102 protein-coding genes (2 of these 102 running past the window's edge) are annotated in these 114,503 nt (G+C 70.2%); 85 read left to right on the plus strand and 17 right to left on the minus strand.

The window, feature by feature from the left end; genetic code table 11:
- The 3 genes from urtB to DEFCA_RS0116880 all read right to left on the minus strand — a co-directional run.
- Positions 1–1,229: the 5' portion of an urea ABC transporter permease subunit UrtB gene (gene urtB / locus DEFCA_RS0116870; RefSeq protein WP_029734288.1), read on the minus strand. It extends 409 nt beyond the left edge of the window; only the first 1,229 of its 1,638 coding nucleotides appear in the window; the start codon lies at positions 1,227–1,229; its stop codon lies beyond the left edge, outside the window.
- A gap of 64 nt (positions 1,230–1,293) precedes the next feature.
- Complete coding sequence (urtA, locus tag DEFCA_RS0116875; protein ID WP_169709633.1) at positions 1,294–2,571, minus strand: urea ABC transporter substrate-binding protein; 1,278 nt, start codon at positions 2,569–2,571, stop codon at positions 1,294–1,296.
- Between the two features lie 519 nt (positions 2,572–3,090).
- On the minus strand, positions 3,091–4,290 hold the full coding sequence (locus tag DEFCA_RS0116880) for an IS4 family transposase (protein WP_025321572.1): 1,200 nt from the start codon (positions 4,288–4,290) through the stop codon (positions 3,091–3,093).
- Between the two features lie 598 nt (positions 4,291–4,888).
- Here DEFCA_RS0116880 and DEFCA_RS0116885 point away from each other — a divergent pair.
- The 4 genes from DEFCA_RS0116885 (at position 4,889) to DEFCA_RS0116900 (ending at position 9,479) form a co-directional block, all read left to right on the plus strand.
- Positions 4,889–5,596, plus strand: coding sequence for a LytTR family transcriptional regulator DNA-binding domain-containing protein (locus tag DEFCA_RS0116885; RefSeq protein WP_025324181.1), 708 nt, complete (start codon positions 4,889–4,891; stop codon positions 5,594–5,596).
- A 144-nt stretch (positions 5,597–5,740) separates the two neighbouring features.
- The gene (gene cooS / locus DEFCA_RS0116890) at positions 5,741–7,654 is read left to right on the plus strand and encodes an anaerobic carbon-monoxide dehydrogenase catalytic subunit (protein WP_025324182.1); all 1,914 of its coding nucleotides are present in this window, start codon (positions 5,741–5,743) and stop codon (positions 7,652–7,654) included.
- 14 nt (positions 7,655–7,668) lie between these two features.
- Complete coding sequence (locus tag DEFCA_RS0116895; protein ID WP_025324183.1) at positions 7,669–8,265, plus strand: 4Fe-4S dicluster domain-containing protein; 597 nt, start codon at positions 7,669–7,671, stop codon at positions 8,263–8,265.
- Positions 8,262–9,479 carry an NAD(P)/FAD-dependent oxidoreductase gene (locus tag DEFCA_RS0116900; protein WP_029734289.1) on the plus strand — a complete coding sequence of 406 codons (1,218 nt, stop codon included), beginning with the start codon at positions 8,262–8,264 and terminating at the stop codon, positions 9,477–9,479. The genes DEFCA_RS0116895 and DEFCA_RS0116900 overlap by 4 nt, the downstream gene beginning before the upstream one ends.
- A gap of 24 nt (positions 9,480–9,503) precedes the next feature.
- Here DEFCA_RS0116900 and DEFCA_RS0116905 read toward each other — a convergent pair whose 3' ends face one another.
- From DEFCA_RS0116905 to DEFCA_RS0116920, 4 genes are all read right to left on the minus strand, one after another.
- Complete coding sequence (locus DEFCA_RS0116905) at positions 9,504–9,842, minus strand: P-II family nitrogen regulator (protein WP_025324184.1); 339 nt, start codon at positions 9,840–9,842, stop codon at positions 9,504–9,506.
- Between the two features lie 12 nt (positions 9,843–9,854).
- On the minus strand, positions 9,855–12,257 hold the full coding sequence (locus DEFCA_RS0116910) for a [protein-PII] uridylyltransferase family protein (RefSeq protein WP_025324185.1): 2,403 nt from the start codon (positions 12,255–12,257) through the stop codon (positions 9,855–9,857).
- Positions 12,254–13,534, minus strand: coding sequence for an ammonium transporter (locus DEFCA_RS0116915; protein ID WP_025324186.1), 1,281 nt, complete (start codon positions 13,532–13,534; stop codon positions 12,254–12,256). Before DEFCA_RS0116915 ends, DEFCA_RS0116910 begins: the two co-directional genes overlap by 4 nt.
- Before the next feature lie 360 nt (positions 13,535–13,894).
- The gene (locus DEFCA_RS0116920) at positions 13,895–15,193 is read right to left on the minus strand and encodes an AAA family ATPase (RefSeq protein WP_025324187.1); all 1,299 of its coding nucleotides are present in this window, start codon (positions 15,191–15,193) and stop codon (positions 13,895–13,897) included.
- Between the two features lie 518 nt (positions 15,194–15,711).
- On the opposite strand from DEFCA_RS0116920, the gene DEFCA_RS21035 reads away from it, so the two are divergent.
- The 18 genes from DEFCA_RS21035 (at position 15,712) to DEFCA_RS0117010 (ending at position 35,433) form a co-directional block, all read left to right on the plus strand.
- Complete coding sequence (locus tag DEFCA_RS21035; RefSeq protein WP_025324188.1) at positions 15,712–16,290, plus strand: helix-turn-helix domain-containing protein; 579 nt, start codon at positions 15,712–15,714, stop codon at positions 16,288–16,290.
- 40 nt (positions 16,291–16,330) lie between these two features.
- The gene (locus DEFCA_RS0116930; RefSeq protein ID WP_025324189.1) at positions 16,331–17,518 is read left to right on the plus strand and encodes an acetyl-CoA C-acetyltransferase; all 1,188 of its coding nucleotides are present in this window, start codon (positions 16,331–16,333) and stop codon (positions 17,516–17,518) included.
- 58 nt (positions 17,519–17,576) lie between these two features.
- A complete protein-coding gene (locus DEFCA_RS0116935) occupies positions 17,577–18,440 on the plus strand; it encodes a 3-hydroxybutyryl-CoA dehydrogenase (protein ID WP_029734293.1) in 864 nt (287 codons plus the stop codon).
- 12 nt (positions 18,441–18,452) lie between these two features.
- Positions 18,453–19,238, plus strand: coding sequence for an enoyl-CoA hydratase-related protein (locus DEFCA_RS0116940; RefSeq protein ID WP_025324191.1), 786 nt, complete (start codon positions 18,453–18,455; stop codon positions 19,236–19,238).
- A 40-nt stretch (positions 19,239–19,278) separates the two neighbouring features.
- On the plus strand, positions 19,279–20,424 hold the full coding sequence (locus DEFCA_RS0116945; protein WP_025324192.1) for an acyl-CoA dehydrogenase: 1,146 nt from the start codon (positions 19,279–19,281) through the stop codon (positions 20,422–20,424).
- 31 nt (positions 20,425–20,455) lie between these two features.
- The gene (locus DEFCA_RS0116950; protein WP_025324193.1) at positions 20,456–21,205 is read left to right on the plus strand and encodes an electron transfer flavoprotein subunit beta/FixA family protein; all 750 of its coding nucleotides are present in this window, start codon (positions 20,456–20,458) and stop codon (positions 21,203–21,205) included.
- Between the two features lie 18 nt (positions 21,206–21,223).
- Positions 21,224–22,201, plus strand: a complete 978-nt coding sequence (locus tag DEFCA_RS0116955; RefSeq protein WP_025324194.1) for an electron transfer flavoprotein subunit alpha/FixB family protein — start codon at positions 21,224–21,226, stop codon at positions 22,199–22,201.
- A 722-nt stretch (positions 22,202–22,923) separates the two neighbouring features.
- Complete coding sequence (locus DEFCA_RS0116960) at positions 22,924–24,885, plus strand: heterodisulfide reductase-related iron-sulfur binding cluster (protein WP_169709634.1); 1,962 nt, start codon at positions 22,924–22,926, stop codon at positions 24,883–24,885.
- A 20-nt stretch (positions 24,886–24,905) separates the two neighbouring features.
- The gene (locus DEFCA_RS0116965) at positions 24,906–25,853 is read left to right on the plus strand and encodes a cytochrome c3 family protein (RefSeq protein WP_025324196.1); all 948 of its coding nucleotides are present in this window, start codon (positions 24,906–24,908) and stop codon (positions 25,851–25,853) included.
- 24 nt (positions 25,854–25,877) lie between these two features.
- On the plus strand, positions 25,878–26,471 hold the full coding sequence (locus tag DEFCA_RS0116970; protein ID WP_025324197.1) for a 4Fe-4S dicluster domain-containing protein: 594 nt from the start codon (positions 25,878–25,880) through the stop codon (positions 26,469–26,471).
- A 3-nt stretch (positions 26,472–26,474) separates the two neighbouring features.
- On the plus strand, positions 26,475–27,383 hold the full coding sequence (gene nrfD / locus DEFCA_RS0116975) for an NrfD/PsrC family molybdoenzyme membrane anchor subunit (RefSeq protein ID WP_025324198.1): 909 nt from the start codon (positions 26,475–26,477) through the stop codon (positions 27,381–27,383).
- A gap of 13 nt (positions 27,384–27,396) precedes the next feature.
- Complete coding sequence (locus tag DEFCA_RS0116980; protein ID WP_025324199.1) at positions 27,397–29,562, plus strand: molybdopterin-containing oxidoreductase family protein; 2,166 nt, start codon at positions 27,397–27,399, stop codon at positions 29,560–29,562.
- Between the two features lie 51 nt (positions 29,563–29,613).
- The gene (locus DEFCA_RS0116985) at positions 29,614–30,228 is read left to right on the plus strand and encodes a NapC/NirT family cytochrome c (protein WP_025324200.1); all 615 of its coding nucleotides are present in this window, start codon (positions 29,614–29,616) and stop codon (positions 30,226–30,228) included.
- Between the two features lie 223 nt (positions 30,229–30,451).
- A complete protein-coding gene (locus DEFCA_RS0116990) occupies positions 30,452–31,591 on the plus strand; it encodes an acyl-CoA dehydrogenase family protein (RefSeq protein WP_025324201.1) in 1,140 nt (379 codons plus the stop codon).
- Positions 31,592–31,637: 46 nt separating this feature from the next.
- A complete protein-coding gene (locus DEFCA_RS0116995) occupies positions 31,638–33,314 on the plus strand; it encodes an acyl-CoA mutase large subunit family protein (RefSeq protein ID WP_025324202.1) in 1,677 nt (558 codons plus the stop codon).
- Between the two features lie 53 nt (positions 33,315–33,367).
- Positions 33,368–33,763, plus strand: a complete 396-nt coding sequence (locus DEFCA_RS0117000) for a cobalamin B12-binding domain-containing protein (RefSeq protein ID WP_025324203.1) — start codon at positions 33,368–33,370, stop codon at positions 33,761–33,763.
- 22 nt (positions 33,764–33,785) lie between these two features.
- Positions 33,786–34,745: a methylmalonyl Co-A mutase-associated GTPase MeaB gene (gene meaB / locus DEFCA_RS0117005; protein ID WP_025324204.1), complete on the plus strand. Its 960-nt coding sequence runs from the start codon at positions 33,786–33,788 to the stop codon at positions 34,743–34,745.
- Between the two features lie 85 nt (positions 34,746–34,830).
- Entirely contained in the window at positions 34,831–35,433 is a 603-nt protein-coding gene (locus DEFCA_RS0117010) for an HNH endonuclease (RefSeq protein ID WP_025324205.1), read from the plus strand.
- Positions 35,434–35,442: 9 nt separating this feature from the next.
- Here the strand turns inward: DEFCA_RS0117010 and DEFCA_RS21040 are convergent, their stop codons facing one another.
- Both DEFCA_RS21040 and DEFCA_RS0117020 read right to left on the minus strand, forming a co-directional pair.
- Positions 35,443–38,928 carry an ATP-binding protein gene (locus DEFCA_RS21040; protein ID WP_025324206.1) on the minus strand — a complete coding sequence of 1,162 codons (3,486 nt, stop codon included), beginning with the start codon at positions 38,926–38,928 and terminating at the stop codon, positions 35,443–35,445.
- Positions 38,921–39,145, minus strand: a complete 225-nt coding sequence (locus DEFCA_RS0117020; RefSeq protein WP_025324207.1) for a hypothetical protein — start codon at positions 39,143–39,145, stop codon at positions 38,921–38,923. Before DEFCA_RS0117020 ends, DEFCA_RS21040 begins: the two co-directional genes overlap by 8 nt.
- A 350-nt stretch (positions 39,146–39,495) precedes the next feature.
- Between DEFCA_RS0117020 and DEFCA_RS0117025 the strand changes: the two genes are divergently transcribed.
- The 7 genes from DEFCA_RS0117025 to DEFCA_RS0117045 all read left to right on the plus strand — a co-directional run bounded on the left by DEFCA_RS0117025 (position 39,496) and on the right by DEFCA_RS0117045 (position 52,644).
- Positions 39,496–40,320, plus strand: coding sequence for a Rossmann-like domain-containing protein (locus DEFCA_RS0117025; protein ID WP_025324208.1), 825 nt, complete (start codon positions 39,496–39,498; stop codon positions 40,318–40,320).
- A 561-nt stretch (positions 40,321–40,881) separates the two neighbouring features.
- Entirely contained in the window at positions 40,882–41,613 is a 732-nt protein-coding gene (locus tag DEFCA_RS22490) for a MopE-related protein (RefSeq protein WP_281173794.1), read from the plus strand.
- A 73-nt stretch (positions 41,614–41,686) separates the two neighbouring features.
- Complete coding sequence (locus DEFCA_RS0117035; protein ID WP_025324210.1) at positions 41,687–47,911, plus strand: RHS repeat-associated core domain-containing protein; 6,225 nt, start codon at positions 41,687–41,689, stop codon at positions 47,909–47,911.
- A gap of 454 nt (positions 47,912–48,365) precedes the next feature.
- Positions 48,366–49,127, plus strand: a complete 762-nt coding sequence (locus tag DEFCA_RS21770) for an RHS repeat domain-containing protein (RefSeq protein ID WP_245693503.1) — start codon at positions 48,366–48,368, stop codon at positions 49,125–49,127.
- 871 nt (positions 49,128–49,998) lie between these two features.
- Positions 49,999–50,373 carry a cytochrome c oxidase assembly factor Coa1 family protein gene (locus tag DEFCA_RS21775; protein ID WP_084319380.1) on the plus strand — a complete coding sequence of 125 codons (375 nt, stop codon included), beginning with the start codon at positions 49,999–50,001 and terminating at the stop codon, positions 50,371–50,373.
- A gap of 27 nt (positions 50,374–50,400) precedes the next feature.
- Complete coding sequence (locus DEFCA_RS0117040; protein ID WP_084319382.1) at positions 50,401–51,720, plus strand: glycosyltransferase family 39 protein; 1,320 nt, start codon at positions 50,401–50,403, stop codon at positions 51,718–51,720.
- A 6-nt stretch (positions 51,721–51,726) separates the two neighbouring features.
- On the plus strand, positions 51,727–52,644 hold the full coding sequence (locus DEFCA_RS0117045) for a glycosyltransferase family 2 protein (RefSeq protein ID WP_025324212.1): 918 nt from the start codon (positions 51,727–51,729) through the stop codon (positions 52,642–52,644).
- Here DEFCA_RS0117045 and DEFCA_RS0117050 read toward each other — a convergent pair.
- Positions 52,625–53,791 carry a TraB/GumN family protein gene (locus DEFCA_RS0117050; protein ID WP_025324213.1) on the minus strand — a complete coding sequence of 389 codons (1,167 nt, stop codon included), beginning with the start codon at positions 53,789–53,791 and terminating at the stop codon, positions 52,625–52,627. The two genes, DEFCA_RS0117045 and DEFCA_RS0117050, sit on opposite strands and share 20 nt — an antisense overlap.
- A gap of 181 nt (positions 53,792–53,972) precedes the next feature.
- Here DEFCA_RS0117050 and DEFCA_RS0117055 point away from each other — a divergent pair, with 181 nt between their 5' ends.
- From DEFCA_RS0117055 to DEFCA_RS21050, 4 genes are read left to right on the plus strand one after another with little or no spacing between them, the layout of a single operon-like run.
- The gene (locus DEFCA_RS0117055) at positions 53,973–56,015 is read left to right on the plus strand and encodes a TonB-dependent receptor plug domain-containing protein (protein ID WP_025324214.1); all 2,043 of its coding nucleotides are present in this window, start codon (positions 53,973–53,975) and stop codon (positions 56,013–56,015) included.
- Between the two features lie 8 nt (positions 56,016–56,023).
- Positions 56,024–56,533: a YfiR family protein gene (locus tag DEFCA_RS0117060; protein ID WP_025324215.1), complete on the plus strand. Its 510-nt coding sequence runs from the start codon at positions 56,024–56,026 to the stop codon at positions 56,531–56,533.
- Positions 56,530–58,761 carry an ATP-binding protein gene (locus DEFCA_RS21045; RefSeq protein WP_025324216.1) on the plus strand — a complete coding sequence of 744 codons (2,232 nt, stop codon included), beginning with the start codon at positions 56,530–56,532 and terminating at the stop codon, positions 58,759–58,761. The genes DEFCA_RS0117060 and DEFCA_RS21045 overlap by 4 nt, the downstream gene beginning before the upstream one ends.
- Positions 58,758–60,596 carry a response regulator gene (locus DEFCA_RS21050; protein WP_025324217.1) on the plus strand — a complete coding sequence of 613 codons (1,839 nt, stop codon included), beginning with the start codon at positions 58,758–58,760 and terminating at the stop codon, positions 60,594–60,596. The genes DEFCA_RS21045 and DEFCA_RS21050 overlap by 4 nt, the downstream gene beginning before the upstream one ends.
- A 126-nt stretch (positions 60,597–60,722) precedes the next feature.
- On the opposite strand, the gene purN is transcribed toward DEFCA_RS21050, so the two are convergent.
- Together purN and purM are read right to left on the minus strand one after the other, a co-directional pair.
- Positions 60,723–61,376: a phosphoribosylglycinamide formyltransferase gene (gene purN / locus DEFCA_RS0117075; RefSeq protein WP_025324218.1), complete on the minus strand. Its 654-nt coding sequence runs from the start codon at positions 61,374–61,376 to the stop codon at positions 60,723–60,725.
- Positions 61,373–62,419, minus strand: coding sequence for a phosphoribosylformylglycinamidine cyclo-ligase (gene purM, locus DEFCA_RS0117080; protein ID WP_025324219.1), 1,047 nt, complete (start codon positions 62,417–62,419; stop codon positions 61,373–61,375). Before purM ends, purN begins: the two co-directional genes overlap by 4 nt.
- Positions 62,420–62,588: 169 nt before the next feature.
- Here purM and DEFCA_RS0117085 point away from each other — a divergent pair, with 169 nt between their 5' ends.
- Positions 62,589–63,074, plus strand: coding sequence for a flavodoxin family protein (locus DEFCA_RS0117085; RefSeq protein WP_029734300.1), 486 nt, complete (start codon positions 62,589–62,591; stop codon positions 63,072–63,074).
- 256 nt (positions 63,075–63,330) lie between these two features.
- Complete coding sequence (locus tag DEFCA_RS0117090) at positions 63,331–64,122, plus strand: MBL fold metallo-hydrolase (RefSeq protein WP_169709635.1); 792 nt, start codon at positions 63,331–63,333, stop codon at positions 64,120–64,122.
- Here DEFCA_RS0117090 and DEFCA_RS24430 read toward each other — a convergent pair.
- The 4 genes from DEFCA_RS24430 to DEFCA_RS0117110 form a co-directional block, all read right to left on the minus strand.
- Positions 64,117–66,339 carry an HD domain-containing phosphohydrolase gene (locus DEFCA_RS24430; protein ID WP_025324222.1) on the minus strand — a complete coding sequence of 741 codons (2,223 nt, stop codon included), beginning with the start codon at positions 66,337–66,339 and terminating at the stop codon, positions 64,117–64,119. The genes DEFCA_RS0117090 and DEFCA_RS24430 overlap by 6 nt on opposite strands.
- Before the next feature lies 1 nt (position 66,340).
- Positions 66,341–67,195 carry a substrate-binding domain-containing protein gene (locus DEFCA_RS0117100; RefSeq protein ID WP_025324223.1) on the minus strand — a complete coding sequence of 285 codons (855 nt, stop codon included), beginning with the start codon at positions 67,193–67,195 and terminating at the stop codon, positions 66,341–66,343.
- A gap of 83 nt (positions 67,196–67,278) precedes the next feature.
- Positions 67,279–68,880, minus strand: coding sequence for a B12-binding domain-containing radical SAM protein (locus DEFCA_RS24435; protein ID WP_025324224.1), 1,602 nt, complete (start codon positions 68,878–68,880; stop codon positions 67,279–67,281).
- A complete protein-coding gene (locus tag DEFCA_RS0117110; protein ID WP_025324225.1) occupies positions 68,877–73,334 on the minus strand; it encodes a glutamate synthase-related protein in 4,458 nt (1,485 codons plus the stop codon). The genes DEFCA_RS24435 and DEFCA_RS0117110 overlap by 4 nt, the downstream gene beginning before the upstream one ends.
- A 162-nt stretch (positions 73,335–73,496) precedes the next feature.
- Between DEFCA_RS0117110 and DEFCA_RS0117115 the strand changes: the two genes are divergently transcribed.
- The 9 genes from DEFCA_RS0117115 to DEFCA_RS21070 all read left to right on the plus strand — a co-directional run bounded on the left by DEFCA_RS0117115 (position 73,497) and on the right by DEFCA_RS21070 (position 84,839).
- Positions 73,497–73,811: a carboxymuconolactone decarboxylase family protein gene (locus tag DEFCA_RS0117115; RefSeq protein ID WP_025324226.1), complete on the plus strand. Its 315-nt coding sequence runs from the start codon at positions 73,497–73,499 to the stop codon at positions 73,809–73,811.
- Positions 73,812–73,816: 5 nt separating this feature from the next.
- A complete protein-coding gene (locus DEFCA_RS19835; RefSeq protein WP_025324227.1) occupies positions 73,817–73,996 on the plus strand; it encodes a hypothetical protein in 180 nt (59 codons plus the stop codon).
- Positions 73,993–74,331: a P-II family nitrogen regulator gene (locus tag DEFCA_RS0117125; protein WP_025324228.1), complete on the plus strand. Its 339-nt coding sequence runs from the start codon at positions 73,993–73,995 to the stop codon at positions 74,329–74,331. The genes DEFCA_RS19835 and DEFCA_RS0117125 overlap by 4 nt, the downstream gene beginning before the upstream one ends.
- 58 nt (positions 74,332–74,389) lie before the next feature.
- The gene (locus tag DEFCA_RS21060) at positions 74,390–74,890 is read left to right on the plus strand and encodes a tetratricopeptide repeat protein (RefSeq protein WP_025324229.1); all 501 of its coding nucleotides are present in this window, start codon (positions 74,390–74,392) and stop codon (positions 74,888–74,890) included.
- A 154-nt stretch (positions 74,891–75,044) separates the two neighbouring features.
- Positions 75,045–76,178, plus strand: a complete 1,134-nt coding sequence (locus tag DEFCA_RS0117135) for an ATP-binding response regulator (RefSeq protein WP_025324230.1) — start codon at positions 75,045–75,047, stop codon at positions 76,176–76,178.
- 294 nt (positions 76,179–76,472) lie between these two features.
- A complete protein-coding gene (locus tag DEFCA_RS21065) occupies positions 76,473–78,509 on the plus strand; it encodes an ATP-binding protein (protein ID WP_025324231.1) in 2,037 nt (678 codons plus the stop codon).
- A complete protein-coding gene (locus DEFCA_RS23795) occupies positions 78,499–79,224 on the plus strand; it encodes a response regulator (protein WP_025324232.1) in 726 nt (241 codons plus the stop codon). The genes DEFCA_RS21065 and DEFCA_RS23795 overlap by 11 nt, the downstream gene beginning before the upstream one ends.
- Positions 79,225–79,227: 3 nt before the next feature.
- The gene (locus DEFCA_RS0117150; protein ID WP_025324233.1) at positions 79,228–80,535 is read left to right on the plus strand and encodes an HD domain-containing phosphohydrolase; all 1,308 of its coding nucleotides are present in this window, start codon (positions 79,228–79,230) and stop codon (positions 80,533–80,535) included.
- A gap of 398 nt (positions 80,536–80,933) precedes the next feature.
- A complete protein-coding gene (locus tag DEFCA_RS21070) occupies positions 80,934–84,839 on the plus strand; it encodes a GAF domain-containing protein (protein ID WP_025324234.1) in 3,906 nt (1,301 codons plus the stop codon).
- Between the two features lie 9 nt (positions 84,840–84,848).
- On the opposite strand, the gene DEFCA_RS0117160 is transcribed toward DEFCA_RS21070, so the two are convergent.
- A complete protein-coding gene (locus tag DEFCA_RS0117160; RefSeq protein WP_025324235.1) occupies positions 84,849–85,571 on the minus strand; it encodes a creatininase family protein in 723 nt (240 codons plus the stop codon).
- 96 nt (positions 85,572–85,667) lie between these two features.
- On the opposite strand from DEFCA_RS0117160, the gene DEFCA_RS0117165 reads away from it, so the two are divergent.
- From DEFCA_RS0117165 to DEFCA_RS0117365, 41 genes are all read left to right on the plus strand, one after another.
- On the plus strand, positions 85,668–86,537 hold the full coding sequence (locus DEFCA_RS0117165; protein ID WP_025324236.1) for a nitrilase-related carbon-nitrogen hydrolase: 870 nt from the start codon (positions 85,668–85,670) through the stop codon (positions 86,535–86,537).
- A complete protein-coding gene (locus tag DEFCA_RS0117170; protein ID WP_025324237.1) occupies positions 86,534–86,725 on the plus strand; it encodes a hypothetical protein in 192 nt (63 codons plus the stop codon). The genes DEFCA_RS0117165 and DEFCA_RS0117170 overlap by 4 nt, the downstream gene beginning before the upstream one ends.
- Positions 86,726–86,812: 87 nt before the next feature.
- Positions 86,813–88,480, plus strand: a complete 1,668-nt coding sequence (gene argS, locus DEFCA_RS0117175; protein WP_025324238.1) for an arginine--tRNA ligase — start codon at positions 86,813–86,815, stop codon at positions 88,478–88,480.
- Positions 88,481–88,484: 4 nt separating this feature from the next.
- The gene (locus DEFCA_RS21075; protein ID WP_025324239.1) at positions 88,485–89,090 is read left to right on the plus strand and encodes an SPOR domain-containing protein; all 606 of its coding nucleotides are present in this window, start codon (positions 88,485–88,487) and stop codon (positions 89,088–89,090) included.
- A gap of 66 nt (positions 89,091–89,156) precedes the next feature.
- Positions 89,157–89,624, plus strand: coding sequence for a GatB/YqeY domain-containing protein (locus DEFCA_RS0117185; RefSeq protein ID WP_029734309.1), 468 nt, complete (start codon positions 89,157–89,159; stop codon positions 89,622–89,624).
- Entirely contained in the window at positions 89,621–92,023 is a 2,403-nt protein-coding gene (locus tag DEFCA_RS0117190; RefSeq protein WP_025324241.1) for an endonuclease MutS2, read from the plus strand. Before DEFCA_RS0117185 ends, DEFCA_RS0117190 begins: the two co-directional genes overlap by 4 nt.
- A 17-nt stretch (positions 92,024–92,040) precedes the next feature.
- On the plus strand, positions 92,041–93,753 hold the full coding sequence (gene dnaG / locus DEFCA_RS21080; RefSeq protein WP_025324242.1) for a DNA primase: 1,713 nt from the start codon (positions 92,041–92,043) through the stop codon (positions 93,751–93,753).
- A gap of 40 nt (positions 93,754–93,793) precedes the next feature.
- On the plus strand, positions 93,794–95,608 hold the full coding sequence (rpoD, locus tag DEFCA_RS0117200) for an RNA polymerase sigma factor RpoD (protein ID WP_025324243.1): 1,815 nt from the start codon (positions 93,794–93,796) through the stop codon (positions 95,606–95,608).
- Positions 95,609–95,901: 293 nt separating this feature from the next.
- Positions 95,902–96,273 carry a 30S ribosomal protein S12 gene (rpsL, locus tag DEFCA_RS0117205; protein WP_025324244.1) on the plus strand — a complete coding sequence of 124 codons (372 nt, stop codon included), beginning with the start codon at positions 95,902–95,904 and terminating at the stop codon, positions 96,271–96,273.
- Positions 96,274–96,282: 9 nt separating this feature from the next.
- Complete coding sequence (gene rpsG, locus DEFCA_RS0117210; RefSeq protein ID WP_025324245.1) at positions 96,283–96,780, plus strand: 30S ribosomal protein S7; 498 nt, start codon at positions 96,283–96,285, stop codon at positions 96,778–96,780.
- A gap of 32 nt (positions 96,781–96,812) precedes the next feature.
- A complete protein-coding gene (fusA, locus tag DEFCA_RS0117215) occupies positions 96,813–98,888 on the plus strand; it encodes an elongation factor G (RefSeq protein ID WP_025324246.1) in 2,076 nt (691 codons plus the stop codon).
- A 41-nt stretch (positions 98,889–98,929) separates the two neighbouring features.
- Positions 98,930–100,129 carry an elongation factor Tu gene (tuf, locus tag DEFCA_RS0117220; RefSeq protein WP_025322806.1) on the plus strand — a complete coding sequence of 400 codons (1,200 nt, stop codon included), beginning with the start codon at positions 98,930–98,932 and terminating at the stop codon, positions 100,127–100,129.
- A 21-nt stretch (positions 100,130–100,150) separates the two neighbouring features.
- Positions 100,151–100,459, plus strand: coding sequence for a 30S ribosomal protein S10 (gene rpsJ, locus DEFCA_RS0117225; RefSeq protein ID WP_025324247.1), 309 nt, complete (start codon positions 100,151–100,153; stop codon positions 100,457–100,459).
- Positions 100,460–100,498: 39 nt separating this feature from the next.
- On the plus strand, positions 100,499–101,137 hold the full coding sequence (gene rplC, locus DEFCA_RS0117230) for a 50S ribosomal protein L3 (protein ID WP_025324248.1): 639 nt from the start codon (positions 100,499–100,501) through the stop codon (positions 101,135–101,137).
- 26 nt (positions 101,138–101,163) lie between these two features.
- Positions 101,164–101,778 carry a 50S ribosomal protein L4 gene (rplD, locus tag DEFCA_RS0117235; protein ID WP_025324249.1) on the plus strand — a complete coding sequence of 205 codons (615 nt, stop codon included), beginning with the start codon at positions 101,164–101,166 and terminating at the stop codon, positions 101,776–101,778.
- A 2-nt stretch (positions 101,779–101,780) separates the two neighbouring features.
- Positions 101,781–102,074 (plus strand): 50S ribosomal protein L23, encoded by a 294-nt coding sequence (locus DEFCA_RS0117240; RefSeq protein ID WP_025324250.1) that lies wholly within the window; start codon positions 101,781–101,783, stop codon positions 102,072–102,074.
- A gap of 35 nt (positions 102,075–102,109) precedes the next feature.
- Entirely contained in the window at positions 102,110–102,931 is an 822-nt protein-coding gene (rplB, locus tag DEFCA_RS0117245) for a 50S ribosomal protein L2 (RefSeq protein ID WP_025324251.1), read from the plus strand.
- Positions 102,932–102,942: 11 nt separating this feature from the next.
- Positions 102,943–103,224, plus strand: coding sequence for a 30S ribosomal protein S19 (gene rpsS / locus DEFCA_RS0117250; protein WP_025324252.1), 282 nt, complete (start codon positions 102,943–102,945; stop codon positions 103,222–103,224).
- 18 nt (positions 103,225–103,242) lie between these two features.
- Entirely contained in the window at positions 103,243–103,575 is a 333-nt protein-coding gene (rplV, locus tag DEFCA_RS0117255; protein ID WP_025324253.1) for a 50S ribosomal protein L22, read from the plus strand.
- Positions 103,576–103,587: 12 nt separating this feature from the next.
- Positions 103,588–104,247, plus strand: coding sequence for a 30S ribosomal protein S3 (gene rpsC, locus DEFCA_RS0117260; protein WP_025324254.1), 660 nt, complete (start codon positions 103,588–103,590; stop codon positions 104,245–104,247).
- A 2-nt stretch (positions 104,248–104,249) separates the two neighbouring features.
- On the plus strand, positions 104,250–104,672 hold the full coding sequence (gene rplP / locus DEFCA_RS0117265; RefSeq protein ID WP_025324255.1) for a 50S ribosomal protein L16: 423 nt from the start codon (positions 104,250–104,252) through the stop codon (positions 104,670–104,672).
- The gene (gene rpmC / locus DEFCA_RS0117270) at positions 104,662–104,865 is read left to right on the plus strand and encodes a 50S ribosomal protein L29 (RefSeq protein WP_025324256.1); all 204 of its coding nucleotides are present in this window, start codon (positions 104,662–104,664) and stop codon (positions 104,863–104,865) included. The genes rplP and rpmC overlap by 11 nt, the downstream gene beginning before the upstream one ends.
- Positions 104,866–104,876: 11 nt before the next feature.
- Complete coding sequence (rpsQ, locus tag DEFCA_RS0117275) at positions 104,877–105,140, plus strand: 30S ribosomal protein S17 (protein ID WP_025324257.1); 264 nt, start codon at positions 104,877–104,879, stop codon at positions 105,138–105,140.
- A gap of 33 nt (positions 105,141–105,173) precedes the next feature.
- Positions 105,174–105,542 (plus strand): 50S ribosomal protein L14, encoded by a 369-nt coding sequence (rplN, locus tag DEFCA_RS0117280; protein ID WP_025324258.1) that lies wholly within the window; start codon positions 105,174–105,176, stop codon positions 105,540–105,542.
- 29 nt (positions 105,543–105,571) lie between these two features.
- Complete coding sequence (gene rplX, locus DEFCA_RS0117285; protein WP_025324259.1) at positions 105,572–105,889, plus strand: 50S ribosomal protein L24; 318 nt, start codon at positions 105,572–105,574, stop codon at positions 105,887–105,889.
- Positions 105,890–105,924: 35 nt separating this feature from the next.
- Positions 105,925–106,464, plus strand: a complete 540-nt coding sequence (gene rplE, locus DEFCA_RS0117290) for a 50S ribosomal protein L5 (protein ID WP_025324260.1) — start codon at positions 105,925–105,927, stop codon at positions 106,462–106,464.
- Between the two features lie 21 nt (positions 106,465–106,485).
- Entirely contained in the window at positions 106,486–106,671 is a 186-nt protein-coding gene (locus DEFCA_RS0117295; protein WP_025324261.1) for a type Z 30S ribosomal protein S14, read from the plus strand.
- A 22-nt stretch (positions 106,672–106,693) separates the two neighbouring features.
- Positions 106,694–107,092, plus strand: coding sequence for a 30S ribosomal protein S8 (gene rpsH / locus DEFCA_RS0117300; protein WP_025324262.1), 399 nt, complete (start codon positions 106,694–106,696; stop codon positions 107,090–107,092).
- A 19-nt stretch (positions 107,093–107,111) separates the two neighbouring features.
- A complete protein-coding gene (rplF, locus tag DEFCA_RS0117305) occupies positions 107,112–107,651 on the plus strand; it encodes a 50S ribosomal protein L6 (protein WP_025324263.1) in 540 nt (179 codons plus the stop codon).
- Between the two features lie 33 nt (positions 107,652–107,684).
- Positions 107,685–108,053: a 50S ribosomal protein L18 gene (rplR, locus tag DEFCA_RS0117310; RefSeq protein WP_029734312.1), complete on the plus strand. Its 369-nt coding sequence runs from the start codon at positions 107,685–107,687 to the stop codon at positions 108,051–108,053.
- 31 nt (positions 108,054–108,084) lie between these two features.
- Complete coding sequence (gene rpsE / locus DEFCA_RS0117315; RefSeq protein ID WP_025324265.1) at positions 108,085–108,597, plus strand: 30S ribosomal protein S5; 513 nt, start codon at positions 108,085–108,087, stop codon at positions 108,595–108,597.
- A 27-nt stretch (positions 108,598–108,624) separates the two neighbouring features.
- Positions 108,625–109,059 carry a 50S ribosomal protein L15 gene (rplO, locus tag DEFCA_RS0117320; RefSeq protein WP_025324266.1) on the plus strand — a complete coding sequence of 145 codons (435 nt, stop codon included), beginning with the start codon at positions 108,625–108,627 and terminating at the stop codon, positions 109,057–109,059.
- A gap of 1 nt (position 109,060) precedes the next feature.
- Positions 109,061–110,368 (plus strand): preprotein translocase subunit SecY, encoded by a 1,308-nt coding sequence (gene secY, locus DEFCA_RS0117325; RefSeq protein WP_025324267.1) that lies wholly within the window; start codon positions 109,061–109,063, stop codon positions 110,366–110,368.
- A gap of 51 nt (positions 110,369–110,419) precedes the next feature.
- Positions 110,420–111,064, plus strand: a complete 645-nt coding sequence (locus DEFCA_RS0117330) for an adenylate kinase (protein WP_025324268.1) — start codon at positions 110,420–110,422, stop codon at positions 111,062–111,064.
- Complete coding sequence (gene map / locus DEFCA_RS0117335) at positions 111,061–111,828, plus strand: type I methionyl aminopeptidase (RefSeq protein WP_025324269.1); 768 nt, start codon at positions 111,061–111,063, stop codon at positions 111,826–111,828. The genes DEFCA_RS0117330 and map overlap by 4 nt, the downstream gene beginning before the upstream one ends.
- Positions 111,829–111,843: 15 nt before the next feature.
- A complete protein-coding gene (gene infA / locus DEFCA_RS0117340; protein WP_025324270.1) occupies positions 111,844–112,062 on the plus strand; it encodes a translation initiation factor IF-1 in 219 nt (72 codons plus the stop codon).
- A gap of 20 nt (positions 112,063–112,082) precedes the next feature.
- Entirely contained in the window at positions 112,083–112,196 is a 114-nt protein-coding gene (gene rpmJ, locus DEFCA_RS0117345; protein ID WP_025324271.1) for a 50S ribosomal protein L36, read from the plus strand.
- Positions 112,197–112,209: 13 nt separating this feature from the next.
- Positions 112,210–112,560: a 30S ribosomal protein S13 gene (rpsM, locus tag DEFCA_RS0117350; RefSeq protein WP_025324272.1), complete on the plus strand. Its 351-nt coding sequence runs from the start codon at positions 112,210–112,212 to the stop codon at positions 112,558–112,560.
- A 38-nt stretch (positions 112,561–112,598) separates the two neighbouring features.
- Complete coding sequence (gene rpsK / locus DEFCA_RS0117355) at positions 112,599–112,988, plus strand: 30S ribosomal protein S11 (protein WP_025324273.1); 390 nt, start codon at positions 112,599–112,601, stop codon at positions 112,986–112,988.
- Positions 112,989–113,017: 29 nt separating this feature from the next.
- Positions 113,018–113,644 carry a 30S ribosomal protein S4 gene (gene rpsD, locus DEFCA_RS0117360; protein ID WP_025324274.1) on the plus strand — a complete coding sequence of 209 codons (627 nt, stop codon included), beginning with the start codon at positions 113,018–113,020 and terminating at the stop codon, positions 113,642–113,644.
- A gap of 46 nt (positions 113,645–113,690) precedes the next feature.
- Positions 113,691–114,503, plus strand: partial view of a DNA-directed RNA polymerase subunit alpha gene (locus DEFCA_RS0117365; RefSeq protein ID WP_035802955.1) — the 5' portion only. It continues 207 nt past the right edge of the window; only the first 813 of its 1,020 coding nucleotides appear in the window; its start codon is at positions 113,691–113,693; the stop codon falls past the right edge of the window.

Genomic DNA, 114,503 nt, shown 5'->3' on the forward strand with positions numbered 1-114,503 from the left:
ACCCACACGAGGGCCACTGCAAAGAGGACGAACAGGACGATGGCGACGCGGTTGTGGGTCAGCACGAGCCCTTGCATCACCTCGGTCCCCCCTGACATCCACGTCGGGCTGGCGACCTCCACGTTCTGGGCCCCGAACACCAGCCGTACCGTCTGGATCAGCAGAAGGCTGATCCCCCATGTCGCCAACAGGGTCTCCAGGGGGCGCCCGTAAAGGTGGCGAAGAACGCACCGCTCCAGAACCATTCCCGTCACGGCCGCCACGCCGAAGGCCATCGGCACGGCGGCCACGAGGTACCAGTCGAACCACCCCGGGAGATAGGTGCGGAACAGGTTCTGGGTCACGAAGGTGGCGTAGGCGCCCAGCATGAGCATCTCGCCGTGGGCCATGTTGATCACGCCCATCAGGCCGAAGGTGATGGCCAGCCCCAATGCCGCCAGAAGCAGCACGCTGCCGAGGCTCACCCCATAGAACAGGTTGCGGGAGAGGGAGACGAGGGCCAGCCTCCGTTCGATGGTGCGGATCGCATCGGCGGCCGCGGCGCGCACCTCTGGGTTTGGCTCCATGGTGAACTCGCCGGCCTCGTTCGTCTGGAGCATCCGCCGAAGCCTCTCCCTGACGTTCGCATCGGCAGAAGCCCCGAGCGTCCGGACGGCAGAGAGCCGACGGCGAGGGTCCCGGCTGTCGATCTCGATCTGTGCCAAGGCCAGCAGCAAGGCCTGTCGCACGTCGGCATCCCGCTCGGCCTCCAGCGCGGCCCGGATGGCCCCTGCAGCGTCCGGACGCGGGCGTTTGGCCAGCTCCCTCGCAGCAGCCAACCGGACCCCGAGGCTGGAGGAGGAGAGCTGGAGCCTCGCGATGACCGGCAGCAGTACCCGGCGGACCCGGTTGTTGATCACGGGGGAACGTAGGCGTCCGGTCCCAACCGCCACCCGCTCGCCGGTCACAACGTCTCGGGCGAAGGCCCCGCCCCCGTCGAGTATCAACACGCGCCCCTGCTCGTCGACACGAAGCTTCCTGTCGCGGAGGGCCTCGAGGGCCGGGAGGGCGGCGGGGTCCCCCAGGGCCCCGAGCACCTTGATCGAACGCAGAATGGTCCTCCGGCTCTTTGCCCCCAACCCTTGCAGAGCTTCCTTGAGGCCCGCAGCGGTTGCCGTGCTGCTGCCGAGGCATGCGAGAGAGATGAACAGGGCGAGGAGGCCCAGGGATGCGATTCTGTTGAGGGACATGGTCCTCTCTACCGGGTCTGTTTCCGGCGCCCCCGCCAGGAAAGCCGGGGGCGCCGGGGTCGGTTTATTTGTATCTCGGTTCGGTGCAGTTGCCGCACACCCATGGATAGGTCCAGTCGGCTACCTTTTTGGCGCTGTCGGGTAGGTACGGGCTCCAGGGTTCCGCACGGACGGGGCCGTCGGTCTGCCACACGATGTCGAACTGGCCGTCCTCTCGGATCTCGCCGATGAAGACCGGCTTGTGGAGATGGTGGTTCTTCGGGTCCATCCGAATCTCATACCCCGAAGGTGCCTTGAACGTCTGATAGCCCATGGCCTGCCTGACCGCGTCCACATCCGTGGTGCCTGCTTGGAGCACGGCCTGTGCCCACATCTTGATCCCGATGTAGGTGGCCTCCATCGGATCGTTCGTCACCCGTTTGTCGCCGCCGGGGAGGTTGTGCTTCTTGACGTATGCCTTCCACTTCTTTACGAACGCCCGGTTCTCGGGGGAGTCTATGGACATGAAGTAGTTCCAGGCCGCCAGGTGGCCGACGAGGGGCGCCGTGTCGATGCCCCGCAGCTCTTCTTCACCCACGGAGAAGGCGATGACGGGGATGTCCTCGGCCCGGACCCCCTGGTTGGCCAGCTCCCTGTAAAAGGGCACATTCGAGTCACCGTTGATGGTGGAGATGACGGCTGTCGGTTTTGCTGCTGCGAACCTTTTGATGTTTGCGACAATGGTTTGATAGTCGCTGTGCCCGAAAGGGGTGTAGATCTCCATGATGTCGTCGTCACTGACGCCTTTTTGGTGCAGGAAAGCGCGAAGGATCTTGTTGGTGGTGCGCGGATACACATAGTCGGTGCCCAGCAGCACGAACCGTTTTGCGCCGCCGCCTTCCTCGCTCATGAGGTACTCGACAGCCGGGATCGCTTGCTGGTTGGGGGCAGCCCCGGTGTAGAAGACGTTGTAGGAGCACTCTTCCCCTTCATACTGCACGGGGTAGAACAGGAGGGCGTTGAGCTCTTCAAATACGGGGAGTACAGACTTTCTGGACACCGAGGTCCAGCAGCCGAACACGACCGCAACCTTGTGCTTTTCGATCAGTTCGCGGGCCTTCTCTGCGAACAGGGGCCAGTTGGAGGCTGGGTCCACCACAATGGGCTCGATCTTCTTTCCCAGCAGCCCCCCCGACTCATTGATCTCCTCTATGGCCATCAGCGCAACGTCCTTCAGGGAGGTTTCGCTGATGGCCATGGTCCCAGACAGGGAATGCAGGATGCCGACCTTGATGACCCCGTCCTCTGCGGCGCCATAAGAGGGCGTAGTCAGAAGTGCGCCGAGCGCCGCTGCGGCGACCATGGTCCTTACCCGTCTTCTCCCTTGCCGCATCTGTTTCCTCCTTCTCCTCTATCGCTGTTGGCCCAGAAGGCACACGCCTCGAGGCCGGCAGCGGGTGGCCGGGCCCCACACCGGGGCATCTATTGACCGCTGTTCCCCTCCGGGTCCCCGGGCACGAACTCCTGCCGCAGGCTCATCCCCGGCGTCGTACGGAGCGGGTTCCAGGGGGGCGCGGGGTCTGGCGAACTCGGGCGGGGCATACTCAAGAGGTGTGCCAGGGGGGTGGGAGAGAGGGGTTCTTTCGTGTAACGGTTTGAAATGTATCTTGAATTTCGTCCTAGTGGCAATACTGTTCACTTTAAGATACGAACGTGTTCGCAAATGGGCTGCAGTCGCATGGGCGAGACCGTTTGGCGATGCCGAGTCGGATACGGGGTCATCTTCCGCTTCACCGCTCGCGGGTTGCGTCGACCACGACTGGACACCACTCGCTCTTCCAAAATCTCCTCCAGCACCTGCGCATGGAACGCCGCCCTGTGCTCAGGGGGGAGTGGCGACGAAAGCGGGCAGTCTCCGACGCACCACCCGCACCGTGTGAACGAAGGAAAGTTCGTCAGGATCCACATCGCCCTTGCGGGCGGCTTCATGCATGAGTCCTCGTATCGCAAAATGCGCCATCAGGAACCCAAAGAACTCCTGTCGGACGAGCTCCGGGGTCTTGCTCCGGAGCACAATCCGAGCCCCTCGGAGGTGCGTTTTCAACTCGTCGAGTGCAGTCTCGATCTCCCAGCGTTCCTGGTACAGGGCGGCCAACTCCTCTGCCGGGGCATCTTCAGGGTCGAGGATCGTGGTCACCAACCGGTACACGTCCTCTGCGCCTGGGACTCCGTCCAGTGTGTACTCGATCACCCGGACCATGACACCGCCCCGATCCTTTTGGCGAGCATAGGCGTTGGGATAGATCTTGCTCAGATAGGAACCATCGGACAGACGGCGGATGCACGGCAGGCGTGCGCTTGCCTTCACTCGCCACAGCAGATCGGCTCCGGTTGCGCAGGCCTGGGTCCACAAGGGCCAGGAGAAGAAACACCGATCGGCCAGACACAGCATCCCGGGCCGCAAGGACTCCACCACGTGCCGAGCCAACGCGACCTCGCTCGTGTGGTATCCACCCATGCGGGAGCCGAACAGCACGTGGGTTCCGTTCTCCACCAAGGAGACGAACCGGATCTGCGGATAGGCGCTCCGTCCCCGGGCGGCCTTGGGGCGTCCGAAGGCTTGTTCGTTCTCCTGAGTATCGGCCACATCCAAGGTGCTGCCGTCCAGGCTGACCAGCCGCCAGCGCCGGTACCACGCCCCTCGGGTGGCCGTTTCGGCGATCGGCCGGACGAGTTCGTTGTGCAGCCGTTCGATCGGTTCCGCCCCCAGACGGGACCGCGCTTGGGAGATGGCCGATTTTCCGGCAACGCGAACGCGTTCACGGGGCCCCATGAGCCACTGGAGACCTTCGAGCAAACAGCGGAGCACCTCTCGTGTGGACACGCTCATGTACAACGCCAGTGCGATCACATAGTAGACCACGACATGGGCAGGTAAGGCGCGCTGTCGCTGGCTCGCCTTGCCTGTGGCTTGCAGCACCTCGTGCACCTTGGGCAGGGGGAACGTTTTTGCGATGACCCCCAGCGTGATGTAATCCGTGATCCGCGTGCCTTCGGGAAGCCCTGCTGGAGTTCGAGCCATCCTTCACCTCGCTTTCCATGAGTAAGGAAGACGAGAGAAGAATAGCACGAAGGCACACTAAGTGAACAGTATTGGTCCTAGTGGTGGGACGGTGGGGGAAGGGTGGGATAGGTCTGTTGCGACAAAAATGAATCATATACTGCAATAGTATACATTAATGTTAATATGTGGCATCTCGGCAACGTTTTGGTTTCGGGGGCTGCTTTCTCCCGACAAGGTGTGACGGACGGGGCCATGCTGGTTGACCTCCCCCCCGGCCGGGCGCGGCCCCGCCGGGTCTCTCCGATCGTCCCTTGCCCTACGGTGATCTCGGCGCGGGGGGCTGTTTCTCTCCCCTCTCTGAGGGTATGCTGCCTGCTTGCGCTCCCTCCCTTGCCCCGGCCCGCCCCCATGACGCGACCGAGCCGGCTCCCGCGCACCGTGATCGCCCTGGCCGCCGTCCTGCTCCTGGGGGTGCCTCCCCCCCGGCGGCCTGAGGGTGGGAGCCCTTTTCCCGCTTTGTGGCATGCCCCTGCCGCGGTATGATTCCCGCTCGGCTTCCCTCCGCGAGGCTCCCTGCTCGCGGGGCCCGGCCCCTTCCCGCGCCCCGGGTGGACCCATGGAGCGACATAGCCTTCTGACCCTGATCGAGAACACGGACCCCGGGATCGTGCTGTTCGACGACCGGTTCACGGTGCGCTACATCAACCGGGCGTTCCTGATGATCTTCGCCGGGATCACGAGCGACGACGTGTTCTCGGGCGACATCATGCGGTTCCACGACGAAGCGGGCCGGGAGCGGATCCGGCAGATGTTCCGGCTGATGAAGGACTCGAGCCGCCAGGTGCCGTTCTCGTTCAAGCGCATCGGCGACGGCCGCGACGACCGCTACCTGTTCCTGAAGCTGATCCCCCTGCTGGACCGGGACATGGCCGACGCCCTCAACTGCATGCTGGTGTACGACATCACCCCGTTCGTGGCCGACCGGGAGCGCACCTTCATCAAGATCCCGGTGAGCGCGGGCCGCGAGATCCACCTGCTGGACCCCGACGAGGTGCTGTTCCTGCGGGCCGACAACATCTACTCCCGGGTGCACACCCCCGAGGGCGAGTACTTCTGCGATTTCTCCCTGGGCTTCGTGGAGGAGCGCCTCCCCCCCGACCGGTTCTACCGGATCCACCGCAGCTACATCGCCAACCTGGCCCGGGTCCGCAAGGTGGTGCGCGGCTCCAGCGGCTACACCCTGCTCATGCGGGGCAGCGACCTGCCCCTGCCCGTGAGCCGGGCCCGGGCGCCCGAGCTGTTCTCCCGCCTGGGCCTTCGCTGAGACCGGCCGCCGCAGCTCACCAGTCCCTGGCGGCCCCTCACCAGCCGTGGGCGCAGGTGGCCAGTGCGGCCTTGAAGCGGTCCCCAGAACGGGGTTTGATCTTCCCCGGCCTGCCCGACGCAACCGCCAACCGGAGGTGACACCATGGAGCACAAGGCACCGAAGCGAAGCGCGGACCCCGCCGGCGTGGAGATGCTCGAGATCGCGGAGCGCGACCGCCTGGACTCCGTGTGGGAGCGCCTGGAGCGACAGCAGCCCCAGTGCGGCTACGGCCAGCTCGGCACCTGCTGCCGGATCTGCGTCATGGGCCCGTGCCGGATCGACCCCCTGGGCGAGGGGCCCATCCGGGGGGTGTGCGGGGCCACGGCCGACACCATCGTGGCCCGGAACCTGGCCCGCATGGCCGCGGTGGGCGCGTCGGCCCACTCGGACCACGGCCGCAAGGTGGCCCTCACCCTCAAGGAGGTGGCCGAGGGCACGGTGACCGACTACCGGATCACCGACACCGAGAAGCTCACCGCGGTGGCCGCGAAGCTCGGGATCGCGGTCGAGGGCCGGTCGTTCCCGGACGTCGCCAGGGACGTGGCCGACGCGGCGCTCCACTGCTTCGGAAAGCAGGACGACCAGCCCATCTCGTTCCTCGAGGCCTACATGCCGGCCAAGCGGTTCGAGCGACTCAAGAAGCTCGAGGACGACCTGCTGGCGTCCACCGGCGCCAGGTACGGGCTCCTGCCCCGGGGCATCGACCGCGAGTCGGTGGACATCCTCCACCGCACCCACTTCGGGTGCGACGCCGACCCCCTGTCCCTGGTGCTCCAGTCGGTGCGGTGCTCCCTGGCCGACGGGTGGGGCGGGTCCCTGATCGCCACCGAGCTCCAGGACGTGCTGTTCGGCACCCCCCGGGTCAAGACCGTGCGGGCCAACCTGGGGGTGCTCGAGGAGGATATGGTCAACCTCATCGTCCACGGCCACGAGCCCATCCTCTCGGAGAAGGTGGTGGAGCACGCCCTGTCGGACGAGATGCAGCAGCGGGCCCGGGACAAGGGGGCCCAGGGGATCAACGTGGCCGGCCTGTGCTGCACCGGCAACGAGGTGCTCATGCGCCAGGGGGTGAACGTGGCCGGCAACGAGCTCCACAGCGAGCTCGTGATCATGACCGGTGCGGTGGAGGCCATGGTGGTGGACGTCCAGTGCATCTACCCGGCCCTGGCCGACCTCGCGGCCTGCTACCACACCAAGCTCATCACCACCAGCGAGCAGACCAAGATCCCGGGCGCCCTCCACATCCAGTTCGAGGAGCACCGGGCCGACGCGGTGGCCCGCCGGATCGTGGAGACCGCCATCGACGCGTTCGAGGCCCGCAACCGGGGCCGCGTCTACATCCCGCCCCACTCCGAGGAGGCCGTGGTGGGGTTCAGCGTGGAGGAGATCCTCAAGGCCCTGGGCGGCACGGTGGCGCCCCTGGTCAAGGTGATCGCCGACGGCGCGATCAAGGGGGTGGTGGGCGTCGTGGGGTGCAACAACGTCAAGGTGCGCCAGGACTCGTTCCACCGGGAGCTCACGGCCGAGCTGATCGCCCGGGACATCCTGGTGATCGGCACCGGGTGCTGGGCCATCGCGGCGGCCAAGGCCGGCCTGATGCAGCTCTCCACTCGGGAGCAGGCCGGCCCGGGCCTCAAGGCGGTGTGCGAGCAGCTCGGCATCCCGCCGGTGATCCACATGGGCTCGTGCGTGGACTGCTCGCGCATGCTCGTGCTCGCCGGGGCCCTGGCCGACCACCTGGGCGTGGACGTGGACGCCCTGCCCCTGGTGGGCTCGGCCCCCGAGTGGACCACCGAGAAGGCCGTGGCCATCGGCACCTACTTCGTGGGCTCCGGGGTGCCGGTGCACCTGTGGCCCGTGCCCCCGGTCCTCGGCAGCCCCGCGGTCACCAAGATCCTCACCGAGGACGCCAAGGGGGTGCTCGGCGGCTACTTCTTCGTGGAAGAAGATCCCAAGGCCGCCGCGGACCGGATGGAGGCCATCATCGCCGAGAAGCGCGCCGGGCTCGGCCTGTGAGCGGGGAGGGAGCCATGAAAAAGATCTTCGTGGACTACATGCGTTGCGTGGCGTGCAAGGGGTGCGAGATCGCGTGCGCGGTGGAGCACCATCCCAGCCGGAGCCTGCTCGGCCTGGTGGGGGACGCCCGGACCCAGGTCAACGTGCGGGTGCTCGCCGTGGAGCACGAGGCGTTCCCGGTGTCGTGCCGGCACTGCGACCCGGCCTGGTGCATGGACGCGTGCCCGGCCGGGGCCATCTCCCGCGACCCGGTCACCGCCGCGGTGATCCTGGACCAGGCCAGGTGCAAGGCGTGCGGCATGTGCGCCATGGTGTGCCCGTTCGACGCCATCGCGTTCAAGGTCACCCACGCGTCCCCCGACGGCCGGGAGACCGCGTTCAAGTGCGACCTGTGCTCCCACCGGGTCCGGGAGGGGCGGCTTCCGGCCTGCGTGGAGGCGTGCCACTCGGGCGCCCTGGCGTTCCGCGAGCACGAGGAGGTGCGCCGGGACCGGGCGACCCGCAACCTGCGGGAGTACCTGCTCGGCCAGCGCGCCCTGCCCGACACCTTCGCCCTGTACCGCGAGCTCCGGCGCAAGGAGTTCGCCCGGCGCGGGGAGCCGGCGCCGTGAAGGTCGTGACCGTGGGGGCGGGAGTCGCCGCCGCCGAGTTCGTCGAGACCCTCCGGGCCGAGGGGTTCCGGGGCGAGATCGTGATGATCTCGGCGGAGGGCTTCCCGCCCTACTCCCCGTGCGTCATGCCGTTCTTCCTGGCCGGCGACCCCCTCGAGACGGCCTACTGGAAGGGCGCGGACTTCTACGACCGGCTCGGGGTGACGCCCCGCCTGGGGGACCCGGTGACGGAGGTGGAGGACGGCAAGGTGCGCACCGCCTCCGGAGCGGTGGAAACCTTCGACCGGCTCCTGTACGCCCCCGGGGCCCGGGACCGGTACCCCGAGCCCTCGTGGCTCCGGGTGCGCGGCGTGTTCGGCTTCAAGACCCTGAGCGACCTCACGGCCATCGACCGGCACATCCGGGAGACGGGCGCCCGCCGGGCGGTGATCTTCGGCGGCGGGTTCATCGGCGTGGACGCGGCCCTGGCCCTGTGGCACCGGGGCCTCCAGGTCACCGTGGTGCACCGGAACAACCGGCTCCTGTCCCGGATGACCGACGAGGACGGGGGCAAGTTCGCCACCCGGCTCCTGGCCGAGCGCACCGGCATCGAGGTGCGCCTCGAGACCCGGGTCACCGCCGTCAACGCCCGGGACGGGGCGCTCGCGTCGGTGGACCTGACCGACGGCACCCGGATCGAGACGCCGCTCCTGATCGTCGCCACCGGGGTGGCCCCCGAGTCGGGGCCCCTCACCGGGGCCGACCAGGGGGTCGCGGTGGACGAGGCCCTGCGGTTCGACCCCCGGGTCTACGCGGCCGGGGACGTGGCGGTCACGCCCCACGCCGTGGACGGCCGGCCCGGCCTGTACGCCCTGTTCCCCAACGCCGTGGAGCAGGCCCGGGTGGCGGCCCGGCACCTGGTGCACGGCCGCGGCGCGTACGCCGGCTCGGTCGACGCCAACGTGCTCCGCAAGCACGTGGACTTCCCGGTGGTCTCGGCCGGCCGGTTCGAGGGGGAGCCCCTCACCTGGCAGGACGCCGACCGGTTCCGGCGGGTGTACCTGAAGGACGGCCGGATCAACGGGTACATGCTGGTGGGCGACATGGCCGCCGCCGGCTACCTGCACCGGCTCTACCTGGAGCAGACCCCGGCCGAGCGGGAGGTCCCGGGTCTCTTGTCCGACACCTCGGGCACGAGCTACTACCGCAGGGCCGTGGGACTGGGGGGCCGGTGAGGGGCGGGCGGATCCAGCTGTGTGTCACAGCGCCTCTTCCCCCCGCTCGCCGGTGCGGATCCGCACCGCTTCCTCCACGGCCAAAACGAAGATCTTCCCGTCCCCGATCTTGCCGGTGCGCGCGCCGCGCTCGATGGCCTCGACCGCGGCCGGGGCCAGCTCGTCGGGCACCACCACCTCGATCTTCACCTTGGGGATGAAGTCCACCGTGTACTCGGCGCCCCGGTAGTGCTCGGTGTGGCCCTTCTGTCGGCCGAACCCCTTGACCTCAATGGCGGTCATGCCCTGGATCCCGGCCTCCTTGAGGGCGTCCTTCACGTCGTCGAGCCGGAACGGCTTGATGATGGCCTCGATTTTCTTCACGGCTTCCTCCTTCTAGGGCTCGGTTTCCACCGCGGCCCGGAGCCGGGCCAGAATGCGCTTCTTCTTGTCCTCCCCCTCGATCCGGCCGCCCAGGAGGTCTCGCACGTGGAACACGTCGCGGGCCTGGGGCCCCTGGGTCGTGACCATCGCATGAACCACGGTGAGCCCCAGCTCGTCCAGGGCCGCCGTCAGGGCGGCCAAGAGCCCCGGCCGGTCCCGGCAGGTGACCTCGATCACGGAGTGCACCGGCGAGCCGTGGGTCAGGTCCACGCGGGTGGGAACGGGCATGGCCGCCATCCGGCGGTCCACCAGCCCCGGCCGGCGGGGCCTGGGCCGGCCGGCCGTCAACGCCTCGTCGAGGGCCTGCCTCAGACGATCCCGGCCGGGGGGATGATCCGGCGGGTGGCAGCGGAACCATAGGTGCAGCAGGCCCCGGGGCCAGGCGTGGACCTGGAACATGCGGATGTCGAAGCCCAGGCGGGTCAGGGCGGCGGAGGTCGCCGACAGGGCCCACGGCGGCGGCGCGGAGATCACCCCCAGCACCTCCACAGGCCCGAAGGGGGTGGCCACCGTCTCCCACCGGCACGGGGCGTCGCCCAGCCGAGCTGTCATCCGGACCAGCCGGCCGAGGAGGTCGGGGGGCACCTGGAGCAGCTCGGCCGTGGGCACCTCGTCCACCAGAGCACGCTCGGCCGCGCCGCCGCAGGCCCGCGCGAGCTGCTCACGCAGGGCGTCGGCCGGCACGGCGGGGTCTGCCCGGGCCGTGCGGGCCCGGCTGTGGAGGGCGAGCAGCAGGTTGCGGGTCCAGGCGGTCCAGGTGGGGTGGTGGGGCCCCGGATGGGTCGAGGCCAAGTCCGCGTAGGCCAGCACCACGAGCGCGTCCAGGCGCTCGGGGGTCCCGGCGATCTTCCAGGCCTCCCGGGCCGTGCGGGGGTCGTCGGGGTCCCGCCGGAAGGCCAGGAGCGGCACGGCGTGGTGATGCTCGACCAACCGGGCCGCCTCCCTCGCCTCCTCGTCCGAGAGCCCCAGGGCCCGGGCGATCCGCTCGGCGTGGGAAGCCCCGGACCGGGCGTGGTCTCCGGCCGACACGCACTTGCCCAGGTCGTGGGTGAGCGCTGCCACCCGCAGCACCCAGGGGGCCGGGAGCCCGCCGGCGACCCGGGTGAGCCACGGCTCCCGATCCTCCAGCGCCCCCAGCCACAGCCGCTCGAACGCGGCCAGGCACTCCACCCCGTGGGCGCCCACGGTGAAGGCGTGGCGGGCGTCGTAGGGCACGGCGTGGGCCGCCTCGCCCAGCAAGGGGTCGACGTCCCCCAGGAGGCCGTGGTCGAGCAGGGCGTCGAGCAGGGGGTGCGAGGCCGCCCTCCTGCGGAACAGTCTGCCCAGGGCCTCCCGCAGGGCGGCGCGCCGCACGGGGGCGGGCGATGCGGCCAGGCGCGCCATCACGGAGGGGCGGGGCTTTCCGTCGGGACCCTGGGGGCCCTGGAGGGCCGAGGCCGCCCGGGCCGGGTCGTCGAACCCCTCGGTAGCCGTGGCGACGCGGGGGGGGTGGGGGAACCCGTCGGCCACGGCCTGCCACAGCGCCGCGATGTCGCGGGCCGCCCGGTGGAGCCGGGCAAAGAGCTCCTCGGGACGTTCGCCCGGCACCACGATCCGCGCCACGGCCTCGTGGTGCTCGAAGGTGAGATGGTCGGTCTTGCGGCCGGCAACGCCGTGGATGGCCGCCCGGACCCGATCGAGGAGGCGCGCCCCTTCCAACGCCTGGGGGCCCCGGGGAAGCCGGGCGATCTCCCGGTGCGGGTCGAGCCCCAGGCACGCCAGGACCCAACGGGCGGCCTGCAGGTCCCGCAGCCCGCCCCACCCCTCCTTCACGTGGGGTTCGAGCAGGTGCGAGATCTCCCCGAAGCGCTTGCGCCGGGCCTCCACGTCCTCGATGACGGCCCTCGCCCAGGCCCGGGTTCGCCGGGACGGACGGGGTTTCGCCCCGGCTCGCCTGAGGGTCCGCTCGAACAGGTCGGGGTCCCCCAGGAGCAGGCGGGCATCCAGCAGCGCCGTGGCCGCGGTCAGGTCCTGGCGGGCCACGTCCCGACAATCGGCCGGGGTACGCAGGGCGTGGCCCACGTCGAGCCCGAGGTCCCACAGGGGGTACAGCACGGGTTCGACCTCGGGCGCGGTGCCGGAGCGGCCCGCGAGGAACAGCAGGTCCACGTCGCTGCGCGGGGCCATCTCCCTGCGGCCGTACCCGCCCAGGGCCACCACGGCCCGCCCCGGGCCGTCCCAGCCGGCGGCCCGGGCCAGGTCCCCCACCAGCTCGTCCACGAGCCGGGCGAACTCTGCGGGGGACGCCCGGCCCGAGGCCAGCCGGTGCCTGGCCTCGGCCAGGCGGTCCTTCCAGGCGGACAGGGGAGCCGTCACAGGGAGTAGCCCACCTCGCCGTGGGCCGTTTGGTCCAGGCCGACGAGCTCGTCCTCGGGGCTGACCCTCAGGCCGATGGTGGCGTCCAGCACCCGGCACAGCACCCAGGTCACGGCGAACGCGTACACCGCGGCCGCGACGACCCCCACCACTTGGACCCCGAACTGCCTCACGTCGCCGGTGATCAGGCTGCCCGCGCCCACGGTGGCGAAGATGCCGGTGGCCAGGGCTCCCCAGGCGCCGCCCACGCCGTGGACCCCGAGCACGTCCAGGGCGTCGTCGTAGCCGAACCGCTCCTTGAGGCACACGGCTCGGAAGCAGATGAACCCGGCCAGCCCTCCGACCACGATGGCCCAACCCGGGGTGATGAACCCCGCCCCGGGGGTGATGGCGACCAGCCCGGCCACCAGCCCCGACGCGGCGCCCAGGGCGCTGGGCTTGCCGAACCGGACCTTCTCGGCTGCGAGCCACCCGAGCATGCCCGCGGCGGCGGCCGTGTTGGTGGACACGAAGGCCAGCACCGCGGTTCCGTTGGCCGCCAGGGCGCTGCCGGCGTTGAACCCGAACCAGCCGAACCACAGGAGCCCGGCCCCCAGCAGGGTCATGGTCAGGTTGTGGGGGATGAACCGCTCGGTGGGGTACCCCCGGCGCTTGCCGAGCACGAGGATCGCGGCCAGGGCCGACACGCCCGACGAGATGTGCACCACGGTTCCGCCGGCGAAGTCCAGGGCTCCCAGCTCGAGCAGCCACCCGCCGTCCCCCCACACCCAGTGGGCCAGGGGGTCGTACACCAGGAACGCCCACAGGACGATGAACAGGGTGTAGGCCCCGAACTTGACCCGTTCGACCAGGGCCCCGCTGATGAGGGCCGGCGTGATGATGGCGAACATCCCCTGGAACACGGCAAAGGCCAGGGTGGGCACCGTGCCGGACAGGGTGTCCGGGGTGAGGCCCGCGAGGAACAACCGGTCCAGGCCCCCGATCCAGGGGCCGGGGGCTCCGCCGAACGACAGGGAGTACCCGGCCACGACCCACTGGACCGCCAGCACGCCCATGGCGATGAAGCTGAGCATCAGGGTGGAGAGGATGTTCTTGGCCCGGACCATGCCCCCGTAGAACAGGGCGAGCCCGGGAACCATCAGCAGCACCAGGGCGGAGCTCACCAGGAGCCAGGCGGTGTCGCCGGGGTTGGGGCCGGACCCGGCCCATGCCGGGCCGGCGACGAGGGGCAAGACGAGGGGCAGGGCAGCGGCCCGGAAGGGGCGGATGAGACGCATCGGTTCCTCCTTGCTTCGGCGCGACAGGGGTTGGCAGGGGGAGGGCCGAAAGCAAGGCGCGTGCCCGGGGTGAAAGCCGGCCACCCTGGCCGGGTTCCGGGCTCGGGGAGGGGGAGGGAACGGGTGGGGTTGCAACAATCGTGTGACGGTGTGGGTGGCTTCGATACAAAAATGTCGTAACGTTGGGCGGGGAAAACAAAAAGGGGAAGCCGGGGGCAGCTCTCCGGGGGGGCAAAGAGCAATCGCGATCCCGACTTCCCCAACCGATTTTCCGTGTTGGTGGACGGAGGAACTATGCTCCCCCGGCCCCAATGTGTCAAGGGGCCCCAAAAAACTTTTTCAGGGGGTTCTCGAACCTTTTTACGCCGCTTCGAACCAGACCTTCCGTCGCCGCAGGTGGGTGCGGATGCGGGCCGGGGGGCGGAACTTGCCCGAGAGCAGCTCCGTGGCCAGGGGGTCGAGCACGTGGCGCCGGATGGTGCGCCGGAGCGGCCGGGCCCCGTACCGCGGGTCGGTGCCCTCCTCCACGAGGAACTCCTTCACCTCCGGGTCGAAGTCGATCGCAAGCCGCCGGGGCTCCAGGTACCCCTCCACCTCCTTGAGGATGAGCTCGCAGATCTTCAGGCTGGCCTCCCGGCTCAGGGGCCGGAACACGACGACCTCGTCGATGCGGTTCACGAACTCCGGCGGGAACTCCGCCTTGAGCGCCTTGAGGCTCTCGCTCTCCACCTCCTCGCAGCCGGTGCACACGCCGAACCCCGCCCGTCGGTCGAGCTCCTCCACCTCGCGGGTGCCCACGTTGCTGGTCATGATGATCACGGCGTCCCGAAACGAGACCTTCCGGCCCTTGCTGTCGGTCAGGATGCCCTCGTCGAGTACCTGGAGGAGGAGCTGATGGAGCTTGGGGTGGGCCTTCTCGATCTCGTCGAACAGCACCACGCACGGCCCCCGGGCCATCACCGCGTCGGTGAGGTAGCCCCCCTCGCCGTGGCCGATGTACCCCGGAGGCGCCCCAATGAGCTTCGCGTACTCATGGGACTGGGCGTACTCGCTGCAGTCCACCCGCACGAGCCGGTCCTCGCCCGGGTAAAGCACCCGAACCAGGGCCTTGGCGAGCTCGGTCTTGCCCACCCCGGTCTGTCCCAGGAAGAAGAAGCTGCCCACGGGCCGGTCCGGATCCTTCAGACCTGCCGCGGCGCGGCGCAGCACCCGGGCCAGCTTCTCCACGGCCTCGCGCTGCCCTACCACCTGGCGTTCCAAGAGCTCCTCCAGCCGGAGCACCCGGTCCGCTTCGTCCGGCGTCTCTTCCTGCCGGGGCTCCACCAGGTAGAGGTGGGTCTCCGCCTCGCCCTCGGTCACGGGCACCGAGACCCGCGTGATGTCGAGGTGGGGGTTCACGTCCACGCACAGCTGATACAGGGCGTCTTCGATTCGGCGCCGCTCCTCCCCCTCGGGTCCGCGGTCCAGGAGGTGGGGAAGGATCTCGGCCGGGAACTCCGGGATGCACAGCCCCAACAGGAACCGCACGTACTCGTCCCGGTTCCGGAACCGGGCCCCGCCCAGCAGCCGTTGGGTCTCCGTCTCGGTGAAGGAGCGCACCCTCACGAACCGGTCGAGGGCTTCGCTGTAACGAAGCACCGTGTTCACCGATACCTTCATGGCCTTCCACTCCTTTGCCTCCCCTCCGGTCTTGCATCGGGCGCTTTCGCCCTGGGTTACGGATCGGCCGGACCGGACCGGATCGTGACCCGGTCTCATGCCGACCCGCGTTCAAATCCATTGGCCCCCTGAGCACAGGGGCAAGGGGCCCATATTCATTTTTGTCCACCCCCCGCGCATGGGCAAGGGACTCCGGCCACACGGCGGGGAGGCAAACGAAGTTTTTTTCTCGCCGGTGGAGGCTTTTGGGCTTGAATCCCGGTTCGCGGTGTCGCGTGGGGTGCGGATAACGCTTTGGAATAAAAAGAGAAAGGTTTGGAGGTGGGGTCCGGCTTCGTTTGATTTTCCCGCGGTTCGTTTGGCGGATCGGCAGGCCGGCGGCCCGCGGGCCGTCCGTCCGCAGGAGGGCCACAAAACCTCTTGACCCATGGGGTTCGTTTGCTCTAGGTTGACGGCCGCCTTTAGCAGGACTGAATCCGGTTCAGCAACTCTTAAGCGGGGCGGGGTGGACACGGCGTATGAAGAAGGAGGTCCTGGAGAAGCTCAACCTGGGGGGGAAGATCAAGGAGCTTCGCCTGCAGCGGGGGATGACCCTGAAGGACCTGGCGGCGAAAACGGGGTTCAGTCCGGCCCTGTTGAGCCAGGTGGAGAACAACTTGGTGTCGCCGTCCATCTCCACCCTGTGGAACTTCGCCGAGGCCCTGGGGGTGAAGATCGGGTACTTCTTCCACCAGGAGGCTGAGGAGCGAACCGATTACGTGTTGACCCGGGCCGGAAAAGAGGCCCTGGTGTACCGAAACGAGCTGCCCCACACCCTGCCGTACCGGGACCTGGCGTACGGCTACGAGGGGCGCAGCATGAGCCCGATCCTCCTCTCGTGCGACGAGCCCTGTGAATTCTCTCTCAAGGAGCTCCCGTACGAGGGCGAGGAGTTCGTGCACGTGTTGGAGGGGCGGATCCAGGTGGAGTACGGGGGGCAGCGGTTCGACCTGGGCCCCGGGGACAGCCTGTACTACAACGCCCAGCTCCCCCACCGCATCCGGGTGGGGGACCGGGCGCGGTTCTTGGCGGTGTTGTATGAGGCCAACCGGAACTGAGAGGTGAGGCCTGGAATCTGCGATTGGGAGGTTGCCCACCATGTCCGTTCGTGACGTTGTGATCGTTTCCGCGTGCCGTACCCCCATCGGGGGGTACCTCGGGTCGCTCCAGCCCCTGAAGGTGACCGATCTGGGCGGGGTGGTGGTGAGGGAGGCCGTGCGGCGGGCCGGTCTCTCCCCCGACCGGGTGGACGAGTGCATCATGGGGAACGTGCTCCAGGCCGGGGTGGGCCAGAACCCGGCGCGCCAGGCCGCCCTCAAGGGTGGGCTGGCTTCGGCCGTGAATGCGTTCACCATCAACAAGGTGTGCGGGTCGGGCCTGAAGGCCGTGATGCTGGCCGCCCAGGCCGTGGCCTTGGGGGACGCCGACGTGGTGGTGGCCGGCGGCATGGAGAGCATGTCCAACGCCCCCCACCTCCAGCGCAACCTGCGGGGGGGGGTGCGGTTGGGCAACTTCCCCACCGAGGACGCCATGGTCCACGACGGCCTGTGGTGCGCGTTCAACGACGTGCACATGGGCAACCTGGCCGAGTACACGGCCCGGGAGGCGGGGCTCACTCGGGAGGAGCTGGACGCGTTCGCGGCCCAGAGCCAGCAGAAGGCGGCCCGGGCCATCGAAACGGGCGCGTTCCGCGACGAGATCGTGGCGGTGGAGGTTCCCCAGCGCAAGGGGGACCCCAAGCGGTTCGACACGGACGAGCCGGTCAAGCCGGGCACCACGGTGGAGATCCTGGCCAAGCTGCGGCCGGCCTTCGAGAAGGGGGGCATGGTCACGGCCGGCAACGCCCCGGGGCTGACCGACGGCGCTAGCGCCGTGGTGGTGACGAGCCGGGAGCTGGCCGAGCGCGAGGGGTTGCCGGTGCTCGCCACGATCCGTCACTATGCGGCGGCCCACCGGGACCCCAAGGACGTGTTCTTCGCGCCCATCGACGCGGTGCGCAGGGTCATGGACAAGGGCGGGTACGCCATCGACGACTTCGACCTGATCGAGGCCAACGAGGCGTTCGCGTCCCAGTGCCTGGCCGACGGCAAGGAGCTGGGCTGGGACTGGGACCGGGTCAACGTGAACGGCGGCGCCATCGCCCTGGGCCACCCCATCGGCGCGAGCGGCGCCCGGATCCTGACCACCCTGCTCTACGCCCTCCAGGCCCGGGGCGGCCGGCTGGGGCTCGCCACCCTGTGCCTGGGCGGCGGCGGGGCGGTGGCCATGGTGGTGGAGCGGGGCTAGCCAAGCAGCGAGGGGACGCGCAACCCGACGGAGCGCATCGAGAAGGGAGGAGAGAGCCATGCAGGTGAGCGACGTGAAGAAGGTGGGGGTCCTGGGGGCCGGCACCATGGGCCACGGCATCGCGCAGGTGTTCGCGGCCGCGGGATACCCGGTGGTGCTGCGCGACATCTCGGACGAGTTCGTGCAGCGCGGCATCGCCGCCATCACCAAGAACCTGGACCGCATGGTGTCCAAGGGCAAGCTGGAGGCGGCCCGGAAGGACGAGATCCTGGGCCGAATCCAGGGCACCACGTCCCTCGAGGCCCTGGCCGACGTGGACGTGGCCGTGGAGGCGGCCACCGAGAACCTGGACATCAAGCTCAAGATCTTCGAGGACCTCGATCGCATCACCAAGCCCGAGGCGATCCTCGCCTCCAACACCTCGTCCATCTCCATCACCAAGATCGGCAAGGTCACCGGCCGGCCGGGCAAGGTGATCGGCATGCACTTCATGAACCCCGTGCCGGTCATGAAGCTGATCGAGATCATCCGGGGCCTGCAGACCTCGGACGAGACCTACCAGGTGGTGGAGGAGCTGTCCAAAAACCTGGGCAAGGTGCCGGTGTGCGTGAACGACAGCCCCGGGTTCGTGTCGAACCGGATCCTGCTGCCCATGATCAACGAGGCCATCTTCACCCTGTACGAGGGGGTTGCCTCGCCCGAGGCCATCGACACCGTGATGAAGCTGGGCATGAACCACCCCATGGGGCCCCTGGAGCTGGCCGACCTGATCGGCCTGGACGTGTGCCTGTCGATCATGGAGGTGCTCTACGAGGGGTTCGGCGACTCCAAGTACCGGCCCTGCCCGCTGCTGAAGAAGATGGTGGATGCGGGCACCCTGGGCCGGAAGACCGGCAAGGGTTTCTACGACTACTCCGGGTAGAGGAGGGCGGCCATGGCGTACGAGAACGTGATCCTGGAGCAGGTGGAGCCCGGCATCTACCGCCTGACCATCAACCGTCCCAAGGCCCTGAACGCCCTGAACGCCGAGACCCTCGACGAGATCGAGGCGGCCCTGCGGGAGGTGGAGGCCGACCCCGGCGCCCGGGCCCTGCTGGTCACCGGCGCCGGCGACAAGGCGTTCGTGGCCGGGGCCGACATCAGCCAGATGCGCTCGCTCACGGCGGCCGAGGCCAAAGCGTTCGCCCTCAAGGGCCAGAAGGTGTTCCGCCGGCTGGAGGACCTGCCGGTGCCGGTGATCGCGGTGGTCAACGGGTACTGCCTGGGCGGGGGGTGCGAGCTGGCCATGGCGTGCGACTGGATCGTGGCGAGCGAGAAGGCCGTGTTCGGCCAGCCCGAGGTGAACCTGGGCGTGACCCCGGGGTTCGGAGGGACCCAGCGGCTCACCCGGATCGTGGGCAAGGCCCGGGCCATGGAGCTGGTGACCACCGGCCGGCAGGTGAAGGCGGCCGAGGCCAAAGAGATCGGGCTGGTGAACCACGTGGTGCCGGCCGAGTCCCTGATGGACGAGGCCCTGGCCCAGGCCCGGACCGTGGCGTCCAAGGGGCCGGTGGCGGTGCGGCTGGCCAAGGAGGCCGTGCAGCGGGGTCAGGACCTGGACCTGGACAACGCCTGCGTGCTCGAGAGCGACGTGTTCGGCCTGTGCTTCGCCACCGAGGACCAGAAGGAGGGCATGGCGGCGTTCCTGGAGAAGCGCAAGGCCGCGTTCCAGGGCCGGTGAGGTTGGTTCCCCCATTTCCGATTCCGGAGGAGTTTCCCCGATGAACTTCGAGCTGGACGACGTACAGACCCTGGTCCGGGACACGGCCCGCCGGTTCGCCCAGGAAGAGGTGGCCCCGCTCGCCGCCGAGATGGACAAGACCGCCACGTTTCGCATGGAGCTGGTGAAGCAGATGGGCGAGCTCGGGTTCATGGGCGTGGCGATCCCCGAGCAGTACGGCGGCGGCGGCATGGACTACCGGTGCTACTCCATCGTGGTGGAGGAGCTCTCGGCGGTGTGCGCCTCGACCGGCGTGGTGGTGAGCGCCCACTCCAGCCTGTGCTGCGACCCCATCTACCGGTTCGGGACCGAGGAGCAGAAGAAGAAGTACCTGGTGCCCCTGGCCTCGGGCCAGATGCTCGGGTGCCTGGGGCTGACCGAGCCCCAGGCCGGCACCGACGCGGGCGCCGTGCGCACCACGGCCGTGCTCGACGGGGACGAGTGGGTCCTGAACGGCACGAAGATCTTCATCACCAACGGTGGCCAGGCCGGGGTGGCCGTGGTGATCGCCTCCACGGACCGCTCGGCCAAGCACCGGGGCCTGTCGGCGTTCATCGTGCCGGCCGACGCCCCGGGGTACAAGGTGGCCAAGGAGGAGCACAAGCTCGGCATCCGGGCCTCGTCCACGGCCGAGCTGGTGTTCGAGGACTGCCGCATCCCCAAGGAGAACCTGCTGGGCCGGCCCGGCGAGGGGTTCAAGATCGCCATGCAGACCCTGGACGGCGGCCGGATCGGCATCGCCTCGCAGGCCGTGGGCATCGCCCGGGGCGCCATGGAGCAGGCCATCGCCTACGCCAAGGAGCGCCAGCAGTTCGGACAGCCCATCGCCAACTTCCAGGCCATCCAGTGGAAGCTGGCCGACATGGCCACCGAGATCGACGCCGCCCGGCTCCTGACCTGGCGGGCGGCGTGGATGAAGGACCAGGGCTTCAAGAACTACAGCCGCGAGGCGGCCATGGCCAAGCTGTTCGCCTCGGACGTGGCCATGAAGGCCACCCGGGAGGCGGTGCAGGTGTTCGGCGGCTACGGCTACATCGACGAGTACCCGGTGGAGCGGTACTACCGGGACGCCAAGATCACCGAGATCTACGAGGGCACGAGCGAGGTCCAGCGCATGGTCATCTCCCGGGCCCTGCTGAGGGACTGACGGCATCCACCCGACCAAAGGAGGTACGACGATGAAGATCATGGTGCCGGTTCGGCGGGTCCCGAACCCCGACGTGAAGGTCCGGCTCAAGAAGGACGGCACGGGGATCGAGACCGAGGGCGTGAACTTTCTGGTGAACCCCTTCGACGAGTACGCCATCGAGGAGGCGGTCCGGATCACCGAGAAGTCCGGGGGCGAGGTGTTCCTGGTGTCGATCGGCGGCCCCGAGAACGAGGAGACCCTGCGGGCCGGCCTGGCCCTGGGCGCCCACCGGGCCTACCTGGTGGACCTGGGCGGCGAGTGCTACGAGAGCTCGGGCATCGCCGACATCCTGGCCGCCGTGTTCAAGCAGGAGAACCCCGACCTGGTGATCCTGGGTAAGCAGTCGGTGGACACCGACAACAACCAGGCGGCCCAGATGCTGGCGGCCAAGCTGGGCCTGCCCCAGGCCTGCTTCGCCTACAAGGTGGAGCTCCAGGACGGCAAGGCCGTGGTCCAGCGGGAGATCGACGGCGGCCTCGAGGTGAAGGAGGTGGAACTGCCGGCCGTGATCACGGCGGACCTGCGGTTGAACCAGCCCCGGTACGCGAGCCTCCCGGCCATCATGAAGGCCAAGAAGAAAGAGGTGAAGAAGGTCACCCCCGCCGACCTGGGCGCCGAGCCCAAGAACCGGGCCCGCGTGCTGGGGCTCAGCGAGCCGCCGCCGCGCAAGGCCGGGCAGAAGGTCGCGAGCGTGGACGAACTGGTGGACAAGCTGGTCAACGAGGCCAAGGTCCTGTAGGGCCAGGGAGGAGAACCGATGGCGATTCTGTTGATTGCGGAGATGCGCGAAGGGGAGGTCCGGCACGCCACCTTTCCGGCGGTGACGGCGGCCAAGCATCTGGCCGAGCTCCTGGGGACCGAGTTCGACATCGTGCTGTTGGGCAAGGGCGCCCAGGCCTGCGCCGAGCAGCTCAAGGACCTCGGCGCGGCCAACGTGCTGTGGAGCGAGGCCGACGCGGTGGCCGAGTACACGGCCGAGGCCCACGCTCAGGCCGCCGCAGACCTGGTGAACGAGAAGGGCTACACCGCGGTGCTCGCGGCGGCCACCACCACCGGCAAGGACCTGATGCCCCGGCTGGCGGGCCTGCTGGACGCCGGCATGGTGAGCGACGCGATCGGGTTCGAGAAGGGCGACGAGGGCATCGTGTACCTGCGGCCCATGTACGCGGGCAACGCCATCGCCCGGGTGGTGATCGACACGCCGATCCACTGCATGACGGTCCGGGAGACGGCCTTTGACGCGGCCACCCCTGGCGCGGGTTCCGCGGCCGTGGCCGAGGCCCCGGTCAACGTGGACGCCGGCGGCCTGAAGGCCAAGTTCGTGGAGTACCAGCTCACCAAGTCCGAGCGGCCCGAGCTCACCGAGGCCAAGGTGGTGGTGTCGGCCGGCCGGGGCGTGAAGGACGCCGAGGGCGTGAAGCTGATCGAGCAGCTGGCCGACGCCCTGGGCGCGGCCCTGGGCGCCAGCCGGGCCGTGGTGGACGAGGGGCTCCTGCCCAACGACCTGCAGGTGGGCCAGACCGGAAAGATCGTGGCCCCCGACCTGTACATCGCCTGCGGCATCAGCGGCGCCATCCAGCACGTGGCCGGCATGAAGGACGCCAAGGTGATCGTGGCGATCAACAAGGACGAGGAGGCCCCGATCTTCGAGGTGGCCGACTACGGGCTGGTGGATGACCTGTTCAAGGCCGTGCCCAAGCTCATCGAGAAGGTCCAGGCCGCCCGGGCCTCCTGACCCAGCGGAATGAAGCGGGCACCGCAGGGCCCCCAGGGCCCTGCGGTGCCCGCCGTGTGTTCCTGCCGCCCCCGGACAAAGTGACTTGCACCCTTCCATACGCTTAGAAACTAGAGACTAGAGACTAGAGACTAGAGATCTTGGGGGGCGGGATTCGTTGCAAAGGCGTCAAGTTTTTGCGCGGGGGCGCAGTTCCCCAGAGCCGGCTCCCCACGCCTCGACGGTCTGAGGCGGAGCCTCGCTAAAGTTTTGGGGACCTGCGGGCTAGGCGGACGGGCTCTCCAGCAGACCCCATGCCCCCGAGACCGTGAGGTGACGTCAAAGGGGCGCGGTTACGTTTGGAATGCTTGGAGATCTTGGAGGTTTTCGAGCCCTCTAGGGGAAGTCACTGGGAAGCTCCATCAGGCCCCTGCGGGGCCCTACAACGGGGAAGGTAACGTTCCCTGATCCCGGGACCACAGCCGGCGGCGGGGCACGGGGGCTACTTCCGGCCGGGCGCGAAGCCGAGCGTTGAGATTCGCCGCGCAGGCACAGGACACGGGAGTTGGTTTCATCACGGGTGCGTGCAAGGGGTCCCCTTTCGCGGTCCGGGCGCCGGAGGCTCTGCGCGGCGAGCATAGGGGCCGCGCCCGCCTCTCCGGCAGACCCCATGCCCCCCGGCTCCGATGTCGAGGCGACTTTCGACCGACGACCAACGACTGACGACCAACGACCGAAGTTATATGGAAGGAAAGACCATGGTCAATGGGCTCGATTTCGCGTTGATCCTGTTGGCGGTTGCCGTGGCCGCGGGCGGGATCGTGGCCAAGGCGCGTCGGATCGCCTTGGGGCAACCCGAGGCCCGCTCCGGTGACCTGCGGGCCCGGATCGGCGGGGTGTGTCGGGCGGTGCTCCGCCACGATCGGATCCTACGGGACCAACCCGAGGGCCGCCACCACCTGTACCTGTTCTACGCCTTCGTTATCCCCCTGACCGTGATCGTGGTGGTCCAGGTGGCGTTCACCCTGCCGCCGGTGCTGGCGCGGCCCCTGGGCCTCGCCCTGGACCTGGTGGCGGGGTTCGGCCTGTTCGGAACCGTGCGGCTGTACCAGCGCCGGTACGGCGAGCAGCCCGACCGTCTGGACAACCGGCCCGAGGACCGGTGGGCCCTGATCCTGCTCATGACGATCTTCGTCACCGGGTTCCTCACCGAGGCGAGCCGGCTGAGCCTTCTGTCCGGGTTCGAGTACCTGTGGAACCCGATCGGATTCGTCCTGGCCATCCCCCTGCACCTGCTGCCCGAGCCCTGGCGGTTGGTGCTCGTCGAGCTCTTCTGGCGGCTCCACCTCTACCTGGTGCTGTTCACCCTGGCCAGCCTGCCCTACGGAAAGCTGGGCCACATCCCGTTCGGGGTGGCCAACATCTTCCTGCGCAACCTGGGGCCCAAGGGCGCGTTTCGGCCGATCGACATCGAGACCGCCGAGGTGTACGGCGTGGGCCAGGTGGAGCAGTTCACCCGGAAGCAGTTGCTGGACCTGGAGGCCTGCGTTCGGTGCGGCCGGTGCCAGGCCCGGTGCCCGGCCTACAACACGGGCAAGAGCCTGAGCCCCAAGAAGGTCATCCAGGACCTCCGGGCCCACTGGATCGCCAAGGCTCCCTACCTGCGCAAGGGGCAGGGTGACGCGTTCGAGCAGCCCATGATCGAGGGCGGCGGTGTGAGCTACGACGACATCTGGGCCTGCACCACCTGCCGGCACTGCATGGAGACGTGCCCGATGATGATCGAGCACGTGGACAAGATCGTGGACATGCGCCGGTACCTGGTGCTGATGGAAGGCCAGATGCCCCAGGAGCTGGTGACCCTCAACAAGAACCTGGAGAACAACTTCAACCCCTGGGGCGTGGGGTGGTCGGCCCGGAACGACTGGATGACCCGTCGCAAGGTGAGCCCCCGGATCCTCACCGAGGAGGAGAACCCCGAGTTCGAGGTGCTGCTGTGGGTGGGCTGCGCCGGCGCCTACGACGACCGGTACCAGCGGGTGGTGGCGTCGGTGTGCCGGCTGCTCGACCGGGCCGGGGTGTCCTACGGCGTGCTCGGCACCCAGGAGAAGTGCTGCGGCGACCCGGCCCGGGCCTCGGGCAACGAGTACCTGTACCAGACCCTGGTGGCCGAGAACATCGCGGCCATGGACGCCTTGGGCGTGAAGAAGATCCTGGCCACCTGCCCCCACTGCCTGAAGACCCTGTCCAAGGAGTACCCCCAGTTCGGCGGGAACTACGAGGTGGTCCACCACAGCCAGTTCCTGCTGGAGCTGATGACCCAGGGCCGGCTCCGCACCGTGCGGGACCTGCCGGGGCGCCTCACGTTCCACGACTCGTGCTACCTGTCGCGCTACGCCGACATCGTGGCCGAGCCCCGGCGCCTGCTCGGTTCGGTACAGGGGCTGGAGCTTGCCGAGATGCCCCGCTCGGGCACCGAGAACTTCTGCTGCGGCGCCGGCGGCGGCCGGATGTGGATGGAGGAGGAGGGCACCCGGATCAACAACGTGCGGGCCGAGGAGGCCTTGGCCACCGGCGCGGACCTGATCGGCGCGGCCTGCCCGTTCTGCCTGACCATGCTCACCGACGGGGTCAAGGCCCAGAAGAAGGAAGAGGAGGTCCAGGTGCTCGACATCGCCGAGATCCTCGAACGGGTGACTGCCTAGAAGGCCGGGGAGGAGAAGCCATGAAGCGAGCCGTGATCGTTGCCGTGCTTCTGGCCCTCGGCCCCGCGGCCCGGGCCGGGGAGATGGCCCCGGGGTTCCAGCCCCCGGAGAAGAAGATCGAGAAGCCCTACACGAACGACAAGTGCCTGAAGAACTGCCACGGGGTGCCCGGGTTCTCGGCCGGCGGGCCCGACGGGGCCCTGCGCGACCTGTACGTGGATGCCGAGGAGTTCGTGCTCTCCACCCACGGCCAGAAGGGGGTGGAGTGCATCGACTGCCACCGGGACGCGGACCCCAACTTCCACCCCCGCACGGGCTACCCCAAGGTGGACTGCCGGGCGTGCCACGCCAAGACCCCCCCGGCCGACGCCTACCCGCCGGACGCCCTGGCCCGGCTCGAGGCCAAGGGCATCAAGCCGCCGCCCGAGGAGGCCCGAAAGGCCGAGGGGTGGCTCAAGACGAAGCACGGCCAGGCCTTTGCCCGGGGGGACGAGAAGGCCCCGTTCTGCACCGACTGCCACACGGCCCACCGGATCCGCAAGGCCGACGACCCGGCCTCGACCGTGAACCGGGCCAACCTGGCGGCCACCTGCGGCCGGTGCCACGCCGACCGCCTGGAGGCGGGCCGGGCGGGGGTCTGGCTCGCCCGGTTCCGGATCGGGGCCCACGGCAAGGGCGATCTGGCCAACCGCTACGACGTGACCGAGTGCGCCTCGTGCCACCAGGGCGAGGCGGCCCACGGCGAGAGATCGGTCACGGGCCAGGCCTGCCCCACCTGCCACCGGGTGGCCGAGGAGAAGGGCCGAGAGTGGGCCACCCTTCACATCCGGCCCGGCTCCGGCGACCAGCCCCTGGCTTGGGCCCTCTCCTGGCTCTATGAGGCCGGGTTCTGGGCGGCGGTGGCGGGCGGCGTGCTCATCGCGGTGTTCTGGGGTTTCACCAGCCTCTTTCGCCGGGACGACGGCTGAGGCCTTGCGGGAGGAAACGGTCCCATGGCGAAGACCCGATACGGTTTTCTGATCGACCTTCGGCGGTGCATCGGGTGCCGCACCTGCCAGGTGGCCTGCAAGGCCGAGAACGACGTGCCCCTGGGCGTGTACCGCACCTGGGTGAAGGAAGTGGAGAAGGGCGTGTACCCGAAGGTGCGGCGCCACTTCGTGCCGATCCTGTGCAACCAGTGCGAGAAGCCGGCGTGCACCCGGGTGTGCCCCGTGCGGGCCACCTACAGCCTGCCCAACGGCATCGTGTACATCGATCCGCACCGGTGCATCGGGTGCCGGTACTGCATGGCGGCGTGCCCCTACTCGGTGCGGTTCATCCACCCCGAGCGCAAGGTGGCCCAGAAGTGCGACTGGTGTTGGCCGCGGGTGCGCGACGGGTTCGGGCCCCCGGCCTGCGTGGCATCGTGCCCCACCCGGGCCATGGTGTTCGGCGACCTGACCGATCCGGAGAGCGAGATCTCCCGGATCTTGGCTCGGGTGCCCACGGCGGTGCTGAAACCCGAGACCGGAAACGGGCCCATGGTGTTCTACATCGGCCTGGACGACGAGGCGGCCCGGCTGGTGGAAGCCGGCGGGGAGGAGTGATCCATGGACATGAGCCTGCTGTACACCATTCCCCACGCCGTCCCCCCGCGGGAGGCGTTCGGCCTGGCCATCGCCATCTATTTCTACCTGACCGGGCTTTCCGCGGGGTCGTTCATCATCTCCACCCTGGCCTACGGGTTCGGCATGGAGAAGTACAAGCCCCTGGGCAAGGTGGGCGTGGTGCTGGCGACCCTGCTCCTGATCGCGGCGCCGATGTTCCTGCTGCTGCACTCGGGCCGGCCGCTCCGGGCCTGGCACCTGTTCGTGTACCTCAACGGCACCAGCCCCATCTCCTGGGGGTCGTTCCTGCTGACCCTGTACCCGATCAACTGCATCATCTACGGGTTCTTCATGTTCCGGGGCAACGCCAAGCTCACCAAGATCTTCGGCCTGATCGGGATTCCCCTGGCCATCATGGTGCACGGGTACACCGGGTTCATCCTGAGCTTCGCAAAGGCCCACGCCCTGTGGCGCACCAGCATGATGCCGATCCTGTTCCTCACCTCGGCCATGGTGAGCGGGGTGGCCATGATGATCCTGGTCACCATCATCAAGGACCGGTTCTTCGGGAAGGATCGCAAGGTGAACACCGAGGTGGTGTTCGGCCTGGGCAAGATGCTGCTGTGGCTGCTGGTGTTCGACCTGTTCCTGAGCTTCTCCGACCTGAGCGTCCACTACTTCGGCGAGGCCGAGTCCATGGAGGCGGCCCGGTTGCTCCTGACCGGGGCGTTCGCGCCCACCTTCATCGGGGTGGAGACCCTGCTGGGCAAGGTGGTGCCCCTGGTGCTCGTGGCCAACACCCGCACCCGCAACGTGATGGTGTACGGGTTCGCCGCCGTGCTCGTGATGGTGGGGATCTTCGCCATGCGCTGCAACGTGGTGCTCGGCGGCGAGTTCATCCCGTTGTTGTGATGGGGAGGACGCCATGGCAGGTCTGACCCGAAGGCAGTTTCTGGAGTGGGGCGGCGCCGGCGCGGCCGGCCTGGCCCTGGCCGGGCCGGCTGCCGGGGCCCTGCCCGCCCCGGCCCATCGGAGCCTGCGCAAGTTCCGGGACCCGGTGGCCACGGCGTGCACCGCCTGCGGCGGCACCTGCGCCGTTCGGGTGTTCCGGAACGGGGGGCTCCCGGTGCAGGTGCTGCCCAACCCCGAGGCCGGGACCCTGTCCGGCATCTGCCCCCGGGCGTTCGGGGCCCTGGAGTCCTTCTGGGACCCGAACCGCTTGACCCGACCCCTGCGGCGCAAGGGGCGCCGGGGGGCGGGGGAGTTCGAGGAGATCTCGTGGGACGAGGCCGTGGAGGCCGTGGCCCAGACCCTGGCCGAGGCGCCCGACCGGGCCTATGTGGACGTGGGCCGGCCCGACCCCCTGGCCGGTGCGATGCTGGAGCGGCTGGGGGTGACCCGCCGGATCGCGGGGCCCGAGAGCACGGTCTGGAGCGCCCGGGAGGCCCAGCGCCGGGTGTACGGGCTTCCCTTGGCCTCGCCGGACCTGTCGCGGGTGCGCACCCTGGTGCTGGTGGGGGCCCGGCCCTGGGACCAGGGGCCGGCCTTCGGCCGGTGGGCCCAGGGGCTGGCCGAGCTCAGGGCCCGGGGCGGGCGGATCATCAGCCTGGGCTCCTTCGAGGGGGCCACCGGCAGCGTGGCCGACGAGTGGATCCCGATCCGGCCGGGCTCGGAGTGCCTCGTGCTCCTGGGGATCCTTCGGGTGCTCCTGACCCAGGGCGGGTACGAGGCCGAGGGGTTCGTCCAGAGGGTGGGGGTCGAGCCGGAGAAGATCCTCGAGTCCCTGGTGCCCTACTCCGTGGACCTGGTGGAGGCCGCGTCGGGCCTGTCGGCCCTGACCCTGGTGCGACTGGCCCAGGCGTTCCGGGCCGGGGCGCCGTCGCTGTGCTGGGTGGACTCGGCCGGCACCCCCCAGGCCGAGGCCCTGGAGGCCACGGCGGCGGTGCTGAACGCCTCCCAGGGGGACCCCGAGGCGGCCGGCCTGAGGCTGGCCCACCCCCTGGGGTGGGTGCCGGCGTTCGAGCCGACCCTGCCGCGGACCCGGGCCGTGAAAGACCTGCTGGCCGGCAACGAGGGGGCCGGCCTCTACCTGGCCTACCGGGCGAACCCGGTGTACGAGAGCCCTCGGAGCCGTTCGGTGCACCGGGCGTTCGCCGAGGAGGACCGGATCGGGCTGGTGGTGGCGTTCGACACCCACCTCACCGAGACCGCCCAGGTGGCCGACCTGGTGCTGCCGGCGGCGAGCGACCTGGAGCTGTGGAACCTGGTGGGCGGGTACGACGGCGACGGCAAGGCCTGGGTGGCCCTGCAGCAACCGGCGCCCCGGGGCAGGGCCGAGCCCGAGTGGCTGCGGCGGCCCGACACGGCCCCCGACGGCCTGTTCGACGGGCCGAGGAACGGTCCGGTGGGCGAGGCCCGGCAGCTGGGCGACCTGCTGCTGGCGGTGGGCCGCCGGATCGGAGGCGGGCTCGCCGAGGCGTTCCCCTACCCGGACGCGGGGACCTACGTGCGTTACCTGTGCGACACTCTTCCCCCCCTGGCCGCGGACGGCGGGTTCCGGGCCCTGGCCGCCCGGGGCGTGTGGCGGGCCCGCCGGGTCGGGTACCCGTGGGCCGCGACCCACGGGTTCCCCACCCCTTCCCGCACCCTGGAGGTGACCCACCGGCTGAAGCACCGGGTGCCCAGGGATCTGAAGCGGCTGGAGGGCGAGCACTTCGCTCTGGTGGTGGTGCGGCACCCCGAGACGGACCCGGCGTTTCCGCGGTCGGCCCGGGCCGGCGAGCTCCACCCGGAAAATCCGCTGCTCCTTCACCCGGAGGCGGCCGCCGCCCTGGGACTGCACGACGGGGCCGAAGCCGTGGTGCGCACCGAGGTGGGCGAGGCGAGGGTCCGGGTGCAGCTGGTGCGGGGGATCCATCCCCGGGCCGCTGCGCTGGCGTGGGGGTACGGCCATCCGCCCCGGCAGGACGACCGGCCGTGGTGGGCGGTCCACGGGCCCGGGGTGTCGGTGGCCGAGCTGTCTCCGTTCGCCACGGACAGCGAGGGGGCCCAGGCGTGGAAGGCCCTGCGGATCACGGTGGCCCCCGCGTAGTCAGCAACGATCTCTCATTTCGAGAGCGGTTCCGAACAGGGAGAACGAATCATGGGTTGGTGGATCGAGCGAGCCAAGGGCATGAGCCGCGGGGGCTGGGCCGGTTTCCTAGCCGTGGTGGTCCTGGCCGGGGCGGGGCTGTTCGTCGCCGGGGCCCGGTGGGTCAACACCTCCCCGAACCGGTGTGCCACCTGTCACCCGGTGCTGACCGGGCTGTGGAAGCAGAGCCAGGGGCACCCGGCCGACCGGGTCACCTGCTACCAGTGCCACGCCCAGCACGCCGAGCTTCCGGAGTCCCTGAATGTGTTCGGGTACGTGCGCGATCGCCTGATCCCCGAGAAGTACGCCGCCTTCGAGGACCGGGTCGAGGCCCGGTGCGAGGGCTGCCACTCCGACATCCGCACCCGGGAGAAGGAGAACCGCAAGCTGATCCGCATCAACCACAAGGTGCACCTGGCCGACGCCGACCCCCAGGGCCGGCCCCTGGACCTGGGCTGCCTGGACTGCCACCGGTCCATCGCCCACGACAAGGCCGAGGTGCCCACCTGGCGGCCGCGGATGTACGGCTGCTTCACCGGCGACTGCCACCGCAAGGACCGCAACAAGGACAACTGCCGCCGGTGCCACTACCAGCAGCTGACGGAGCCGGGGGCCCAGGTCCTGTAGGGGCGCCGACGCTGTTGACCCGGCGATGAAATAGGCCCCTTGCCCCTCTGGGGGTGCCGGCAACCACCGTGGGGAAAGAGGTTCCTCGCTTTTTGGCTTCTAGCTTTCCAGCTTTCTAGCCTTTGAGCCCCCCAAAACGGGCCTACGGCGCCACGTTTCTTTTGGGGTTGGTTTGACAGTTGACGTAAAGTGCGTTTTGCCCGACCGGGCACGGGGAGAGACCATGGAGTTCGCGCTGACCGAAGAGCAGAAGATGGTCCAGGACATGGTCCGGCGGTTTGCGGAGAACGAGCTCAAGCCCATCGCGGACGAGCTGGACCGGACCGAGCGGTTTCCGACCGAAACCCTGAAGAAGATGGCCGAGCTGGGGCTCATGAGCATGCTGGTCCCGGCCGAAGCCGGGGGCACCGGCATGGGCGCGGTGGCCTACTCCCTGGCGCTCATGGAGATCGCCCGGGGATGCATGAGCCACGCGGTGACCACCTCGGTGACCAACATGGTGTGCGAGGCCATCTACCGGTTCGGCACGCCGGAGCAGCACGCCCGGTACATCCCCAAGATCGCCTCGGGCGAGTACCCGGCCGGGGCGTTCGCCCTGACCGAGCCCAACGCCGGCTCCGACGCCGGGAGCCTGCGGGCCACGGCGGTGCGGGACGGCGACCACTACGTGCTGAACGGCACCAAGGTGTTCATCACCTCGGGCTCCTACGCCGGGGTGGTGATGGTGGCGGCCAAGACCGACCGCGAGGCGGGCAAGCGGGGCATCAGCGTGCTGCTGGTGGAGCAGGGCACCCCGGGCATGAAGGTGGCCCGCAAGGAGGAGAAGATGGGCCAGCGGGCCTCGGACACGGTGCAGCTGGTGTTCGAGGATTGCCGGGTGCCGGTCGAGAACCTGCTCGGAAACGAGGGCGATGGGTTCAAGATCATGCTCGCCAGCCTCGACGGCGGCCGCATCGGCATCGCCTCGAACTCCTGCGGCCTGGCCCAGGCGGCCCTGGAGTCGGCCGCGGCCTATGCCAAGGACCGGCGCCAGTTCGGCCGGCCCATCGCCGACTTCCAGGCGATCGGGTTCAAGCTGGCCGACATGGCCACCCAGCTCGACGCGGCCCGCCTGCTCACGCTGCGGGCGGCCCAGCTGAAGGAGCAGGGCCGGCCCTACACCCAGGAGGCCAGCATGGCCAAGGTGTACGCCACCGAGATGGCCCAGCGGGCGGCCCGCGAGGCCATTCAGATCCACGGCGGGTACGGGTACGTGCGGGAGTACCCGGTGGAGCGCTACCTGCGGGACGCCATGGCCCTGACCCTGTACGAGGGCACCAGCGAGATCCAACGCCTCGTGATCTCGAGGCAGCTCCTGGCGTAGCTTTCGAGCCTTCCAGCTTTCCAGCCTTCCCAAGGAGGTTTCGGCGATGGCAGACAACCAGAACCTGGAGGCGATCCGAAAAGAGAACGAGCGGTGGGCCCGGAAGGTGGCCGAGGCCACGGCCCGCTGGCCCGAGCGGCAGGAGGAGTTCCGCAGCCTCTCCGAGATCCCGATCCAGCGGCTGTACACCCCGGCCGACGTTCCGGAGCTGGAGTACCTGAAGGATCTGGGCTACCCGGGCGAGTACCCGTTCACCCGGGGGGTCCAGACCACCATGTACCGGGGCCGGCTGTGGACCATGCGCCAGTTCTCCGGCTTCGGCACGGCCGAGGAGACGAACCAGCGCTACAAGTTCCTGCTGGAGAACGGCCAGACGGGGCTGTCGGTGGCGTTCCACTACCCCACCCTCAAGGGGGTCAACTCCGACCATCCCCTGGCCCGGGGCGAGGTGGGCAAGTGCGGGGTGGCCATCGACAGCCTCCGGGACATGGAGATCCTCTTCGACGGCATCCCCCTGGACCAGGTGACCACCTCCATGACCATCAACCACCCGGCCCCCGTGCTCCTGGCCATGTACCTGGTGGTGGCCGAGAAGCAGGGGGTGGGCTGGGACAAGGTGGGCGGCACGGTGCAGAACGACCCCCTGAAGGAGTTTTTCGCCCAGAAGTCGTTCATCTGGCCGCCCCGGGAGAGCGTGCGGCTCCTGGTGGACACCATGGAGTTCTGCATGAAGCACGTGCCCAAGTGGCACCCGGTGTCCATCTCGGGCTACCACATCCGCGAGGCCGGCAGCACGGCCCAGCAGGAGCTGGCGTTCACCCTCGCCGACGGCATCGCCTACGTGCAGGCCGCGGTGGAGCGTGGGCTCGATGTGAACGCGTTCGGGCCGATGCTCAGCTTCTTCTTCGACGCCCACATGGACTTCTTCGAGGAGATCGCCAAGTTCCGGGCGGCCCGGCGCATGTGGGCCCGGATCATGAAGGAGCGGTTCGGCGCCACGAACCCCAAGGCCCTGTGGCTGCGGTTCCACACCCAGACCGCGGGCGTCAGCCTCACGGCCCAGCAGCCCCTGAACAACATCGTGCGCACCGCGTTCGAGGCCCTGTCCGCCGTGCTGGGTGGCACCCAGAGCCTGCACACCAACTCGTTCGACGAGGCCGAGGCCCTGCCCACCGAGGAGGCGGTGACCGTGGCCCTCAGGACCCAGCAGATCATCGCCCACGAGACCGGGGCCGCGAACACGGTGGACCCGTTGGCCGGGTCGTACTTCGTGGAGGCCCTCACCAACGAGATGGAGCGCCAGGCCGAGGAGTACATCCGCAAGATCGACGACCTGGGCGGCATGATCACGGCGGTGGAGCAGGGCTACCCCCAGGACGAGATCATGCGGGCCTCCATGGAGTTCCAGAAGGCCGTGGAGGAGGGCCGGAAGGTGATCGTGGGGGTCAACAAGTACCAGATGGGCGAGGAGAAGCCGATCCCGATCCTCAAGATCGACGACGCGGTGGAGCGGGCCCAGATCGCCCGCATCGAGGACACCAAGCGCAACCGCGACAACGCCAAGGTGGAGCGGTGCCTCCAGGAGATCCGCGACACCGCCCGGGCCGGGGACAACCTGCTCTACCCCATCCTCGAGGCCGTGCGCGAGTATGCCCTGCTGGGCGAGATCTGCGACGCCCTGGTGGACGTGTTCGGCGCCTACGAGGACCCGGCGGTCTTCTGACCGCGGCCGGAACATTCCGGGCCCCGGCAGGCCCGTTTCAGGAGGACACAGCGATGAAACAGAAAAAGGTGCGGGTGCTCATTGCCAAGCCGGGCCTCGACGGCCACGACCGGGGGGCCAAGGTGGTGGCCCGGTTCCTTCAGGAGAACGGCTACGAGGTGATCTACACGGGGCTGCACCAGAGCCCCGAGCAGATCGTGAACGCGGCCCTCCAGGAGGCGGTGGATGCCATCGGCATCTCGGTGCTGTCGGGGTCCCACAACTACGTGTTCCCCGAGGTGATGAAGCTCCTGAAGGAGCGGGGCATGGACGACGTGGTGGTGTTCGGCGGGGGCACCATCCCCGAGGAGGACATCCCGCCGCTCCTGGCCACCGGCGTGAAGGCCCTGTTCCGGCCCGGCACCCCGTTGGAGGAGGTGCTCGAGTTCATGAAGGAGAACGTGGGGTGACCCGCCCGCGGAGGCCGTCGCGATGAACTACGTCGAAGAGGCCCTTCGGGGCAACCAGCTGGCCGGGGCCCGGCTCATCCGGCTCCTGGAGGAGGGGGACCCCCAGGGGATCGAGTACCTGAAGGCCCTGTACCCCCACACCGGTCGGGCGTTCATCCTGGGCATGACGGGCCCCCCGGGGGCGGGCAAGTCCACCCTGGTAGACCGGATCATCACCGAGTTTCGGCGCCGGGACCTCAAGGTGGGGGTGGTGGCCGTGGACCCGTCGAGCCCGTTCAGCGGGGGCGCGATCCTGGGGGACCGGGTGCGCATGCAGCGCCACGCCACCGACCCCGGGGTGTTCGTGCGGTCCATGGCCACCCGGGGGCACCTGGGGGGCTTGAGCCGGGCCACGGGCGAGGCCGTGCTGGTGCTGGACGCCATGGGCTACGACGTGATCCTGATCGAGACCGTGGGCGTGGGCCAGGACGAGGTGGAGATCGTGGACATGGCCCACACCACCGCCGTGGTGTGCCTGCCGGGCATGGGCGACGACATCCAGGCCATGAAGGCCGGCATCCTGGAGATCGGGGACCTGTTCATCGTGAACAAGGCCGACCGGCCGGGCGCCGACGAGGTGGTCAAGCAGCTCCAGGTCATGCTCGAGATGCGCACGGCCCACGACCAAGACGCCTGGCGTCCCCCGGTGCTCAAGACCGTGGCGGTCCGGAACGAGGGCATCGCCGAGGTGGTGGACGCCTTCTACGCCCACCGGGACCACCAGGAACGCACAGGGGTTCTGGCGGAGCGCAAGGCCAAGCGCCAGATGCACTTCTTCCGGGAGCTGGTCAAGGAGATGGCGGCCGAGCGGATCTTCGGGGCTGCGGAGGGTTCGGCCGACTACGCCCGCATGCTCGAGGACCTCACGGCCCGACGGCTCGACCCCTACACCGCTGCCGAGACCCTGCTGGACCAGACCCTGGGCGGGGGGAATCCCCGGTAGCCGCAGAGCCTTTTTGACTCCGGGTCTGCGCTCCTGGTAGAAGGGGGCGACACCCGTCGACCCGGCGCGGGTGGGGAGGTGGAGCGTGCAGGCCCTGGAGCAGCAGGTGCTGCGGGTGGACGCCGCGGGGGTCCCCCTGGAGTGGGTGGACTACCAGGAGGCGGTGCGGCTGTACTACCTGGGGCGGGTGGTGTACTCGCTGGGCCGCACCGTGTACCGGGTGCGGGGCGGGGTGAACGCCCGAACCGGAAGGCGTACGGTCATCGCCGTGCAGGCGATCGTGGCCACCGCCTCGGACCGCCGTGCCATCAAGAAGGCCCTGGCCCGGTGCACCCCCCCGCTGTCGAACGCCACCCTGTTCCGCCGGGACGCGTACCTGTGCCTGTACTGCGGCAGGCGCTTCCGCCGGAGGGATCTCTCCCGGGACCACGTGACCCCCCTGAGCCGGGGCGGCACCGACACCTGGAACAACGTGGTCACCGCCTGCAAACGCTGCAACCACCGCAAGTCGGGCCGCACACCCGAGGAGGCGGGCATGCAGCTCCTGGCCGTGCCGTTCACCCCCAGCCACGCCGAGTACATCTACCTGCAGGGCCGGCGGGTGCTGGCCGACCAGATGGAGTTCCTCCTGGGTCACATCCCCCCCACGAGCCCGTTCCACCAACGGCTCCGGTGGTACCGCCACTGAGCCTCCGCCTCAGCACCCCTGCCCTCCCGCGCGGCGGATGGCTGCGGAACGGTCGCGGGGGAGCACCACCACGAACCGGGCTCCTCCCTGGGGAGGAGACTCCACCCGGATCTCTCCGCCGTGGTGGTTCACGACGATGTCGTAGGAGAGGTTCAGGCCGAGCCCCGTGCCCTCCCCCGGCGGCTTGGTGGTGAAGAACGGATCGAACAGCCGGTCCACGACCTCGGGTGGAATGCCGGGGCCGTCGTCGGTCACTTCGCAGTACACGTTCTCGTCGTCCGCATAGGTTCGCACCGTGATCCGGCCGGGGGCGGCCCGGTCCTGGGAGGCGATGGCCTGGGCCGCGTTCACCACGAGGTTCAGGAGGACCTGGTTGATCTCGTTGCCGATGGCGTCGATCTCCGGCACGGGGCCCAGCGCGGTCTCCGCCTCGGCCACGTACTTGTACGCATTGCGGGCCACCACCAGCGTGCTGCGGACCCCCTCGTTGAGATCGTAGGGGGCGTGCTCCAGGGCGTCGATCCGGGAGAAGCTGCGCAGGTTCTGCACGATGGAGCGGATCCGCTCGAACCCGTCGGCACACTCGGTGAAGATGTCGGCCATGTCGGACAGTAGGTACCCCACTTCGTGCTCCTGCTCCAGGGCCTCCAGGCGCTCGGCCCAGCCTCCGCTCCCCGCCTCGGCCCGTACCGCTTCCAGGAACGCCTCCAGGTCCCGGGCGTAGCCCCGCAAGGTGTTGAAGTTGCTGGTGACGAATCCGAGGGGGTTGTTGATCTCGTGGGCCACGCCGGCGGCCAGCTGGCCGATGGAGGCGAGCTTGGCCTGCTGGACCAGCTTGGCCTGGGTCTGCTGGAGCTCGGCGTGGGCGTGCTCGAGGGCGGCCAGGGTCTCGCGCAGCTCCCGGGTGCGCTCTTCCACCCGAATCTCCAGCTCGTCGCGGGCTCGGCGGAGGGCCTCGTCGGCCCGGGCGCGGCGGATCAGGGCCGCCAGGGCGCTCCCCAACCCCTCCAGGAACGCGGTCTCCTCGGCCTCGGCCCGTGGGGTTCCCTCACGGGCGTACAGGCACATCACGCCGATGGTGTCGTCGCCGTCGCGGATCGGCACGATGAAGTGCCCGTGGAGGTGCGGCGACGGCAGATGATCCGGTTCGGCCGAGCTCGCGCACACGACCCGGCCGTTCTGGGCGGCCAACCCGCACAGGCAGTCCCCGACCCGTACCGTGGCGCACCGCTCCTCGATCTCGGGGGCGAGGCCTTGCGCGGTCACCCGCCGGAGGATGTCTCCCTCCCGGAGGAACACGGCTCCGGCCGGCCGCAGTTCCATCCATGGGCTCTCCAGAACGATCCCCAAGGCCCGGGCGAGTTGCCCCTCGAGCGGCCCTCCCTCGAACGAGATCCGAAGCAGCCGGTTGATGGTCTGCTGGGCCTGGTGGGCTCGCACGCGCTCGCGTTCGGCGCGGGTGCGGGCCTCGATCTCGGCGTCGCGCTGGGCCAGGGCCTGGATCAGCTCCTCGGCGTGGCGCCGGAGCTCGGCGGCCCGGGCCCGGTAATGGTTAATCCGCCGCTGGAGCTGGGCCGGCGCGAGGCCCAGGTCGGCCAAGACCCTGGAGTACACCCGGGTCAGTTCCTGGCGCTCAGTCCCACTCAAAATCCTGGCCGCCTTGACCACCTGGTGGGCCGTGGCCGCCCCCACGCCTCCGGCCAGCACGTTCTCCGCCTCGGCCACGAGCCCCGCGAGCCGGGCGAGGGGAGCGCTCTCGCGGCCCACGAGCCCGGCCCGCACCAGACACCGGGCTGCCAGGTCCCGCGCCTGGGTTTCCCCGAAGTACTTGCGGAACAGGATTTCGATCCGCTCGCGCTTGGCCTCCACGGACACCACCGGGCCCTCCTCCAGCCCGTCCTCCCACGGGGTGCCGGGTTCCTCGTCGGATACGAAGTCCTCCACCACGGAGAGCGTCGACGGGCTCGGCGGAGCGAGCAGGGACCCGAGCACCAACCCCCCCAGGTTGGTCACCAGGGTCCAGAACGCGGCATGGGTGTATACGTCGGGAAACGCGATGCCGGCCAGGGCTTCGGGGGCCCAGACCCCCCCGGCTGTCGCGGCCATCCAGGCCTCTGCCGGTGCCCACCCGCTCCGGGCCAGGGCCGGGAGGAGGAGGGTGTATGCCCACACCCCGTACCCCGCGGCGAGCCCGGCCAGGGCGCCGGTCCGCGACGCCCCCCGCCACAGGAGCCCCACCACCCCCGGCACGGCGAACTGCAGGACCGCCACGAACGAGATCATGCCGATGTTGACCAGCATGTACGACCCGGCCAGGTGGGCCTGGACCCAGTACCCGAACAACACCACCCCCACGATGGCGACCCGCCGGCAGGTGAGCAGGTGCTCCCTCAGAAACCCCAACCCCGGCACGAACCCGGCGGCGGGTACCAGGAGGTGGTTCGTGGCCATGGTGGCCAGGGCCACGGAGCTCACCATGATCATGCCGGCTGCCGCCGAGAATCCTCCGACGGCCACGACCAGGGACAATGCCGGGCCCGCGTGGGCCAGGGGAAGGGTGAGCACGAAGGTGTCCGCCTGGCCGGCCGGGTAACCCAAGGCACGGCCCGCCAACGCGATGGGGATCACGAACAGGTTGATGAGGAGCATGTACAGGGGAAAGATCCAGGCGGCCCTGCGTACGTGGCCCGGCTCGGCCGCCTCCACCACGGCCACCTGGAACTGGCGAGGAAGGAACCAACCCGCAGCCGCGGCCAGCAGGATGTAGGCGGCCCACGAGGGGTAGGACGGTTCGGCCAGTACCTCCAACGCGCCGCTCCTTCGGGCCTGGAGGAGCAGGTCCGACAAGCCGTCGAACAGACCGAAGGTCACGAAGACGCCAGCGGTCAGGAACGCCACGAGCTTCACCAGGCACTCCACGGACACGGCCGCCACAAGCCCCGGGTGGCGCTCCGTCGCGTCCAGGTGCCGGGCTCCGAACAGGATCGAGAACAGGCACAGGACGATCACCGTCAATGGGGCCACGTGGTGCTCCACGCCGGCTGCCGCCTCGGCCGTGAGCAGACGGAACGTGGTGAGCACGGCCTTGAGCTGGAGGGCGATGTAGGGCGCGATCCCGAGCAGAGCGGCCACGGTCACCGTAGCCGCCACCGCCGGGGACTTTCCGTACCGAACGGCCAGGAAGTCCGCCACCGTGGTGATGCGGTGCCGTTGCTTGAGCCGGACCATCCGGTGCAGCAGGAGCCACCCGGCACCGAAGGCGAGGGTCGGCCCGAGGTAGATGGGTAGGAACAGGAGCCCCGAGGTGGCCGCCTTGCCCACGCTTCCGTAGAAGGTCCAGCTGGTGCAATAGACGGCCAGCGACAGGGCGTAGACGTGCGGGCTGTGGGCGAACCGCCGGCCCCAGGGGCCTCCCCGCTCCACCAGGACGGCCAGGAGGAACAACCCGGCCATGTAGGCCACGAACACGAGAAGGATCGAGCCGGGGCTAAACATCGGCTCCTCCGCCCCGGCTCCGGCTTCCCCGGCCGGCCGCGGCCCAAGCCGCCAGCAGGACGAACGCGGCCCAGACCCCGAACAGGTACGCCACCGCCGCCACGGGACCCCAGCGAAACGCCGCCCTGAGCAGGGGCGCGTTCCATAGCAGGACGAACACGGCCGCCAGCAACCCGAGCCGGTCGCGGATCCGTGTGGGGGATGCTGCGGGATCCATGGCCTGTCTCCACCGCCGTCGTGGTTTCATACCCCCGATTCGATCCATCGGCCCGTCGGAGGGAAATCTTGATCCGTTGGGGGGCGAGCGCCGAGCTGCCGGCGAAGGACCGTGGGGTCCGCCGTTGACAGCGGTGGCCCCCCGTGGATACATGAAATACCGATGTGGTTCTCGCGTCCCTACCGAGTCGCTGCTGGGATGGCCCCTGCCGAGGACGGCGAGTCGTTGAGGGGCGTACCCGGATCGTCCTTGCGTCGGCGGAGAGGGGCTTCGCTGACGAGAACCGATGGGTTTGCGGAGGGGCCGGGTGTCAACGGCGTACTCGTTGCGTCGAGAAGGGAGGAGAGACCATGGGAATTCTCGCCGAGGCCGCATCTCTGGTGGAGGATCGGTTGGGTCCGGCCGGCCGGGGCCTGCGGGTGGAGCGCGTGGTGGTGGGGCTTTTCTTCACCGGGGTGAAACTCTCGGACGGGTCGGGCGGGGTGTGCTACACCCCCGTGAAGGAGATCCCCCAGGCCGTGTGCTGCCCCACGTCGGCGGGACGCACCTTCGATCCGGTGGGCGTCCGGGGCACGGGGGTCTGGGAGGTGCTCGAGGCCCTGGACTCCCGGGAGCCGATCAAGACGGCCGTGGCCGTCGCCACCCTGAACGCCTTGAGCGCGAGCTGGTGGGCCCGGGCCTCCAGCCTCCCCTACACCATCGAGACCGGCAGGGACGCCCAGGAGGTGATCCGCATGCCTGCCGGGGCCTCGGTGGCCCTGGTGGGCGCGTTCGTGCCGGTGCTGCGGCGCCTCAAACAGCGGGGCGGGACCTGGTGGGTCGTGGAGCAGGATCCCCGCACCCTGAAGCCCGACGAGCTACCCCACTATGTGCCGGCCGCCGACGCCCGCGACGTGCTCGCCCGGGCGGACGTGCTGGTGGTGACCGGGGTGACCCTGGTGAACCACACCCTGGAGGAGATCCTGGCGGTTGCCCGGCCCGGGGTCGAGATCGCGGTCATGGGGCCCACGGCCAGCATGGTGCCCGACCCCCTCTTCGAGCGGGGGGTGCGCGTGGTGGGCGGCGTCTGGGTCCGCAGGACCGACGAGCTCCTCGACGTTCTGGCCGCGGGCGGCTCCGGATACCACTTCTTCGACACCCTGGCGGACCGCATCGTGATCCAGCGGCCGGCCTGACCCCTGCCGCTCACCCCACCAGGTCCTTGAGCCACCCGAAGGCCACGAAGGCCCTGCCTGCGCCTCCCAGGTCGGAAAAGCTGCAGGCTCACGAGCGCTTTTTCATCCTTTCGGGTGATTCACTTCCATCTATGCTGTGTTAAAGATTGGCGCAGACTTGGGTACAGCCTTGTGCCCAGGAAGGCCCCCCTTGCTCATCTCCCTTGGGTTCGGAGGACCGAGATGCGCCCATCCCCCTCCCCACGTTGCGTCTTCCCCGTCCTCCTGCCCCTCCTGATCACGGCCTTCCTCCCTGTCTCGGTGCTGAGCGCTGCCGGTGCGACGGACGGGTACGGGTTGCTTGGGTTCCCGGAAACCAGGGGGCCGACCGTCTTGCGCCAGGGCCCAAAGCGTGGGGGTTCGGAGGCGCTCGGTCCGGCCTTCGGAACGGAGCACGAGGGGTGGGGGTACCCCCGCACCGTTCCGTTCCCCGATGGGGATGAACCATGCCGGCAGGGAGGGTGGCGAGGAGGGAGCGCCCCGCGCAGGGTGCCAGGAACCGGAAGAGCTTGGTTGGCACCGATGCAGAGGTGGTGGGTAAACGGTTTCCTACCGGATCGCTTTTTACGACCGAGGTGCAGGAGGCGAGCGCCATCTCGATGCCGGCGCAAGCCCGGGCGACGGGGGAGGCCCTCGTGCGCAAGGGGCTGCCACAAGGCCCACCCCAAGGCCGAGGAGGTGTGCGGCAACGGCATCGACGACGACTGCGACGGGCTCGTGGACGAGGGGTGCTTGGTGGGGCTTTCCGTGGCCCCACCTACGGCGGTTCTCGGGGTCCTGGGAGAGACCTTGCGGCTTGCGGTCACGGGCCACTACGTGGGTGGGGAGGATCGGGACCTCACCGCTTCGGCGGAAGGCACGACGTACCGGTCCGACGTGCCGACGGTGGCCGAGGTGAGTTCCGAGGGCATGGTCACGGCGGTGGGGGAAGGAACCGCCACGATCACGGCTTTCAACTCCGGCCTCACCGCCTCGACCGTGATCACCGTGCGATGGGACGAAGACGGCGACGGCGTGGCGGACGCTGCGGATCTTTGCCCGGGGACGCCTCCCGGCGCCGGGGTGGACCCCATAGGCTGCGCGAGCACCCAGGGGACCGACAGCGACGGGGACGGCGTATCGAACCACGTGGAGCACCGCGTGGGCACGGATCCCTTGGACCCCTCCGATGTTCCGGTGGTGCGGGTGAGGTACGGGTACGACGGGCGGGGGCAGATGGTTGAGGCGGAGGCGTTCGTGGGGCGAGGCCCCTGAGGGAGCCCTGTGGCTGAGAAGGGCCGGGCACCGCTTCGGCGGGTGGGGGCAGGGGGAGTGAAAGGAGGGGGACATGGGGTGGACGAGAGCCGTGTGGGCGGTGCTCGTGACGTGGTCGATTTACGGGGTCGCTTCCGGGGCCTCTGGGGCGATCCAGGTGACCCACGACGAGCTTCGGGACGTGGAACCCTCGGTGTACGACGGAAACGTGGCCTGGGTGTGCCAGCTCCCGGACCTGTGCAACGGCTCGTGGATCTCGGGGCGGCTGCCGTGCTTCGAGGACGACGTGTGCTACCTGGCAGGGGGGGTGCGGCAGCAGATCACAGGCAACGACGCGGTGCGGGTGGCCGACCCCGGGTACGTGCCCCGGGAGGCCCACAAACCCGCCCTCTACGATGGAACCATCGCGTACAGCCGGCGGATCGACAGCGCGCTCGACTCGGATTATGGCATCTACTACTGGGACGGGGTCACGACCCGGCTCGTCGGAACGAGGCGCTCTTCCCCGCCGTCGGTCATTCTGAACCACGACGGGATGGTGGCCTGGGACACCACGGCGGGTTCCTACCAGGTATGGAGCGAGACCGGGGAGTTCACCCAGGACGTCTTGCACGCCCTCGACGACCTCGGGGCGGGGGCGGTCCGCTATGAGACGGGCGGTTGGACGATCACCTACCGGAGGCCGGGAGAGGCCACGTCCACCTACGCGGCCGGCGTCGGCAGCGGGCTGCCCCCGGATCCCGGCACGCCGGTGGGCCTCGACAACGGCCGTTTGGCGTGGGTCTCCGGGGGCACCCTGTACTCCTGGGCCGGGGGCGACGTCGAAGCGGTGGGGGCGGTGAGCGGATACGTTGGGGGGATCCGGGTCGACAGCCACACGGGTGTGGTCGTGTGGCGGGACGCCCAGGGGATCCATCTCTGGGACGGGATCTCCGTCCAAACGACGGCCGATGCCGTTTGGATGCCGGAGGCGTACCGGCGCGGATGGGTCGCGTGGAGCGAGGAGAGCGACACGTGCACGCCGGGGCACTACTACTACTGGACCGGAGACTGCCGGGAGATCTTCCTTGAGAACCTCGCCGCCCCCGCCCCGAGCTACGCCCTGTACGTGGACGCGAACCCCATCACCCCGGGCCAAGACGTGCGGGTGCGCATCGAGCCCCCGCCTTCGGGGCTCCAGCTCACCTGGTCCATCGGCCCCAAGCCGGGAGCGGCGGGCAACCCCGGGGCCGTGCTGACGCCGGGCGCAGGGGGCACGGCCGTCATCTCGGACGTCACGGGCGCGGGGTGGCTCACCATCCGGGTGACGAGCCCCACGGATCCGAGCTTCCTGCTGGAGGGCGATGTGGAGGTGGGCTGCGGCGCGTGCGGGTCGGGCACCTGCGCGGCGCCGGGAACCGGATGGTTCCAGATCTCGAGCATCGAGGCGCGCTTCGGTCTCGGAAAGGCACCCGGGGGGCAAAAGGCGGGCGACATTTTCCTGCGGGCCCCGGCGCCAGACCCTGCCAACGCGACCCCCTCCGTCCTGAGCGTCTCGACCCTTGGCCAGGTGGAAATCGTACGCGACGCCGCCGGGGTGCGCCAGGTGGTGGCCCCGGAAACCTTTGTGGACATCGTGGGGGTCGACTCGTTCACCTACGAGCTTCGGTTCTACCGTCCGGAGGACCGGAGCGAGGCGGCAGGCGGGATCTACGGGGTGGCACCGGGGGCCGTCCCCTTTGTCATCTGGCGCGTCGAGAACCCGGACCGCTCGGAGAGCACGTACCACCGGCTTCGCATCACCGAGGACCGGGGCGGAGTGGTTCGGGTGAACGAGTACGCGTGGGACGAGGCGAGCAGTACCTGGACGTTGAGCCAGGGCAACGGGCAGAAGGTCACCACCCAATGGGAGACCGAGAGCGGCACCGATCGGGTCGAGCGGGTGATCGTGACGGACGCCTCGGGGGAAGTGGCGTCGGACGTCCAGACCACGTACCGCCGGATCCCCTGCGGCGCCGAGACCCGCGAGGTGGTCGTGGAGCGGGTGGAGGACCCCGACGGGCTGGCCCTGACCACGGCCTACAGCTACTACGGCGCCTCGGGCCCGGCCGGCAGCTGCGGGCTCCTGGCATCCGAGGTCCGTCCGGACGGCTCCTGGGCCCGGTACGAGTACGACGACCAGGGCCGCAAGACCCTGGAGACGCGCCCCTGGATGGACACGCCGGCCGGCACCGACGCCTCCCTGGCCCGGACCATCCGGTACGGGTACACGCCCGTGGACCCCTCGGACACGGAGGACCCGGAGAACGTCCGGCTGCCCCGCACGATCACCGAGGAGATCGCCGGAGTGGTCGTGGCCCGGACCTACCGGGTCTACGCCTCGGGCCCGGAGGGGCGTACCGAGATCGTGGAGCGGGCCGGCCTGCCGGGGGCACCCTTTGGGGACCCGGCCAACGAGCGCACCGAGACGAGGTACCATCCCCTCGGCACCGGCGAGGCAGGGCAGGGCCGGATCCGCAGCGCGCTCCGTCCGGACGGCCGGCTGGAGACCCACTCGTACGAGTTCGGCACCTACGGGCCCCCCGGCGCGGACGGCCCCGGGACGTTCTCGCCGGGCGAAGGCACCGACCTGCGCGAGACCATCGTCCACGGCACGGCCACGAGCCCCGGGGGCATTGCCTACCGGACCACCACCGAGGTGCGCATCACCGACCGGCTCGGGAACCTCCTGCAGGAGGAGACCTGGGCCCACACCGACGCCGGCGAGGAGCGGATCGGGTGGGTCGTGTACACCCGTGACGCCTTCGGCCGCCTGCTCTCCACCCGAAGGTCCGACGGCACGGCGGTCGAGAGCACGTGGGCCTGCTGCGGCAAGGCCTCCGACACCGACGCGGACGGGACCCGCACCGAGTACACGCAAGACGACCTGGGCCGGGTGCTTGAGGCCACCCGCTACGCGGCCAACGGCACGCTCACCACCACCTATGGCTACGACGCCGAAGGCCGGGTCGTCTCGGAAACGCGCACTGACGGCATCCTGAGCCAAGCGACGATCACCCAGTACGACCCGGCCGGCCGGGTGTGGTCCGTCACGGACCCTGCGGGGCTCACGACCACGTACGACTACGACGAGGGGGGTCGGATCACCGTGGTCACCCGTCCCGGCGGGGCAACCGAGATCACTGAGCGCTACCTCGACGGCCGGGTGAAGAGCATCACCGGCACCGGCACAGTGGCCCGGTACTACACTTACGGAGTGAACCCCGACGGCACGCGGTGGACCCGGGTCTACACCGGAGCCCCGGACTCCCCTCGGTGGGAGGAGACCACCACCGATGCCCTGGGCCGCACGGTCCGGGTGGAAAAGCCGGCCTTTGGCGGCGGCACCGCGGTAAGCGAGCGATTCTACGACGCCGCCAGCCGGCTGGTGCGCACCACCGAGCCAGGCCGGGCGGATACCCTGTACGAGTACGACGAGGTGGGCCACCTGGTGCGCACCGGCCTGGACGTGGACGGAAGCGGTACGTTGGACCCGGCCTCCATGGACCGGGTCGAAGAGCGCGACACCTTCTACACCTACCTCGACAGCGCCTGGTGGCGGCAAGCGGAAAAGCGGGTCTACCCGGTCGATGGGGCCGGCACACCGGTCACCGTAAGCGCACAGCGCACCCGGCTCACCGGGCTCGGGGGCGGGTTGGTGAGCGAGACGGTCTCCGTGGACGTCCACGGCAACGAAACCGTGACCCGGGTGTTCGTGGACCGCGCCACGGGAACGCGCACCCGGATCACCTCGTTTCCGGACGCCGCGAACGAGGCCGTGGAGACCTTTGTGAACGGCTTGCTCGTCTCGTCGCGCAGCAAGACCGGGGTGGAGAGGACCTACGCCTACGACGGCCTCGGCCGGCGCATCCAGGAGACCGACCCCCGGACCGGTGCCACCCTCACCACCTACGACGCCCAGGGCCGGGTGGCCTCGGTCACCGACCCGGCGGGGAGCACCGTCACCTACGGCTACGATCCCGCCACCGGTCGGCTCGTCGAGGAAACGAACGCCCTGGGCCGCGTCGTCCGCTACGCCTACGACGATCTCGGTAATGTGACCCACGTGTGGGGCGACGTGCCCTACCCCGTGCGCTACGTCTACGACGCGTTCGGCCAGCGGGTCGAGATGCACACCTTCCGGAACGCCGAAGCGGACTGGAACACGGCCGTGTTTCCGGCCGATGCGGGCCCGGCCGACATCACGAGGTGGCACTACGACGAGGCCACGGGATTTCTCGTGGCCAAGGAGGACGCCGCAGGCCACCGCGTCACGTACACCTACAGCCCTGGCGGCAAGCTCGCCACCCGAACCTGGGCCCGACTCGATGCCGGCAACCCCGTCGTCACCACCTACGGCTATGATCCGGCAACGGGAGAGATCACGTCCATCGACTACTCCGACGACACGCCGGACGTGACCCTCACCTATGACCGGATGGGCCGGCAAGAGACCATCACCGACGCGGTGGGCACCCGCACCTTTCTCTATGACCCGGCCACCCTGCAGCTCCAGGCCGAGACGATCACCGGCCTGTACAGCGCCACCCTCACACGAACTTACGAAGACATCGCGGGCGTTGCCGGCCGCACAAGGGGCTTTGCCCTCGACACCGGGTATGCCGTGACGTACGGGTACGAGCCCGACACCGGTCGGATGAGCGCGGTGTCCTGGAGCGTGGGGGCCGAGAACGGAGCCGTGAGCTACACCTACGTGCCGGACTCGGACCTCATCGAGCAAAAGGCCATCACCGACGGCCCGAAGACCACCTACACCTACGAGCCCCAGCGGGATCTGGTCACCCGGGTCGAGCACACCTCCGGCGGAGCGGTGGTGGCCCGGTACGACTACACCTACAACGAACTCGCCCAGCGAACCTCGGTGCAGCTCTCCGGCCGGTCCTTCGCCGAGGCCCTCAACGCCAAGCTCCTGGGGAAGGCGTGGTTCGAGGCTGCCCAGAACACCGGATCGGGCATCGAGCTCCTGCCCGACCACCGCACCTACACTTACGATCCCATCGGCAACCGGCTGGACGCCGAAGACTGGGATCCAGAGGCCGAAGCGACCCGGAGCCTCATCTACACGACCAACGCCCTGAACCAGTACGAGCAGATCACCGCCCAGCTGGGGACGAGCGTGGTGCTGGGCTACGACGCCGACGGCAACCTCACCACGTGGGACGATGGTACAGCAGCTAAACGCTACACCTACGACGCCGAGAACCGGCTCATCACGGTCGAGCCCGCCGCGCCCGCAAGCGGCGCCACCAAGGTCACGTTCCTCTACGACTACCTGGGCCGCCGAATCCAGAAGGTCGTCTACCAGTACGTCTCCGGCGCGTGGACCCAAACCGACGAGACCCTCTTCGTCTACGACGGTTGGAACCTGATCCAGGAGCGCTACGCGGACGGGCAAGTCAAACGATCCTACGTATGGGGATTGGACCTCAGCGACAGCCTGCAGGGCGCCGGCGGCATCGGAGGGCTCCTCTTCTCCACCGACGGGCTCACAAGCTACCGCTACCTGTACGATGCCAACGGCAACGTGGGCCAGCTCGTGGACACGGCCACAGGTGCGGTCATTGCCCACTACGAGTACGACCCCTACGGCAATGTCGCCTACGCCACCGGCCCGACGGACAACCCGTTTCGGTTCTCGACCAAGTACCACGACGACGAGACGGGGCTCGTCTACTACGGCTACCGGTACTACTCGCCGGAGCTGGGGAGGTGGATGACGAGGGATCCGATTGGAGAGCGTGGAGGTCTCAACCTGTATGCCTTAGTCCGGAACAACCCCCTTCGCTTCTACGACGCACTTGGCCATTCCAGCAAAGGTTGCCCACCTCTCAAAAGCTATCCATGCCCCTCAGGGTCCTATTCGTTCACTGGGATTCAGTATGGTGGCTTCTTGTTGGTCGCTGGCACTACGACGATGCATTTGAACTTCAAGTGCGTTGGTGGCTCGCACACGTTCAATCTCACAATTCGAAGCTTCAACTTCGGCGGTGGTTTGGGCGGTGGTATTGCCATGCCTACCGGTATGGTTGCGGGTCGCAACAAGCAGGAAGTCATGCAGAACATATCCGGGTGGAGCGTGTTTGCGAATGTGTTTCCGCCAGCATTGCCAGTCTCTGGGCCAGCCTTTGGGCTCGGAGGCAACGTCGGGACCAATCCAGTATATGGAGGTTCACACATGCCTATTTCAAGTGCCGCTACTTCCCCCGGGTATGGCTTCGAAGTCTCTGCGGGAGGAAGCTACTCTTGGATTTCTGACTAGACGGAAACGGGGAACACGTGGTGAGAAGAGATGCAGGTACGACGACATGCAGCCAGTGCGGGTTTAGTTTTGGCATTGATGGCAACCGGCGACATCGTATCACCCGCAAGTATGCTCCTTTTTGGTTTTTCGATGCGGTGAGGCAGTTTGAGCGCTTCAACGAGGTTGAATGCCCAAAATGTGGGTTTGTTTATTTAGCACCTGAGGCGAGATTGTTTGGAATATTCAAATCTGCCAGATCTGTTGTCATCTTGTGTTTGGTGCTTGTCGCGTTGATGGTTGTGTATTTGTTTTGGGAGATGCCATTGCGCTAGTGTCCGTCCGGAAACTCGAGATTTGGCTGTGCAGCCCCGACCGGCCCAAGGGGTAGGCTCTACCCCTTGGGGCCAGCAGGACAGCGTCAACGAGAAATGGTCGTGTCTATCTCACTTACCTGTACGATGCCAACGGCAACGTGGGGCAGTTGGTGGACGCCGGCACCGGAGCGGTAGTTGCCCACTACGAGTACGACCCGTTCGGGCGACAGGCGTACGCGAGTGGGGCGGTGGAAAATGCGTTTCGGTTTTCCTCCAAATATGCAGATGACGAGCTGGAGTCGCCGATCTACTACTACGGCTACCGGTACTACTCGCCGGAGCTGGGGAGGTGGATGACAAGGGATCCGATTCATGAACACGCATTCAGTCTGCTCCAAGTGCATTCCCTGTCAAATTATGGAGAATATTTGGTGTTTAGAATGAACGGGCTTGGATATTATGTATTTGTCTCCAACAATGCGTTGGTTAATTACGATATATTAGGGCTTGACTGTTGTTCGAGTGGAAATTGGTCAGGTGTTGGTGTGACAGTCGGTGGTGCTCTGTTTTTTGGTGGGGCTTTTAGTGGTATGTATAACGTGGCGTGTTGGGGGCAGAAAAATTCATGCCTATTGCTACTTAGTTGCTACGGCGTTGGTTATGGGCTTGGTGGTGGTTTTTCGATCGACAGTATTTGGATATCCGGCGTCTATGACACGAAAGGGTTTAGTGGACGATCAAGCACAGGAATTATTTTTGGTGGTGTCGGGATAGCAGGCGTTGGGGGTACGTATCCTTTGCATAGTCGACATGGAATCCAGCACGCAAAGAATGCTAGTGTGAGTTATGGGGTTGGTTTTGGTCTTGGGGGCGGGTGGTTGCAGCTGACTTGTAGTAAAAATATTGTTTCGTGTAATTAGATTGAAGGTGCTGTTTGTGATGCTGACGCATTTGTTAGATAAGAAGACATTGAAAGTGGACGTGGATGCAGCATATAGTGTGGCGGCTGAATTTATCCAAGGCCTGCCTGCGCCGATCCTGCAGCAAGATTCTGCTCGGAGAGTGCTCACTGTAAGATATCCACACAAAGTAATGAATATGATCTTCTGGCGCTGTTGGTCGAACACTATAGAGATTAGATTTAAGCGTATCGATGAGGGTAGCGTTGTTGTCGAGTTCAGGAGCCGTCCGAATTTGTTCGCGTTGAGGCCGCCAAAGGGTGTTTTGGATCCTAGAGATTTTATCGAGCGGGTGAGTGTCCAGTTGCAGCAACAAGAAGGGAGCCTGCAGGGCTCATAGATTTTTGAGTTGCTTCTGGAGGTGGTCGAACTATCTCTAGGTGCCCGCGCTATTTGGATATAGAGCACTTTATGTCGAGATGGTGGACTGTTGTCAGTATAATTGCAGATGCTGCTGGAAACAATATCAACATAGGAGTGTCCCCGACCGCTTCTCTTTTTATTGCGTTTCTGTACTGCTCTTGCGCCGTGCAAAATACGGTATGTAATTAGTGTGTCAGTATGATCGACAATGTCATGGAATGGTTTTTGTTTGTATATATCATGGTGCCACTTGTTTCTACGTTTCGGATATTTGGGCACATATTGGGGGTCCTCGGAGCGTAACCCCGTGATTTCATTGGAGGCGGTTTCGGAGAATCGCCAAAAGTCATAGATACACGCGCGATGCCTTTCGTCTCGTGATACTGCCACGTACATGCTACCACCATAGACATGTACCTCCGAACCACCTCCCGCCGGAACAAGGACGGCTCCGTCGTTCGATAGGGCCATGACGGCCCAAAGCATGAGAGGCGCCTTCAACGTCAAATGGTTGATTGTGTTGGTGTTTATGGCGATGGCACTGGTTTCAGTTGTCTGGGTTCTTGATTATCAAAGTCTAAAATCAACGTGGGCATACACTGAGGCTGTTGAAAGGTTATCCAAAAACGACGAAGTGGTTTCACGGTTGGGTCAACCTTTGAAATTTGGGGTGGTGTGGAGTTGGCGGAAGAGCGAGAGCTCAGTAATATTTTCTGTGCCTCTGGTGGGGCCGAAAGGCAGAGCTGTTGCCTATGTAAGTGCAAAAAAGATGAAAGATGGCTGGCGTTTTTATAGATTCGCCGTCTACTTTGATGGGCGCGAAAAAAGAATGGATTTGCATTGAGTGCGGCTGGCAGCTCTATGGAGTCTAATGGGTAATCTGCGGAGGGCTCCGCGCCCCTTTGCCGTGGCATTCGGGCTGTTCGTCGCGGAGTTTCTGGTCTGTGCGTACTGGATCGTGTCCCCCACCCCCGTGTGGTTTCCGGACTCCCCGATGTACGAGGCGATCGGGGCGAATCTGGCAGCGGGGAACGGGTTCTCTGCAGACCTTCGCCCGCCCTACCGGCCCGAGATCACCCGCGCGCCGGTAGTGCCGTACCTGGTTGCAGGGGTGTACTCCGTGGCGGGCCGCCGGCCGGCCGCGGTCGTGTGGTTGAACGCGTTGTGGGTGGCCGGGGCGGTGGCGGTGGGATATCTCGTGATGCTGCGGTTGTCCCGGGACCCGGCCGTGGCGGCCTCGGGAGGGGCGGTGGCCGTGCTGACGCCTTTCATCGGAGGCTCGGCAGCCACGATCGCCACGGAGCCGGTGGCCATGCTCCAGGTGACCCTGGCCGCGTGGCTGCTGCTCCGGTGGCGGGAGCAGGCACGCCGGAAGAGTGCGGCGCTTCGGGGGGCGCTGATCGGCCTTCTGCTGGCAAGTGTCGTGCTCAACCGCGTGAACCTGGCGCCGGCGGTGGCGGTCGGCGCGCTGTGTTTCGTCGGCACGGCGTTCCGGGCGGTGCCGAGGCGCCCGATCGCCTGGGCTACGACGGTCGCGTTCGCCCTGGCCCTGGTCGGGCCCGTGGTCCTGTGGTCGGCGCGAAACGCCTCGGTGGGCCTTCGGTTCTCCCCGGAGCCGGTGGGGCTCTCGGCGAGCCGGGTGTATGACATCGTGCGCTACCGCGAGGCCATCCTGGGGGAGGAGCCGTTTGGGCCGCCCCCTGCGAACGTGCGCTACTTCCGACACTGGAGGGAACGGTACGGGCCGGAGGACCTCCTGGCGCTGGAGCGGGAGAACCGGGCGTGGCTGGAGGGGTTTCTCGCCGAACATGGGGCCGACCTCGTGAGGGCCACGCCGGCGCGGCTGGTGGGGCTCTTCAGCTCGTCCACCGTGTGGACATATCCGCTTGAGGACCCCACGGGTGAGCGGTTTCCGGGCCCGGTCCTGCGCTGGGTCTCCCGGGGCTTATGGACACTCTCGTTCCTGGGATTCCTGGCGCTCTGGTCCAATCGGACCGCCCGGTGGGTATGGCTCGTCCCGGTGGTCACCCTGGTTCCCGTCCACCTGATGACGGTATGCAGCCCGCGGTACATGAGGGTGTTGATGCCGCTCCTCCTGCCCTATGCGGGGGCGTTCCTGGTCCCCCTCGGGCGCCGGCTGATGTCCGTCGGCCGTCGGGGACGTGCCGATCCTCTCGGCCGCACCGCGTGAGACCCCATGAAGCTCGTGATCCAGATCCCGTGCCACAACGAGGAGGCAACCCTGCCGGCGACCTTGGAGGACCTACCCCGGGAGGTCGAGGGGTTCGACGAGGTCGAGATCTTGGTCATCGACGACGGGTCCAACGACCGCACGGCCGAGATCGCCCGGCAGCACGGCGTGGGGCACCTCGTGCGGCTTTCGGCTCGTCAGGGGCTGGCCCGGGCGTTTGCCGCAGGCATCGACGAGGCTCTCGGACTCGGGGCCGACGTGATCGTCAATACGGATGGCGACAACCAGTACGACGGCGGAGCGGTCGAGCCCCTCGTCCGACCGATTCTGGAAGGGCGGGCCGACATGGTGGTGGGGGAGCGGTGGGGAGAGGGGGTGGAGGAGTTTTCGCCCGTGAAGAAGGGGCTTCAGAAGCTAGGGTCCTGGGTCGTGTCGAAAGTTTCCGGGCTGGACGTTGGGGATGCCGCGAGCGGGTTTCGGGCCTTTTCGCGCGAGGTGGCGCAGGTCCTCGAAGTGCGGGACCGGTTCACCTACACCTTGGAGACACTCATCCAGGCGGGGGCGCAGGGGATCAAAGTCTCCACGGTGCCGGTGCGGACGAACCCGAAAACCCGGGAATCGCGGTTGTGCCCGAGCATGTGGCGCTACGTGGCCCGATCGGCCGGAACGGTCCTTCGGGCCCACGCGCGGCATCGGCCGGGGCGAACCGCCGTGGGGCTCTTGCTCCTGGGGCTGGCGGCCGGGAGGCTCTCAAGGTCCGTACCAGTGCCCGACGCCATGGGAGGCCCACTGGTCGGGTTGCTCTGTCTGCTTCTTTCCCGCCCATGTGCTCTCTGGACAAACGCTCTTCTCGGACACCGGAAACGGACGCTCTGGCGAGCCGAAGCGTCTCGCGTGGAAGCCTTCACCCCACCAGGTCCTTGAGCCACCCGAAGGCCACGAAGGTTCCCAGCGCACTGCCTAGGTTGGAGAAGAGGAACACCAGGAGCACCCGGGCCACCCGGTTGGTCCACCAGCCCTTCCAGTGGGCCAGGTCGTCCAGCAGCCCCTCCAGGTCCCGGACCCGGGGGCGCTGGGCCCAGGCCTGCACCAGGCCGGTGACCATGCCCGCCCCCACGGTGGGGTTGAGCGAGGTCAGGGGGGCGGCCACGAACGCCGAGGCCACGGTCAGCGGGTGGCCCAGGGCCGCGGCCGCTCCGGCCGCGGCGAGGGTCCCGTTCGCGAGCACCCAGGCCCAAGCCGCCTGCCGGAGGGCGGCCGTGTCGCCGGCCGCGAACCCGGCCGCGAACAGGGCCAGCACGATCGCGGGGAGCACCCAGGGAAGCGCTCGGGATACGATCCCCCGGGGGGGCAGCTCTTCGAGGCGGGAGGGGTCCCCCGGGTCGGAGCCCTCCCGCAGGATCCGGGCGATGCCCGGCACGTGGGCCGCGCCCACCACGGCCAACACTCGCCGCCCCCCCACGCCGAGGATGCGGGCCGCCATGTAGCGGTCCCGCTCGTCCACCAACACCTCCTTGGCCTCGGGCGCGGCCCGGGCCATCTCCTCGAGCAGCCCCGAGAGCGTGTCGGTGGACCGAAGCCGCGCCAGATCCTCCTCGTCCAGTTCCGCGTCCTCGAAGGCGCTCGCCACCAAGGCCCCGAACAGCCCGAGCTTCCGCCAGAATCGGGTCCGGCGCCAGGATCGGAGCAGGGTGAGCCGGATCGGCCGATCCACCAGGGCGACCGCGGTCCCCCGGGCCTCGGCCTCCTCCACGGCGGCCAGAAGCTCCTCCCCAGGCCTCACGTCGGTGGCGAGCCCGATCCGCTTCTGGAACGCGGCCAGGGCGAGGTTTGCCAGAAGGACGGGCCCCTGGCCCTTCCAAAGGGCCTTGACCAGGTCCAGCCGGCGCCACCGGTCCGGATCCCTCAGGGCCCGGAGGCGGTCCGGATCGAGTTCCACACACACCCGGTCCGGCTCGAGCTTGGCCACGGCCCGGCGCACGGCCTCCACCGAGCGGCGGGACACGTGGGCGGTTCCCAGGAGGAACACCTCCCGGTCTTCCAGTTCGATCCGGGTCCATTGGGGATCCATGGAGCCTCCTCGGGCGGGGGTGGGGGCGGACATTGTAGGGGTGCGTCGCCCCGAGGCCAAGGCCGGCGGTTGTGTCGCCGGGGCGCCCTGGGGTAAAACCCGCCGGAACGCCACCGAAACGCGAACACGAAACCGTGACGGGGGCCGGCCCTGCCTCCGGCCCCGTCCCGGAGGAGGGATCATGGCCGACCCGTACCGTCCCTGGGCCCGGAGCCGGCTGCTGCTCTGGGCGGTGGCGCTCTGCCTGCTTTGCCCACCCCGGCCGGCGAGGGGCTCCGAGACCCTGCCCGAGGACCTGACCGAGCTTCCCTTGGAGCGGCTGATGGAGATCCGGGTCACCACGGCGGCCCGAAAGCCCCAGAGCCTGGCCGAGACCGCGGGGCCGGTCACGGTGATCCGGGGGGAGGAGCTGGTGCGCACCGGGGCCACCACCCTGGCCGAGGCCCTGCGCATGGTGCCCGGCGTCCACGTGGGGCGGATCAACGCCAACACCTGGGCGCTCTCGGTGCGGGGGTTCGACGGCCGGTGGGCCAACAAGCTGCTGGTGATGATCGACGGCCGCACCGTGTACTCACCGCTCTTCTCAGGGGTGTTCTGGGACGCCCAGGACGTGCTTCTGGAGGACGTGGAACGGATCGAGGTGATCCGGGGTCCGGGCGCCGCGATGTGGGGGGCCAACGCGGTGAACGGGGTGATCCACGTGATCACGAAGCGGGCGGCCGACACCCTGGGGGGCTACGTGGAGGTGGGGGGCGGTGCCGAGGAGCGGGGATTCGGGGCGGTGCGCTACGGCGCCGAGCTGGCGCCGGGAGTGTTCGGCCGGTGGTGGGCCAAGGGGTTCGACCGGGACGGAGGGCGCGACCCGGAAGGGGGCGAGGCGCCCGACGACTGGAGCCAGGTGCGGGGCGGGTTCCGGCTGGACGCGAACCGGGGCGGGGCCGCCTGGACCCTCCAGGGCGAGCTCTACCGGGGCCGTTCGGACGCGGTGTACACGGTGCCTACCGAGGACCCTGACCGGGTGGAGACCTGGGCCGAGGATTCCGTGCTTTGGGGCGGAAACCTCCTGGGGCGCTGGGAACGGGACCTGGGGGCGGCCGGCCGGTTCCAAGTCCAGGCGTACTACGACCGCTCGTCCCGGGACGAGCCCATCGGCCGGGACGAGCGGGAGGTGTGGGACCTGGACCTCCAGCACCGGTTCTCCCTGGGTACCCGGCACGACGTGGTGTGGGGGGGCGGGGTGCGGCTCACCCAGGACCGGATCGACGGCACCCGGGTCATCCGGTTCGACCCACCCCGCCGCACGGACCGGTTGTGGAGCGCTTTTGTGCAGGACGAGATCGCCCTGGTGCCCGACCGGTTCCACCTCCTCCTGGGCCTGCGGGCCGAGCACAACGACTACACCGGGGTCGAGTGGCAGCCCGATGCCCGGGCGCTTTGGCGGGTGACCTCCGGGCACACCCTGTGGGCCGCCGTGTCCCGGGCTGTGCGCACCCCGAGCCGGGCCGAGGCCGACGCGGTGATGGCCGGGTACGTGCTCGGCCCCGACAACCCCGCCAACCCCCTGCCGGTGGTGCTGCGGCCCGAGTTCCGCGGGGACGACGGATTCGAGAGCGAGACCGTGGTGTCCTGGCAGGTGGGGTACCGGGCCCGGTGGACCGGGACGTTCTCCACCGATCTGGCCGGGTTCGTGAGCCGGTACCGGCATCTCCGGACCATTGAACCCCAGGAGTTCGCCCCGGACCCGCTGCACCCGGGTTGGCTCACGGGTACGGGGGCGCCGGAGAACCGGGCGGACGCCGTGTCCAAGGGGTTCGAGGCCGAGGCTCGGTGGCGGGTGGTCCGCCACTGGGAGCTTCGGCTCGCCTACACCTGGTTCCTCCTCGACATCGACCCGGGGCGCTCCACGGACTTCTCGGCCGAGTTCGAGGAGGGGAAGACCCCCCGCCACCAGCTGGATCTACGGTCCTTCGCGGACCTGCCTTTCGGATGGAGGCTGGACCTGGGGCTCCGGTACGTGGGCAGCCTGGACCGCCGGGACATCCCCCCCTATTGGGGGATGGACGTCCGATTGGCTTGGGAGCCCACCGAAGGGGTCGAGCTCGCCGTGGTGGGCCGGGACCTGCTGGAGCCCTCCCACCCCGAGTTTCCGCGGGAGGATTTCCTCCGCCTCGAGACCTCCGAGCCGGAACGGTCGGTCTACGCGGTGGTCCGGGCGAGGTTTTAGGAGGGGCGATGGGGCTGCGAAGGGGGTGGGCGGTCCTTCTGCTGCTCGTCGGATGTGGGGCGGCCCACGCCTCGGACCTGGAGAGCCGCGTGAAGGCGGCCTTCGTGTACCACTTCGTCCAGCTCACCACCTGGGCCGAGGGCCTGCCCGACGGGCCGTTGGACGTCTGTCTGCTGGGTGACGATCCGGTGGCCGAGGCGCTCGCGGCCCTGCAGGGCAAGGCGGTGGGGGGCCGGGGGGTGCGCACCGGAACGTGTGCGCCCGGCCGACGGTGCGGGTGCGAGGTGGTGTACGTGGGACGAAGCGAGGCCGGCCGACTGCAAGCCGACCTGGCCGCCCTGGGCCCTGGCGTGCTCACCGTGAGCGACATCCCGGGGTTCGCCGACCGGGGGGGCATGATCGAGCTGGTGAAACGGCAGGGGAGGCTTCGGTTCCGCATCCACCGGGGCCGGGCCGCCCGGGCCGGCCTGAGGTTCGACGCGCGGCTGCTGGCCCTAGCCGAGGAGGTGCTCCCGTGAGGCGGTGGCTGTGGGATGCTCCGATCCACCGGAAGGTGGCCGGGCTGATCCTCGGAGGGAGCCTGCTGGTGGTGGGGGCGACCTCGGCCGTGTTCGTGGCCTGGGAGATCCGTACCGCCCGCAGGCAGGCCGTCGAGGCCCTGGAGGGGATGGCCACGGTCCTCGCCTTCAACGCGGCCCCTGCCGTTGCCTTCGACGACCCGGCGGCGGCCCGGCAGGTGCTCCTCCCCCTTCGGGAGATCCCGGACGTGGAGGGTGCGGTGCTGTGGACGAGGACCGGCCGCGAGTTCGCCCGGCTGTCGTGCCGGCCCGGGGCGTTTCAGGCGCCCGGGCCTCCGACCGATGCGGGGGGGCGGTTCCGCGACGGGGGGCTGGAGGTGACCCGGCCGGTGGTGCTCGACGCCGATCCGGTGGGGTGGCTGTGGATACGAAGCGACCTGGCGAGCCTGCGCACGAGGCTGGCCAGGTACGCGGCCGTGGCGGGCGTGGCCCTGGCCGCGGCCGTGGCGGCCGCGCTGGGCGTGGCCTGGGTGCTCCACCGGTTGGTTTCGGACCGAATCCGGACCGTGGCCGGCGTGGTGGAACGGGCGGCGAGCCGAAGGGACTACGGGGGACGGGTTCGGCCCGCCGGCCGGGACGAGGTGGGGGTGCTCGAGGCGGGCGTGAACCACCTGCTGGAGGCGGTCGAGGCCCGGGAGGCGGAGCTGCGGCAGCACCGGGATCGGCTCGAGGAGTTGGTGGCCGAGCGGACCCGGGATCTGCAGCGGGCCAAGGAGGAGGCCGAGCATGCCAGCCGGGCCAAGAGCCGGTTCCTCGCCCTGGTGAGCCACGAGCTGCGCACCCCCCTCAACGGTCTCCTGGGGCATCTGGAGTTGTGGTCCCGGGAGAACCCCCCGGACGAGCACGGGCGGTTGGAGCAGATCGCCTCGGCCGCCCAGACCCTGAGGGCCCTGGTGGAGGATCTGCTGGACGTGGGTCGGATCGAGGCGGGGGATCTGCGGCTGGACGCCCGGCCGTTCTCCCCTCTGGCTACGGCCCGGGAGGTGGTGGAGGCGTTCCGGCCCCGGGCGGCGGCCAAGGGGCTGTCCGTGCGCTTCGCCGCCGGGCCCGGGGTGCCCGAGGCCGTGCGGGGGGACCCCCTGCGGGTCCGCCAGATCCTGTGGAACCTGCTGGACAACGCGGTGAAGTTCACGCAGCGGGGCGGGGTGGAGGTGCGGTGCTCGGCCGGGCCCGGGGGCCGGGGGGTGTGCTTCGAGGTGGAGGACACCGGCCCGGGGATCCCGCCGGAGGCCCGGGACCGGGTGTTCCGGCCGTTCGAGCAGCTCGAGCCGCCCGACCGCAGGCGCCACGGGGGAACCGGCCTCGGGCTCACCATCTGCCGGGACCTGGTGGCCTTGATGGGGGGAACCGTTCGGCTGGAGGAGGGGGCCGGCGGTGGCGCCCGGTTCCGGGTCGAGCTTCCCCTGGCGGCCGAGGCGGGGGGGCAGCCGGGGGACGTGCGGGGGATGAGGGTGCTCGTGGTGGAGGACAACCCCATGAACCGGGACCTGGCCCGGGCCTTTCTGGAGAGCCTGGGGTGTCGGGTGGAGGAGGCGCCGGACGGCGAGACCGCCCTTCGGGCCTGGGAGGGCGGGGGCTTCGACGCCGTGCTGCTCGACTGCCAAATGCCCGGGATGGACGGGTTCGAGGTGGCCCGTCGAATTCGGGAGAGGGAAACGGCCCTGGGGCGGGACCGAACGTGGATCGTGGCCTGCACCGCGTACGGCAGTCCCGAGGACCGGGACCGGTGCCGCCGGGCCGGCATGGACGGGGTGGTGCTCAAGCCGTTCGGAGCCGAGGACCTGGTCCGGGCCCTCGGCCCGGCGCGTCGCCCGGCCGACGTGGATCCGCAGGTGGTGGAACGCATCCTGTCCCTGGATGCCGGTCGGGGAACGGGGCTGGCCCGCCGGGTGCTGGAGACCTACCGGGTCGAGGCCGAGCGGCTGCTTGACGAGCTGGAACGGGCGTTGTCCGCGGGGGACGCCGGGGGCGTCCACGACACGGCCCACGCGCTCAAGTCGGTCAGCTTGAACGCCGGGGCCCGGGGGGTGGCCCGGATGTGCGGCGAGGTCTGCGAGCTGGCAAAGAGAGGGGATCTGGAGGGGGCGGCGGCCGCCGCGGGCGGCCTGGCAGCCGGGATGGGGGCGGCGCTCCGGGCCCTGGAACACGCATACGGGAGGGTGGCATGACGGGGAGCGAACCGAAGGCCCGGGTGTTGGTGGCGGACGACGATCCGGTGGACCGGCTGCTGGCCGAGGAGGTGCTCGCGGGCGAGGGGTTCGGGGTGGAGGCGGCCGCCGACGGAGCCGAGGCGTGGGAGCGGTGCGTTCGGCGGGTGCCGGACCTGGTGGTGCTCGACCTGCTGATGCCCCGAATGGACGGGTTCGAGGTGCTCCGGCGCCTGCGGGAGGAGCCCTGGGGGCGCGACGTTCCGGTGCTGGTGTTGACCAGCCTGGACGACCTGGACTCCATCGCCAGGGCCTACGGCCTGGGCGCCACCGATTTCGCCACCAAGCCGGCCAACTGGATCGTTTTGGCCCAGCGCCTGCGCTACATGCTCCGGGCGAGCCGAATCGCCCGGGATCTGGCCGACGCCCAACGGGTGGCCCGGCTGGGGAGCTGGGTGCTCGCGCCCGACACGGGTCGGATGGCCTGGTCGGAGGAGCTTCGGCGGATGGTGGGCCGGTCCGGGGAGACCGCGCGGTCGTTCCTGGAGGCGGTGCCCGACGAGGATCGGCCGCGGGTCCTGGCGTTGTGGGACACCGCTGGCAGCGGTGGGGAGGCCGACCCCGTGGACCACGCCCTCGTCCGGCCCGACGGCACCCGGTTGTGGGTCCGGCATCGGGCCGTGGGCCGGCCGGGAGGGGGCGTCAGGGGCACGGTGCAGGACATCACGCGAGAGGCCGAGCTGGAGCGTCGGCTCCGCCAGGCCGAGAAACTGGAGGCCCTGGGCACGCTGGCCGGGGGGATCGCCCACGATTTCAACAACCTGCTGGTTCCGATCATCGGGTTCACCGATCTGGCCCTGGCCCAGCTCCCGCCGGAGAGCCCGGCCCGGGAGGGGCTCGAGCTCGTGGCCTCCACCGCCCGGCGGGCCCGGGACTTGGTGCGCCGGATCCTGGCGTTCTCCAGGGGAGCCGAGGGCCCCCGGGGACCGGTGAGCCTGCGCCAGGTGGTCTCCGAGGTGGGGGCGGTCCTGGCCGGTTCGTTGCCGCCCGGGGTGCGGTGGGTGGAGGAGGTGGAGGGGGAGGACCTGCGGGTGGAGGGGGACCCGGCCGGCCTGCACCAGGTGCTCCTGAACCTGTGCCAGAACGCGGTCCATGCCCTCGGAGAGAAGGGAGGGGAGGTGCGGATCCGAGCCGGCCGCCGGCCGGCCCCCGGCGGGGGCGAGGAGGTGTGCATCGAGGTGGCCGACACGGGTTGCGGCATGCCCCCGGAGGTGCGCGAACGGGCCTTCGAGCCCTTCTTCACCACCAAGCCGGTGGGGCAGGGCACGGGCCTGGGACTCAGCGTGGTCCACGGTGTGGTGAAGGGGATGGGGGGGCGGGTGGAGGTGGAGAGCACCCCGGGCGAAGGGTCCACGTTCCGGGTGTTCCTGCCGCCGTGCCCGGACGGGGCGGCGCCTGAGCCGGCCCGGCCCGGCCGCCGGGTCGGGGCCCTCTCCATCCTGTTGGTGGACGACGAGGTGGCCCTTCTGCGCTATGGCAGCGCCGTGCTGGAGCGGGCCGGCCACCGGGTGGACGCGTGTGCCGACCCGCGGGAGGCCCTGGAGCGGATCCGGCGGGAGCCCCACCGGTACGACTTGGTGATGGCCGACCGGGCCATGCCCGGGATGAGCGGGGATGCGCTCCTGGCCGCGGCTCGCAGGCTGCGCCCCGACCTGCGCACGATCCTGTGCACGGGCGGCGCCGCCGGCACCGAACGGCCCGAGACGGCCGACCGGGTGGTGCTCAAGCCCCTCGCCCCCGACGAGATCGTGGCCGTGGTGGAGGAGGTGGTGGCGGCCCAAGGCCGGGGCTCTTGACCCCTGACGGTCCCTCCCAGGCTCTCCAGGGCCGGGCAACGGGGAAGGGTAACTTTCGCTGCCCAGCCGTCCCGCGGGCCAAAGGCCCCAGACCGAAGACCGAAGACCGTCGACCGAAGTTAGCGCTCAAAACCGGACGCTGGGGTTGTGGAGGGTGCCCGAGCCCGGGCTTGGCGGGTCCAGGAACACCCGCCGGCCTTCCACCCGCAGGCGCCCCTCGGCCAGGTACTGGAGGGCCTGGGGGTAGATCCGGTGCTCCTCCCGGAGGATCCGGGCGGCGAGCGTCTCCGGGGTGTCGTCGTCGCGTACGGGCACCACGGCCTGGCAGATGATGGGACCGGTGTCGGTGCCCTCGTCCACGAAGTGGACCGTGCACCCCGAGAACTTGGCCCCGTGGGCCAGCACCTTCTCGTGCACGTGCAACCCCGGGAACGCCGGCAGCAGGGCCGGATGGATGTTCACGACCCGGCCGGGGAACGCGGCCAGCAGTTCGCCGGTGACGAGGCGCATGTACCCGGCCAGGGCCACGGTGTCCACCCCGTGGGCGCGCAGCACCTCGACCACCGCCCGATCGTGCTCCTGACGGGGCCGGCCGGGATCCCACGGCACCACCCGGGCCGGCACGCCGGCCCGGCGGGCCCGCTCCAGGCCGTAGGCGTCGGGGGTGTCGCTCACCACCACCCGGACCTCGGCGTCCAGCCGGCCTTCGCGGCTCGCGTCCAGGATGGCCTGGAGGTTCGAGCCGCTGCCCGAAACCAGCACCCCGAGCCGCAGGCTCATGCGGCCCACTCCAGGGGGGACTGATCCTCGGCCCGCTCCTCGATGGTGCCGATGACCCACGCGGTCTCGCCCAGGGCCTCGAGACGGGCCAGGGTCTCCTCCTCCTCCTCGGGGGGCACGATCACCACCAGGCCCACGCCGCAGTTGAACGTGCGGTACATCTCCTCTTCCGGCACGGGGCCCAGCTCCTGGAGCAGCCGGAACAGCGCGGGCATCTCCCAGGCGCCCCGGTCCACCACGGCCCGGCATCCGTGGGGGAGAATGCGGGGCAGGTTCTCGGGGATGCCCCCTCCCGTGATGTGGGCCATGCCCTTCACGGTGAAGTCCCGGATCAGGTTCAGCACGGTGCGCACATAGATCCGGGTGGGGGTGAGGAGCACCTCCCCCAAGGGCTTTCCCAGTTCGGGGAACACGTGGTCCAGTCCGAACCGACCCCCATCGAGGAGGATCTTGCGGGCCAGCGAGTACCCGTTGCTGTGGAGCCCCGTGGAGCCCAGCCCCACGATCCGGTCCCCTACCGTGATGCTCGACCCGTCGATCATCCGGTCCCGGTCCACCACGCCCACGCAGAAGCCGGCCAGGTCGTACTCCCCTTCGGGGTACATGCCCGGCAGTTCCGCGGTCTCACCCCCCACCAGGCTGCACCGGGCCTCCTGGCAGCCCGCCGCGATGCCCCGGATCACGGCCTCGGCCACGCCCGGCTCCAGCCGGCCCGTGGCGAAGTAGTCCAGAAAGAACAGGGGCTCCGCTCCCTGGACCACCACGTCGTTGGCGCACATGGCCACCAGGTCGATGCCCACGGTGTCGTGGACCCCGGTCTGGAACGCGATCCTCAGCTTGGTGCCCACCCCGTCCGTGGAGCTCACGAGCACGGGGTTCTCCAGCGGGAACTCGGCCAGGGAGACGGCCGCGCCGAACCCACCCACGTCGCTCATCACCTCGGGCCGGAGGGTGGGCTTCACGAACTCGCGGATCCGGTCCACCAGGCCGGCGGCCGCGTCGATGTCCACTCCCGCATCCCGGTAGGTCAGGGGCTTCTTCACGGGTTCACCTCCCAATCCCCCCGAAAACGAAGCCGGTAGCCTAGCCAATGGCCCCGGGGGTGTCAATCGGCCCGCCCCGCGGTTGCCGGGTTCGGGCGCCGTCCGTACAATGCCGCCAACCCTTGGCGCATCGCATCCCTTCGGCCGAGAACCACGAGGAGGACTTTCCATGGTGCAGATCCTGGTGTCGTACTCCAGCCGTTCCGGAAACACCGAGAAGTTGGCCCGGGCCGTGGCCCGGGGGGCCGAGCAGGCGGGAGCCCGGGTGGTGTGCAAGCGGGCCTCCGACACCACCAAGGAGGACCTCCTGGCGGCCGACGGCATCATCCTGGGCAGCCCCGTGTACTTCGGAACGGTCACCGCCGAGATGAAGGACCTGATCGACCGCAGCGTGGGGGCCCGGCGCAAGCTGCGAAACAAGGTGGGCGCGGCGTTCACCACCGGCGGCCACCACACCGGGGGCAAGGAGACCACCCTGCTCAGCATGCTGATGGCCTTCCTGATCCACGAGATGGTGGTGGTGGGCGACCCCATCGAGACCGGGGGGCACTACGGGGTGGCCTGCCTGGGGGCCCCGTCCGCGGACGACGAGCGGGCCGGCGAGCTCTTGGGCGCCCGGGTGGCGGACGTGGCCCGGCGGCTCAAGGCCGCCTAGTGTCATGGTTCGCAAGTTCGTGCATTCCCCGAGGGGTGGGGCTGGGGGCCCCTCCTTCGCTGAACGGCCTCGCAGGGGCCGCCTCGGCGCGGTCCGCTGCGGCGCGTGAGAGCACGCGCCGCGGCCGCTCCCCTGGCGCCGGGCGGCCCGGGCTGCTCGGCTGTCGCGCTTCGTCGGAGCCCCCAGCCCCACCGCCGCAACGGACATACGTTCTTACGGAACGAAACACTAGCCCTCCCGGTTTCTGGTGGTGAACGTGTCGCGGAAGTCGGCTTCGCCCCGTATCGTGGCCGTGGGCACCGGGACCTGCGTGCCCCGCCTGGACCGGCGCGGGCCGTGCACCCTGCTGGAGTGCGAGGGGTTCCGGGCGGCCGTGGACCTGGGCCTGGGGGCCCTCCACGGGCTCCTGGCGGCCGGGGTCCGCCACACCCAGCTGGACGCGGTGGTGTTCACCCACCTCCACCCGGACCACACGGCGGAGCTGGTTTCCCTGCTGTTCGCGGCCCGATACGACGAGGCTCCCCGGGTCCGGCCCCTGGCCCTGGTGGGGGGGCCGGGGCTCCGGGAGTTCCGGGGGGCCCTGGGCCGGGCCTACGGGGGGTGGATCGAGCCCGAAGGGTACCGACTGGAGTGGAGGGAGGTGGGGCCCCACGCCGCGTTCGAGGTGGGGCCCTGGCGGGTGCGTACGGCCCCGGCGGCCCACCACCCGTCGAGCCTCGCCCTCCGGTGGGAAACCGAGGGGTTCAGTGCGGTGTTCACCGGCGACACCGGGCCCCACCCCGCGCTCGCCGGGTTCGCCCGGGGGGTGGACCTCCTCGTTGCCGAGGCCAGCCTGCCGGAAGGCGAGGCCTTCGACCGGCACCTGACGGCCCGCCAGGCCGGGGACCTGGCTCGGGAGGCCGGAGCCGGGCGCCTGGTGCTCCACCACCTGTACCCTTCGGCCGACCGCGCCGCTCCGGAGCGCCACGCCCGCGAGGCGTTCGAGGGGCCGGTGGTGGTGGCCCGCGACGGGCTCCGGCTGTGGCCCCCCGGCCCGGACGATTCATGAGCCCTCGTCGCGAAGCGCCGCCTCCAGGGCCTCCACCGCCGCGGCATCGAACTGGGTGCCGGCTCCCCGGTGCAGCTCGGCCAGGGCCTCGTCCCGACCGAGCCCCCGCCGGTAGGGGCGGTCGCTCGTCATCGCGTCGTAGGCGTCCGCCACGGCCAGGATCCGGCTCTCCACCCGCAGGTCCTCTCCCCCCATCCCCAATGGGTACCCTTTGCCGTCCGGCCGCTCGTGGTGCTGGAGCACCACCTGGGCCACGTCCTCGAGCCACGACAGCGGCTCCAGGATCCGGGCCCCGGTGAGGGGGTGCTGCCGGACCAGGTCGATCTCGGCCGGGTCGAGGCCCGAGGGCTTGTGGAGCACCTCGTGGCGCAAGGCGATCTTGCCGATGTCGTGGAGCATGGCGGCCTGGCGGAGGACCTCCATGGCCTGGGTTTCGAGGCCCATCTCCTGGGCCGCGGCCAGGGCGAGCCGGGTCACCCTCTGGGAGTGTCCCCGGGTGTAGGGATCCTTGGCCTCGATCGTGTTCACCAGGGACTGCACGATCTCCAGGGTCGCCCTTTGCTGGGCCAGGTGCAGCCGGGCCGTCTGGTACACGGCGCCCACCTCCCGGCCGAACGGCAGGAGCACGTCCAGATCCCGCCGGCCGAAGGCCGGCCTTCCTTCGGGGTCGTAGAGGACCAGCAAGGCCTCGGCCCGGTCCTGCTCGGGCAGGGGGACGGGGACGGCGGCCAGGGTCCGCACCCGGGCCCCGGACACCGGGTCGAGGAGGCCGGTGCCGGGGCCGGGGTCCAGCACCACGCCGCTCGGGGTGGCCCGTTCGGCCAAGGGGAGCTCCGGAGGAAACCGCACGTCCCGTCCGGCGGGCTCGATCCTGCCGTAGGCGCCCGCCAGGCTCCAGCGGTCCGGATCCGCCTCCGATCGAGCCAGCACGCACGCCGTTCGGGCGCCCACCGCCTCCGCCGCCAGCCGGACCGCGGCCCGCAGCACCCCGAAGGGGTCCGCGGTCCGGGGAAGGTGGCGCCCCAGCTCCCGAACCGTGATGAGCCGCTCCACGGCCTCCTCCAGGGCACGGGTCCGTTCCCGCACCCGGACCTCCAGGGCCTGCCGCAGCTCCTGCTGCTCCCGGTTGGCCCGTTCCAGCCGGCGGGTCATGGCGTTGAACGCCTCGGCCAGCACCCGGATCTCCCGGGCCCCCTGCACGGCCACCTCGCCGGTCATGTCGCCGACGGCCCGCCGCCGGGTGGCCGTGGCCAGGGCCCGCACGGGGCCGACGATCCACCTCACCGCCCGGTCCAGGGCCAGGAGCCCGGCCAGGGAAAAGAGGGCGGCCACGACGCCCATGGTGGCCACCGCCCGGCGGAGGCTGGCGAACGCCAGGGCGAGGTCGTGCTCGGCCACCACGATGCCCAGGGGGGCACCGCCGACGGTGAGGGCGGCCATCCCGAGGCGCCGGTCGCCCGGCAGCAGGGGATTCCGGGTAGGAACAGCCACGAAGGTGGAGTGGAATCCCTGGGTGCGCACGGCCTCGGGCCGGCCGTGGCACCGGGCGCAGTCCGGGGCGAACCGCGGGTCGGAGCGCGCCACGGGCTCGCCCCCGGGTCCGAACAGGGCCACCCGGGTGCCCAGGAGCCGGGCGAGCCGTCCCATCAGCTCGTTGTCGACGCGGCGGCCCACCAGCACCACCCCCGTGATCCTGGCGTCGGACGGCCGCCGCACCGGCGCGATCCCCACCAGCAGGGTCCGGCCCCCGGTGCGGAGCACCGAGCCCAGGGTGATGCCGCTCAGCCCCAGCCGCACCAGGGCCTCCACCTCGGGCTCGGCCCGGGGGGGCGGCTCGAACCCGCTGACCGGGTTCGCCGCGTCGTCCATGCGGGCCCTCTCCCAACCCTGGGGATCCACCAGCTCGATCCAGTCGAGGTCCCACCGCACCTTCCAGGGAAGTAGGTCCTGAACCACCGGGTGATCGGCCCCTCCCCGGCCCATGTGGCTCCACAGGTCCGAGCGGTCCGCCAGCTCCCGGGCCCGGTCCGCCAGGCCTTGGGTCTGGGCCTCGAAGAACGCCTCGGCCTGGGCCAGTTGGGTCTGGAGGGCCCGGTCCTCCCCGTCCAGGATGAGCCGGGAGGCGAAGCGGTAGGCGGCCGCGCCGAGCACGGCGAAGGCGAGGGCCGTCAGAAGGATCGGCACCGCGAGGATCTGGGCGCGCAGGGTCAGGGCCATGTCAGGGGTTGGCCGGAACGGCGCCCAGGGCGTCGAGCACCGACGCCGCCCGGGGGCCCGTGAGGAAGGCGAGAAACCGCACCACCTCGGGCCGGGGTGACGGCCGGCTGACAACGCCCAGGGGAACGACGAGCCGGAACGCCCCCGACCGGGCCTCGTCGGGCCGGGGCCACCGCCCCGCGGGAGGGATCGCCCGCACGTCCAGGCCCAGGCTGCGCAACTCGGCCCGGCCGGCGTACCCGATGGTGTAGGGGGTGGTGGCCAGGGCCCGGGTCATGTCGGCCGGCCGGGCCAGCACCACGGCCGCCTCGGTCATCCGGAACCCGGGCCCGAAGAACTCCTCCATGAGGGTTCGGCGCACGCTTTGGCCGGGTTTCCGGTCCAGGGGAAGGATGTCGTGGTCCACCCCGTCCACCTGGGCCCAGTTGCGGATCGCACCCCGGTAGATCCCGCGCACCGCTTCGGCGTCGAGCCTGGGAGCCCCGCCCGAGGGGTGGGCGGCGAACGCGATGGGGTCGTAGCCCAGCAGGTGGTAGGCCAGGCCCGCGGCCTCGTCGCGGCGCAGCGGCCGCGAACAGGTGCCCAGGTCGAGGGCCTCGGAGCGCACGCCAGCCACCCCTCCGGCCGTGCTGGTGCCTGGCAGGATCCGCACCCGCGCCCGGGGGTTCTCGTCGGTGTAGGCCTGGATCAGGCGTTCCAGGAGCGGGAACAGGGTCTCCGAGCCCGACACCCGGATCTCGGGCTCGGGGGGCAGGTCGGCCGGGCCGGCCGGGGTCTCGTCGGCCCGGGTGCAGGCGAAAAACGCCGCGGCCCCGGGCAGGAGGACCGCGACGGCGAGAAACAGGAGTCTGCGCACGGGGTGGACGGTCCTTTCCAGTCCCCCCCTGGGAAACGGAGATCGGGAAGCGTGCGCTACCCTAGCACGGGGCCTGGCGGGCTTCAATCCAGGGGGACGAACGGGGCGTGGTTGGCGGTGAGCCCGGCGGGAGTGCACCGGAGGATCGTGCCCACCACGGGGTCGGTCCGGGCCTCGGCCAGGAACCTCCGCACGTCGCGCCGGGGCCACCCGGGATCGTCGAACGGCCGGTACAGGGACAGGTCCTCCTCCGGCGGGTGGCTCCCCAGGACTCCCCGGCCGGACAGCTCGGCCTCCCACCGGCTGCCCGCGGGCAGGTGGAACAGGGCCAGGTTCAGAAACGTGATCGCGTCGGCGTGGCGCCGCACCCAGTCCAGGGTGGTCTCAGCCTCGGCCCGGCCCTGGCCGGGGAGGCCGAACAGGAGGTACACGTGGGTTCGGATGCCGGCGGCCCGCAGGTTGCGGAGGATCGGGCCCAGGTGCTCGGCTCGGGTTCCCTTGCCGGCCCGGTCGAGCACGGCCTGGCACGCCGACTCGACCCCCAGCCGGAGGAGCCGGCATCCTCCGGCGGCCAGACCCCGGGCGAGCCGGGGGTCCAGGAGGGAGGGCTCGGGCCGGACGAACCCGTACCAGGGGCGGCGCTCGCCAGGGGCCGGCTCGGCCAGCGCCGCCAGGAGCCGGGGCGGAACGGCCTCGTCCGTCAGATGCACCCACGGGTGCCGGGGGCTGTCCAAGGCGGCCACCGCCCGGGCGGGGGCGGCCGCGCGAAACGGCGGCCCGGCCTGGGCCGCCTCGGGGCAGAAGGCGCATCGTCTCCAGTAGCACCCTCGGCTGAGCGTCAGGGGCGCCACGGGGCCCGGCGCCAGGTACCCGGGCTCCGGCCGGGCTGGGGGCGGGTGGGGGGCCCAGTCGGTCGGCACCGGGCCCGGGGGCCGCCACACCCCCCGGGCCGGTGCCATGATCCCGGGCGCGTCCCACTCCCCCCGGGCCAGGACTTCGGCCGCGACCTCCCCCGGGCCGGCCACCAGCGCGTCCCAGCACCGGAACACCGGCGAGCCCGGCCCGAGCCGGCGTCTCCACGCCCCGACCAGGGCCCCGCCGAGGACCAGGCGCCCCCGAAACCCCTCCCGGCGCAGCCATCCCGCCAGGCCGAAGGCGGGCAGGGCCTGGCTGAGGAACGTCACGGACACCCCGATCCAGGCCGGATCCCGTTCCAGGAGCCGCCGGGCCAGGGGGAGGAGCAGGCCCCCGATGGGGAGCGCGCCGGGGTCCCGGGCCGCCCGGGCCAGCTGGCCGGAGGCCAGGGGCGACCATCCGGGCAGCTCCAGGTCGGCCGGGCTCAGGCGCGCGCCCAGGGCCTCGCCGACGGTCCGGTAGGCGAGGAGCAGGTCCGCCAGGGCCTGCCGGTAGGCCACGGCGTCCCGGTACCCGTCCGGGCCTGCCAAGGCGGCCGCGGCCCGGGGCGACCGGGTCCGTGCCCGGCGTGCCCGGGTGGCCCCCGGCCCCCTCCCCGTGCCCGCTCCGGCCGGGACCGACCACAGGTGCCGGTGGAACGCGAGGTTCAGGTCCAGCATCTCCGCCTCGAAGCCCCGTGCGCGCAGGTGGGCCGCCACGGCCAGGGCGCCGGGGGTGGGCTCGGTGGGCTTGGCCACCGGGGGGATCACGATCAGCCCGGGCCCAGTCACGGCCGCCGGCCCGCCTCGGCCGGGGGGCGCAGGGCCACGAAGTGCCGGGCCGGATCCCGGAGCAACCCCTCCACCCACCGGGCCTCGGCCTCGCCCCCCGTGTACGGGCTGCTCCTGAGTTCGGCCGCGTAGGCGCCGAGCAGTTCCCGCAGGTCGGCCTCTCCCCGCCCGTCGAGGTCGCGGATCTCCACCGGCGACCCCAGGGCCAGGCGTCGCCGCACCGCCTCCCGGTCGAGCCCCAGGCCGGGGTCGAGGCGCACGTACACCACCCCGCCGGTCATGCCCGAGCACAGCCAGGGGCCCGGATCTCCGAGCACCACGGCCCGGCCGGCGGTCATGTACTCGAACGCGAACCCTTTGAGGTTGGCCCGATCCGCCAGGAACCCCAGGGCATCGACCCTGGGTTCGCGCATCCGACCTCCGATCACCACGTCCGCGCCCGACAGCCGGACCCCGCACCGGCTGTCGGCGTCGCCCTGCACCAGGAACAGGCCGGCCTGGGCCCCGTAGGCGAACCCCTTGCCCACGCACCCCCCCACCGGCTGACCGTCGTGGTTCTCCCCCTTGAGCACCACCACCCGGCCGCCCCGGGCGCACTTGGCCACCCCGTCCTGGCTGCCCCCTTCCACCCGGATCTCCACCTCGTCCACGTTGAACGCGCCCATGCCGTTGCCCGGCACCGAGCCCGGGCCCAGATGGAGCCGGGCCTGCCACGGGCACCGGCTGGCCGGGCCCGGCCGGCGCCGCACGGCCTCTCCGGACAGGTGGGTGCCCAGGGCCCGGTCCGAGGAGAGCACCCGGTCGTCCTCGTACACCACCGCCCCGGCGCCCCGGTCCACGGCCGAGGTGACCTCCTGGGTCACCACCCGGGTCAGGTACGACAGGGGCCTCCGCACCGTGATCGTGCCCTTCGGTTCGGTCGCCCGGGGCCCGGGGGGCACCAGCAGGGCCGACAGGTCCACCCGGTCGGTGCCCCGGGCCTGCACCAGGAGGTCCCTCCGGCCCACCAGGTCCCGGACCCGGCCGAGCCCCAGGCGGGCCGTGAGGCGCCGAACCTCCTCGCCCGTCTCGCGAAGGAGCCGGACGAGGTTCTCCACCCCCTGTTCCGGGTCCCGCGGCTCGAACCCCCGGATGCCCCGCCGGGCCGCGGCCTCCTGGGTCTCCACCTGGGTGGCGATGCCCCGGGGGCACACGTCCCGGTGGCACCGGCGGCATGCGACGCATCCGATGCCCAGGAGGGCCAGGGTGCCGAACCCCGCCCGGTCGGCCCCCAGGCACAGGCATTTCACCACGTCCGCGGCCGTGCGCAGGCCCCCGTCGGCCCACAGCTCGACCCGCTCGCGCAGCCCGGACTCCACCAGGGCGTCGTGCACCTCGGTGATGCCCACCTCCACGGGAAGCCCCACCCTGCGCAGGGCGTGGAGCCGGGCCGCGCCGGTGCCCCCGTCGAACCCCGACAGGGTCAGGATGTCGGCCCCGGCCTTGACGACGCCCAGACCGATGGTCGCGATGCCCGAGACCACCGGCACCTTCACCGAGATCCGGGCCCGGGGGTTCACGGTGCGCAGCTCCTCGATCAGCTGGGCGAGGTCCTCGATGGAGTACACGTCGTGGTGGTTCGAGGGGCTGATCAGCGAGATCCCGGGCACGGCGCTCCGGGCCCGGGCCACCTTCTCGGTGACCTTGGCGCCCGGAAGGTGGCCCCCCTCCCCGGGTTTGGCGCCCTGGCCGATCTTGATCTCGATCAGGTCCACGCTGTTGAGCATCTCGGCGTGGACCCCGAACCGTCCGGAGGCCACCTGCTGGCTGCGCACCGCCCGGTACCGGCCGAGCAGGTCCGGCAGCTCGCCGCCCTCCCCGTTCATGCAGGGGATGCCGAGGCGGCGGGCCGCCTCGGCGTAGATGCGAAATGCGGTCTCCCCCTGGCTGCCGAAGCTCATGGGACAGATGAAGATGGGGTAGCGGTGGCCGCCCACCGACGGGTCCACCCGGTCGGGGTCCACCGGCCGGCTCCGGTCGGGGACCCGCAGGTCCAACAGATGACGAAGGGCCACGGGCCGCTTCGCCTCCGAAGCGGCCGCCCGTTCGGCCAGCTCGCGGTAAGGGGCGTCTCCCTCGGCCACGGCCCTCACCCACCGGGCGAGCCGGGGGGTGGACCGGAACGGCCGGCCCTTGGCGGGGGCCTTGCGGAGCCGTGCCCACCGCCGGTCGAGCTCCTCCAGGGTGAGGCCGGCCGAGCCGCCGAACCGGTTCCTCACCCCCAGCCTGCGGGCCAGGTCGTCGCCGAGGCCCAGGGCCGAGAACACCCGGCCGTAGCCGGAGATCTCGTGGATCCCCATGGTGGAGATCACCGTGCGCATGCCGGCGGTGAGCGCCGCGAGCAGGCGGTCGAGCCCCTCGGCCCCCCGGGCGTCCCAGGCGGCCCGGAACAGGAGCCAGGGAGCCAGGGCGTCGGCCCCCAGCCCCAGGCAGCACATGCAGTCGTGGAGATTGCGCAGGGCGTCCGAAGCCACCACCAGGCTGATGCGCCGCCGCGGGCATCCTCCGGCCCGGCCCGACCGGGTACGCAGGGCCCGATCCACCTCGGCCACCGCCAACAGGGGGTCTAGGCCCGGGCCGCCCTCGGGGTCGGCCAGGACCAGCAGGTGGCCCCCCCCTTCCGCGGCGCGCTGGGCCTCGCCCGCCAGGGTCTCGAGGTCGTCGGCCAGGGGCCGGGCCGGGTTCCGGGCGAGGGGGAGGATCCGGACCCGTTCCGGGCCCAGGTGGGCCACCACGTCGGCCAGGAGCGCGGTCTCGTGCTTCCGGGCCGCCCGGCGGGCCGCCTCCTCGGGCACCCCGGCGAGCAGCAGGGGGATCTCCACGGACACCCAGGGTGGATAGGGCGGTTCGGCCCCGGGCTCCAACCGCGCCCCCAGCCGCACCCGGGTGGAGAAGTGCTCCCCCTCCCGTTTGGGGTCGATGGCGGGGTTGGTGACCACGGCCACGTCCTCCTGGAGGAAGTCGGCCAGCAGCACCGCGTCCGGGTCCAGCGCGGCCAGGGGGCCGTCCCACCCCATGCTGCCCACCGGATCGGACCCGTCTCGCACCATGGGGTCGAGCAGCTCCTCGTCGTGGGAGGTCCAGCCGGCCTGGGCCTTCCTTTTGTCCAGGGAGCCCGAGGGGGGGCCGGGCTCTCCGGTGCCGCCGGCCAGCGTCCGTTCCCCCCTCACCAGGCCCAGGCCGGCCCAGCAGGCGTCCAGATCGATCCGGCGGGCGAACCGGGCCAGGACCTCCTTCTGGAACCGGCTGTGGGGCACGACCGAGGCGCGGCCGTCGGTGAACCGGACGGCCACCTTCTCGCCGGGGGCCATGGGCTTGGGGTCGGTCTCCAGATCCTCCACCGGCACCACCCCGGGTTCCGACGTGGCCACGATCTCCCGGGTGGTCTCGCACACCCACAGGGGCCGGAGCCCCAGGGCGTCCACACTGAACACGAACTCGTCGCCGTGGCGCAGGATGAGGGCCGCCGGACCCTGGGCCGAGGCGTCGAAGGTGCGGCGCATGGCCGCGTACAGGCTTCGGAGCACCTCGGGGGAGTGGAGGATCTCGTGGTGCACGGGGGGGAACAGGAGCTCCACCGCCTCGGCCAGGGTGAGCCCCCAGCGGTGGATCAAGAACCGCAGGATCCGGTCCAGGTCCTGGGAGTCAGACCCCCCCGCGGGGATCTGGGCTCCCAGGGCCCGGGCCTCCCGGCGCAGGCGTTCGATCGTGTTGATCTCGCCGTTGTGGGCCAGGCATGGGAACGGCTGGGCACGCAGGACGGTGGGCAGGGTGTTCGTGGAGTACCGGGAGTGCCCCACCGCCGAGACCGTGCGCAGAAGGGGGCTGCGCAGGTCCGGGTAGTACCGCCGCAGGAGGGCCGGGCTGCCGTGGACCTTGTAGACGCATCGGTCCCCGGCCATGCTCGCCACGTGCACCCCCAGATCCTCGGTCCGGCGGGCCAGGCCGTCCAGGAACGCGTCGCGCTCGGCCGGGTCGGCGTGGAGGGGATCGACCCCCGCCACCTGCCAGAACTCGGGCTCGTCCTCCCGGGCGCGGGGGCCCAGGACCTCGGTGGACACCGGATGGTGGGCCTCGGTCAGGATCTCCAGGCCGGCCCCGGCCCAGAGGTTGCGAACCGCGCTCTTCACCTCGGCCGAGGAGGGGCGGAGGGGGCGGGGGATCAGCACGTGGGCCACGAAGAACCCGCCGGCGCGCACGGCCTCCTCGCGCTTGCCGGCTCGCACCAGCCTCCGGGCCCACAGCTCCCGGGGCAGGTCCACCAGCACCCCGGCGCCGTCTCCCTCGCCCTCGATCTCGCCGCCCCGGTGCCCCAGGGCCACCAGCGCCTCCAGGGTGCGCTTCAGGGTGCCGTGGGTCGGGGTGCCGTCCTTTCGGATGCGGGCCACGATGCCGCAGGAATCCGCATGCTCCATTGAATCGACCTCGGAGGGGGGACGGGGACTTTGTTCTTTTTGTGAAAACATCCCGAGTCTAGCCCCGGAACGGGGCCCGTGAAAAGGGGGGTTTGCCCCGGCCGGCGGTTGGGCTAGGATGGAGTCTGTGTGTGTCGCCCCGTTCCGATCCGGAGCCTTTCCATGGCCGACCTCCCCCGCCCGTTCCGCCGATTCCTGAAACGGTTCCCCGAAGTGGAAAAGGCCCACATGGACCTCTCGCTCACCGTCAACCGCCAGGGCCCGCTCGGCGAGCGGGACCGGCGGCTGGTGCGGCTGGGGATCGCCATCGGGCAGCAGAGTCGGGGTGCGGTGAAGTCCCATGCGCGCCGGGCCCTGGACGAGGGGATCACGGCCGACGAGCTGCGCCACGCGGCCCTCCTGGCCCTGCCCACCGCCGGCTTCCCGGCCATGGTGGCGGCCCTGGAGTGGATCGAGGAGGTTTTGGAGGAGGCGTGACCGGGATGGATCGGCGGGAAGAGTTGGCCCGGTTGAGGGCCGAGTTGGAGGATCGCCGGCGCCGGCTGCCGGCCCACTCGATCCGACCCCACCAACTGCTGGAGATCGAGGAGCTGGAGGAGCGCATCGCGCGGCTGGAGCGGGAGTTGGTCGGGCCTTGCGGATCGGGAGGGAGCGGGTCGTGAAGAAGATCGAGGCCATCATCAAGCCGTTCAAGCTCGACGAGGTGAAGGAGAGCCTCTCGGAGATCGGGGTCCAGGGGATCACGGTCACCGAGGTCAAGGGGTTCGGGCGGCAGAAGGGGCACACCGAGGTGTACCGGGGGGCGGAGTACATCGTGGACTTCCTGCCCAAGGTGAAGATCGAGGTCGTGGTGCCCGACGAGCTGGCTTGGCCCGTGGTGGAGGCGATCGAGCGCTCGGCCCGCAGCGGCAAGATCGGGGACGGCAAGATCTTCGTGCTGCCGGTGGCCGAGGCGGTGCGCATCCGCACGGGGGAGCGGGGGGAAGACGCCCTGTGATCCCGGGCGTGGGGCGCCGGCCCGGCCGGCCGCCGGGTCCGCAGCAAGGGGAGCTCCCATGACCGACATCCCCCTGGACGATTTCGAGAAGAGGCTGGAGCGGTTGGTGGGCGGCAGGGTCCGGGGGAGGGAGCCGGACGCCCTGGACCGGGCCCTGTCGGCGTTCTACCGGGGCGCCTACCGCCGTTGCCTGGACGCCCTGGCCCGGGCGGAGCCCGGCCCCCGGGTCTCGGCGCTTCGGGAGGCCGCCTCGGCCCTGCTGGCCGGACGGCCCCAGCTCGGGGTGCGTCCCTGCTTCGAGGCCCTGCGGCAGGGCGCCTCAGGGCCGGATCTGTACGCCGTGCTGGTGACCCTGCTCCTGGCCGCGGGGGACCGGGCCCGGGCCCACCGGGTGCTCCGGGAGGGCCTGCGCCGGGCCCCGGGCCATCCGGTGCTGCGGCGACAGATGGAGGCGATGGGGGTGCGAAAGCCCCCGGTCGTTGGGTTCCTGCCCCGGTCCCACCCCGTCAACCGTTGGCTGGGCCGGGTGCGGCACCGGTACCGGGGCGCGAACGCCTGACGGGGCCCTCAAGTTCCGGCGGCTGCCGGCCGTAAGGAGACCGTGCCGGGGGAAAAGGGGGGCGTGCACCCCGGGGGGGGCGCTGCCCGGCGGCCGAGCCCCCTCCCCCCGAGGCCCCGAACGAGCCCGAGCCCCGCGAGGTGTCCTGTCCACCATGAAGATCCTGTTGATCGACGACGAGCCGTCGGTGCGCGAGACCCTCGGCGAGCACCTGGAGGAGGAGGGACATCAGGTCCGCACCGTCGGCGGGGGGGAGGCCGGCCTGTTCCTTCTGGAGGAGAGCCCGGCCGATCTGGTGATCACCGACCTCAAGATGCCCGGCATCTCCGGCCTCGAGGTGCTGCGAAGGGTGCGGGAGCGGTGGCCCGCCACCGAGGTGGTGCTGATCACCGGGTACGGCACCATCGACGACGCGGTGGAGGCCCTGAGGGAGGGCGCCTACGACTTCCTGCTGAAGCCGGTCCGCCTGGCCCAGCTCGATCTGGTGATCCGCCACTGCGACGAGCGCATCCGGTTCGCCCGGGACAACCGGGAGCTGCGGCGGGTGGTGGAGGAGCTCCGCAAGCTCAACGAGCGGCGCGAGAAGTTCATCGCCATCGCGAACCACGAGCTGCGCACCCCCACCACCGTGGCCGCGGGCCTGGTGTCGCTGCTGTCGGCCCGGGCGGGGGAGCTTCCGGAGGAGGTCCGGGGGTTCGTGAGCGGGGCCGACCGGGCCCTGCGGCGGCTCAAGGAGGTGGTGGAGGATCTGGGCGACCTGGCCGCGGCCCAGGGCAAGGGCATCCCGGTACGCCCCGTGGCCGAGCCCCTGGCCGCCGTCGGGCGGGCGGTGGTCGACCTGTGCGACCTGTACCGCGAGCTTCGGTCCCTGGAGATCTCGGTCCGGGTGCCGGACCCTGCGGGGGGAGCGGTGGTGCTGGACCTGCGGAAATGGACCCGGGCCGCCGGGGCTCTGATCCAGAACGCGGTGAAGTTCACGCCCGACGGCGGCCGCGTGGAGGTGGGGCTGACCCCCGACCGGGACGACCTGATCCTCGAGGTGGCCGACACGGGCGTGGGGATCGCCCCGGAGGATGCCGAGACGATCTTCGACCCGTTCTACGAGGCCGGGGACGTGCGCCACCACCGCAGCTCCTCCCACGAGTTCGGGGGCGGGGGGCTCGGGGTGGGGCTGCCCCTGGCCCGGGCGATCGCGGCCGCCCACGGCGGCACCGTGTCCTACCGGCCCCGGCCCGGCGGCGGCAGCGTGTTCGTGCTGAGGGTTCCCCGGGCCGGGCCGGTTCGCTGACCCCGAGCCCACTTTACCGTGTAATTTCCGCTAGGGCGCTAGGAGGTCAGGACGCTGGGAGGCTTGAGAACCTCCCGGATTTCCACATCTTCTAGGCATTCCCATGCCTCTTCGCCTCCACCTCATGGTCCGTCGCAGCTACCCGGTTCAGGGAAAGTTACTCTCCCCGTCGTAGGGCCCCCCAAGGTCGAAGGGGGCTTCCCCCTTTCTTCCTCGCGTCTCCCCTCAAGCGCAGGTCCCCCCCTGCCGAAAGGGGATCCGGTGATGTACCGAGATCCCACACCGGAGGGGCACATGGCATCCCAGAACGTTCCGAACTCCGGCCGGGACCCCACGGTCCTGGTCGTCGACGACGAGCCGAGCATCGTAACGATCTGCCGGGGGTTCCTGGAGCCCGCGGGCTATCGGGTGGTCGGCGCGGGAAGCGCGGCCGAGGCCCGCCGGCTGCTCGAGGCCGAGCCCGTGGACGTGGTCGTGTGCGACCACGCCATGCCCGAGACCACGGGCGTGGACCTGCTGGCCGAGGTCCGGGACCGTTGGCCCGGGGTGGTGCGGATCCTCTACACCGGCGTGGTGGATCCCCGGATCGCGGAGGAGGCCACCACCCGGGCCGAGGTGTTCCGGTTCCTGGTCAAACCGTTCCCCGCCCCGGTTCTGCGCAACGCGGTGGACCAGGCCCTGGCCTACCGGCGGCTGGTCCAGGAGAACGAGGCGTTCCGGAACGAGCTGGAACGGATGGTGCAGGACCAGTCCCGTGAGCTCGCGCGCACCAGCGCGTTCCTGGAGAGCCTGCTCGACGCCCTGCCGGCCGGGGTGCTGGCCGTGGACGCCGAGGGGACCGTCACCCGGGCCAACCGCACGGCGGCGACGATCCTAGGGATGGAGCAGGACCGACTGGTGGGCGCCCGCGCCGAGGAGGTGGGGGTGCCCTGTCGGGGCAGCGGCTGCGCGATCGCCGAGGGAGGGGGGGCCCGGTGCCGGAACCGGGAGCTCGAGGTGCGCGACCGGTGGGGGCTCCGGCGTCAGCTCCTGTGGTCATGCGAGGAGGTCCGGATCGACGATGGAGGGTCCGGGTGCGTGGCCTCGTTCATCGACGTCACCGAGAAGAAGGACCTGGAGATCCGGGTGTTCCAGGCCAAGCAGGAGATCGAGGCGGTGTTCGACTCGATCACCGATCCCACGGCCGTGGTGGGGCGTGGCGGCCGGATCTCCCGCGCCAACCGGGCCTTCTCCCACATGGTCAAGCGGCCGTTCGAGGACCTGCTGGGCCACGTCCTGGCCGAGGTGGGCGCGCCCGGGGCCCCGGACCGGGTGGGGGCCCTGGTGGAGGAGGTGTTCGCAACGGGCGAGCCGGCCCAGGCCGAGTACCACGACCGGGCGGGCGCCATCTTCCAGATCCGGCTGTTTCCCATTTTCAAGCGGGGCCGGGTGGAGCAGGTGGTGATCCGGTACCAGGACATCACGGCCGAGCGGGAGCTGGAACACCGGCTGGCCCAGAGCGAAAAGATGGCGAGCGTGGGCCAGCTGGCCGCGGGCATCGCCCACGAGATCAACAACCCGGTGGGCTTCATCCTCTCCAACCTGAACCGGCTGGCCGAGTACGCCTCCGATCTGGACCGGTTCGGCCGCTGCTCCTCCGAGCTGGCCGCTTCGGCCCTGGACGGCCGGATGGATCCCCGGGAGGCGTGGGAGGCCTACCTGCGGGCCCGGCAGGAGGCCGACCTGGACTTCCTGTTGGAGGATGTGACCGAGATCGTGACCGACTGCCGGGAGGGGGCGGAGCGGATTCGCAAGATCGTGACCGACCTCAAGACGTTCAGCCATCCTGGTGGGGACGACTGGGAGTACGCCGACCTCAACCGGTGCCTGGAGAGCACCCTCAACATCGCCTGGAACGAGCTCAAGTACGACTGCGACGTGGAGCGGGAGTTCGGGGACCTGCCCCAGGTGCTGTGCCGGCCCCAGCAGCTCAATCAGGTGTTCCTGAACCTCCTGGTGAACGCGGCCCACGCCGTGAAGGAGAAGGGGCAGGGCCGCGGCAGGGTCCGGGTGGCGACCCGGCAGGAGGGCGACCGGGTCGTGGTGGAGGTCTCGGACACCGGGGTGGGCATCCCCCCCGAGCACCTGAGGAAGATCTTCGACCCGTTCTTCACCACCAAGCCGGTGGGCAAGGGCACCGGCCTTGGGCTGCACCTGGCCGCGGGCATCGTCCGCGCCCACGGCGGGGAGATCCAGGTGGAGAGCACCCCGGGCGAGGGCAGCACGTTCCGGGTGGTGCTGCCCCTGATGCCGCCCGGGGCCGAGGAGCGAGGGGGACGCGATGACGTGTGAGGCCGACCGACCCCGTATCCTGTTCGTGGACGACGAGGAGAACGTGCTCCGGGCGTTGCGCCGCCTGTTCCGCAGGGAGCCGTGGACCTTGGGGTTCGCCCGCTCGGGGGCCGAGGCCCTGGAGGTGTTCGAGCGTGACGGCCCCTACGACGTGGTGGTCTCCGACCAGCGGATGCCGGGGATGACGGGGGTGGAGCTCCTCCGGCGGCTGCGAGCCGTGCGGCCCCAGTGCGTACGGATCGTGCTCTCCGGCCACACGGACGTGAACGCCGTGATCGAGGCGGTCAACGAGGGGGCGATCTACAAGTTCCTGACCAAGCCCTGGGACGACGAGGTGCTGCGGACCTCCGTGGCCGAGGCGGCCGAAGGGGTGGCTCTGCGGCGCCAGAACGAGGTGCTCCGGGCGCGGGTCGAGGCCCAGAACGCCGAGCTCGCGGCCATCAACCGGTGCCTGGAGCTGACGATCCGCGAGGGGCTCGAGGCCCGCAGCGCCGGGCTGGCCTGCGCCCTCTTGGAGATGGCGCCGGCGGCCCTTGTGGCGGTGGGGGCCGACGGCACCGTTGCCCTGGCCAACCGCGCGGCGCGGGAGCGCTTGGGCGATGGGGCCCGGCTGGGAGCCCCGTGGCGGGCCCCCGACGGGGTCCGGGTGGCGGCGTCCGCCGAGGTGGAGGCCCCGGGGTGGCAGGGAACGGTGTTCCTCATCGGGGAGGCGTGATCCATGGCCCAGCACACCCTGTTGTTCGTGGACGACGAGGAGAACATCCTCAAGGCCCTCACCCGGCTCTTCCACCGGACCGACCACGAGGTCCTCACGGCCCGAAGCGGCCGGGAGGCGCTGGAGATCCTGGCGGATCGGCCCGTGTCCCTGATCCTGTCCGACCAGCGGATGCCCGGCATGACCGGCACCGAGCTCCTGGCCCGGGCCCGGGAGATCCGGCCCGAGGCGGTGCGGATCATCCTGACCGGGTACGCCGACGTGGCCGCGGCCATGGAGGCGATCAACGACGGCCGGGTGTACCGGTTCCTACCCAAGCCCTGGGACGACCAGGCCCTGCTGGACGTGGTGGCCGAAGCCCTGGCCGAGCTGGACCTGAAGCGCGAGCACGCGGCCCTCCAGGAGCAGGTGCGCCGCCAGAACGAGGAGCTTCGGGAGCTCAACGCCACCTTGGAGCGGCGGGTGCGCGAGCGCACCAACGAGCTCCAGATGGCCCTGAAGATGTCGGAGGAGCTCAACGAGAGCCTGCGCAAACAGAACCTCGCCACCATCAAGGCGTTCGCGAGCCTCCTGGACCTGCGCAACCAGACCCTGGGGGCCCACTGCCGGCGGGTGGCCGGGCTGGTGCCCAAGGTGTGCGCCAGGCTCGGGGTGAGGGACAAGGAAACCGTGCAGGACGCCATCGTGGCCGCGCTGCTCCACGACATCGGAAAGATCGGTCTGCCCGACGCGGTGCTCCTGAAGGAGCCGGCCCATCTGGGCTCGGCCGAGCGGGAGGAGGTGCGCAAGCACCCGGTCATCGGCGAGGGACAGATCCAGGTGATCGACGGGCTGGCGGGGGTGGCCCGGGCGGTGCGTCACCACCACGAGAACGTGGACGGCTCGGGGTTTCCGGACGGCCTGGCGGGCGACGAGATCCCGGTGGCCGCCCGCGTGATCCGGGTGGTCGACGCCTACGACCGTTTGACCCGCGGGGGGGTGCGCAAGGGCGCCGAGGAGCGGTTGGTGCTGGAGGCCATGGACCGCCAGGTGGGCCGGCATTTCGACGGGGCCGTGTTCAACGCCCTGCTCGACGTGCTCGAGGAACGCCGCGACGCCTACGACTCCACCCGGGAGCGCAAGGTGTCCCTGGACGAGCTGCGGGAAGGGATGGTTCTGTCCCGGGACCTGCGCACCCAGAGCGGAATCCTCCTGGTGCCCAAGGACGAGCCGATCCGGTCGTCGTACCTCGAGAAGATCCGCAACTTCCGTGAGCTCTATCCCACGGACCCCTACGCGTACGTGTACCGTACCCCCCCGGGCGGGGCCTGACGAGCGACCCTGGGGAGGAATGGGGCTTGCATTCCACCAACTCGGCGGGGAAACGGGCCCGTTTCCCCGAAAGGCGGGGGCATGGGGCCTGCTTCCGGCCGCGCGCGAAGCCGGGCATTGAGATTCGCCGCGCAGGCACGGGGCACCGGCGGTGGCTTCATGACAGTTCGGCGGGGCACGAACGAACTCACGGTGCGAACGTTGGAGGCGCTGCGCGGCGAGCCAAGGAGCCGCACGCGGCTCTCCAGCAGACCCCATGCCCCCCGAGCAGGGAGAAAAGGGCGCCTGTTTGTCCGCCGATCTGATGAGCACGGCGCCAGGGGGAGAACGCGCGTGCTCCCCCAGGGTGGGGGATAACGCCCACCCCTTCCCCCTCAACCGCTCGTGAGGAAGCGTTTTTGATCTTTCGACGGTCTCGGTCGTGGTGGGTGTGGGGGGGCGTCGTCCTGGTGCTGGCGGTGGCGGCCGGGGTGGGGACGTTTTTCTGGAAACGGGCCACCGAGCTCGAGGGGTACGAGGCCAGGGTCCGGGCCCGACTGGCCTCGGTGGCCGACGCCCGGAAGGCCTCGCTGCTGGCATGGCTGGCCGAGCGCCGGGCCGACGCCCAGGTGCTGGCCTGGGACCCCGACCTGGTGAACCTGTGCGTCGCGGAGACCTGCCCCAAGGGGGCGTCCCTGGCCCATCCGCGCCTCCACCTCACCAACCTGCGCCTGTTCGGGGGGGTGCTCGGCGCCTACCTGTTCACGCCGCAGGGGGATCTGCTGCTGGACGGGGAGGGCAGTGCGCCCCCCTACCCGGCGGTGCCGCCGGCGGTGCGCCGGGTGGCCCGAGAGCATCGGGTGCTGGTGCACGACCTCCATTTCGGCCCGGCCGGCGAGCCCATGATCGGCGTCCTGGCCCCGGTGTTCCGGCGGGCCGACCCGGCCGATCGGCCTGCCGACGCCCCCGTTCTGGGGGTGGTGGGGGTGTATCTGGAAGCCCGCTCCACCCTGTTTCCCCTCCTGAGGACCGCGCCCGACTCGACCGAGGTCGAGGTGTACCTGGTGCGGCGCCGCCCAAAGGGCGGCGCCGGGGCCGAGGTGATCCGGCCCGGGCCGGGGGACCCGGTGCGCTACACCGAGGCCCGGCCCGGCTCGGTGGTGGAGGCGGCCCTGGAGAGCCGGGAGATGGAGGGCTCGTTCCTGGGGCCGGGCGGCCATCGGGTGATCGCGGCGGTGCGGTGGATCTCCGAGGCCGGCTGGGGCCTCGTGGTGGCCAGCGATCGCGACGCAGCCCTGGCGCCCTGGCGGCGGACCGCCCGGTGGGAGGCGGCCGTGGCCGGTCTGGCGGTGCTGTGCGTGGGGCTGGCCTGGCTCGGGGCGTGGTGGGCCTGGGCCGGCCGGCGTCACAGGCATCTGTTGGAGGAGGTCCGCACCTCGGAGGAGCGGCTCCAGGCCCTGGCCAGGGGCTCGGAGGATGCGGTGTTCCTGAAGGACACCGAGGGCCGGTACGAGATGGTGAACCCCGTGGGCGCGCGCCTGCTGGGGGTGTCGCCCGAGGCCGCGGTGGGCCGGAGGCCCCGGGACTTCCTCCCCCCCGAGTCCGCGGCCATGGTGGAGGCCCACGACCGCGAGGTCCTGCGCACGGGCCGGCCGCTCCAGGGGGAGGAGGTCTTCCCCGTGGGCGGGGAGGACCGGGTGTTTTTGGCGTCCCGGATTCCGATCCGGGACGCGTCCGGGGTCATCCGGGGGGTGGCCGGGGTGCTCCGGGACATCACCGAGCGCAAGCGCTGGGAGACCGAGCTGGCCCGCCGGGCGCAACGGCTGGACGGGCTGTACCGGCTGGCCAGCCAGCTCACCCTGGCCCAGAACGAGGAAGACGTCCTCCACGCCGTGAGCGAGGGGGCGTTGGACGCGTTCGGCGCCACGGCCGCGACCCTGTACCGCCTCGACGAGGCCCGGGACCAGCTGTTCCTGGCCGCCGGCAAGAACCTGCCCCTGGCGTTCCGGAACCGGTTCGGCCGGATCCCCAGGGACCACGGGGTGACCGGTCGGGTGCTCGAGGCCGAGACCGTGCTCGTGGTGGAGGACTACCCCGCCCACCCGGCGGCCGTGCCCGAGGCGGCGGACCTGCTCGGGGTCGGCGCGGCCGCTGCGGTGCCGTTGCGGGCCGAGGGACGCACCCTGGGGGTTCTGACCCTGGTGTTTCCCGCCGGCCGCACCTTCTCGGGAGACGATCGGGAGGCGCTGGAGACCCTGGGGCATATGGCCGGGGTGGCCCTGGAGCGGGTGGCCGCGCTCGAGGCGTTTCGGGCCGAGGCCCGGGTGCGGCGCCGGGCCGAGGAGCGGTTGCGCCGGCTCCACGAGGCCACGGCCGCGGTCACCGGTCCGGAGCTGTTCCGGGCCGTCGTCGCGGCCCTGGCCCGCGAGTTCGGGGCCCGGGCCGCGCTGTTGAGCCGGGTGAACCTCAACGAGGGGACGGGCGAGCCCCTGGCCGCAGTGGTGGGAGGGGCGCCCGTGGACCGGCCGGCCTTCACCCTGACCGACACCCCCTGTGGAGAGGTGGCCGCCCGCAACGATCTGGTGGTGTTCGAGCAAGGGCTCCGGGAGGCGTTTCCGGACAGCGAGTTCTTTCGCGAGCACGGCCTCGAGGCCTACGCCGGGTTCCCGGTGACCGACAGCGGAGGGCGGGTGATCGGCATCGTGTGCGTGTTCCACGACCGTCCCCTGAAGGTGGGGGAGGCCGAGCGAGAGTTGCTGGCGCTGTACGCCCGCCGGGTCGGGGGAGAGCTGGAGCGGCTCCGGACCGAGACCCGCCTGGCCGAGACCCGGCGCGCCCTGAGCACCCTGATCGACAACCTTCCCGGGGCGGCCTACCGGTGCGCGTGCGTGCCCTCGCGGGCTCCCGTGGAGTTCCTGAGCCCCGGGGCGACCCGGGTGTTCGGCGGCTCCGACCCCGTCGCGCTGGGCGATCCCAGCCGGGGGTTGGCCGAACCCGTGGTGCCCGAGGACCGGCCCCGGGTGTGGCGGGAGATCGTGGCCGCGGTGGCCAGGGGCGAGCCCTACGAGGTGGAGTACCGGGTTCAGGACGCCAGTGGCGGGCTGCGTTGGGTCCTGGACGTGGGCCGGGCCGTGGAAGGGTCGGCCGGCCGGCGCCTGGAGGGCATCCTGTTCGACGTCACGGAGCGAAGGGCCCTGGAGGCCCAGCTGACCTACAGCCAGCGCATGGAGGCCCTGGGCCGGCTTGCCGGCGGGGTGGCCCACGACTTCAACAACCTGCTTACGGCGGTGTCCGGCTACGCGGAGATGGTGGGCCGCCGGGTGCGGGGCGACGGGAAGGGGGAGCGGGCCGCCCGGGAGATCCTCAAGGCGGTGGATCGGGCGGCCGAGCTGACCCGACAGCTGCTGACCTTCAGCCGGCGCCAGAAGGTGGAGCCCCGGGTCCTGCGCCTGAACGAGGCCCTGCGGGACCTGACCGGCATGCTGGAACGGCTGCTGGGCGAGGACGTGCGGCTCCACCTGGAGCTGGGATCCGGGGTCGGCACGGTCCGGGCCGACCCGGGCCAGCTGGAGCAGGTGGTGCTGAACCTGGTGGTGAACGCCCGGGACGCCATGCCACGGGGCGGCGACCTGTGGGTGCGCACCCTGCGGGGGGTCGACGGCGGCAGGCCGGTGGCCGTGATCGAGGTGGAGGACACGGGCACCGGCATCGACCCCGGGGTGGTGGAGCACATCTTCGAGCCGTTCTTCACCACCAAGGGGGAGGAGAAGGGAACCGGCCTGGGGCTGGCCACGGTCTACGGCATCGTGAGCCAGGCCGGCGGCCGGATCGACGTGGTCTCCCGCCCCGGCGAGGGCAGCCTGTTCCGGGTGCTGTGGCCCTCGGCCGATGCCCCGGCCGCCGAGTCCCCGGCCGAGGCCCCCGAGACCGTGACGGCCGGGGCCGGCCGCACCGTGGCCCTGGTGGAGGACGACCCGGCGGTGCGCGACCTGGCGGCCGAGTGCCTGCGGGACCTGGGGTACCGGGTGTTGGCCTTCGCCTCGGGGGAGGAGGCCGAGAAGGGGCTGGCCGGGGAGACCCGGTTGGACCTTCTGGTCACCGACGTGGTGATGCCGGGCATGCGCGGACCGGAGCTCCTGGCGCGCCTGCGTGAGCGGTGGCCGGGGTTGCCGGCCGTGCTGGTCTCGGGCCACGCCGGCGACCAGGTGGACGACCTGGAGATGGAGGGGACGCTGTTCCTCCACAAGCCGTTTCGCCTGGCCGACCTGGAGGCGGCGGCGAGCCGGGCGCTCGGCCACGGGATCGGGGAGGCCCGGGGCGGGTGATCCGGGCGGCTAGGCCACGCGGCCCCGCATCTGGGTGACCAGCCCCACCAGCCGCTCGACCGACGCCTCGAAGAGGGCCCGGCCTTTCTCCGGGCTGGCCGCGGCCGGGTTCCCCCACACCCCGCCGGGCCACTGGGCCCTCTTGTCCCGGGCCACGAAGGGCTTCTCGAACCGAGGGTACTCCTCGGGGGAGAGGCCCTTCACCAGGTCGGGAGCCAGGGCCTGGACGCGGCTCGTCTCGATCTCGCCGGCGTGGCCGTCGTCGGCCGTGGACACCACCCCGCCCCGCCCGGCCTCCTGGGCCCACCGGTACTCGCACACCACGGCCAGCTCCAGGTCGGGGAAGGCGTCGGCCAGGGCCTCGGCTGCCTCCTCCAGGGCCGCCATGTGGATCCCGCCGGCGTGGCCCGAGGCCAGGATCACCCCCCGCACCCCCTGACGGTGAAGGCTTTCGACCAGGTCGAAGGCGATCCGGCGCAGGGTGGAGGGGCGGATCGACAGGGTCCCCGGGTGATCCCGGGTGCTGCGGCAGTACCCGTAGTGCACCGGCGGGCACACAAGGAACGGCACCCTGCGGGCCGCCTCCAGGGCCACCTGCCACACCTGCAGCGTGTCGGTGCACAGGGGGAGGTGCCGGCCGTGCTCCTCCACGCTCCCGAACGGCACCAGGGCCACCCGGACCGTGCGTACCGCCTGCTCGAACTCGGTCATGGTCATCCGGTCCACGCGCATGGGAAACTCCTTGACCCGGACCCCGGAGGGCCCATACGATATCTCGCCTTTTCTCGAAAACGCCGATTCCGCCGTTGCCCCGCCGAGGACCACCCCGTGAAGATCGCCGCCGTACAGGTTGTCCACCAGCCAGAGCCCGAGCGGGTGCGGGCCCGGGTGGAGCAGTTTCTCCAGGCGGCCCGCGCCCGGGGCGCCGAGATCGCCTGCCTGCCGGAGCTGGCCCTCCATCCCTGGTTTCCGCGCGACGCCTCGGCCGATCCGTCCGCCCACGCCCAGCCCGCCTCGGGGCCGCTGGCCGCCTGGGCCTCGGAGGTGGCGAGGAAGATCGGCATCGCCGTGGTGCTGCCGTTCTGTGAGCGCCGTGCCGAGGGCGTGTACCACAACAGCGCCCTTGTCGTCGATGCCGGGGGGCGGGTGCGGGGACTGTACCGGAAGATCCACCTGCCCGACATCCCCGGCTGGGCCGAACGCAGGCTGTTCGCACCGGGCGACCTCGGGTTCCCGGTGTTCGATCTCGGGGGACTCAAGGTGGGGGTTCAGCTGGGGTGGGACCAGTTCTTCCCCGAGGGGTTCCGGTGCCTGGCCCTGGCCGGGGCCCAGGTGGTGTTCGTGCCCACCGCGGCCGCCTACGCGAGCCAGGAGCGGTGGCTGGCCATGGGCGTGAGCCACGCGGTGACCAACGGCTGCTACCTGGTGCGGGTCAACCGGGTGGGCAGCGAGGACGGCCTGGACTTCTACGGCCACTCCTACGTGGTTCGGCCCGACGGGGACCTGGCCGCCGAGCCCCTGGGTATGGCCGAGGGGGTGCTGCTGGCCGAGGTCGACCCCTCCACGGTGGAGTGGGCCCGGCGTACCTGGCCGTTTCTGGCGGACCGGCGGCCCCGGCAGTACGCGGCCGTGGCCGGGGTGGTTTGGCCGGAGAGCCCCCGGGCCCTTCCCGACCCGGCCGAGGAGGAAGCGTCGTGACCCTGGACGTACGCACCCAGTGCGCCGTGTGCGCGTGGCGAGAGACCTGCACCAAGAAGCACACCATGCGCGAGACCGTGCTCCACTGCCCGGACTTCTGCCGGGACGCGGCCCTCGGGCCTGAGGACGAGCCCGCCGGACCCCAGGAACGCCACAAGAAGGTGGAGGACGTGTTCGGCGACTCCTGAGGTCCCGGCCCCCTTCGTTCGCGTTCGGGGATCCGCGGGGGTCCCGGCGCCCAGCCCGTTATCCCTTTGCCGACACAGGGAGAGACCGTGCGTCGTACCTTGACCGACCTGTTTTCCCAGGCCCTGGAGCGGGCCGTGACCAGCGGGGACCTGCCCCGACCGGATCGGCAGGTCCACTGGAAGGTGGAGTTGCCCCGCAACCCGGACCACGGAGACTTCGCCACCAACCTCGCCCTGGTGTTGGGGGCGGCCGTGCGCATGCCGCCGCGCCGGGTCGCCGAGATCCTGAAGGCCCACCTGGAGGACCCGGAGGGGCTGGTGGCCTCGACCGAGGTGGCTGGGCCGGGGTTCCTGAACGTGCGCCTCGACCCCCTGGCCTGGACCCGGGTGCTGGCCGAGGTGGAGCGGGAAGGGGCCGACTACGGCCGCTCCGACGTGGGGCAGGGCCGGAGGGTGCAGGTGGAGTTCGTGTCGGCCAACCCCACGGGGCCCCTCCACGTGGGCCACGGCCGGGGCGCGGCCGTGGGCGACGTGCTGGCCCGGCTGCTGGAGTTCGCCGGGTTCCGGGTGGAGCGGGAGTACTACGTCAACGACGCCGGCAACCAGATGAGGATCCTCGGCCGCTCGGTGTGGTTCCGGTGCCGCGAGCTCGCGGGCGAGGCGGTGACGCTCCCCGAGGACCACTACCGGGGCGAGTACGTCCGGGACCTGGCCCGCGAGGCCCTGGGGGTGTTCGGTTCCGAATGGAAGGGGTGGTCCGAGCAGGAGGCCGTGGAGCGGCTGGGCCGCTGGGCCGGTGCGAAGATCCTCGAGGGGATCCGGGACGACCTCGAGGCGTTCGGGGTGCGGTTCGACCGTTGGTTCTCGGAGCGGTCCCTCCACGAGGCCGGGGCCGTGGAGAAGGCGCTGCGGCTGCTCGAGGAGCGGGGGGAGGCCTACCGCGCCGACGGGGCCCTGTGGCTGCGCACCACGACCCACGGCGACGAGAAGGACCGGGTGCTGGTCAAGCGGGACGGAAGCCTCACCTACTTCGCCGCGGACATCGCCTACCACATGGACAAGCTGGCCCGGGGGTTCGATCGGGTGGTGGACATCTGGGGGGCCGACCACCACGGGTACGTTCCCCGGATGAAGGCCTCCCTCGCCGCCCTGGGGGAGGACCCGGACCGGCTGGAGGTGCTCCTGGTCCAGTTCGTGAACCTGCTGCGGGCGGGCAAGCCCGTGGGCATGTCCACCCGGGCCGGGGAGTTCGTGACCCTGCGGGAGGTGGTGGACGAGGTGGGCCGGGACGCGGCCCGGTTCCTGTTCCTGACCCGGTCGTGCGACGCACCCCTCGACTTCGACCTCGAGGTGGCCAAGGCCCAGACCGCCGACAACCCGGTGTTCTACGTGCAGTACGCCCACGCCCGGGTCTCGAGCGTGTTCCGGGAGGCGGCCAAGGCGGGGTTCGGACGACCCCGGGCGGCCGAGGCGGACTTGTCGCGCCTGTGCGTGGAGGAGGAACGGGAGCTGTTGAAGCTGCTGTACCTGTTCCCCGAGGTGGTGGAGGAGGCCGCACTCCAGCGCGAGCCCCACCGGCTGACCTTCTACCTCCAGGACCTGGCGGCCCGGTTCCACGGCTACTACAACCGCCACCGGTTCCTGGTGGACGACCCCGACCTGGCCCGGGCCCGGTTGTGCCTGGCGGCCGCGGTGCAGCGGGTCATCGCCAACGGGCTCGGGATCCTGGGCGTGGACGCGCCCGACTCGATGTGAGGGCATGGCCGACCGTCGGCAGGTGGAGGACCGGCATGTGATCAGCTTCGACGCGGGTCGCCTCACCGTGGCGGCCCTGGGGGGAGGGCTCGTCCTGGTGCTGGTGTTCCTCCTGGGCGTGTTCGTGGGTCGTTCCCTCTGGGCGCCCCGGCCGCTGCCCCCGGAGCTGGAGGTATCGGAACGGCCGGCTCCCCAACCGGAGCCCTCCCCGACCGGGGAGGAGCCGCTGCCCCAGCCGGAGCTCTCGTTCTACCGAGACCTCAAGAGCCCGCCCGCACAGCCGGCTCGGCCGGCGCCGGTCGCGCCGCGCACCGAGGCCCCGGCCCCCCCGCCGCCGGCCCCGACCGAGACCCGGCCGACCACGGCCGAGGCTCCCCCGCCGGTGTTCACGGTGCAGGTGGGGTCGTTTCGCAGCCGGGCCGACGCCGAGCGGTTCCTGACCCGGATCCGGCGGCAGGGGGTGGAGGCCCAGATCGTGGAGGCCTCGGTGGCCGGCCGCACCTGGTACCGGGTCCAGGCCGGCCGGTTCCGCAGCCGGGCCGCGGCTGGAAAGTTTCAGGACTCGGTGCTGAAGGGAAAGGGGATTCAGGGGTTCGTGACCACCCGGTGACCTTGACAACCGGTTGGGCTGCCTGAATGTTGTGTACCGTGCGATTCGTTTCCGGTGGAGGCGGCGATGGCTGAGGTGAGCACCCTGGAGCAGCGGATCGATCGGGCTCTGACAGCGGCGATGAAGGCCCGGGATGCGGCCCGGGTGGCCGCCCTCCGGAACATCCGGGCCGAGCTGGAACGACGCCGCATCGAGAAGCGGGCGCCGCTGGGCGAGGACGAGGTGCTGGCGGCCCTGGGCACCCTGGCGAAACAGCGCCGAGAGAGCATCGCCCAGTTCCGCGCCGGCGGCCGGGAGGACCTGGTCGCCAAGGAGGAGGCGGATCTGGCGGTGATCGAGGAGTTCCTGCCGGCCCCCCTGAGCGAGGAGGAGCTGCGGGCCGAGGCGGCCCGGGCCGTGGAGGAGGTGGGCGCGACCGGCCCCCGGGACATGGGCCGGGTGATGAAGGTGCTGATGACCCGGGTGCGGGGCCGGGCGGACGGCGGCCGGGTGAGCGCCCTGGTGCGCGAGCTCCTCGCCGGGGAGCGAAATTGACCGTTCCTTCCCTTGCGCGGTGCCTCGGCCCCGCCGAGCGCGGCAGCGGGGTGGGGGCGGATGCGCGGACCCTCCAGGTTCTCGACTTCTTCCGGATCCTCGAGGCCTTGGCCGAGGAGGGCCGATCCCCCCAGGGGAAGGCCCTGTGCGCCGCGTTGCGGCCGCTCCCCGATGCGGAGGCCGCCCGCCGGGCCCTGGCCGAGGTGGAGGAGCTGGGCCGCCGGGAGCCGGACCTGGGGCTGCCCCCCGTGGGGGGGCTCCGGGAGATCTCGGCCCACCTGAAGGAGGCCCGTCGCCCCGGCGTGACCCTGGCCGTGGAGGCGCTCCTGGAGATCCGGGACACGGTGGAGACCTGCGCCCGGGTGCTGGAGTACCTGGAGGACGCCGCGGCCGAGGGCTCCCCCCTGGGGGAGTACGCGGCGCGCATGAGGCCGTTGGATCTCCTGGTGGACCGATTCGCCCGGACCTTCGGTCCCCGGGGTGAGATCCTGGATGGGGCCAGCCCCCAGCTGGCGGCGATCCGGGCCGAGCTCAGGCGGCTGCGGCAGCGGATCCGGTCGCGGCTGGAGGCCCTGCTGAGGGAACGGGACCTGGCGCCGGCCGTGCAGGACGACTTCGTCACGGTGCGCGACGGCCGGTACGTGGTGCCCCTTCGCACGGACTTCCGAGGATACCTGGACGGCATCGTCCACGACCGGTCGCGCACGGGCAACACGTTCTTCGTGGAGCCCCTGGAGGTGGTGGAGCTCAACAACCGCCTGGGGTCGCTGCGGGAGGAGGAAGAGGCCGAGATTCGGCGGATCCTGGCCGACCTCACGGCCCAGGTGGGCCGGGAGGCCGGGGCCGTCGCCGCGAACGTGGCCGTGGCCGCCCACCTGGACCTGGTGTCGGCCAAGTGGGGCCTGGCCCGGCGGCTCGGCGCCGTGCGACCCGAGATCGTCGACCGGCCCGAGCTGCGCCTCGACGAGGCCCGGCATCCCCTGCTGGTGCTCCACCCGGACCACCGGGTGGTGCCGGTGGACCTCAGGGTGGGCGGCGAGGGCGAGGAGGGACCCCGGCTGCTGCTCATCACGGGGGCCAACGCCGGCGGCAAGACCGTGGCCCTCAAGACCGCCGGGCTGCTGACCCTGATGGCCCGCAGCGGGCTGTTCGTGCCCGCTGCCGAGGGCAGCCGGGTGGGCTGGTTCGACCCGGTGTTCGCCGATATCGGAGACGAGCAGGACCTGGACCGCCACCTGTCCACGTTCACGGGCCACGTGGCCCGGCTCCGGGAGGCCCTGGAGGGGGCGGCCCCGGGCACCCTGGTGCTGCTCGACGAACTGGGGGCCGGCACCGACCCCCGGGAGGGTGCCGCCCTGGCCCTGGCCGTGCTCGTGGCCCTCATGGAGGCCGGGGCCACCGTGATCGGGACCACCCACCTGGAGGGCCTGAAGGGGTTCGCCTACGCCCGAGCCGAGGCCGAGAACGCGGCCGTGGCCTTCGACCGGGAGACCGGCCGGCCCCTCTACCGGTTGATCTACGGCCGGACGGGCCGGTCCAACGCCCTGGACGTGGCTGAGCGCCTCGGGTTCCCGCCGGAGGTGCTGGCCCGGGCCCGGGCCTACGCCGCCGGCGGTGAGGAGCCCGGGGCCGGCTTCCTCCGGGACCTGGAGCGGGCCCGGGACGAGGCCCTGGAGGCCCTGGCCCGGGCCCGGGCGGCCGAGGAGGAGGCGCGTGGCCGGTTGGCCGAGGTGGAGCGCCGGCTCCGCGAAGCCGAGGAGGCCCGTCGCAGGGCCCGGGAGGAGGCGTGGGCCGAGGCCCGGGCCGAGATCGCCCGGGCCCGTCGGGCCCTGGCCCGGGTGATCCGCCGGTTCGCCCGGCGGGAGATCCCCCAAAAGGAGGCCGAGGCCGAGGTCGCCCGGGTCGCGCAGACCCTGGAACGGGCCCTGGTCCGGCCGGCCCCCGAACCCTCCCGTGGGGCCGAGCCCCTTCGGGAGGGGCTGTGGGTCCGGGTTCGGTCCCTGGGGCGGGAGGGCCGGATCGTGGAGCTCAAGGACGGTCAGGCCGTGGTCGATGTGGGGGGGCTGCGGGTGACCGTGGCGCCGGCCCAGCTCGAGGTTCGGGGAGAGGCCCCGAGGGCCCCGGAGGCTCGGGGCGGAGGCGTACGGGTGGAAGCCGAGGCCCGGGCGCCCACCGACCTCGTGCTGGTGGGTTGCCGGGTGGACGAGGCCCTGCGGAGGCTGGACCGGGCCCTGGACGGCGCGGTCCTGGCGGGAGCGGGGGCGCTGCGGGTGGTCCACGGCCGCGGCACCGGTGCGCTGCGCCGGGCCGTGCGCGAGCGTCTCTCGTCCGACCCGAGGGTGGGGGGGTGGCAGGCCCAGGAGGGGGACGCGGTCACGGTGGTGGAGCTGCGCGGTTGACGGCCGGCGGGACGGCCATGCGTTACGACGATCTGCTCCAGGAGATCCGGGCCCGGGTGTCGATCCTGGACGTGGTGGGCCCCTACGTGGCGCTGCGGCGGGCCGGGAAGAACTGGAAGGGCCTGTGCCCGTTCCACGACGAGCGCACCCCCAGCTTCGTGGTGAACGACGAGAAGGGGGTGTACCACTGCTTCGGGTGCGGGGCGGGGGGGGACCTGTTCCGGTTCGTGATGCAGATGGAGGGCCTGGGGTTCCGGGAGGCGGTGGAGCGCCTGGCCCGCCAGGCCGGGATCGCCCTACCGGAGGGAGGGGCGAAGGACCGGGGGGCCCCGGACGACCGGGCGAAGCTGCTGGAGGTTCTGAGCCTGGCCGCCCGGTACTTCCGGCACCAGCTCACCCAGGGCCGGGCCGGGGAGAGGGCCCGGGCCTACCTGGAGGGCCGGGGCATCCCGGCGGAGCTGTCCGAAGCCTTTGGGCTGGGGTATGCGCCCCGGGGCTGGGACAACCTGACCCGGTTCCTCAAGAGCCGGGGTTGGGAGCCCGGGATTGCGGAGCGGGCGGGGCTGCTCAAGGCCCGGGAGGGGGGGGGCTGGTACGACCGGTTCCGGGACCGGGTCATGTTCCCGATCCACGACGCATCCGGCCGGGTGGTGGGGTTCGGCGGCCGGGTGGTGGACTCGGGGGAGCCGAAGTACCTGAACGGCCCCGAGACCCCGGTGTTCCGGAAGCGCAGGCTCCTTTACGGGCTGCACCAGGCGGCCGGGGCCCTGCGCAAGCACCGGGAGGCCTGGGTGGTGGAAGGGTACATGGACGTGGTGAGCCTCCACGGCCGGGGTCATCCCCGGGCGGTGGCCACCCTGGGCACGGCCCTGGGGCCGGATCACCTCCGGGAGCTGCGCCGCCGGGTGGACCGGGTGGTGCTGCTCTACGACGGCGACGAGGCCGGCCGGCGGGCCGCGGTGCGGAGCCTCGAGGTGTTTCTGGCCGAGGGGGTCGACTGCCGGGCCGTGTTCCTTCCGCCGGGGCACGATCCGGATTCGTTCGTGCGGGAGGGCGGCGACCTGGAACGGCTCGTGGCCGGGGCGACCCCGCTGTTCGACGGGTTCTTGGAGGACCTGAGGTCCCGGCTCGACCTCGGCTCGGTGCCCGGTCGGCTGCGGGCGGCCGACGAGGCGGCCCGGGCCCTGGCCGCGGTGTCCGACCCCCTGGCCCGGGATCTGTACGCCCGCCGGGCGGCCGAGGCCCTGGGGGTGGACGAGGCCCGGCTCCGGGCGCGGATCCCCCGGCGGGCCGGCGGGGAGCCGGTCCGAGGGGCGGCGCCCGCCGAGACGCCGTCCGACCCCCTGGAGCGGGCCGTGGTGGCCTGCCTGGTGCACCGGCCCACGACCCGGCAGGCGTTCCGGGACGAGGGCCTCGACGAGTGGTTCGGACCGGGCCCCCTGCGGGAGGCGGCCCGGTGGGTGGCCGGTCAGCCGGACGCGCTGCGCCTGGCCGAGGCGCCGGAGGCGGTGCGGCCGGTGGTGGCCCGTTTGACGGTGGAGGACGAGGCCGGACTGCCCGAGTTCGGGGAGCTGGTGCGTCGGATGCGCCTGCGGGCGGCGCGACAGGAGGCGGCCGAGGTCCTGCGCCAGCTCCGGAGCGCCGAGAAGGCGGGCGACGCAGAGCGGGTCGCGGGGTTGCTGCGGCGCAAGGCCGAGCTGGACCGGGAGGTCGCCCGGCTCGGCGGATGACGGGCGCCCCTCGAGATTCTTCCATGGAGAGTGCAGACAAATGAGCAGAGGCTTTCGGCTTGAGGACTTCGAGGAGCTCATCGAGGAGGGGCGGGACCGGGGGTACGTGACCTACCGGGAGCTCAACGACTTCCTCCCCGACGAGTACGTGGACCCCGAGGCGATCGACGAGCTGATCATGACGCTCCGGGACCTCGACATCGAGGTGGTGGAGGAGGAGGCGGTGGAGTCCGTGGCCCGGGAGGAGGGGGAGTTCTCGCCGCCCGCCGAGGAGGAGGGCAAGGAGGTCAAGACCCGGGAGGAGCCCGCCGAGGAGGAGGAGCGCGCGGACTACGAGGCCCTGTTCGAGCGCACCAACGACCCGGTGCGCATGTACCTCCGGGAGATGGGGTCGGTGTCGCTCCTCACCCGGGAGGGCGAGGTGGAGATCGCCAAGCGCATCGAGGCGGGTCTGAACGAGGCGTTCGAGGCGGCGTTCAGCGGCTCCCTGGCCGTGGAGGAGATCGTGGCCCTGGGAGAGAGGCTGCGCGCCGGCGAGGTGAGCCTGCGGAGCGTGATGGACCTGAGCGAGGACCTCGGCGAGGACGAGACCGAGGAGGACGAGGAGGCCGCCGAGGAGGGCGAGCCGGCCCCGCCTTCCCCGCCGGTTGCCCACGAGAACCAGGTGGAGCGGGTGCTCGCGGTGATCGAGACCATTCGGGACCTCGACCGCCGCCGGGCCGAGCTGCGGTCCCGGCAGGCGGCGGGCGAGCCGGTCGAGGCCGAGATCTCGGCCACCCAGAAGGAGATGGTGCGCCACTTCCGGTCGCTGGGGCTCAAGGACACCGTGGTGGACGAGATCGTGGGCCGGTACTTCGAGCTGGCCGACCGGGTCCGGGCCGCCGAGAGGGGGCTGCGGGCCATCGAGGCCGAGATCGGCATGTCGCCCCAGGAGTTCCTGTCCATGTGGGAGGGCAAGAACCTGCGGGCCATCTGCGAGGAGATGGGGCGCCGGCCCGACCAGGTCAAGCGCTTGCGCAAGGAGATCCGCGGACACCTGGACGCGATCCGCGAGGCCGAGGAGCGCACGGGGCTCAGCCGGCAGGCCCTGTTCGACAAGGTGAAAAGGATCCGCTCGGGCCAGATGCGGGCCAAGATGGCCAAGACCGAGCTGATCGAGGCCAACCTGCGGCTCGTGGTGAGCATCGCCAAGAAGTACACGAACCGGGGGCTCCAGTTCCTGGACCTGATCCAGGAGGGAAACATCGGCCTGATGAAGGCGGTGGACAAGTTCGAGTACCAGCGCGGCTACAAGTTCTCCACCTACGCCACCTGGTGGATCCGCCAGGCCATCACCCGGGCCATCGCGGACCAGGCCCGCACCATCCGGGTGCCGGTGCACATGGTCGAGACGATCAACAAGCTGGTGCGCACCAGCCGGTACCTGGTGCAGGAGCTCGGCCGCGAGCCCAAGCCCGAGGAGATCGCCGAGCGCATGGACATGAGCGTGGCCAAGGTGCGCAAGGTCCTGCGGATCGCCAAGGAGCCCATCAGCCTGGAGACCCCGATCGGGGACGAGGAGGACAGCCACCTGGGGGACTTCATCGAGGACAAGAACGCGGTCCTCCCGGACGAGGCGGCCGAGCACTCCAACCTGGCCGAGAAGACCCGGGAGGTGCTGTCCACCCTGACCCCCCGGGAGGAGAAGGTGCTGCGGATGCGGTTCGGCATCGACGAGAAGTCGGACCACACCCTGGAGGAGGTGGGCCGGGACTTCGCCGTGACCCGGGAGCGGATCCGCCAGATCGAGGCCAAGGCCCTGCACAAGCTGCGCCATCCCACCCGCAGCCGGAAGCTTCGCACGTTCCTGAAGTGACCGTGGGGGGCGGGTCTGCCCCGCCGAAAAAATCGCTCCGCGCCCCTTGCACCGCCCGGGCCGGTGTGATAGCCTCCGCGTTCCCTTTTGGGGGAGACCGCTCCCCAACGGCTCCGCTGCCCGGCGAGGGTACGAGCCGCCGAACAGCTCGCCGAACCGAACACGTTCGTCGACCGTAACGAAATTGAGAGTGGTTGGCCTGTCGGTGCCCGCCCGGCCTGGTCGCCGGGTCCGTCGGCAGGTGCGTGTATTGTTTTCGGGTTGGGCGCCCGAAACCGTCGAGGAGGGTGTGGATGCCCACGATCAACCAGCTCGTGCGCAAGGGCCGCAAGAAGGTGAAGAAGCGGACGGCGTCTCCGGCCCTGGAGGCCTGCCCCCAGAAGCGGGGGGTGTGCACCCGCGTGTACACCACCACGCCGAAGAAGCCGAACTCGGCGCTCCGGAAGGTCGCCCGTGTGCGGCTGACCACCGGCAAGGAGGTCACGGCCTACATCCCCGGCGAGGGGCACAACCTGCAGGAGCACTCGGTGGTGCTCATTCGGGGCGGCCGGGTCAAGGACCTTCCCGGCGTCCGCTACCACATCGTCCGCGGTACCCTGGACGCCTCGGGCGTGGAGAAGCGCCGGCAGGGGCGGTCCAAGTACGGCGCCAAGAAGCCCAAGTAGGAGTCGGCCATGGCGAAGAAACGCAGTCGCTACGAGCAGCCGGCGGCGCCCAAGCGGCCGAAGTTCCGCCAGGTGGCCGATCCGGTGTACGGAGACGAGCTCCTGGGGAAGTTGATCAACAAGGTCATGCTCGACGGCAAGAAGAGCGTGGCCGAGAAGATCGTGTACGGCGCCCTGGAGGTGGTGGAGGGCAAGACGAGCCAGAACGGGCTCGAGGTCTTCCACGCCGCCCTGCAGAACATCAAGCCCATCGTGGAGGTCAAGTCCCGGCGGGTGGGTGGCGCCACCTACCAGGTGCCGGTGGAGGTCAACCCCCGACGCCAGGTGAGCCTGGGGATCCGGTGGCTGGTGAACTACGCCCGGGCCCGGGGCGAGCGAACCATGCGCGACCGCCTGGCCAACGAGATCCTGGACGCGTATCAGAACCGCGGCGGCGCGGTGAAGAAGCGCGAGGACACCCACCGTATGGCCGAGGCCAACAAGGCGTTCTCGCACCTGCGGTGGTGATCGGGCCCTCGGGGCCCTGAAGAGACGGCGTCGTGCCCAGGCAGACCCCCATCGAGAAGTACCGGAACATCGGCATCGCGGCCCACATCGACGCGGGCAAGACGACCACGACCGAGCGGATCCTGTACTACACGGGGGTGAGCCACCGCCTGGGGGAGGTGCACGAGGGCACGGCCGTGATGGACTGGATGGCCCAGGAGCAGGAGCGGGGCATCACGATCACCGCGGCTGCCACCACCTGCTTCTGGCTCGACCATCGGATCAATATCATCGACACCCCGGGGCACGTGGACTTCACCATCGAGGTGGAGCGCAGCCTCCGGGTGCTGGACGGGGTGGTCGCCGTGTTCTGCGCCGTGGGGGGGGTGGAGCCCCAGTCGGAGACGGTGTGGCGCCAGGCCGATCGGTACCGGGTGCCGCGGATCGCCTTTGTGAACAAGATGGACCGCACCGGCGCGGACTTCGGCCGGGTGGCGGACGAGATCCGGGATCGGCTCGGGGCGAATCCCATCCCGGTGCAGATCCCCCTGGGGCGGGAGGACGGGTTCCGGGGGGTGGTGGACCTGGTGGGCTGGAAGGCCCGGGTTTGGGACGACGAGGGGCTCGGGGAGCGCTACCGGGATATCCCGATCCCCGACGAGGTCCTGGACGAGGCCCGGATCGTGCGGGAACGCATGCTCGAGGCCCTGGCCGACGCGGACGAGGCCGTGATGGAGGCCTACGTCGGAGGGGGCTCGCTCGACGAGGCGCAGCTCCGGGCCGGCCTGCGGCGGGCCACGGTGGGGCTCAAGGGCGTGCCGGTGCTGTGCGGGGCGGCGTTCCGGAACAAGGGGATCCAGCTCCTTCTGGACGCCATCGTCCACTACCTGCCGAGCCCGGTGGACGTGCCGCCCTACGAGGGCGTCGACCCCGAGTCGGGGGAGCGCCGGGTGCGCCGGGCCCGGGACGACGAGCCGTTCGCGGCGCTCGCGTTCAAGGTCATGACCGACCCGTACGTGGGGCAGCTCACGTTCTTCCGGGTCTACTCGGGTGAGCTTCGGGCCGGCAGCTACGTGTACAACCCCCGGCTGCGCAAGAAGGAGCGGATCGGCCGCATCCTCGAGATGCACGCCAACGAGCGCCGGGAGATCGACGGGGTGTGCGCCGGCGACATCGCCGCGGCCGTGGGCCTGAAGAACTCGGCCACGGGAGACACCCTGTGCGACCCTGCGGCCCCGGTGGTCCTGGAGACGATCGAGGTGCCGACCCCGGTAATCTCGGTGGCCATCGAGCCCCGGAGCCACGCCGACCAGGAGAAGCTGGGGGTCAGCCTGGCGAAGATCGCGGCCGAGGACCCCTCGTTCCAGGTCCGGGTGGACGAGGAGACGGGGCAGACGATCATCTCGGGCATGGGCGAGCTTCACCTGGAGATCATCGTCGACCGCCTGATGCGGGAGTTCCAGGTGGAGGCCAACGTGGGCCGCCCCATGGTGGCGTACCGGGAGGCGTTCCAGGGCCCTGCCCGGGCCGAAGGACGGTTCGTTCGGCAGACCGGGGGACGGGGTCAGTACGGCCACGTGGTCCTGGAGGTGGAGCCCCTGGAGCCGGAGGAGGGGTTCCGGTTCGAGAACCGGATCGTGGGCGGGGCGATCCCCCGGGAGTACATCCCGGCCGTGGAGAAGGGCGCAGCCGAGGCCCTGGACCGGGGGTTCCTGGCGGGGTATCCGGTGGTCGGGGTGAAGGTCGCGCTCGTGGACGGCTCGTACCACGAGGTGGACAGCTCCGAGATCGCGTTCAAGATCGCGGCCTCCCAGGCCCTGCGGGCCGCTGCCGACCAGGCGGGCATCCGGATCCTGGAGCCGGTGATGGCGGTGGAGGTGTCCGTGCCCGAGGAGTTCCTGGGTGACGTGATCGCCGACCTGAACGCCCGGCGGGGCCGGATCATCGAGATGGATCAGCGGGCCGGGGTCCGGCTCGTGCGGGCGGCGGTTCCGCTGTCGGAGATGTTCGGATACGCGACGGACCTGCGGTCCAAGACCCAGGGACGCGCCACATTCACCATGCAGTTCAGCCACTACCAGCAAGCACCCGACAAGGTGGCCCAGAAGGTGGTGGCCCGGGCGGTCTAGCCCGAAGGGCGGCAAGGCCACAAGAGATTAGGAGGTTCGCCATGGCCAAGGAAAAATTCGAGAGAACGAAACCGCACGTGAACATAGGGACGATCGGGCACGTGGACCACGGGAAGACCACGTTGACGGCGGCGATCACGCGGGTGCTGGCGAACGAGGGGCTGGCCCAGTACACGGCGTTCGACGAGATCGACAAGGCTCCGGAGGAGCGGGAGCGCGGGATCACGATCGCCACGGCGCACGTGGAGTACGAGACGGGCAAGCGGCACTACGCGCACGTGGACTGCCCGGGGCACGCGGACTACGTGAAGAACATGATCACGGGCGCGGCGCAGATGGACGGGGCGATCCTGGTGGTGAGCGCGGCGGACGGGCCGATGCCGCAGACGCGGGAGCACGTGCTTTTGGCGCGCCAGGTGAACGTGCCGTACCTGGTGGTGTTCATGAACAAGTGCGACATGGTGGACGACCCGGAGCTGCTGGACCTGGTGGAGCTGGAGGTACGGGAGCTGTTGAGCCAGTACGAGTTTCCGGGGGACGACGTGCCGGTGATCCGGGGGAGCGCTTTGAAGGCGCTGGAGTGCGGGTGCGGGAACCGGGAGTGCGAGAACTGCAAGGCGATCTTCGAGCTGATGGACGCGGTGGACGAGTACGTGCCGGAGCCGGTGCGTGACAAGGACAAGCCGTTTCTGATGCCTGTGGAGGACGTGTTTTCGATCTCGGGCCGTGGGACGGTGGCGACGGGCCGGGTGGAGCGAGGGGTGGTGCGGCTGCAGGACGAGGTGGAGATCGTGGGGATCCGTCCGACGGAGAAGACGGTGGTGACCGGGATCGAGATGTTCCGGAAGATCCTGGACGAGGGGGAGGCGGGGGACAACATCGGGGTGCTGCTTCGGGGGGTGAAGCGGGACGAGGTGGAGCGAGGTCAGGTGTTGGCGAAGCCTGGGTCGATCACGCCGCACCGGAACTTCGAGGGGGAGGTGTACGTGCTGACGAAGGAGGAGGGGGGACGGCACACGCCGTTTTTCAACGGGTATCGTCCGCAGTTTTACTTTCGGACGACGGACGTGACGGGGACGGTGACGTTGCCGGAGGGGGTGGAGATGGTGATGCCTGGGGACAACGTGCGGATCACGGTGAACCTGATCACGCCGATCGCGATGGAGGAGGGTTTGCGGTTCGCGATCCGTGAGGGTGGCCGCACGGTGGGCGCCGGCGTCGTGACGAAGATCCTGGAATAAGACGAGGCCAGGGAGCGCGGCATGACCAGCGACAAGATCCGGATTCGCCTCAAGGCCTACGACCACAAGCTGTTGGACCAGTCGGTGAAGGAGATCCTCGAGGCCGCCCGGCGCACGGGAGCCCGGGTGTCGGGGCCGATCCCGCTGCCGACCGAGATCAACCGGTTCTGCGTGCTGCGGTCGCCCCACATCGACAAGAAGTCCCGGGAGCACTTCGAGATCCGCACCCACAAGCGGCTCCTGGACATCCTGGACCCCACCCAGCAGACGATCGACGCCCTGATGAAGCTGGATCTGTCGGCCGGTGTGGACGTGGAGATCAAGCTCTGAGCGGCGGATCGGTTTGCGAGATAAGGCAAGGGAGTTCCGATGGCCAAAGGACTGATCGGACGCAAACTGGGGATGACCCAGATCTTTATGGGGGGCGAGGAACTGATCCCCGTGACGGTGGTGGAGGCCGGCCCGTGCACCGTGGTCCAGAAGAAGACCCGGGAGGCCGACGGCTACGATGCCATCCAGGTGGGATTCGGTGACGTCAAGCCCCACAAGGTGAACCGCCCGCTGAAAGGGCACTTCCGCAAGGCCGGCGTGGAGCCTCGGCGGGTCCTCCGGGAGTTTCGGGTGGACAACCCCGACGAGTTCGAGGTGGGACAGGTCCTCAAGGCCGACATGTTCCAGCCCGGCGACCTGGTGGACGTGACCGGTTTCAGCAAGGGGCGGGGGTTTCAGGGCGTGGTCAAGCGCCACGGGTTCGGCGGAGGCCGGGCCACGCACGGGTCCATGTTCCACCGGGCTCCGGGCTCCATCGGGGCCAAGGAGCACCCCGGCAAGGTCTGGAAGGGCAAGAAGATGGCCGGCCGCATGGGCGCCCGCAGGGTGACGGTGCAGAACCTGCAGGTGGTCGAGGTGGATCCGGAGCGAAACCTGATCCTCCTGCGGGGGGCGGTTCCGGGTGCGAAGAACGGGACGGTCCTGCTGCGGCCGGCCGTGAAGGCCGGCAACCGCTAGGACCGGTCCACGAACGGGAGACGGCGATGGAAGCACCGTTGGTGAACAGTGCGAACGAAGAGGTGGGCCGGGTGGCGCTGCCCGAGGAGATCTTCGGCACCCCGGTGAACGAGGCCCTCCTGTGGGAGGTGGTTCGGATGCAGACGGCGAACCGCCGGCGGGGCACCCACGCCACCAAGACCCGGTCCGAGGTGGTCGGGAGCGGGCGGAAGCTCTGGGTGCAGAAGGGCACGGGCCGGGCCCGGGTGGGGGACCGGAAGAACCCCCTGTGGAAGGGGGGCGGCACGATCCACGGACCCCAGCCCCGCAGCTATGCCTACTCCATGCCTAAGAAGAAGCGGCGGCTGGCCCTGCGGTCGGCCCTGGCCTCCAAGGCCCGGGACGGCGAGCTGGTGGTGGTGGACGGCCTGGGGCTCACCGAGATCAGCACCAAGGCCTTGGCCGCCAATCTCAAGGCCATGGGGATCGACAACGCCCTCATCGTGGTGCCGGAGCGGGACGAGGTGCTGGAGAAGTCCGCCCGGAACCTGCCCAAGGTGAAGGTGCTCCGGGTCGAGGGCCTCAACGTGTACGACGTGTTGTGCTTCGAGAAGCTCGTGCTCCTCAAGGGGGCGCTGGAGCGGATCCAGGAGAGGGTGTGACCATGGCCAGGAGCCACTACGACATCCTCCGGCGTCCGGTGATCACCGAGAAGTCCACCCAGCTGCGGGAGGACGCCAACACCGTGGTGTTCGAGGTGGACCCCAAGGCCACGAAGCCCGAGATCAAGGGCGCGGTCGAGAAGATCTTCTCCGTGAAGGTCAAGGACGTGCGCACCGTGATCGTCCGGGGCAAGCAGGCCCGGGTGGGTCGGTTCGTGGGCCGCCGGAAAAACTGGAAGAAGGCCTACGTGACCCTTCACGAAGGCGAACACATCGAGCTGTTCGAGGGCGTGTAGGCCCGTAGGCGTTCGAGCGCGCGAGGGGATAGACAATGGCAATCAAACGGTTTCGACCCACCTCCGCGGGCCGCCGGTTCATGACGGTCTCGGCCTTCGACGAGATCACCCGGTCCGAGCCGGAGAAGTCGCTGCTGCGGCCGCTCAAGAAGAGCGGCGGCCGCAACAACCTGGGCCGGGTGACCTGCCGGCACATCGGCGGCGGCCACAAGCGCCGGTACCGGGTCATCGACTTCAAGCGAGACAAACGAGGAATCCCGGCCCGGGTCACCTCGATCGAGTACGACCCCAACCGGAGCGCCCGGGTGGCCCTGCTGACCTACGCGGACGGCGAGAAGCGCTACATCCTGGCCCCCAAGGACCTGAAGGTGGGCGATCCCATCCAGGCGGGTCCGGGCTCGGAGATCCGGCCGGGCAACGCCCTGCCCCTTTCGGACATCCCGCTGGGCACGCTGGTGCACAACGTGGAGCTCAAGCCCGGCAAGGGCGGACAGATCGTGCGCAGCGCCGGCACCTACGCCCAGCTGCTGGCCAAGGAAGGGGACTACGCCACCCTGCGGCTGCCCTCGGGCGAGGTGCGGCGGGTGCGGATGGAGTGCTACGCCACCGTTGGGCAGGTGGGCAACGAGGACCACGAGAACATCAAGCTGGGCAAGGCCGGCCGCTCCCGCTGGCTCGGGATCCGGCCCACGGTTCGGGGCGTGGCCATGAACCCGGTGGACCACCCCCACGGCGGGGGCGAGGGCCGCACCTCGGGCGGCCGGCATCCGGTCACCCCCTGGGGCGTGCCCACCAAAGGCAAGAAGACGCGGAAGAACCGAACCAGTGACCCGTTCATCATCCGGCGGCGGAAGTAGGAGCTTGATCCATGGCTCGTTCCCTGAAGAAAGGCCCGTTCGTTGACGACCATCTGCTGAAGAAGGTGCTGGCCGCGAGGCAAAGCGGGGACCGGCGCGTGATCAAGACGTGGTCCCGGCGGTCCACGATCACCCCGGACTTCCTCGGGCTGACCCTGGCGGTGCACAACGGCAAGACGTTCGTCCCGGTCTATGTGACGGAGAACATGGTGGGCCACAAGCTCGGCGAGTTCGCGCCGACGCGGACCTTCCGCTCCCACATCAAGGGCGAAGGCAAGGGCAAGCGCCGCTGATCCGGCGGGAGGATCTCGATGGAAGCGAAGGCGACGTTGCGGTATCTGCGGATGTCCCCCCGGAAGGTGCGGCTGGTGGCCGACCTGGTCCGGGGGCGGCGGGTGGAGGAGGCGATCCGGATCCTGCGGTTCACCCCTCGCCGGGCCAGCCTGCCGGTGCGCAAGGTGATCGAGTCGGCCGTGGCCAACGCCGAGAACAACCACGGCCTCGATATCGACCAGCTGTGGGTGCGGGAGATCCGGGTGGACGAGGGGCCCACCCTGAAGCGGTGGCGGCCCCGGGCCCGGGGACGGGCCACCCCCATCATGAAACGCACCAGCCACGTGGCGGTGGTTCTCGAAGAACGGTAGAGGAGGGTTTCGGTGGGTCAGAAAGTCCATCCCTATGGGTTTCGGGTCGGCATCAACAAGCCGTGGTTGAGCCGGTGGTACCGCGAGAAGGATTACGCCGCCACCCTCCACGAGGACTTCGAGATCCGGCGCCTTCTCAAGGACGAGCTCCAGGACGCCGGGGTGTCGCGGGTGGAGATCGAGCGGGTGGCCAACAAGATCCTGCTCGAGATCCACACGGCCCGGCCGGGCATCGTGATCGGGAAGAAGGGCTCCGAGATCGAGCGGCTGCGCAAGCTCCTGGCCCGGAAGACCGGCCGCGAGGTGTTCATCAACGTGCGCGAGATCAAGCGGCCCGAGCTCGACGCCCAGCTGGTGGCGGAGAACATCGCCGACCAGCTCCGGCGGCGGGTGAGCTTCCGGCGGGCCATGAAGCGGGCGGTGAACGCGGCCATGAAGCTCGGGGCCGAGGGCATCCGGGTGGCCTGCGCCGGTCGGCTGGGCGGCGCCGAGATCGCCCGCACCGAGTGGTACCGGGAGGGCCGGGTGCCCCTGCACACCCTCCGGGCCGACATCGACTACGGGTTTGCAGAGAGTTTCACGACCTACGGCGTGATCGGGGTGAAGGTGATCATCTTCAAGGGTGAGCTCCTCACCGACGCCGACGGGCCGAAGTTGGCAAGGGGAAGCTGATCATGTTGATGCCCAAGTCGACCAAATGGCGCAAGCAGCACCGCGGGCGGCGCAAGGGGGTGGCCTACCGGGGGTCCCGGATCAACTTCGGCGACTTCGCGCTCCAGGCGGTGGGCAACGGGTGGATCACCAACCGGCAGATCGAGGCGGCCCGGATCGCGATCACCCGCCACATCAAGCGCGGCGGCCGGGTGTGGATTCGGATCTTCCCGGACAAACCGATCACCAAGAAGCCCCTGGAGACCCGGATGGGGAAGGGGAAGGGGTCGCCGGAGGGATGGGTGGCCGTGGTGAAGCCGGGCCGGATCCTCTACGAGGTGCGGGGGGTGAGCGAGGAGCTGGCCCGGTCGGCCCTGCGGCTGGCCCAGTACAAGCTCCCGATCAAGACCCGCATCATCACCAGGGAGGACGTCTATGAGCGCTAAGGAGCTCCGGGAACTCTCGGACGCCGAGCTCCGGGCCAGGGAGCAGGAGCTCCGGCAGGAGCTGTTCAATCTGCGGTTCCAGCATGCGATGCGGCAGTTGGAGAACACGGCGCGGATCCGCCAGGTGAAGCGGGAGATCGCCCGGATTCTGACGGTGCTCCGCGAGCGGCGGGGCGCCGAGGTCAGCGAATGAGAGGTCCCGAAATGGCAGAGAAGACGCGGGGACACCGGAAGCGGTTCGTCGGGGTCGTGGTCAGCGACCGGATGCAGAAGACCGTGACGGTCCGGGTGCAGGGCCGGCGGCCCCACCCGAGCTACGGGAAGTTCGTGCTGCGGTCCAAAAAGTACCTGGCCCACGACGAGGCCGAGGAGTGCCGGGTGGGCGACAAGGTGCTCATCGAGGAGACCCGTCCGTTGAGCCGTCGCAAGCGGTTTCGGGTGAAGCAGATCCTGGAACGGGCGGTGTAGACCGGCGATGCCGGTGGTGAAGGAGAGCGGGCGATGGTCCAGCAGGAGACGGTTCTGAACGTGGCCGACAACTCGGGTGCGAAAAAGGTGTACTGCATCCGGATCGCCGGCGGTTCCAAGCGCAAGTACGCGAGCGTGGGCGACATCATCACGGTTTCGGTGCGGGAGGCCATCCCGAACAGCAAGGTGCCCAAGGGCTCCGTGATGCGGGCGGTGGTGGTGCGCACCCGCAAGCCCGTGCGTCGGCCCGACGGCAGCTACATCCGGTTCGACGACAACGCGGCCGTGCTGATCAACAAGGACGGAGAGCCCATCGGGACCCGCGTGTTCGGGCCGGTGGCGAGGGAGCTGCGGGCGAAGAACTTCATGAAGATCATCTCCCTCGCGCCCGAAGTCCTGTGATCACGCGGTCCGCGAGAAGGAGCCTCGGCATGGGAGCAAAGATCAAGCGCAACGACATGGTGGAGGTCACGGCCGGCAACGAGCGGGGCAAGCGCGGCAAGGTGCTGCGGGTGTTCCGGGACCGGGACCGGGCCCTGGTCGAGAAGGTGAACCTGGTGAAGCGGCACCTGAAGCCCAACGCCACCAGCCAGGGCGGCATCCTGGAGAAGGAGGCGCCCGTTCACCTCTCGAACCTGGCCCTGGTGTGCGAGAAGTGTGACCGGCCGGTGCGGGTGGGATTCCAGGTACTGGACGACGGCCGCAAGGTCCGCGCCTGCAAGCGGTGCGGCGAGGTGTTCGACAAGTGACCGCGGCCACGACCGAGGGCGAACAAAGGGTAGCCATGGCGAGACTGAAGCAGCGTTACCGGCAGGAGGTGATCCCCCACCTGATGAAGAAGTTCGGGTACGCCAACGTGATGCAGGTGCCCCGGATCGAGAAGGTGGTGGTGAACATCGGCGCCGGCGAGGCCAAGGACAATCCGAAACTCCTCGACCAGCTGGTGGAGGATCTGGCGTTGATCACGGGGCAGCGGCCCGTGGTGACCCGGGCGCGCAGATCCATCGCGAACTTCCACCTGCGCCAGGGCATGCCGGTGGGGTGCCGGGTGACCCTCCGGGGCGACCGGATGTACGAGTTCCTGGATCGCATGATCAACGTGGCCCTGCCCCGGGTTCGGGACTTCAAGGGCGTGTCGGGCAAGGGCTTCGACGGTCGGGGCAACTACACGCTGGGGATCGCGGAGCACGTGATTTTCCCCGAGGTGGATCTGGAAAAGGTGGAGAAGGTGAAGGGGATGAACGTCTCCATCGCCACCACCGCCGAGACCGACGAGGAAGCCAAGGAGCTTCTTCGGGAGCTCGGCATGCCGTTCCGCAACTGATCCGGTTGAGGAGAGGGTACCGTGGCGACCAAAGCGAAGATGGAAAAGCAGAAGAAGATGCCCAAGTTCCGGGTTCGCTACCGGAACCGGTGCCGGGTGTGCGGAAGGCCCCGGGGGTACTATCGGAAGTTTCAGCTCTGCCGGGTGTGCCTGCGCAAGTTCGCCCACGAGGGGCTTCTGCCCGGCGTTACGAAGGCCAGTTGGTAGTTTCGGCAAGGAGACGACGGTAATGTCCATGACCGATCCCATCGCGGACATGCTCACGCGGATCCGAAACGGCCTGATGGCCGGCCGGGAAGTCGTCACGATTCCCGCCTCCCGGATCAAGCGGGCCATCCTGGACATCCTGGTGGAGGAGGGCTACCTGGCCGGGGTGGATTACGAGGACGACGGGAAGCAGGGGGTGTTGATCGCCCGCCTGAAGTACGACAGCCAGGGTGCCCCCGTGATCGAGGCCCTGCGCCGCCTGAGCAAGCCTGGCCGCCGGGTGTACGTGGGCAAGGACGATCTGCCCAAGGCCCGGAGCGGATACGGCACGGTCATCGTCTCCACCTCCAAGGGGGTGCTCACGGACCGGAAGGCCCGGGCCCTGGGGGTGGGGGGCGAGGTGATCTGCGAAGTCTGGTAAGCCGGGGAGAGAGGAACCGATGTCGAGAATCGGAAAGAAGCCCGTGGTGATCCCCAAGGGCGTGGAGGTGCGGTTCGATCCGCCGGAGCTCAGCGTGAAGGGCCCCAAAGGCAACCTGAGCGCCCGGATCCCGGAGGGGATCGGCCTGGAGATCGCGGACGGCGAGATCCGGGTGACCCGGCCCGACGACGGCCGTCGCAGCCGCTCCCTCCACGGCACCACCCGCAGCGTGGTGCAGAACCTGGTGACGGGCGTGACCGAGGGGTTCCGCAAGGAGCTGGAGATCAAGGGCGTGGGGTACCGGGCCAACCTGCAGGGGAGCACTCTGGTGATGAACCTGGGGTTCTCCCACCCGGTCGAGTATCCCGTGCCCAAGGACGTGACGATCGAGGTCAAGGACCAGCGCATCGTGTCGGTGAGCGGCATCGACCGCCAGCGGGTGGGCCAGGTGGCGGCCGAGATCCGGGCCGTGAAGCCGCCCGAGCCGTACAAGGGCACCGGCATCCAGTACGTCGGGGAGCACATCGTTCGCAAGGAAGGGAAGTCCGGGGCACGGTAACCCCCGGGCGCGCGCCGTGAGGAGCCGACCGCCATGAACCGATTGGAAGCGAAGCGCCGGGCCCGGGTAGCCCGGAAGAAGCGGGTTCGAAAGAAGATCCGGGGCACGTCGCAGCGCCCTCGGCTGACCGTCTACAAGAGCCTGAAGCACATCTACGCCCAGATCATCGACGACGCCACCGGGCGCACCCTGGTGGCGGCCTCCACCGTGGGCCGCGACCTGCGCGGAGACCTGAAGGCCACCGGGAACATCGAGGCGGCCCGGGCGGTGGGGTTGGCGATCGGGCGCAAGGCCTTGGCCCGGGACATCGACCGGGTCGTGTTCGATCGGAACGGCTACCTGTACCACGGCAAGGTCAAGGCGTTGGCCGAGGCGGCCCGGGAAGCCGGGCTCCGGTTCTGACGCGTTGGGCCCCAGTGAGGAGGGAAGATCCTTGAGCAAGTTCGGCAAGGGCCTCGAGGCCAGGGACCAGGAGTTCACGGACCGCCTTGTTTTCCTGAACCGGGTCGCCAAGGTGGTGAAGGGCGGACGGAGGTTCTCGTTCAGCGCCCTGGTGGTGGTGGGCAACCAGAACGGGAAGGTGGGCATCGGCCTCGGCAAGGCCAAGGAGGTGCCCGAGGCGATCCGCAAGGCCGTGGACAAGGCGAAGCGGGAACTCAAGGAGATCCCGGTGATCAACGGGACCCTGCCCCACGAGATCGTGGGGGAGTTCGGCGCCGCCAAGGTGGTGATGAAGCCGGCCGCCCCGGGTACGGGCGTGATCGCCGGCGGCGCGGCGCGGGCCGTGCTGGAATCGGCCGGGGTGCGGGACGTGCTGACCAAGTGCATCGGCACGAACAACCCCCACAACGTGGTGCGCGCCACCATGGACGGCCTGATGCGGCTGCGGGATCCCCGGGAGATCGCGGAGCGGCGGGGCAAGAGCCTCGACGAGATCCGCGCTTGACTCGAACGCTGAAGAGGGGAACACGCCATGCGACTCCATGACATCCGACGGCCCAAAGGGGCGGTCACGAAGCGCAAACGGGTGGGTCGGGGCCACGGGTCGGGCTGGGGCAAGACCTCGGGCCGGGGCCAGAAGGGGCAGAAGGCCCGCAACACGGTGAAGCGGGGGTTCGAGGGCGGCCAGATGCCGCTGCAGCGGCGGTTGCCCAAGGTGGGGTTCCGCAACCCGTTCCGCAAGGAGTTCGCGTACGTCAACGTTCGCGACCTGAACCGGTTCGAGGACGGCACCGAGGTGACGCCGGCGCTCCTGCTGGAACAGGGGCTGATCAAGAAGATCAAGGACGGGGTGAAGATCCTGGGCAAGGGTGAGCTGGAGCGTCGGCTCGTGGTCGTGGCCCACCGGGTCAGCAAGGGCGCGCGGGAGAAGATCGAGGCGGCCGGCGGCCAGGTGAAGGAGGTCTAGGTTGGCTGGCGAGTGGCAGGGGCTCGCAAAGGTTCCGGAACTCAAACGCCGGCTGCTGGTCACCTTCTTGCTGCTGGGCGTGTACCGGATCGGCGCCCACGTGCCGGTGCCGGGCATCGACGCGGCAGCCCTCGCCGAGTTCTTCAACCGGGGACAGGGGAGCATCTTCGGGCTGATCGACATGTTCGCCGGCGGGGCGCTGCGGCGCATGAGCGTGTTCGCCCTGGGCATCATGCCGTACATCAGCGCCTCGATCATCCTGCAGCTCCTGACGGTGGTGAGCCCCACCCTGGAGAAACTCTCGAAGGAGGGGGAGCAGGGCCGGCGGAAGATCACCCAGTACACCCGCTACGGCACGGTGGCCCTGACCCTGATCCAGGGGTTCGGCATGGCCCTGGGCCTCGAGGGCATGGCCGGCCCGAGCGGGGCCAGCGTGGTGCTGTGGCCGGGGTGGGGGTTCCGCCTGATGACCGTGGTGACCCTGACCGCGGGCACGGCGTTCATCATGTGGCTCGGCGAGCAGATCACCGAGCGGGGCATCGGCAACGGCATCAGCCTGATCATCTTCGCGGGCATCGTGGCGGGCATGCCCGGCGCCGTGGTCAACACCTTCAAGCTGATGAAGGCCGGGCAGCTCAACCTGTTCGTGGTGCTGCTGCTGGTGGCGGTCATGGTGGGGGTGGTGTTCTTCATCGTGTGGGTGGAGCGGGCCCACCGCCGCATCCCGATCCAGTACGCGAAGCGGGTGGTGGGCCGGCGGGTGTACGGCGGCCAGGCCAGCCACCTCCCGCTCAAGGTGAACACCGCCGGGGTGATCCCGCCGATCTTCGCCTCGTCGCTCCTGATGTTCCCCACCACGGTGGGGCAGTTCATCGACCACCCCTGGGTGCAGACGGCCACCCAGTGGATGGCGCCGGGCAACTGGCTCCACGACATTCTGTATGTGGTCTTGATCTTCTTCTTCGCGTACTTCTACACCGCGGTGACCTTCAACCCGGTGGACGTGGCCGACAACCTGAAGAAGTACGGCGGGTACATCCCCGGGATCCGACCGGGCCAGCGCACGGCGGAGTACATCGACAAGGTGCTGTCGCGGCTGACCTTCTGGGGCGCCCTGTACGTGAGCGCCATCTGCGTGCTGCCGACCATCCTGATCAGCCGGTTCGGGGTGCCGTTCTACTTCGGCGGCACCGGGCTGTTGATCGTGGTGGGCGTGGCCCTGGACACGGTGGCGCAGATCGAGACCCACCTGATCGCGCGCCAGTACGAAGGGCTCATGGGAGGCCGCCGGATCCGCGGGCGCCGGTAGGCGCGCGGCCCGGCGGGGTTCGCTGTTTCTTCGGGAGAGGAGGGAGAATCGATGCGGCTGATCCTTTTGGGCCCCCCGGGGGCGGGCAAGGGAACCCAGGCGAAGCGGCTGATCGAACGGTACGGGATTCCCCAGATCTCCACCGGCGACATCCTGCGGGCGGCCGTGCGCGACGGCACGGACCTGGGGAAGAAGGCCAAGCAGTACATGGACGCGGGCAAGCTGGTGCCCGACGAGGTGGTGATCGGGATCATCGAGGAGCGTCTGCAGGAGGCCGACTGCGCCAACGGGTTCATCCTGGACGGGTTCCCCCGCACCGTGGCCCAAGCCGACGCCCTGAACCGGGTGTTGGCGAACCTGGGCCAGGCCATCGACCACGTGGTGAGCATCGAGGTGCCCGACGAGGAGCTGGTGGAGCGGCTCACGGGGCGGCGTACCTGCCGGGGTTGCGGCGCCATGTACCACGTGAAGTTCTCGCCCCCCAAGGCCCAGGGCGTGTGCGACAAGTGCGGCGGCGAGCTGTACCAGCGCGACGACGACCGGGAGGAGACGATCCGGGCCCGGTTGAAGGTCTACCACGAGCAGACCGCGCCCCTTGTGGAGTACTACGAAAAGGCGGGCCTGCTGCGCCGCATCCCGGGCCAGGGCAGCGTGGACGAGATCTACGCGCGGATCGAGGGGGTCCTGGGGGGTTGATCGTCCTGAAATCCCGGGCCGAGATCCGGGCCATGGGGCGGGCCAACCGGATCGTGGCCGAGATTCTGGCCGCGGTGAAGCAGGCGGCCAAGCCGGGGGTGACCACCTGGGACCTGGAGACCCTGGCCCGGGCCGAGATCCGGCGGCGGGGCGTGAAGGCGGCGTTCCAAGGGGTGCCGAACCTCAAGGGGGAAGCGTTTCCCTGCGTGCTGTGCACCTCGATCAACGACGAGGTGGTCCACGGCATCCCGAGCCCGTCGCGGGTGCTGCGGGACGGCGACCTGCTCAGTGTGGATTTCGGGGTGGTGGCCGACGGGTTTTACGGCGACGCGGCGTTCAGCGTGTGTGTGGGCAGGGGGGCGCCCCGGGCCGAGCGCCTGATCCGGGTGGCCGAGGAGGCGCTGGAGGCTGGTATCCGGGAGGCCCGGCCGGGTCGGCGGGTGGGGGACATCTCGGCCGCGATCCAGGGGGTGGTGGAGGCGGCCGGGTTCTCCGTGGTACGGGAGTTCGTGGGCCACGGCATCGGGCGGTCGCTCCACGAGGAGCCCCAGGTGCCCAACTTCGGCAGCCGGGGCTCCGGGGTACGGTTGCGGCCGGGCATGGTGCTGGCCCTGGAGCCGATGATCAACGACGGGGGGGTGGGGGTGGTGGTGGACCGTGACGGCTGGACGGCCCGCACCCGGGATGGGAGTCTCGCGGCCCATGCGGAGCACACCGTGGCGATCACGGAGCGGGGCCCGTTGGTGTTGACGCGATTGACGTAGCGAGGACGAACGGCCATGGCGAAGGAAGAGGCGATCGAGGTCGAGGGCACGGTGGTGGAGCCGTTGCCGAACGCGATGTTCCGGGTGGAGCTCGACAACGGCCACAAGGTGCTGGCCCACGTGTCGGGAAAGATGCGCAAGTACTTCATCCGCATCCTTCCGGGCGACCGGGTCACGGTGGAGCTGTCGCCCTACGATCTCAGCCGCGGCCGGATCATCTATCGCAAGAAATAGCCTGGACCAAGGAGAGGCTAATGAAAGTGCGACCGTCGGTGAAGCGGATCTGCGACAAGTGCAAGATCATCAAGCGCAAAGGCGTGGTGCGCGTGGTGTGCGAGAACCCGCGGCACAAGCAGCGTCAGGGCTGAAGGAGGTTGACCTGTGGCACGTATTGCTGGTGTGGATCTGCCGAAGAACAAGCGGATCGAGATTGCGCTGACCTACATCTACGGCATCGGGCGCACGAGCGCCCAGAAGATCCTTCAAGAGGCCGAGGTCGACGTCAATAAGAAGACGGACCAACTCGACGACGAAGAGGTCAACCGGATCCGGCGGATCATCGACGCGAAGTACAAGGTGGAGGGCGACCTGCGGCGTGAGGTGCTGGGCAACCTGAAGCGCCTGATGGACCTGGGGTGCTACCGGGGCCTGCGCCACCGGCGAGGTCTGCCGGTGCGGGGGCAGCGCACCCGGACCAACGCCCGGACCCGCAAGGGCCCCCGTCGCCGCTAGTCGGCCCGGACGCCCCTTAGGAAACGAACGGAGGACCCATGGCAAAGGGATCGAGTCGGCGCACCAAGAAGGTCCGGAAGAACATCCGGGACGCGGTGGCGCACATCCAGAGCACGTTCAACAACACCATCATCACGATCACGGACCCGGGCGGGGCCACGATCGCCTGGTCCAACGCCGGCGTGGCGGGGTTCAAGGGGTCGCGAAAGAGCACCCCCTTCGCGGCCCAGCTCGCGGCCCGGGACGCGGCCGAAAAGGCCATGGAGCACGGCGTGCGCAACATCGCCGTGCTGGTGAAGGGGCCCGGTTCCGGCCGGGAGGCCGCGGTGCGGGCCCTGGCGGCCGCCGGCCTGAACATCACTTCCATCAAGGACGTGACCCCCATCCCGCACAACGGGTGCCGGCCGCCGAAGCGGCGCCGGGTGTGATCGCGTAGGAACCCAGAGGAGGATCCATCTTGGCCAGGTATCGCGGAGCGGTCTGCCGGCTGTGCCGGCGTGAACGCATGAAGCTGTTTCTGAAGGGCGACCGGTGCTACACCGACAAGTGCGCCGTGGAGCGCCGGAACTATCCCCCGGGCCAGCACGGCCAGGGCCGTCAGAAGGTGACCGAGTACGGCCGGCAGCTGCGGGAGAAGCAGAAGGTGCGCCGGATCTACGGCGTGCTCGAGGGCCAGTTCCGGCGGTACTTCCAGGAGGCGGACCGGCGCAAGGGTGTCACCGGCGAGAACCTCCTGCGGCTCCTGGAGTGCCGGCTCGACAACGTGGTGTACCGGATGGGGTTCGCCGTCTCCCGCAACCAGGCGCGGCAGCTCGTGCGGCACGGGCACTTCGAGGTGAACGGCCGCAAGGTGAACATCCCCTCGTTCCAGACCAAGCCCGGGGACGTGGTGACGGTGCGGGAGAAGAGCCGGAAGATCCCGGCGATCCAGGAGTCGTTGGAGGCGCTGGGGAGCCGGGGCACGGCCCGGTGGATCGAGGTGGACCCGAAGGCGTTCCAGGGCACGGTGAAGGAGTGGCCGGAGCGCGAGGACATCACGCTGCCGATCGAAGAGCACCTCATCGTGGAGCTGTACTCCAAGTAGGGGCCCCCTGGGGCGTTACCTGGGGTAGCTGCGGAGGGTGAATATCTTGAGGGAACGGAACTGGCAAGAGCTGATTCGACCGAAACGGATCGAGGCGGACGAGGCGACCCTCACCGACCGCTACGGCAAGTTCGTGGCGGAGCCGTTGGAGCGGGGGTTCGGCACCACCCTGGGCAGCGCGCTGCGCCGGGTGCTCCTCTCCAGTCTCCAGGGGGCCGCGATCTGTCAGGTGCGGTTTGAAGGGGTGCCCCACGAGTTCAGCACCATCCCCGGGGTGAAGGAGGACGTGACCGACATCATCCTGAACCTCAAGGAGGTGCGGTTCCGGGCCCACACGGACAAGCCCAAGCGGATCCGCGTGAAGCGCACGGGCCCGGGCGAGGTCACGGCCGGGGACCTGGAGGTGGGCAGCACCCTGGAGGTGCTCAACCCCGACCACCGGATCGCCACCCTGTCGGAGGGGGCGGTGCTCGACGCCGAGATGGTGGTGAAGGTCGGCAAGGGCTACGTCACGGCCGACCGGATGCGCGACGAGGACATGCCCATCGGCTGGATCGCCATGGACGCGGTGTTCAGCCCCATCGAGAAAGTGAACTTCCGGGTGGAGCAGGCCCGGGTGGGGCAGCGGACCGACTACGACAAGCTGGTGCTGGAGGTGTGGACCGACGGGAGCGTGCGCCCGGCCGACGCCGTGGGGTACGCCGCCAAGATCCTCAAGGAGCAGGTTCAGGTCTTCATCAACTTCGACGAGGACGAGAAGCCGGTCGCGCACGCCGAGGGCACCGAGGGGGCGGAGGAAGGGTACGCTTACAACCCGAACCTCGACCGCAAGGTGAGCGAGCTGGAGCTGTCGGTGCGG

This window comes from Deferrisoma camini S3R1, from assembly GCF_000526155.1.
In the GTDB taxonomy this organism is placed as follows: Bacteria; Desulfobacterota; Deferrisomatia; order Deferrisomatales; family Deferrisomataceae; genus Deferrisoma; species Deferrisoma camini.

What these genes read in the sequence shown, in the direction of transcription:
- urtA (WP_169709633.1), bottom strand. Translation starts at nt 2,571, where the DNA reads ATGGTCGCCGCAGCGGCGCTCGGCGCACTTCTGACTACGCCCTCTTAT.
- DEFCA_RS0116880 (WP_025321572.1), bottom strand. Translation starts at nt 4,290, where the DNA reads ATGGCTCGAACTCCAGCAGGGCTTCCCGAAGGCACGCGGATCACGGAT.
- DEFCA_RS0116885 (WP_025324181.1), top strand. Translation starts at nt 4,889, where the DNA reads ATGGAGCGACATAGCCTTCTGACCCTGATCGAGAACACGGACCCCGGG.
- cooS (WP_025324182.1), top strand. Translation starts at nt 5,741, where the DNA reads ATGGAGCACAAGGCACCGAAGCGAAGCGCGGACCCCGCCGGCGTGGAG.
- DEFCA_RS0116895 (WP_025324183.1), top strand. Translation starts at nt 7,669, where the DNA reads ATGAAAAAGATCTTCGTGGACTACATGCGTTGCGTGGCGTGCAAGGGG.
- DEFCA_RS0116915 (WP_025324186.1), bottom strand. Translation starts at nt 13,534, where the DNA reads ATGCGTCTCATCCGCCCCTTCCGGGCCGCTGCCCTGCCCCTCGTCTTG.
- DEFCA_RS0116920 (WP_025324187.1), bottom strand. Translation starts at nt 15,193, where the DNA reads ATGAAGGTATCGGTGAACACGGTGCTTCGTTACAGCGAAGCCCTCGAC.
- DEFCA_RS21035 (WP_025324188.1), top strand. Translation starts at nt 15,712, where the DNA reads ATGAAGAAGGAGGTCCTGGAGAAGCTCAACCTGGGGGGGAAGATCAAG.
- DEFCA_RS0116930 (WP_025324189.1), top strand. Translation starts at nt 16,331, where the DNA reads ATGTCCGTTCGTGACGTTGTGATCGTTTCCGCGTGCCGTACCCCCATC.
- DEFCA_RS0116935 (WP_029734293.1), top strand. Translation starts at nt 17,577, where the DNA reads ATGCAGGTGAGCGACGTGAAGAAGGTGGGGGTCCTGGGGGCCGGCACC.
- DEFCA_RS0116940 (WP_025324191.1), top strand. Translation starts at nt 18,453, where the DNA reads ATGGCGTACGAGAACGTGATCCTGGAGCAGGTGGAGCCCGGCATCTAC.
- DEFCA_RS0116945 (WP_025324192.1), top strand. Translation starts at nt 19,279, where the DNA reads ATGAACTTCGAGCTGGACGACGTACAGACCCTGGTCCGGGACACGGCC.
- DEFCA_RS0116950 (WP_025324193.1), top strand. Translation starts at nt 20,456, where the DNA reads ATGAAGATCATGGTGCCGGTTCGGCGGGTCCCGAACCCCGACGTGAAG.
- DEFCA_RS0116955 (WP_025324194.1), top strand. Translation starts at nt 21,224, where the DNA reads ATGGCGATTCTGTTGATTGCGGAGATGCGCGAAGGGGAGGTCCGGCAC.
- DEFCA_RS0116960 (WP_169709634.1), top strand. Translation starts at nt 22,924, where the DNA reads ATGGAAGGAAAGACCATGGTCAATGGGCTCGATTTCGCGTTGATCCTG.
- DEFCA_RS0116965 (WP_025324196.1), top strand. Translation starts at nt 24,906, where the DNA reads ATGAAGCGAGCCGTGATCGTTGCCGTGCTTCTGGCCCTCGGCCCCGCG.
- DEFCA_RS0116970 (WP_025324197.1), top strand. Translation starts at nt 25,878, where the DNA reads ATGGCGAAGACCCGATACGGTTTTCTGATCGACCTTCGGCGGTGCATC.
- nrfD (WP_025324198.1), top strand. Translation starts at nt 26,475, where the DNA reads ATGGACATGAGCCTGCTGTACACCATTCCCCACGCCGTCCCCCCGCGG.
- DEFCA_RS0116980 (WP_025324199.1), top strand. Translation starts at nt 27,397, where the DNA reads ATGGCAGGTCTGACCCGAAGGCAGTTTCTGGAGTGGGGCGGCGCCGGC.
- DEFCA_RS0116985 (WP_025324200.1), top strand. Translation starts at nt 29,614, where the DNA reads ATGGGTTGGTGGATCGAGCGAGCCAAGGGCATGAGCCGCGGGGGCTGG.
- DEFCA_RS0116990 (WP_025324201.1), top strand. Translation starts at nt 30,452, where the DNA reads ATGGAGTTCGCGCTGACCGAAGAGCAGAAGATGGTCCAGGACATGGTC.
- DEFCA_RS0116995 (WP_025324202.1), top strand. Translation starts at nt 31,638, where the DNA reads ATGGCAGACAACCAGAACCTGGAGGCGATCCGAAAAGAGAACGAGCGG.
- DEFCA_RS0117000 (WP_025324203.1), top strand. Translation starts at nt 33,368, where the DNA reads ATGAAACAGAAAAAGGTGCGGGTGCTCATTGCCAAGCCGGGCCTCGAC.
- meaB (WP_025324204.1), top strand. Translation starts at nt 33,786, where the DNA reads ATGAACTACGTCGAAGAGGCCCTTCGGGGCAACCAGCTGGCCGGGGCC.
- DEFCA_RS21040 (WP_025324206.1), bottom strand. Translation starts at nt 38,928, where the DNA reads ATGTTTAGCCCCGGCTCGATCCTTCTCGTGTTCGTGGCCTACATGGCC.
- DEFCA_RS0117020 (WP_025324207.1), bottom strand. Translation starts at nt 39,145, where the DNA reads ATGGATCCCGCAGCATCCCCCACACGGATCCGCGACCGGCTCGGGTTG.
- DEFCA_RS0117025 (WP_025324208.1), top strand. Translation starts at nt 39,496, where the DNA reads ATGGGAATTCTCGCCGAGGCCGCATCTCTGGTGGAGGATCGGTTGGGT.
- DEFCA_RS22490 (WP_281173794.1), top strand. Translation starts at nt 40,882, where the DNA reads ATGCAGAGGTGGTGGGTAAACGGTTTCCTACCGGATCGCTTTTTACGA.
- DEFCA_RS0117035 (WP_025324210.1), top strand. Translation starts at nt 41,687, where the DNA reads ATGGGGTGGACGAGAGCCGTGTGGGCGGTGCTCGTGACGTGGTCGATT.
- DEFCA_RS21775 (WP_084319380.1), top strand. Translation starts at nt 49,999, where the DNA reads ATGACGGCCCAAAGCATGAGAGGCGCCTTCAACGTCAAATGGTTGATT.
- DEFCA_RS0117040 (WP_084319382.1), top strand. Translation starts at nt 50,401, where the DNA reads ATGGGTAATCTGCGGAGGGCTCCGCGCCCCTTTGCCGTGGCATTCGGG.
- DEFCA_RS0117045 (WP_025324212.1), top strand. Translation starts at nt 51,727, where the DNA reads ATGAAGCTCGTGATCCAGATCCCGTGCCACAACGAGGAGGCAACCCTG.
- DEFCA_RS0117050 (WP_025324213.1), bottom strand. Translation starts at nt 53,791, where the DNA reads ATGGATCCCCAATGGACCCGGATCGAACTGGAAGACCGGGAGGTGTTC.
- DEFCA_RS0117055 (WP_025324214.1), top strand. Translation starts at nt 53,973, where the DNA reads ATGGCCGACCCGTACCGTCCCTGGGCCCGGAGCCGGCTGCTGCTCTGG.
- DEFCA_RS0117060 (WP_025324215.1), top strand. Translation starts at nt 56,024, where the DNA reads ATGGGGCTGCGAAGGGGGTGGGCGGTCCTTCTGCTGCTCGTCGGATGT.
- DEFCA_RS21050 (WP_025324217.1), top strand. Translation starts at nt 58,758, where the DNA reads ATGACGGGGAGCGAACCGAAGGCCCGGGTGTTGGTGGCGGACGACGAT.
- purN (WP_025324218.1), bottom strand. Translation starts at nt 61,376, where the DNA reads ATGAGCCTGCGGCTCGGGGTGCTGGTTTCGGGCAGCGGCTCGAACCTC.
- DEFCA_RS0117085 (WP_029734300.1), top strand. Translation starts at nt 62,589, where the DNA reads ATGGTGCAGATCCTGGTGTCGTACTCCAGCCGTTCCGGAAACACCGAG.
- DEFCA_RS24430 (WP_025324222.1), bottom strand. Translation starts at nt 66,339, where the DNA reads ATGGCCCTGACCCTGCGCGCCCAGATCCTCGCGGTGCCGATCCTTCTG.
- DEFCA_RS0117110 (WP_025324225.1), bottom strand. Translation starts at nt 73,334, where the DNA reads ATGGAGCATGCGGATTCCTGCGGCATCGTGGCCCGCATCCGAAAGGAC.
- DEFCA_RS0117115 (WP_025324226.1), top strand. Translation starts at nt 73,497, where the DNA reads ATGGCCGACCTCCCCCGCCCGTTCCGCCGATTCCTGAAACGGTTCCCC.
- DEFCA_RS19835 (WP_025324227.1), top strand. Translation starts at nt 73,817, where the DNA reads ATGGATCGGCGGGAAGAGTTGGCCCGGTTGAGGGCCGAGTTGGAGGAT.
- DEFCA_RS21060 (WP_025324229.1), top strand. Translation starts at nt 74,390, where the DNA reads ATGACCGACATCCCCCTGGACGATTTCGAGAAGAGGCTGGAGCGGTTG.
- DEFCA_RS0117135 (WP_025324230.1), top strand. Translation starts at nt 75,045, where the DNA reads ATGAAGATCCTGTTGATCGACGACGAGCCGTCGGTGCGCGAGACCCTC.
- DEFCA_RS21065 (WP_025324231.1), top strand. Translation starts at nt 76,473, where the DNA reads ATGGCATCCCAGAACGTTCCGAACTCCGGCCGGGACCCCACGGTCCTG.
- DEFCA_RS23795 (WP_025324232.1), top strand. Translation starts at nt 78,499, where the DNA reads ATGACGTGTGAGGCCGACCGACCCCGTATCCTGTTCGTGGACGACGAG.
- DEFCA_RS0117150 (WP_025324233.1), top strand. Translation starts at nt 79,228, where the DNA reads ATGGCCCAGCACACCCTGTTGTTCGTGGACGACGAGGAGAACATCCTC.
- DEFCA_RS0117160 (WP_025324235.1), bottom strand. Translation starts at nt 85,571, where the DNA reads ATGCGCGTGGACCGGATGACCATGACCGAGTTCGAGCAGGCGGTACGC.
- DEFCA_RS21075 (WP_025324239.1), top strand. Translation starts at nt 88,485, where the DNA reads ATGGCCGACCGTCGGCAGGTGGAGGACCGGCATGTGATCAGCTTCGAC.
- DEFCA_RS0117185 (WP_029734309.1), top strand. Translation starts at nt 89,157, where the DNA reads ATGGCTGAGGTGAGCACCCTGGAGCAGCGGATCGATCGGGCTCTGACA.
- dnaG (WP_025324242.1), top strand. Translation starts at nt 92,041, where the DNA reads ATGCGTTACGACGATCTGCTCCAGGAGATCCGGGCCCGGGTGTCGATC.
- rpoD (WP_025324243.1), top strand. Translation starts at nt 93,794, where the DNA reads ATGAGCAGAGGCTTTCGGCTTGAGGACTTCGAGGAGCTCATCGAGGAG.
- rpsL (WP_025324244.1), top strand. Translation starts at nt 95,902, where the DNA reads ATGCCCACGATCAACCAGCTCGTGCGCAAGGGCCGCAAGAAGGTGAAG.
- rpsG (WP_025324245.1), top strand. Translation starts at nt 96,283, where the DNA reads ATGGCGAAGAAACGCAGTCGCTACGAGCAGCCGGCGGCGCCCAAGCGG.
- tuf (WP_025322806.1), top strand. Translation starts at nt 98,930, where the DNA reads ATGGCCAAGGAAAAATTCGAGAGAACGAAACCGCACGTGAACATAGGG.
- rpsJ (WP_025324247.1), top strand. Translation starts at nt 100,151, where the DNA reads ATGACCAGCGACAAGATCCGGATTCGCCTCAAGGCCTACGACCACAAG.
- rplC (WP_025324248.1), top strand. Translation starts at nt 100,499, where the DNA reads ATGGCCAAAGGACTGATCGGACGCAAACTGGGGATGACCCAGATCTTT.
- rplD (WP_025324249.1), top strand. Translation starts at nt 101,164, where the DNA reads ATGGAAGCACCGTTGGTGAACAGTGCGAACGAAGAGGTGGGCCGGGTG.
- DEFCA_RS0117240 (WP_025324250.1), top strand. Translation starts at nt 101,781, where the DNA reads ATGGCCAGGAGCCACTACGACATCCTCCGGCGTCCGGTGATCACCGAG.
- rplB (WP_025324251.1), top strand. Translation starts at nt 102,110, where the DNA reads ATGGCAATCAAACGGTTTCGACCCACCTCCGCGGGCCGCCGGTTCATG.
- rpsS (WP_025324252.1), top strand. Translation starts at nt 102,943, where the DNA reads ATGGCTCGTTCCCTGAAGAAAGGCCCGTTCGTTGACGACCATCTGCTG.
- rplV (WP_025324253.1), top strand. Translation starts at nt 103,243, where the DNA reads ATGGAAGCGAAGGCGACGTTGCGGTATCTGCGGATGTCCCCCCGGAAG.
- rplP (WP_025324255.1), top strand. Translation starts at nt 104,250, where the DNA reads ATGTTGATGCCCAAGTCGACCAAATGGCGCAAGCAGCACCGCGGGCGG.
- rpmC (WP_025324256.1), top strand. Translation starts at nt 104,662, where the DNA reads ATGAGCGCTAAGGAGCTCCGGGAACTCTCGGACGCCGAGCTCCGGGCC.
- rpsQ (WP_025324257.1), top strand. Translation starts at nt 104,877, where the DNA reads ATGGCAGAGAAGACGCGGGGACACCGGAAGCGGTTCGTCGGGGTCGTG.
- rplN (WP_025324258.1), top strand. Translation starts at nt 105,174, where the DNA reads ATGGTCCAGCAGGAGACGGTTCTGAACGTGGCCGACAACTCGGGTGCG.
- rplX (WP_025324259.1), top strand. Translation starts at nt 105,572, where the DNA reads ATGGGAGCAAAGATCAAGCGCAACGACATGGTGGAGGTCACGGCCGGC.
- rplE (WP_025324260.1), top strand. Translation starts at nt 105,925, where the DNA reads ATGGCGAGACTGAAGCAGCGTTACCGGCAGGAGGTGATCCCCCACCTG.
- rpsH (WP_025324262.1), top strand. Translation starts at nt 106,694, where the DNA reads ATGTCCATGACCGATCCCATCGCGGACATGCTCACGCGGATCCGAAAC.
- rplF (WP_025324263.1), top strand. Translation starts at nt 107,112, where the DNA reads ATGTCGAGAATCGGAAAGAAGCCCGTGGTGATCCCCAAGGGCGTGGAG.
- rplR (WP_029734312.1), top strand. Translation starts at nt 107,685, where the DNA reads ATGAACCGATTGGAAGCGAAGCGCCGGGCCCGGGTAGCCCGGAAGAAG.
- rplO (WP_025324266.1), top strand. Translation starts at nt 108,625, where the DNA reads ATGCGACTCCATGACATCCGACGGCCCAAAGGGGCGGTCACGAAGCGC.
- DEFCA_RS0117330 (WP_025324268.1), top strand. Translation starts at nt 110,420, where the DNA reads ATGCGGCTGATCCTTTTGGGCCCCCCGGGGGCGGGCAAGGGAACCCAG.
- infA (WP_025324270.1), top strand. Translation starts at nt 111,844, where the DNA reads ATGGCGAAGGAAGAGGCGATCGAGGTCGAGGGCACGGTGGTGGAGCCG.
- rpmJ (WP_025324271.1), top strand. Translation starts at nt 112,083, where the DNA reads ATGAAAGTGCGACCGTCGGTGAAGCGGATCTGCGACAAGTGCAAGATC.
- rpsK (WP_025324273.1), top strand. Translation starts at nt 112,599, where the DNA reads ATGGCAAAGGGATCGAGTCGGCGCACCAAGAAGGTCCGGAAGAACATC.